Annotated in this window: 102 protein-coding genes (2 of these 102 only partly in view); 58 read left to right on the forward strand and 44 right to left on the reverse strand. The window is 29.7% G+C overall.

All coding sequences use genetic code 11. From position 1 onward, the window contains the following. The 3 genes from ACYPV9_RS01300 to ACYPV9_RS01310 form a co-directional block, all read right to left on the reverse strand. A protein-coding gene (locus ACYPV9_RS01300; RefSeq protein WP_459741342.1) for a cytochrome-c peroxidase crosses the window boundary here: on the reverse strand, positions 1 to 795 show its 5' portion. The gene continues 258 nt to the left of window position 1, outside the view; only the first 795 of its 1,053 coding nucleotides appear in the window; its start codon is at positions 793 to 795; its stop codon lies off the left edge, out of view. Between the two features lie 52 nt (positions 796 to 847). Next, entirely contained in the window at positions 848 to 1,624 is a 777-nt protein-coding gene (locus ACYPV9_RS01305) for an MbnP family protein (protein ID WP_299064535.1), read from the reverse strand. A 150-nt stretch (positions 1,625 to 1,774) separates the two neighbouring features. Continuing rightward, complete coding sequence (locus ACYPV9_RS01310; RefSeq protein ID WP_459741343.1) at positions 1,775 to 1,966, reverse strand: hypothetical protein; 192 nt, start codon at positions 1,964 to 1,966, stop codon at positions 1,775 to 1,777. Positions 1,967 to 2,286: 320 nt separating this feature from the next. Between ACYPV9_RS01310 and ACYPV9_RS01315 the strand changes: the two genes are divergently transcribed. Both ACYPV9_RS01315 and ACYPV9_RS01320 read left to right on the forward strand, forming a co-directional pair. Further along, positions 2,287 to 3,066 (forward strand): alpha/beta fold hydrolase, encoded by a 780-nt coding sequence (locus ACYPV9_RS01315; protein ID WP_299064537.1) that lies wholly within the window; start codon positions 2,287 to 2,289, stop codon positions 3,064 to 3,066. A 79-nt stretch (positions 3,067 to 3,145) separates the two neighbouring features. Further along, positions 3,146 to 4,150, forward strand: a complete 1,005-nt coding sequence (locus ACYPV9_RS01320) for a sugar kinase (RefSeq protein WP_299064539.1) — start codon at positions 3,146 to 3,148, stop codon at positions 4,148 to 4,150. Positions 4,151 to 4,208: 58 nt separating this feature from the next. On the opposite strand, the gene ACYPV9_RS01325 is transcribed toward ACYPV9_RS01320, so the two are convergent. Next, positions 4,209 to 5,498: an aminopeptidase P family protein gene (locus ACYPV9_RS01325; RefSeq protein ID WP_459741344.1), complete on the reverse strand. Its 1,290-nt coding sequence runs from the start codon at positions 5,496 to 5,498 to the stop codon at positions 4,209 to 4,211. Between the two features lie 131 nt (positions 5,499 to 5,629). Next, a complete protein-coding gene (locus tag ACYPV9_RS01330) occupies positions 5,630 to 6,964 on the reverse strand; it encodes a DEAD/DEAH box helicase (protein ID WP_299064543.1) in 1,335 nt (444 codons plus the stop codon). Positions 6,965 to 7,137: 173 nt separating this feature from the next. Between ACYPV9_RS01330 and ACYPV9_RS01335 the strand changes: the two genes are divergently transcribed. From ACYPV9_RS01335 to ACYPV9_RS01355, 5 genes are all read left to right on the forward strand, one after another. After that, entirely contained in the window at positions 7,138 to 9,966 is a 2,829-nt protein-coding gene (locus tag ACYPV9_RS01335; RefSeq protein ID WP_459741345.1) for a VPS10 domain-containing protein, read from the forward strand. A gap of 82 nt (positions 9,967 to 10,048) precedes the next feature. Next, a complete protein-coding gene (locus tag ACYPV9_RS01340) occupies positions 10,049 to 10,678 on the forward strand; it encodes a DUF6973 domain-containing protein (RefSeq protein ID WP_299064548.1) in 630 nt (209 codons plus the stop codon). A gap of 138 nt (positions 10,679 to 10,816) precedes the next feature. Beyond that, positions 10,817 to 11,491 carry a succinate dehydrogenase cytochrome b subunit gene (locus tag ACYPV9_RS01345; protein ID WP_459741346.1) on the forward strand — a complete coding sequence of 225 codons (675 nt, stop codon included), beginning with the start codon at positions 10,817 to 10,819 and terminating at the stop codon, positions 11,489 to 11,491. 13 nt (positions 11,492 to 11,504) lie between these two features. Then, positions 11,505 to 13,502, forward strand: a complete 1,998-nt coding sequence (locus ACYPV9_RS01350; protein ID WP_459741347.1) for a fumarate reductase/succinate dehydrogenase flavoprotein subunit — start codon at positions 11,505 to 11,507, stop codon at positions 13,500 to 13,502. Positions 13,503 to 13,512: 10 nt separating this feature from the next. After that, positions 13,513 to 14,253 carry a succinate dehydrogenase/fumarate reductase iron-sulfur subunit gene (locus ACYPV9_RS01355; protein ID WP_299064553.1) on the forward strand — a complete coding sequence of 247 codons (741 nt, stop codon included), beginning with the start codon at positions 13,513 to 13,515 and terminating at the stop codon, positions 14,251 to 14,253. A 60-nt stretch (positions 14,254 to 14,313) separates the two neighbouring features. On the opposite strand, the gene ACYPV9_RS01360 is transcribed toward ACYPV9_RS01355, so the two are convergent. Together ACYPV9_RS01360 and ACYPV9_RS01365 are read right to left on the reverse strand one after the other, a co-directional pair. Then, positions 14,314 to 14,556, reverse strand: coding sequence for a helix-turn-helix domain-containing protein (locus ACYPV9_RS01360; protein WP_459741348.1), 243 nt, complete (start codon positions 14,554 to 14,556; stop codon positions 14,314 to 14,316). Positions 14,557 to 14,607: 51 nt separating this feature from the next. Continuing rightward, complete coding sequence (locus ACYPV9_RS01365; RefSeq protein WP_299064557.1) at positions 14,608 to 14,841, reverse strand: helix-turn-helix domain-containing protein; 234 nt, start codon at positions 14,839 to 14,841, stop codon at positions 14,608 to 14,610. Between the two features lie 636 nt (positions 14,842 to 15,477). On the opposite strand from ACYPV9_RS01365, the gene ACYPV9_RS01370 reads away from it, so the two are divergent. The 7 genes from ACYPV9_RS01370 to ACYPV9_RS01400 all read left to right on the forward strand — a co-directional run bounded on the left by ACYPV9_RS01370 (position 15,478) and on the right by ACYPV9_RS01400 (position 22,243). Beyond that, positions 15,478 to 15,735 (forward strand): hypothetical protein, encoded by a 258-nt coding sequence (locus tag ACYPV9_RS01370; RefSeq protein ID WP_299064559.1) that lies wholly within the window; start codon positions 15,478 to 15,480, stop codon positions 15,733 to 15,735. Between the two features lie 59 nt (positions 15,736 to 15,794). Beyond that, positions 15,795 to 16,538, forward strand: coding sequence for a GLPGLI family protein (locus ACYPV9_RS01375; protein WP_299064562.1), 744 nt, complete (start codon positions 15,795 to 15,797; stop codon positions 16,536 to 16,538). Positions 16,539 to 16,579: 41 nt separating this feature from the next. Next, positions 16,580 to 16,720: a succinate dehydrogenase gene (locus ACYPV9_RS01380; RefSeq protein WP_077811409.1), complete on the forward strand. Its 141-nt coding sequence runs from the start codon at positions 16,580 to 16,582 to the stop codon at positions 16,718 to 16,720. A 50-nt stretch (positions 16,721 to 16,770) separates the two neighbouring features. Then, positions 16,771 to 17,511, forward strand: coding sequence for a GLPGLI family protein (locus ACYPV9_RS01385; protein ID WP_299064565.1), 741 nt, complete (start codon positions 16,771 to 16,773; stop codon positions 17,509 to 17,511). 42 nt (positions 17,512 to 17,553) lie between these two features. Beyond that, on the forward strand, positions 17,554 to 18,276 hold the full coding sequence (locus tag ACYPV9_RS01390) for a GLPGLI family protein (protein WP_299064567.1): 723 nt from the start codon (positions 17,554 to 17,556) through the stop codon (positions 18,274 to 18,276). Between the two features lie 120 nt (positions 18,277 to 18,396). Further along, complete coding sequence (locus tag ACYPV9_RS01395) at positions 18,397 to 21,069, forward strand: carboxypeptidase-like regulatory domain-containing protein (RefSeq protein WP_459741349.1); 2,673 nt, start codon at positions 18,397 to 18,399, stop codon at positions 21,067 to 21,069. A 67-nt stretch (positions 21,070 to 21,136) separates the two neighbouring features. Then, positions 21,137 to 22,243, forward strand: coding sequence for a redoxin domain-containing protein (locus ACYPV9_RS01400; protein WP_459741350.1), 1,107 nt, complete (start codon positions 21,137 to 21,139; stop codon positions 22,241 to 22,243). Positions 22,244 to 22,326: 83 nt separating this feature from the next. On the opposite strand, the gene ACYPV9_RS01405 is transcribed toward ACYPV9_RS01400, so the two are convergent. Continuing rightward, positions 22,327 to 22,962, reverse strand: a complete 636-nt coding sequence (locus ACYPV9_RS01405; RefSeq protein ID WP_459741351.1) for a ribonuclease H1 domain-containing protein — start codon at positions 22,960 to 22,962, stop codon at positions 22,327 to 22,329. After that, positions 22,955 to 23,527, reverse strand: a complete 573-nt coding sequence (gene purN, locus ACYPV9_RS01410; RefSeq protein WP_459741352.1) for a phosphoribosylglycinamide formyltransferase — start codon at positions 23,525 to 23,527, stop codon at positions 22,955 to 22,957. The genes ACYPV9_RS01405 and purN overlap by 8 nt, the downstream gene beginning before the upstream one ends. A gap of 170 nt (positions 23,528 to 23,697) precedes the next feature. On the opposite strand from purN, the gene ACYPV9_RS01415 reads away from it, so the two are divergent. From ACYPV9_RS01415 to pyk, 5 genes are all read left to right on the forward strand, one after another. Beyond that, positions 23,698 to 23,934 carry an acyl carrier protein gene (locus ACYPV9_RS01415; RefSeq protein ID WP_004569249.1) on the forward strand — a complete coding sequence of 79 codons (237 nt, stop codon included), beginning with the start codon at positions 23,698 to 23,700 and terminating at the stop codon, positions 23,932 to 23,934. A 7-nt stretch (positions 23,935 to 23,941) separates the two neighbouring features. Continuing rightward, positions 23,942 to 25,195, forward strand: coding sequence for a beta-ketoacyl-ACP synthase II (fabF, locus tag ACYPV9_RS01420; protein ID WP_299064579.1), 1,254 nt, complete (start codon positions 23,942 to 23,944; stop codon positions 25,193 to 25,195). Positions 25,196 to 25,198: 3 nt separating this feature from the next. Further along, positions 25,199 to 25,939 (forward strand): ribonuclease III, encoded by a 741-nt coding sequence (gene rnc, locus ACYPV9_RS01425; RefSeq protein WP_459741353.1) that lies wholly within the window; start codon positions 25,199 to 25,201, stop codon positions 25,937 to 25,939. A 90-nt stretch (positions 25,940 to 26,029) separates the two neighbouring features. Beyond that, on the forward strand, positions 26,030 to 26,500 hold the full coding sequence (locus ACYPV9_RS01430; protein ID WP_459741354.1) for an IPExxxVDY family protein: 471 nt from the start codon (positions 26,030 to 26,032) through the stop codon (positions 26,498 to 26,500). 1 nt (position 26,501) lies between these two features. Continuing rightward, positions 26,502 to 27,929, forward strand: a complete 1,428-nt coding sequence (pyk, locus tag ACYPV9_RS01435; RefSeq protein ID WP_459741355.1) for a pyruvate kinase — start codon at positions 26,502 to 26,504, stop codon at positions 27,927 to 27,929. Between the two features lie 110 nt (positions 27,930 to 28,039). Here pyk and ACYPV9_RS01440 read toward each other — a convergent pair whose 3' ends face one another. Together ACYPV9_RS01440 and ACYPV9_RS01445 are read right to left on the reverse strand one after the other, a co-directional pair. After that, positions 28,040 to 29,308: a hypothetical protein gene (locus tag ACYPV9_RS01440; protein WP_459741356.1), complete on the reverse strand. Its 1,269-nt coding sequence runs from the start codon at positions 29,306 to 29,308 to the stop codon at positions 28,040 to 28,042. 42 nt (positions 29,309 to 29,350) lie between these two features. Next, entirely contained in the window at positions 29,351 to 30,337 is a 987-nt protein-coding gene (locus ACYPV9_RS01445) for a M28 family peptidase (RefSeq protein ID WP_459741357.1), read from the reverse strand. Positions 30,338 to 30,443: 106 nt separating this feature from the next. Here ACYPV9_RS01445 and ACYPV9_RS01450 point away from each other — a divergent pair, with 106 nt between their 5' ends. Further along, entirely contained in the window at positions 30,444 to 30,908 is a 465-nt protein-coding gene (locus tag ACYPV9_RS01450; protein ID WP_459741358.1) for a CBS domain-containing protein, read from the forward strand. Between the two features lie 3 nt (positions 30,909 to 30,911). Here the strand turns inward: ACYPV9_RS01450 and ACYPV9_RS01455 are convergent, their stop codons facing one another. From ACYPV9_RS01455 to ACYPV9_RS01465, 3 genes are read right to left on the reverse strand one after another with little or no spacing between them, the layout of a single operon-like run. Beyond that, entirely contained in the window at positions 30,912 to 31,583 is a 672-nt protein-coding gene (locus ACYPV9_RS01455) for a hypothetical protein (protein ID WP_459741359.1), read from the reverse strand. 49 nt (positions 31,584 to 31,632) lie between these two features. Further along, entirely contained in the window at positions 31,633 to 31,986 is a 354-nt protein-coding gene (locus tag ACYPV9_RS01460; protein WP_299064599.1) for a hypothetical protein, read from the reverse strand. A gap of 10 nt (positions 31,987 to 31,996) precedes the next feature. Continuing rightward, a complete protein-coding gene (locus ACYPV9_RS01465) occupies positions 31,997 to 32,545 on the reverse strand; it encodes an HNH endonuclease (RefSeq protein WP_299064601.1) in 549 nt (182 codons plus the stop codon). 194 nt (positions 32,546 to 32,739) lie between these two features. Between ACYPV9_RS01465 and ACYPV9_RS01470 the strand changes: the two genes are divergently transcribed. The 22 genes from ACYPV9_RS01470 to ACYPV9_RS01575 all read left to right on the forward strand — a co-directional run bounded on the left by ACYPV9_RS01470 (position 32,740) and on the right by ACYPV9_RS01575 (position 60,341). Then, positions 32,740 to 33,078, forward strand: a complete 339-nt coding sequence (locus ACYPV9_RS01470; RefSeq protein ID WP_299064603.1) for a single-stranded DNA-binding protein — start codon at positions 32,740 to 32,742, stop codon at positions 33,076 to 33,078. A gap of 108 nt (positions 33,079 to 33,186) precedes the next feature. Beyond that, positions 33,187 to 33,666, forward strand: a complete 480-nt coding sequence (locus ACYPV9_RS01475; protein ID WP_459741360.1) for a hypothetical protein — start codon at positions 33,187 to 33,189, stop codon at positions 33,664 to 33,666. 91 nt (positions 33,667 to 33,757) lie between these two features. Further along, positions 33,758 to 34,690: a hypothetical protein gene (locus ACYPV9_RS01480; protein ID WP_459741361.1), complete on the forward strand. Its 933-nt coding sequence runs from the start codon at positions 33,758 to 33,760 to the stop codon at positions 34,688 to 34,690. 176 nt (positions 34,691 to 34,866) lie between these two features. After that, positions 34,867 to 35,619, forward strand: coding sequence for an SDR family NAD(P)-dependent oxidoreductase (locus ACYPV9_RS01485; RefSeq protein WP_459741362.1), 753 nt, complete (start codon positions 34,867 to 34,869; stop codon positions 35,617 to 35,619). A 3-nt stretch (positions 35,620 to 35,622) separates the two neighbouring features. After that, positions 35,623 to 36,486, forward strand: coding sequence for an aldo/keto reductase (locus tag ACYPV9_RS01490; protein ID WP_459741363.1), 864 nt, complete (start codon positions 35,623 to 35,625; stop codon positions 36,484 to 36,486). Position 36,487: 1 nt separating this feature from the next. After that, entirely contained in the window at positions 36,488 to 37,630 is a 1,143-nt protein-coding gene (locus ACYPV9_RS01495; protein WP_459741364.1) for a DUF5929 domain-containing protein, read from the forward strand. A gap of 197 nt (positions 37,631 to 37,827) precedes the next feature. Beyond that, positions 37,828 to 40,341: a nitrite reductase large subunit NirB gene (gene nirB, locus ACYPV9_RS01500; protein ID WP_459741365.1), complete on the forward strand. Its 2,514-nt coding sequence runs from the start codon at positions 37,828 to 37,830 to the stop codon at positions 40,339 to 40,341. 219 nt (positions 40,342 to 40,560) lie between these two features. Then, complete coding sequence (nirD, locus tag ACYPV9_RS01505; protein ID WP_299064616.1) at positions 40,561 to 40,938, forward strand: nitrite reductase small subunit NirD; 378 nt, start codon at positions 40,561 to 40,563, stop codon at positions 40,936 to 40,938. Positions 40,939 to 40,947: 9 nt separating this feature from the next. Further along, complete coding sequence (locus ACYPV9_RS01510) at positions 40,948 to 41,532, forward strand: DUF4202 domain-containing protein (protein WP_459741366.1); 585 nt, start codon at positions 40,948 to 40,950, stop codon at positions 41,530 to 41,532. 11 nt (positions 41,533 to 41,543) lie between these two features. Next, entirely contained in the window at positions 41,544 to 43,355 is a 1,812-nt protein-coding gene (locus tag ACYPV9_RS01515; protein ID WP_459741367.1) for a sensor histidine kinase, read from the forward strand. Between the two features lie 53 nt (positions 43,356 to 43,408). Next, a complete protein-coding gene (locus ACYPV9_RS01520) occupies positions 43,409 to 44,065 on the forward strand; it encodes a response regulator transcription factor (protein ID WP_299064622.1) in 657 nt (218 codons plus the stop codon). A gap of 166 nt (positions 44,066 to 44,231) precedes the next feature. Next, positions 44,232 to 45,662, forward strand: coding sequence for an MFS transporter (locus tag ACYPV9_RS01525; RefSeq protein ID WP_299064624.1), 1,431 nt, complete (start codon positions 44,232 to 44,234; stop codon positions 45,660 to 45,662). 126 nt (positions 45,663 to 45,788) lie between these two features. Beyond that, positions 45,789 to 49,310 (forward strand): molybdopterin-dependent oxidoreductase, encoded by a 3,522-nt coding sequence (locus ACYPV9_RS01530; RefSeq protein WP_459741368.1) that lies wholly within the window; start codon positions 45,789 to 45,791, stop codon positions 49,308 to 49,310. Next, entirely contained in the window at positions 49,307 to 50,740 is a 1,434-nt protein-coding gene (locus ACYPV9_RS01535; RefSeq protein WP_299064628.1) for a rubredoxin, read from the forward strand. Before ACYPV9_RS01530 ends, ACYPV9_RS01535 begins: the two co-directional genes overlap by 4 nt. Next, a complete protein-coding gene (locus tag ACYPV9_RS01540; RefSeq protein ID WP_299064630.1) occupies positions 50,741 to 51,487 on the forward strand; it encodes a Crp/Fnr family transcriptional regulator in 747 nt (248 codons plus the stop codon). It begins immediately after the preceding gene. A 276-nt stretch (positions 51,488 to 51,763) separates the two neighbouring features. After that, entirely contained in the window at positions 51,764 to 53,146 is a 1,383-nt protein-coding gene (locus tag ACYPV9_RS01545) for a CmpA/NrtA family ABC transporter substrate-binding protein (RefSeq protein ID WP_299064632.1), read from the forward strand. A 27-nt stretch (positions 53,147 to 53,173) separates the two neighbouring features. Beyond that, entirely contained in the window at positions 53,174 to 54,283 is a 1,110-nt protein-coding gene (locus ACYPV9_RS01550) for an ABC transporter permease (protein ID WP_299064634.1), read from the forward strand. Positions 54,284 to 54,392: 109 nt separating this feature from the next. Beyond that, entirely contained in the window at positions 54,393 to 55,238 is an 846-nt protein-coding gene (locus ACYPV9_RS01555) for an ABC transporter ATP-binding protein (protein ID WP_299064636.1), read from the forward strand. An 11-nt stretch (positions 55,239 to 55,249) separates the two neighbouring features. Then, positions 55,250 to 56,068 (forward strand): ABC transporter ATP-binding protein, encoded by an 819-nt coding sequence (locus tag ACYPV9_RS01560; RefSeq protein WP_459741369.1) that lies wholly within the window; start codon positions 55,250 to 55,252, stop codon positions 56,066 to 56,068. Between the two features lie 136 nt (positions 56,069 to 56,204). After that, entirely contained in the window at positions 56,205 to 57,497 is a 1,293-nt protein-coding gene (locus ACYPV9_RS01565) for an alginate export family protein (protein WP_459741370.1), read from the forward strand. 210 nt (positions 57,498 to 57,707) lie between these two features. Then, positions 57,708 to 58,169, forward strand: coding sequence for a (2Fe-2S)-binding protein (locus ACYPV9_RS01570; RefSeq protein ID WP_079737686.1), 462 nt, complete (start codon positions 57,708 to 57,710; stop codon positions 58,167 to 58,169). 18 nt (positions 58,170 to 58,187) lie between these two features. Next, positions 58,188 to 60,341 carry a xanthine dehydrogenase family protein molybdopterin-binding subunit gene (locus ACYPV9_RS01575; protein ID WP_459741371.1) on the forward strand — a complete coding sequence of 718 codons (2,154 nt, stop codon included), beginning with the start codon at positions 58,188 to 58,190 and terminating at the stop codon, positions 60,339 to 60,341. A 69-nt stretch (positions 60,342 to 60,410) separates the two neighbouring features. Here the strand turns inward: ACYPV9_RS01575 and ACYPV9_RS01580 are convergent, their stop codons facing one another. From ACYPV9_RS01580 to ACYPV9_RS01605, 6 genes are all read right to left on the reverse strand, one after another. Further along, complete coding sequence (locus ACYPV9_RS01580; protein ID WP_459741372.1) at positions 60,411 to 61,427, reverse strand: helix-turn-helix domain-containing protein; 1,017 nt, start codon at positions 61,425 to 61,427, stop codon at positions 60,411 to 60,413. Positions 61,428 to 61,918: 491 nt separating this feature from the next. After that, complete coding sequence (locus ACYPV9_RS01585) at positions 61,919 to 62,071, reverse strand: hypothetical protein (protein ID WP_299064648.1); 153 nt, start codon at positions 62,069 to 62,071, stop codon at positions 61,919 to 61,921. Continuing rightward, positions 62,072 to 62,614, reverse strand: a complete 543-nt coding sequence (locus tag ACYPV9_RS01590; RefSeq protein ID WP_459741373.1) for a hypothetical protein — start codon at positions 62,612 to 62,614, stop codon at positions 62,072 to 62,074. A 128-nt stretch (positions 62,615 to 62,742) separates the two neighbouring features. Further along, positions 62,743 to 64,530, reverse strand: coding sequence for a CHASE3 domain-containing protein (locus ACYPV9_RS01595; protein ID WP_459741374.1), 1,788 nt, complete (start codon positions 64,528 to 64,530; stop codon positions 62,743 to 62,745). Position 64,531: 1 nt separating this feature from the next. Further along, positions 64,532 to 64,978, reverse strand: coding sequence for a response regulator (locus ACYPV9_RS01600; protein ID WP_299064653.1), 447 nt, complete (start codon positions 64,976 to 64,978; stop codon positions 64,532 to 64,534). Then, the gene (locus tag ACYPV9_RS01605) at positions 64,979 to 65,548 is read right to left on the reverse strand and encodes a helix-turn-helix domain-containing protein (protein ID WP_299064655.1); all 570 of its coding nucleotides are present in this window, start codon (positions 65,546 to 65,548) and stop codon (positions 64,979 to 64,981) included. A gap of 94 nt (positions 65,549 to 65,642) precedes the next feature. Here ACYPV9_RS01605 and ACYPV9_RS01610 point away from each other — a divergent pair, with 94 nt between their 5' ends. Continuing rightward, positions 65,643 to 66,815, forward strand: a complete 1,173-nt coding sequence (locus ACYPV9_RS01610) for a DUF3095 domain-containing protein (RefSeq protein ID WP_299064657.1) — start codon at positions 65,643 to 65,645, stop codon at positions 66,813 to 66,815. A gap of 52 nt (positions 66,816 to 66,867) precedes the next feature. Here ACYPV9_RS01610 and ACYPV9_RS01615 read toward each other — a convergent pair whose 3' ends face one another. From ACYPV9_RS01615 to metG, 5 genes are all read right to left on the reverse strand, one after another. Continuing rightward, positions 66,868 to 67,572: an OmpA family protein gene (locus ACYPV9_RS01615; protein WP_459741375.1), complete on the reverse strand. Its 705-nt coding sequence runs from the start codon at positions 67,570 to 67,572 to the stop codon at positions 66,868 to 66,870. 5 nt (positions 67,573 to 67,577) lie between these two features. Then, a complete protein-coding gene (locus ACYPV9_RS01620; RefSeq protein WP_459741376.1) occupies positions 67,578 to 68,036 on the reverse strand; it encodes a lipocalin family protein in 459 nt (152 codons plus the stop codon). Between the two features lie 82 nt (positions 68,037 to 68,118). Continuing rightward, a complete protein-coding gene (locus tag ACYPV9_RS01625; RefSeq protein ID WP_459741377.1) occupies positions 68,119 to 69,021 on the reverse strand; it encodes a histone deacetylase family protein in 903 nt (300 codons plus the stop codon). A gap of 4 nt (positions 69,022 to 69,025) precedes the next feature. Further along, complete coding sequence (locus tag ACYPV9_RS01630; RefSeq protein ID WP_459741378.1) at positions 69,026 to 71,407, reverse strand: hypothetical protein; 2,382 nt, start codon at positions 71,405 to 71,407, stop codon at positions 69,026 to 69,028. A gap of 1,109 nt (positions 71,408 to 72,516) precedes the next feature. Then, a complete protein-coding gene (gene metG / locus ACYPV9_RS01635) occupies positions 72,517 to 74,571 on the reverse strand; it encodes a methionine--tRNA ligase (protein ID WP_459741379.1) in 2,055 nt (684 codons plus the stop codon). A 122-nt stretch (positions 74,572 to 74,693) separates the two neighbouring features. Here metG and ACYPV9_RS01640 point away from each other — a divergent pair, with 122 nt between their 5' ends. Then, positions 74,694 to 75,704: a S66 peptidase family protein gene (locus ACYPV9_RS01640; RefSeq protein WP_459741655.1), complete on the forward strand. Its 1,011-nt coding sequence runs from the start codon at positions 74,694 to 74,696 to the stop codon at positions 75,702 to 75,704. Between the two features lie 2 nt (positions 75,705 to 75,706). Beyond that, positions 75,707 to 76,066, forward strand: coding sequence for a YraN family protein (locus ACYPV9_RS01645; protein ID WP_459741380.1), 360 nt, complete (start codon positions 75,707 to 75,709; stop codon positions 76,064 to 76,066). Here the strand turns inward: ACYPV9_RS01645 and ACYPV9_RS01650 are convergent. Beyond that, positions 76,055 to 77,425, reverse strand: coding sequence for a TlpA family protein disulfide reductase (locus ACYPV9_RS01650; protein WP_459741381.1), 1,371 nt, complete (start codon positions 77,423 to 77,425; stop codon positions 76,055 to 76,057). The genes ACYPV9_RS01645 and ACYPV9_RS01650 overlap by 12 nt on opposite strands. A gap of 104 nt (positions 77,426 to 77,529) precedes the next feature. Here ACYPV9_RS01650 and ACYPV9_RS01655 point away from each other — a divergent pair, with 104 nt between their 5' ends. Further along, positions 77,530 to 78,324, forward strand: a complete 795-nt coding sequence (locus tag ACYPV9_RS01655) for an SDR family oxidoreductase (protein ID WP_459741382.1) — start codon at positions 77,530 to 77,532, stop codon at positions 78,322 to 78,324. Here ACYPV9_RS01655 and ACYPV9_RS01660 read toward each other — a convergent pair. Continuing rightward, positions 78,321 to 78,680, reverse strand: coding sequence for a hypothetical protein (locus ACYPV9_RS01660; protein WP_299062958.1), 360 nt, complete (start codon positions 78,678 to 78,680; stop codon positions 78,321 to 78,323). The two genes, ACYPV9_RS01655 and ACYPV9_RS01660, sit on opposite strands and share 4 nt — an antisense overlap. A gap of 81 nt (positions 78,681 to 78,761) precedes the next feature. On the opposite strand from ACYPV9_RS01660, the gene ACYPV9_RS01665 reads away from it, so the two are divergent. Both ACYPV9_RS01665 and ACYPV9_RS01670 read left to right on the forward strand, forming a co-directional pair. Continuing rightward, complete coding sequence (locus ACYPV9_RS01665; RefSeq protein ID WP_459741383.1) at positions 78,762 to 79,286, forward strand: CvpA family protein; 525 nt, start codon at positions 78,762 to 78,764, stop codon at positions 79,284 to 79,286. A gap of 42 nt (positions 79,287 to 79,328) precedes the next feature. Beyond that, complete coding sequence (locus ACYPV9_RS01670) at positions 79,329 to 79,706, forward strand: hypothetical protein (protein WP_299062953.1); 378 nt, start codon at positions 79,329 to 79,331, stop codon at positions 79,704 to 79,706. A gap of 52 nt (positions 79,707 to 79,758) precedes the next feature. Here the strand turns inward: ACYPV9_RS01670 and ACYPV9_RS01675 are convergent, their stop codons facing one another. The 13 genes from ACYPV9_RS01675 to ACYPV9_RS01735 all read right to left on the reverse strand — a co-directional run bounded on the left by ACYPV9_RS01675 (position 79,759) and on the right by ACYPV9_RS01735 (position 93,515). After that, positions 79,759 to 80,388: a carbonic anhydrase family protein gene (locus tag ACYPV9_RS01675; RefSeq protein ID WP_299062950.1), complete on the reverse strand. Its 630-nt coding sequence runs from the start codon at positions 80,386 to 80,388 to the stop codon at positions 79,759 to 79,761. A 12-nt stretch (positions 80,389 to 80,400) separates the two neighbouring features. Beyond that, a complete protein-coding gene (locus ACYPV9_RS01680) occupies positions 80,401 to 82,263 on the reverse strand; it encodes a SulP family inorganic anion transporter (RefSeq protein WP_459741384.1) in 1,863 nt (620 codons plus the stop codon). A 58-nt stretch (positions 82,264 to 82,321) separates the two neighbouring features. Then, positions 82,322 to 83,107 (reverse strand): hypothetical protein, encoded by a 786-nt coding sequence (locus tag ACYPV9_RS01685; RefSeq protein ID WP_459741385.1) that lies wholly within the window; start codon positions 83,105 to 83,107, stop codon positions 82,322 to 82,324. A 13-nt stretch (positions 83,108 to 83,120) separates the two neighbouring features. Further along, a complete protein-coding gene (locus tag ACYPV9_RS01690; protein ID WP_459741386.1) occupies positions 83,121 to 84,704 on the reverse strand; it encodes a SulP family inorganic anion transporter in 1,584 nt (527 codons plus the stop codon). An 84-nt stretch (positions 84,705 to 84,788) separates the two neighbouring features. After that, positions 84,789 to 85,085, reverse strand: coding sequence for a hypothetical protein (locus tag ACYPV9_RS01695; protein ID WP_299062938.1), 297 nt, complete (start codon positions 85,083 to 85,085; stop codon positions 84,789 to 84,791). Between the two features lie 34 nt (positions 85,086 to 85,119). After that, positions 85,120 to 85,878, reverse strand: coding sequence for a tetratricopeptide repeat protein (locus ACYPV9_RS01700; RefSeq protein WP_459741387.1), 759 nt, complete (start codon positions 85,876 to 85,878; stop codon positions 85,120 to 85,122). A gap of 1 nt (position 85,879) precedes the next feature. Next, positions 85,880 to 87,655 carry a BatD family protein gene (locus ACYPV9_RS01705; protein ID WP_459741388.1) on the reverse strand — a complete coding sequence of 592 codons (1,776 nt, stop codon included), beginning with the start codon at positions 87,653 to 87,655 and terminating at the stop codon, positions 85,880 to 85,882. Between the two features lie 21 nt (positions 87,656 to 87,676). Then, on the reverse strand, positions 87,677 to 88,495 hold the full coding sequence (locus tag ACYPV9_RS01710) for a tetratricopeptide repeat protein (protein WP_459741389.1): 819 nt from the start codon (positions 88,493 to 88,495) through the stop codon (positions 87,677 to 87,679). A gap of 65 nt (positions 88,496 to 88,560) precedes the next feature. After that, positions 88,561 to 89,610 carry a vWA domain-containing protein gene (locus ACYPV9_RS01715; RefSeq protein WP_459741390.1) on the reverse strand — a complete coding sequence of 350 codons (1,050 nt, stop codon included), beginning with the start codon at positions 89,608 to 89,610 and terminating at the stop codon, positions 88,561 to 88,563. After that, on the reverse strand, positions 89,611 to 90,618 hold the full coding sequence (locus tag ACYPV9_RS01720; protein ID WP_299062925.1) for a vWA domain-containing protein: 1,008 nt from the start codon (positions 90,616 to 90,618) through the stop codon (positions 89,611 to 89,613). Then, complete coding sequence (locus ACYPV9_RS01725) at positions 90,605 to 91,522, reverse strand: BatD family protein (RefSeq protein WP_459741657.1); 918 nt, start codon at positions 91,520 to 91,522, stop codon at positions 90,605 to 90,607. Before ACYPV9_RS01725 ends, ACYPV9_RS01720 begins: the two co-directional genes overlap by 14 nt. Before the next feature lie 67 nt (positions 91,523 to 91,589). Then, entirely contained in the window at positions 91,590 to 92,459 is an 870-nt protein-coding gene (locus ACYPV9_RS01730) for a DUF58 domain-containing protein (protein WP_299062921.1), read from the reverse strand. 66 nt (positions 92,460 to 92,525) lie between these two features. Continuing rightward, complete coding sequence (locus ACYPV9_RS01735; RefSeq protein ID WP_077810532.1) at positions 92,526 to 93,515, reverse strand: AAA family ATPase; 990 nt, start codon at positions 93,513 to 93,515, stop codon at positions 92,526 to 92,528. A 148-nt stretch (positions 93,516 to 93,663) separates the two neighbouring features. On the opposite strand from ACYPV9_RS01735, the gene ACYPV9_RS01740 reads away from it, so the two are divergent. The 4 genes from ACYPV9_RS01740 (at position 93,664) to ACYPV9_RS01755 (ending at position 101,184) form a co-directional block, all read left to right on the forward strand. Beyond that, a complete protein-coding gene (locus tag ACYPV9_RS01740) occupies positions 93,664 to 94,230 on the forward strand; it encodes an RNA polymerase sigma factor (RefSeq protein ID WP_299062919.1) in 567 nt (188 codons plus the stop codon). Positions 94,231 to 94,298: 68 nt separating this feature from the next. Next, a complete protein-coding gene (locus ACYPV9_RS01745) occupies positions 94,299 to 95,288 on the forward strand; it encodes a FecR family protein (protein WP_299062916.1) in 990 nt (329 codons plus the stop codon). A gap of 20 nt (positions 95,289 to 95,308) precedes the next feature. Continuing rightward, the gene (locus ACYPV9_RS01750; protein ID WP_459741391.1) at positions 95,309 to 98,245 is read left to right on the forward strand and encodes a TonB-dependent receptor; all 2,937 of its coding nucleotides are present in this window, start codon (positions 95,309 to 95,311) and stop codon (positions 98,243 to 98,245) included. Positions 98,246 to 98,406: 161 nt separating this feature from the next. Continuing rightward, complete coding sequence (locus ACYPV9_RS01755) at positions 98,407 to 101,184, forward strand: TonB-dependent receptor (RefSeq protein ID WP_299062910.1); 2,778 nt, start codon at positions 98,407 to 98,409, stop codon at positions 101,182 to 101,184. Between the two features lie 74 nt (positions 101,185 to 101,258). Here ACYPV9_RS01755 and ACYPV9_RS01760 read toward each other — a convergent pair whose 3' ends face one another. The 4 genes from ACYPV9_RS01760 to ACYPV9_RS01775 all read right to left on the reverse strand — a co-directional run bounded on the left by ACYPV9_RS01760 (position 101,259) and on the right by ACYPV9_RS01775 (position 104,692). Further along, on the reverse strand, positions 101,259 to 102,020 hold the full coding sequence (locus tag ACYPV9_RS01760) for a UDP-2,3-diacylglucosamine diphosphatase (protein WP_459741392.1): 762 nt from the start codon (positions 102,018 to 102,020) through the stop codon (positions 101,259 to 101,261). Between the two features lie 15 nt (positions 102,021 to 102,035). After that, positions 102,036 to 103,631, reverse strand: coding sequence for a S41 family peptidase (locus ACYPV9_RS01765; protein ID WP_459741393.1), 1,596 nt, complete (start codon positions 103,629 to 103,631; stop codon positions 102,036 to 102,038). Continuing rightward, positions 103,624 to 104,049: a deoxycytidylate deaminase gene (locus tag ACYPV9_RS01770; RefSeq protein WP_077810525.1), complete on the reverse strand. Its 426-nt coding sequence runs from the start codon at positions 104,047 to 104,049 to the stop codon at positions 103,624 to 103,626. Before ACYPV9_RS01770 ends, ACYPV9_RS01765 begins: the two co-directional genes overlap by 8 nt. Before the next feature lie 61 nt (positions 104,050 to 104,110). After that, positions 104,111 to 104,692: a HupE/UreJ family protein gene (locus ACYPV9_RS01775; RefSeq protein WP_459741394.1), complete on the reverse strand. Its 582-nt coding sequence runs from the start codon at positions 104,690 to 104,692 to the stop codon at positions 104,111 to 104,113. Between the two features lie 243 nt (positions 104,693 to 104,935). Between ACYPV9_RS01775 and ACYPV9_RS01780 the strand changes: the two genes are divergently transcribed. The 6 genes from ACYPV9_RS01780 to ACYPV9_RS01805 all read left to right on the forward strand — a co-directional run. Next, complete coding sequence (locus ACYPV9_RS01780; RefSeq protein ID WP_459741395.1) at positions 104,936 to 107,323, forward strand: polysaccharide lyase 6 family protein; 2,388 nt, start codon at positions 104,936 to 104,938, stop codon at positions 107,321 to 107,323. Between the two features lie 246 nt (positions 107,324 to 107,569). Beyond that, the gene (locus ACYPV9_RS01785; protein ID WP_459741396.1) at positions 107,570 to 109,873 is read left to right on the forward strand and encodes a chondroitinase-B domain-containing protein; all 2,304 of its coding nucleotides are present in this window, start codon (positions 107,570 to 107,572) and stop codon (positions 109,871 to 109,873) included. Between the two features lie 52 nt (positions 109,874 to 109,925). Next, the gene (locus tag ACYPV9_RS01790; protein ID WP_459741397.1) at positions 109,926 to 110,948 is read left to right on the forward strand and encodes a polysaccharide lyase family 7 protein; all 1,023 of its coding nucleotides are present in this window, start codon (positions 109,926 to 109,928) and stop codon (positions 110,946 to 110,948) included. A gap of 2 nt (positions 110,949 to 110,950) precedes the next feature. After that, entirely contained in the window at positions 110,951 to 113,230 is a 2,280-nt protein-coding gene (locus ACYPV9_RS01795) for an alginate lyase family protein (RefSeq protein WP_459741398.1), read from the forward strand. A 26-nt stretch (positions 113,231 to 113,256) separates the two neighbouring features. Then, positions 113,257 to 113,634 (forward strand): cupin domain-containing protein, encoded by a 378-nt coding sequence (locus ACYPV9_RS01800; RefSeq protein ID WP_077810519.1) that lies wholly within the window; start codon positions 113,257 to 113,259, stop codon positions 113,632 to 113,634. Between the two features lie 257 nt (positions 113,635 to 113,891). After that, positions 113,892 to 115,343, forward strand: the 5' end (the start) of a protein-coding gene (locus ACYPV9_RS01805; RefSeq protein WP_459741399.1) for a SusC/RagA family TonB-linked outer membrane protein. The gene runs 1,626 nt beyond the window's last position; only the first 1,452 of its 3,078 coding nucleotides appear in the window; it begins with the start codon at positions 113,892 to 113,894; the stop codon falls past the right edge of the window.

Genomic DNA, 115,343 nt, shown 5'->3' on the forward strand with positions numbered 1-115,343 from the left:
AAATTTGTAAAAATCTTCTTCGAGACCAGAAACTCTTTTTCTTCCTTCTTCCTCTGGGAATTTGTAGTTTGTTGGCAATCCGTTATTTCTATAGCTTTGGTCTGTAAATAGCGCTCCAGAATGGCAAGCAGCACATTTATTATTAAAAACTTCGAAACCTTTACTTTCTAGTTCTGTAAAAGTGGCATCTACTTCGTTTCTAATTACTTTATCGTATTTAGAATCTCCAGAAATCATAGTTACCATAAATTGAGATAAAGCTTTTAGCATTCGTTCTGATGTAACTTCTTTATCACCAAAAGCATTTGTAAAAAGAACTTCGTACTCTTGATAAGAATTCAATTTAGAAAGCACAGAAGGTATGGTTTCATTCATTTCTACATCACTAGTAATTGGAATTATTGGTTGTAGATCTAAATGAATTGCGGCGCCATCCCAAGTAAATTCGCTAAAAAAAGCTAAATTCTGAATAGGTTGTGCATTTCTAAAACCAACTTTACCATCAACCCCATGACTAACTGTATGGCCATGATGTGTAAAAGCAGAAGCTTGTTCATGACAGAACCCGCAAGAAATTATTCCGTCGGAAGCCAATCTTCCTTCGTAAAACAGTTTTTTACCAAGTGCAACGCCTTCTTCGGTTAGTGGATTTTGGCTCAAATCGTACAATAATCCCGGAAAATTACTTGGAATTTTTAATTCTATGTTTTTAGGAATTAACACATATTCTTCTTCATCTTTTGCACAAGAAAAAAATGTAATAAAACCTAGATATAATAGGATAAATTTTTTCATAACTGGTAGAAAACCGTTGTTAAGATTTCTTCTTAACAACGGTTTTATAGGTTTAATTATGAACATGATCTATAACAAACATACCGCTTACATTTGTTGCTATTTGTGGCGATTTAACACCATCTACGTGTATTTGTGCTGCATCGTCTAGCAAAAACTTTGTAGTGCCGTCTAAAATGTTAGAAACATCAGAAACAATATGTATTACTGGTGTTAAATCTGTTCTTATTCTTGCAGAGTTTGTTAAATCTAAAGAAACTTCTTTGTAATTATCTACTGCAGTACCATGGCTTCCCATATGAAAAGCAAAAGCAGTTTCTGTGGTTGTACTTTCTGATGTGTAAGTTCCTTCAAAAACCATAAACTTATAACCAGCTTGCCAACTCCACATCATGCCAGCTTCTTGTGCTTTTGCTAAGAAATCTCCTTGCCCTGTTGCACCTTCTAAATATTTTTCTTGATCTACACCAATACCAAAAGTAACTTTTGTATAATCGTCTTCTGGTACATTTTTTAATGTAATAAATTGAGAAGCTTCTACACTTTCATCAATAATAAAATAAGATTCGTTTTTAGGATAAGTAAAAACCGATCCTGTAGCAGTTTCTAAGCGAATATTACTAACAATATATTTAACTTTATTAATCTTAATTTTTTCGGTGTTATTTGCAGAGTAAGGCGCCGTTTCTAATAATAAATCAGAGTTGTTGTAAGCATTATCAAATTCTAATGTTACATTTCCTTCGCCAGTTAAAACTTCTTCTGAAGACGAGCATGCTGCTAAAGTTGCTACAAATAAGAATGCAGCAATATATTTTGAAATTTTCATTTATATATATGTTTTCCTTCCTTAGATTTTTAAGGATGTTCTTTTAAAATAATTTGTGTGAATAGTTTTATTTAGAAAGCACATATTTGTACTTTTTAAATAAAATTTAAAAATGATGTATCAGAAATAACTGATACAAAAAACAAGTATTTATAAATGTAAATCTGGCGGTTGCTCTAAGTTTTTAATAAGTAAAAACGTATGTAAAGAATTTTTTTTAGATGGTTGTTTATTCTTATATAAGTCTAAATATTTAGCTATAAAGTTTTCTGATTCTTGATGATAAACCGGAAAAAATGCTTCTGATACAATTTGTAAGCTAGCAATATTGTCTTTTTCCAAATTAATTTTTGGACCAATTTTTTTTGCTAAGTGACATTTACCGTTACATTGTAATTCTGGTGCGTCTTTATTAACACAATATTTTTCTATTATATAATCTATATTTAGCTCAAAATAACCAATATATGCTAGGTGATATGCTGGTCTAAAAGCAAAAGCTACAAATAATAGTATGCAAAATGTCTTTTTCAGAAGAAAATTATTTATAGCAAAGATAATTTGGACTTTTTTATTTTACCAATTTTAAGAGTTAAAAAGTAATAAACTTGCTATTTAATTTTATAAAATGCTTTAATTTAGCATTTCAAATCGATTTAAGATTGTTAAACTACTATTTATATCCTCATACAACTTCTAAAGAATGGGTAACTTTTGTGCATGGCGCAGGAGGTAGTAGTTCTATTTGGTACAAACAAATTAGAGATTTTAAAAAGCATTTTAATGTTTTAATTCTAGATTTACGTGGCCATGGCAATAGCAAACCAAAATTAAAAGATACGTTTAAAGCAAAATATACTTTCGATTCTATTACTGCAGACATCGAAGAGGTAATCGATTTTCTTAAGATTAAAAAATCGCATTTTGTAGGAATTTCTTTAGGTACAATTTTAATAAGAAATCTTGCAGAAAAAAGACCAACTTTGGTAAAAAGTATGATTATGGGTGGCGCTATTATCAAAATGAATTTTCGCTCGCAAGTCTTAATGAAGGTTGGTAATATTTTTAAATCTGTAGTGCCTTACATGCTTCTTTATAAGTTGTTTGCCTTTATTATAATGCCAAAAAAGAATCATAAAAAATCGAGATTACTTTTTGTTAATGAAGCTAAAAAATTGTATCAGAAAGAGTTTTTACGTTGGTTTAAATTAACATCAGAAATTAACCCCTTATTGCGTTTTTTTAGAGCTAAAGAAATTAAAATTCCTACACTTTACGTAATGGGTTCTGAAGATCATTTGTTTTTACCTTCCATAAAAAACATTGTTGCTAAACATGTAAGTTCTTCACTTTATGTGATAGAAAACTGCGGGCATGTAGTAAATGTTGATCAACCAGAAACCTTTAATTCTAAAACTATTAGTTTTATTACATCTTTATAAAAATTAGATAAATTTTAAAGATAAAACACAATTGTAGTTGTTTTTTATAAAGTATATTTGCTTTGTAAAAGAATTTATTATGAATAAGATAATTACATTTGGTGAGGTTTTAATGCGAATTTCTCCTTTAGGAAATAAAAAATTTATTCAGGCTAATAATGTAGAATTTTATTTTGGCGGTACAGAAGTAAATGTTGGTATTTCTATTGCAAATTTTGGTGGAGATGTAAAACACATAAGTTGTATTTCTAATGATTTTATTGGCGATACAGCGATTTCTTATTTAAATAAATTCGATTTAGATACTTCTGCAATTGTTAGATCTGGCAGACCTTTAGGTGTTTATTTTTTGGAAGTTGGTGCTGTTATGAGGCCAAGTAAAATCTCTTACAATAGATCGCATTCTTCTTTTTCTGAAATTGTACCAGAAATGGTTAATTGGGAAAAATCTTTAGCACATGGCAAATGGTTTCATTGGACTGGTATTACACCAGCTTTGTGCAAAGGAGCAAAAGAAACTTTAAAAGAAGGATTAATTTTAGCCAAAGAAAAAGGAATGATTATTTCTGCTGACCCAACTTATAGAAGTGCTTTGTGGAAATACGGAGAAGAGGCTAAAGATGTCTTAACAGATTTATTACAATATTCTACCATATTTATTGGTGGTGTAAACGAAATAAATGAAGTTTTAGGCACTAATTTTGGGTATTCTAATGAAGAGTTTATAAAAGCTAGTAAGTTGTTAATTGAGAAGTTTCCGAATATAGAAAAGGTGTTTGATAAAATTAGAACCTCTATAAATTCTTCTTGGCACAAAATTAGAGCAAGAATGTGGAACGGTGTTGAGTTTAAAGAAACACAAGATTTAGACATTACACACGTTGTAGATAGAATAGGAACAGGTGATGCTTTTGCAGCAGGTTTAATACATGGTTTGCAAAAGTTTGACGATTATAAAGCAATGGAGTTTGGTGCTGCAGCTTGTGCAATAAAACATACGTATTTAGGTGATGTAAATTATGCAAATGAAAGCGACGTAATTTCTATTTTAGAAGGAAATACTTCGGGTAGATTAAATAGATAACATAATTGATACTAAAATGTAAAAGGCGAGTTTTAATAACTCGCCTTTTTGTATTTCTTTAATTCATTAAATCTTCTATTTCATCTGCCTCAATAGGTATATTACCCATTAAATTAAAAGGTTCTCCTTTTTCTTGAATTACAACATCATCTTCTAATCGAATTCCGAAACCTTCTTCTGGAATATAAATTCCCGGTTCTACGGTAAACACATTGTTCGCTTGCATTGGCTCGTGTACCAATCCGTAATCATGCGTGTCTAAACCAATATGATGACTTGTACCATGCATAAAATATTTCTTGTAAGCAGGCCAGTTTTTGTCTTCATTTTGTACATCTGCTTTGTCTAATAAACCAAGTTTTAATAACTCAGAAGTCATAATTTCACCTACTTCAACATGATAATCTTTCCAGATAGTTCCTGGAACTAAAAGTTTTGTAGCTTCTTTTTTAACATAATTTACAGCATTATAAACAGCTTTTTGTCTATCAGAAAAACGACCAGAAACAGGTACAGTTCTAGATAAATCACTTTTATAATTTGCATATTCTGCAGCGATATCAAATAAAACTAAATCGCCACTTTTACATTGCTGATTGTTTTCTATATAATGTAAAACATTTGCGTTGTTACCAGAGGCAATAATTGGTGTATATGCAAATCCTTTAGACCTGTTTCTTACAAATTCATGTAACAATTCTGCTTCAATTTCATATTCCCAAACTCCAGGTTTTATAAAACCTAAAATTCTACGGAATCCTTTTTCTGTAATATTACAAGCTTTCTGCATTAAATCTAGTTCGATGGCGTCTTTTACAGAACGTAATCTTTGTAAAATAGGATTACTTTTTGCTACAGAATGCGCGGGATATTTTGCCAACAACCATTTTGTAAAACGGTCTTCTCTTGTTTCTGTAGCTACATTTGCTCGGTAATGCTCGTTTGTATTAATATAAAAAGTATCTGCATAAGAAGCCATTTCAAACAAAACTTTTTCTAGATCTTGTAACCAGTAAACAGTTTTAATACCAGAAGTAGCTAAAGCAGCTTGTTTTGTTAATTTTTCACCTTCCCAAACAGCAATATGATCGTTGGTTTCTGTTAAAAATAAAACTTCTCTTAAATTTTCATTTGGGCAGTCAGGAAACAACATTAAAACACTTTCTTCTTGGTCTACACCACTTAGGTAGAAAATATCTCTGTGTTGTTCGAAAGGCATTGTACTATCTGCACTAATTGGGTAAATATCGTTAGAGTTAAAAACAGCTATACTATTTGGTTTCATGTTTTCCGCAAAATTTTTACGGTTTTTAATAAATAAATTAGCGTTTATTTTATCGTACTTCATACTAGAAATTTTTAATGATACACAAAGGTAGCAATAATAAAGAGGAACTTAAAAATTGAGCAATTAGAATAAAAAAAATCCCAAATTCTTAATTAAGAACTTGGGATTGTAAGTTTTAAATTAAGTTTAATCTAAAATCGTTTCTTTTTAGGTGCTCCAGTTCTTCCTCTACCAGAAGTTGCGCCTGCAGGTTTATTTCCTTTAAAATGTGGTTTTCTTTTTGGCTTTTTTTTATCAGAAGATCCTCCGGGATTTCCATTAGAAGGTCTTTGATTTTTCTTTTTACCAAAAGAACTTTTACTTTGTGTAGCAGCTCTTTTAGGAGGTGCAGTATCTGTTGGTTCAAAACCTTCTACAACCGTAGATTTTAATTTTTCGTTTAAAAGTTTTTCAATTTCATTTTGATATTCTGTTTCTTCGCTACAAACTAAAGAAATTGCTTCTCCTGCAGCACCAGCTCTACCAGTTCTACCAATTCTGTGTACATAATCTTCGGGTACATTTGGTAGTTCGAAATTTATAACGTGTGGTAGTAACGGAATATCTAATCCTCTTGCAGCAATATCTGTTGCTACTAAAACCTTTATGGTGTTTTCTTTAAAGTTTTTTAAAGCTTTTGTTCTTGCTCCTTGGCTTTTATTACCATGTATTGCTGCTGCAGAAATTTTAGATTGAATTAACTTTTGCGTTAATTTATTAGCACCATGCTTTGTTCTTGTAAAAATTAAAACTTGGTTCCAATTATTGTCTTTTATCAATTTAATTGTAAACTCTGTCTTTCTTTTTTTATCAACTTTAAAAACCTTGTGCGTTACTTTTTTAGCTGTAGAGTTTTGTGGTGCTGTTTCTACAGAAACAGGGTTTTCTAAAATACCCGACGCTAATTTCTTAATTTCTTTAGAAAACGTTGCAGAAAACAATAGGTTTTGTCTTTTTGCAGGCATAAAACTAATAAGCTTGTTAATATCTCTAACAAAACCCATGTCTAACATTCTATCTGCTTCGTCTAAAATTAAAACATCTATTCTTTTAAACGAAACTGCTTTTTGATCATGTAAATCTAACAATCTACCAGGTGTTGCTACTAAAATATCTACACCTCTTTTTAAGGTTGCTATTTGTGGTTTTGCATTTACACCACCAAAAACCACTGCAGATTTTATATTAACATACTTACTGTATTCTCTAACGTTATCATAAACTTGCGCAGCCAATTCTCTTGTAGGTGTTAGAACTAAAGCTCTTAACGGTCTGTATTTTGGGTGCTTTGTGTCTGATAGATATTGCAAAACTGGTAATGTAAAACCAGCTGTTTTTCCGGTTCCTGTTTGTGCAGAAGCTAAAATATCTTTTCCTTCTAAAATATGCGGAATCGCTTTTTCTTGTATTGGAGATGGTTTGGTATATCCTTTTTCTTCAACTGCCTTTACCAACGCTGGAGATAAACCTAAATCTGAAAATGTCATAAAAATAATTTATAGCAACAATTTTATTTAATTGTTGCCGGGGCAAAGATACGTTGTTTTAACTTGAAGGTATTTGTTTGATACAAATCGTTTTTATGTTAATTTTTTTGATATTGATTTTACAAATAGTAATTTCAACGTTTCAAACTCAATTCAAATCAAACTTATTACTTATGAAATCTATTTTTAAGCTTTTATTACTGTGCTTTTCGGCAAGTATTGTTGCTCAGAATACTACAGAAGCAAATGTTGTACAGAAATCTTTAGATAAAAAATTAGAGATGATGAAAACATCACTAGTTAAAAATGTAAAATTTACCAATATCGGACCAACTGTAATGAGTGGTCGTGTCTCAGATGTTTCTGTTAACCCTAAAAATCCTACAGAATTTTATGTTGGTTATGCTTCTGGCGGACTTTGGTACACAAATAATAATGGTACAACTTTTACACCGGTTTTAGACAATTCTCCAACGCAAAATATTGGAGATATTGCTGTAGATTGGAACAACGGAACTATTTGGGTAGGAACCGGAGAGAAAAATTCATCTCGTTCTTCTTACGCAGGTATTGGAATGTTAAAATCTACCGATAAAGGTAAAACTTGGCAGAATGTTGGTTTATTAGATTCACATCATATTAGTAGAATTCTTATCAATCCGAATAATCCAGACGAAGTAATTGTAGGTGTTATCGGGCATTTATATTCGCCTAATGAAGAAAGAGGAATTTTTAAAACTCTTGATGGCGGTAAAACTTGGACAAAATCTTTATTTATAAATAACGATACAGGTGTTATTGATGTAGCTGTAGCACCAGAAAACTTTAATGTAATGTATGCTGCTTCTTGGGAAAGAGAACGTAAAGCATGGAATTTTGACGGAGACGGAAGCAATTCGGCAATCTATAAAAGTACAGATGCGGGTAGTTCTTGGACCAAAATTTCAGATAAATCTGGTTTTCCTACAGGAAACGGAGTTGGTAGAATTGGTTTAGCTGTTTTTAATGAAAATACTGTATATGCTTTACATGATAGTCAGTTCCGAAGAAAAAAAGATACTTCTAAAAAACCATCAGACGAGCTAACTAAAGAAGATTTTAAAACGATGTCTTCTGCAGCATTTTTAGAATTGTCTGATAAAAAATTAAATACTTATTTAAAAAACAATGGTTTTCAAGAAAAATACAGAGCACAAAATGTAAAACAAATGGTGCGTGTTGGTTCTGTAAAACCAATAGATTTAGCTAAATATTTAGAAGATGCAAATTCTATGTTGTTTGATACTCAGGTTATTGGTGCAGAGGTTTTTAAAACTACAAATGGTGGTAAGTCTTGGAAAAAAACGCATGATAATTTCTTAGATGGAGTTTATAGTTCTTACGGATATTATTTCGGAGAAATTAGAGTAGACTTGCAAGATGAAAACGGAATTTATGTTTTAGGTGTTCCAATTATTAAATCTAAAGATGGTGGTAAAACTTTTATGTCTATCAGTAAAGAAAATGTGCATTCAGATCATCAAGCATTATGGGTAAATCCAGATAAGTCTGGTCATATCTTAAACGGGAATGATGGTGGTTTAAACTTGTCTTATGATGACGGTGAAAACTGGATTAAATTAAACGATCCTGCAGTAGGTCAATTCTATTCTGTGTATGCAGATAATCAGAAAAACTACAAAGTGTATGGTGGTTTACAAGATAACGGTGTTTGGGTTGCTAGCAATAATGCGAGAATTAATAAGGGTTGGCAACAATCTGGTCAAAACCCTTATAAGTCTATAATGGGTGGCGATGGTATGCAAGTGCAAGTAGACGATAGAAATCCTAATATTGTATATACAGGTTATCAGTTTGGTAATTATTCTAGAATAGATACAGAAACTGGTAGAAGTAAATACATTCAGCCAAAACATACTTTAGGTGAAAATCCGTATAGATTTAATTGGCAAACACCAATTCACTTATCTAAACACAACCAAGATATTTTATATTTAGGAGGTAATAAATTACACAGATCTTTAGATCAAGGGAACAATTGGGAAACAATTTCTGGTGATTTAACAACAGGCGGTAAAAAAGGAAATGTTGCTTACGGTACGTTAACGTCAATTTCAGAAAGCCCTTTTCAATTCGGACTTTTATATGTTGGTTCTGATGATGGTTATATAAACGTAACTAAAAATGGTGGAGGTTCTTGGGAAAGAATTTCTAATAATTTACCGCAAAATTTATGGGTTACAAGAGTAATTGCATCAAAATTTAAAAAAGAACGCGTTTATGCAACGCTAAACGGTTATAGATCTGATGATTTTACTCCTTATATTTATGTTTCAGAAAATTACGGACAAACCTGGGCAAATATTGGTAACGCTATACCAACATCTTCTGTAAATGTTATTAAAGAAGATCCGGCCAACGAAAATATTTTATATGTTGGTACAGATAACGGTTTGTATATTTCTTTTGATAGAGGAAATTCTTGGGAAGCATTTGCAAATAATTTACCAAATGTAGCGGTGCACGATTTGGTAATTCAGCCAAAAGCTAAACACTTAATTGTAGGTACGCATGGTAGAAGTTTGTATAAAGCAGATGTTAGTGCATTACAAAATATAGATAAGACTGTAATGTCTGCAGCAACACATATTTTCGATGTACAGAGTATAAGAAAAAGTGGTTCTTGGGGTCGTTCTTGGAGCATGTGGAGAGATGCTTTTACGCCAGAAATTACAATTCCTTTTTATTCGAATTCTGATAAAAAAGTAACTTTAGACATTTATACAAATGATATTAAAGTAAACACGATAGTTGTTGATGCCACAAAAGGTTATAACGAAGCAATTTTTGATGTTTCTTTCTCTAAAAAAGGAAAGAGGGCTTATGAAAAGGCTAACAAAAAAACTACTTTAAAAGCAGCTAAAAACGGAGTTGTATATTTGCCTAAAGGAAAATACATTGTAAAAAGTGCTACTTCTAAAAGTGAATTTGAAATAAAATAAACAAGAACTTTTTCTTAATTTCAAAAAACGGTTTAGAAATCTTTAAGAGATTTTTAAATCGTTTTTTTAGTATATTTCAGACATGAAAAAAATAGTCTTTTTAATTTTCTTTTCGGTAACATTATCAACATCTGCACAATCAGATTTTAAAAGTTTTTTAAAATTATCTGGTCCAATAAAAAGATGGGTTTTATTTCATCCTTTTAAGGCAAAAATTTCTTTGGAAATTTCAAAAGAAACTAATAAAGTAGCAGACTCAATTAGAAAAACCAATTTGCTAGATAAAGATGCTGCTGGTGGGCAAGTAGATGCTTTTAGACATGCGTACTGGATGGCGAGATTGCGTCAAGAAATAGGCGAAAGGGCTGCGAGATCTTTAGGTAAAGCACATGAGAAAGAAAATTATATCACTTATAAAAAACTTAAATTAGAAGATGGTGTTGTGCCCGATGAAATTTCTACAGAAATGGATTTGCATAATAATGAAGAAGGTTTAAAGTTGATAACAAAAGGAAGTACTGTTTCTAAAAGAGGTTTAATTTATAGAATTGTAAATGCAATTTACAATGGTAAAATGAAAATTATTAAGAAAGATGTAAATGGTAACTTTTTAACGTGCAATCAAAAAATAATTTCAAAAGAATCTTTAAAGGGTAAATGGAAAAATAACAAATGCTTGGTACCTTCTAATTCTAAAAAGAATAGAAAATAACAAAACCAGTGTTTTCTGTTAAATGCATAACAGTTTTATTTATAATTATTCTAAATACAAACGAAAACGTTGTAATTTTCTTGTACTGCGTTTTGTTAAGCCGTATTTTTGTATTATAAATTATAACTAACATATACAATGAGCGGATTTTTTAAATCTTCAATTGGAAGAAAAGTATCAATGGCGCTATCAGCGTTCTTCTTAATGTTCTTCTTACTTCAACATTTAGCAATTAATGTTTTATCAGTTTTTAGTCCAGACACTTTTAACGAAGTTTCTCACTTTATGGGTACAAATCCAGTTGTTCAATTTGCATTACAACCTGTCTTAATTTTTGCAGTTGTTTTTCATTTTGTAATGGGGTTTATTTTAGAGCTAAAAAACAAAAAAGCACAAGGGGTTTCTTATGCTAAAAATAATGGTGCTGCAAATTCTACTTGGATGAGCAGAAACATGATTTATAGTGGAATTACAATTTTAGCTTTTATCGTTTTACACTTTATCGATTTTTGGTTTCCAGAAATTAACACAAAATTTATTCAAGGAGATTGGTCTGGTGTAATGGATGGTGTAGATGGTTATAGATATTATGAAGAATTGGTGCATAAATTTGTGAACCCAATTAGAGTAGCTGCTTATGTTGTTGCTTTTGTGTTTTTAGGATTGCATTTAGCACACGGTTTTACATCAGCATTTCAATCTGTTGGTGCAAATTCATTAAGAAAGAAATTAGAAAAATTAGGTTTAGCGTATTCAATTATAATTCCTGCAGGATTTATTTTTATTGCACTTTATCATCACTTAAACCATTAATCGTATAAAAATTATGGCTTTAGATTCAAAAGTACCTCAAGGTCCATTAAAAGATAAATGGACAGATTATAAAAACAAAATTAATTTAGTAAACCCAGCAAACAAAAGACACATCGATGTTATTGTTGTTGGTACAGGTTTAGCGGGTGGTTCTGCTTCTGCAACTTTAGCAGAATTAGGCTATAATGTAAAATCTTTTGCCTACCAAGATTCTCCTAGAAGAGCGCATTCTATTGCAGCACAAGGAGGTATTAATGCAGCAAAAAATTACCAAGGAGATGGAGATTCTACTTACAGATTATTTTACGATACTGTAAAAGGTGGAGATTACCGTTCTAGAGAAGCAAATGTATACAGATTAGCAGAGGTTTCTGCAAATATTATAGATCAATGTGTGGCACAAGGAGTTCCTTTTGCACGTGATTATGGAGGTCTTTTAGACAACCGTTCTTTTGGTGGGGTTTTAGTTTCTAGAACTTTTTATGCAAAAGGACAAACAGGGCAACAATTGTTATTAGGTGCTTATTCTGCAATGAACCGTCAGATTGCTCGTGGTAAGATTGAAATGTTCAATCGTCATGAAATGTTAGATGTTGTTATTGTTGATGGTAAAGCAAGAGGTATTATTGCACGCAACTTAGTTACAGGAGAAATAGAACGTCATTCTGCACACGCAGTTGTTATTGCTTCTGGTGGTTATGGTAACGTATATTTCTTATCTACTAATGCAATGGGGTCTAATGTAACAGCAGGTTGGAAAGTGCATAAAAAAGGAGCATATTTTGCAAACCCTTGTTATACACAAATTCACCCAACATGTATTCCGCGTTCAGGAGATTATCAATCTAAATTAACATTGATGTCTGAATCATTGAGAAATGATGGTAGAATTTGGGTTCCAAAAAATATGGATGATGTAATGGCAATTAGAGAAGGTCGTAAAAAACCAACCGATTTGTCTGAAGAACAAAGAGATTATTATTTAGAAAGACGTTACCCTGCATTTGGTAACTTAGTACCACGTGATGTTGCTTCTAGAGCAGCAAAAGAGCGTTGTGATGCTGGTTATGGTGTAAATGCAACAGGTGAAGCTGTATATTTAGACTTTGCATCTGCTATAACTCGTTATGGTAAAGAGCAAGCAAAAATTCAAAATATAAACAATCCTTCTGACGCGAAAATATACGAATTAGGACAAAAGATTGTAGAGGCAAAATATGGAAACTTATTTCAGATGTACGAAAAAATCGTAGATGAAAATCCATATGAAACGCCAATGATGATTTATCCGGCAGTACACTATACAATGGGTGGTATTTGGGTAGATTATAACTTAATGACAACAATACCTGGTTGTTATGCTATCGGAGAAGCAAACTTCTCTGATCATGGTGCAAATAGATTAGGAGCATCTGCATTAATGCAAGGTTTAGCAGATGGTTACTTTGTGTTGCCTTATACTATTGGAGATTATTTGGCAGATGATATTAGAACAGGAAAAATATCTACAGATAGCCCAGAGTTTGAAGCGGCAGAAAAAGAAGTTACAGATAGAATTAAATTTTTTATCAATAATAAAGGAACACATTCTGTAGATTATTACCACAAAAAATTAGGAAAAATTATGTGGGATAAATGTGGTATGTCTAGAAACAAAGCTGGTTTAGAAGAAGCTATCGAAGAAATTTCTGCATTAAGAAAAGATTTTTGGCAAAATGTACTTGTGCCAGGAACAGATACAGAATACAACGAGCAATTAGCTAAAGCAGGTAGAGTTGCAGATTTCTTAGAATTAGGAGAATTGTTTGCAAAAGATGCTTTAGTTAGAGAAGAATCTGCAGGAGGACACTTTAGAGAAGAATATCAAACAGAAGAAGGAGAGGCAAAGAGATTAAAAGAATTTCAATTTGTTTCTGCTTGGGAGTATAAAGGAGAACCAAAAGACGCAGTATTGCACAAAGAAGAATTGGTTTACGAGAACATAGAAGTTAAAGAAAGAAGTTATAAATAAGATAGACATTATGAATTTAACACTTAAGATTTGGAGACAGAAAGACTCATCTACAAAGGGTCAAATGGTAGATTATAAGGTTACTGAAATATCAGAACATATGTCTTTCTTAGAAATGATGGATGTTTTAAATGAACAATTGGTAAATGCTGGTGAAGAGCCAGTTGCTTTTGACCATGATTGTAGAGAAGGTATTTGTGGTATGTGTTCTATGTATATTAACGGAGAAGCTCATGGGCCAGATAGAGGCGTTACAACTTGTCAGTTACACATGCGTATGTTTAAAGATGGCGACACTATAACAATAGAGCCATTTAGAGCAGCTGCTTTTCCTGTAATTAAAGATTTAGTTGTAGATAGATCTTCTTTTGATAGAATACAGCATGCAGGTGGTTACATTTCTGTAAATACATCTGGTAATACACAAGATGCAAACTCAATTCCTATTTCTAAACATGCAGCAGATGAGGCTATGGATGCAGCAACTTGTATAGGTTGTGGTGCTTGTGTTGCTACATGTAAAAACAGTTCTGCAATGTTATTTGTAGGTGCAAAAGTATCACAATATGCTTTATTACCACAAGGGCAAGTAGAAGCTGCAGATCGTGTGCAAAACATGGTTGCCCAAATGGATTTAGAAGGTTTTGGAAACTGTACAAATACAGGTGCTTGTGAGGTTGAGTGCCCTAAAGGAATTTCTTTAGACAACATTGCCAGAATGAATAGAGAATTAATGAAAGCAAATATTTAAATATTAGCTTTTAAAGTATAAAAAAGCCCAAAACTATTTTAATTGTTTTGGGCTTTTTGTTTAAAAATTTAATTCTATATCTTTAAAAAATTCCTTTGGAGAAATTTTAAGTTTTAGCAAGATAATTAGCAATCTTTCTAAATCTAGCTTTGTTTTTCCTTTTTCTACTTTAAAATAGCCGCTTTCAGAAATTCCGATAGCATCTGCTAACTCTACTTGAGAAAGACCAGCATTTCTTCTTAAAATCACTATTTTCTGCAGAATTTTACTGTGCGAAGCATTAATTATATCTTTTTCAACCATTCCTTTTTTAATATAAGATAGAGATGAACTAATGATGTATCTAAACTACAATTACTTAAAAAAGTAGTTAAGGTCTACATCTAAAATTTCTGCTATTTCTAGCATTCGTCTAAAATTTAGATCTGTTTTTCCTTTTTCTATTTTGTAATAACCACTTAAAGTTATTTCAAGTTTATTTGCTAAATCGGTTTGGGTAAGACCTAATTTTTTTCTTCTGTAGATTATCATATTTAAAATATTATTAATCTGATGATCTACACTTTGTAGTGAGGTGTTTTCATTCATTTTTATAGCATTTTTTAGTTTTTCTAATTTAGTTTTTGGCTAAACAGTTGTTTTTTAGTCTTTTTCTTTTTTCAAAAGTAAGGAAAAAAAATCTATTTTACTTTCCAAATTGGACTAGCTGAAAACAGTATGTTTTGGGTATCCCTGAATTCAGCTAGTCCAAATCGGGTGGGTAGTTTTTTAGGATTATTAAAAAATAAGTTTCATCTTTGGATGAGAGAAAAATGCTGTGAAAAAGAAAAGTTTCTCTACAATATAGTTTTAGGTAGCCTTTTTAGGCAATTTATAAACCCTAAATAAATAAACTTTTATCGTTTAAATTCATAAAATAAAAAGATCATTTCATTACAAAAGAGATGATAACAGACTTTAGTATGCTGTTTATTTTATTGAAGAAAATAGAATTAAAAAGAAAACCTCTGCTTGCAGATTTAAGAAATATAAAAATTACTAAATAAATGTATCACTTAAAACAAATGCTTATGTAAATAAACAATAACAATCAGAGGAAGTCTTACAAAAGTAATGCTTTTTCTACAAGTTTTTGAAGAATTTTTAACTTGTTTATTCATTTGAAATTCTAAAAATTAATAATTAAATAAACCTAAATAAAAAATAGGTTATAAATTTTATATTATGAAAAAAGTAATATTAAGTCTAGTATTTGTGCTAGCAACAGGAGTAAGTTTTATGAATGCAACAGTATCTAATGATGAAGTTTTACCAATAACAAAAGAAGCTATTGAGGTCGCGGAAGAGTTTGGGTGTGCATCAAATTGTGTTAGAACATCAAAAAGACAAGCATTAGAATTTACACCCGATTGGAGTGATGATGAAAAATTAGTAGATAACTATATGATACTTTATACTATTTGTATTGAAGAAAATTGTTAAATTTTAATTTTAGCGTTTAAAGTTTATAAACTTTAAACGCTAATTAAATAAAAAAAATTATGCAAAAAAAAACACCTTTTATTCTACTTCTTTTATTTTCAAAAATAATATTTTCACAAACTAATTTAATAGGTATTATAGAATATCAATCCTCTATTAGTGAAAATACAATAAGAGATTATGTAGCAAATAAAAGAGAAAAATTAGATATAACTTCACGAAAAACATATGATGAAATATATTTAAGTTCTTTAAAAATAAAATCAACTCTTCATTTTTCAAATGATGAATCGATTTTTAAAGTAGAAGAAAATTTAACTAGTAAAAACAGAAAACTTAATAACAGATTAATAGAGAGTTGGTCTGGTGGTAATAAAGTGTTTTATACAAATTCTAGCCTTAAGTATAATGATGTAAAAAACTGTAAAACCTTAGGTGAATGTTTTATAATTAGATCTAAATTAAAAAAATGGAATTTAACCCAAGAAACAAAACAAATATCAGGTTATACTTGTTATAAAGCTGTTCGAATGATAGCAGGAAGAAAAGCAAAAAAAGAAATTGTTGCATGGTATAGCCCCTCGATTCCCGTTAATTTTGGACCAAAAGGAGAAAATGGATTACCTGGATTAATTTTAGAATTAGAATTAGGCGATATCCATTTTATGGTTAAAAAAATAATTTTAAACCCTAAAGAGGGTGTAATAATAAATAAATTAAATAACGGTAAAATAATAAAAGAAAAAGATTTTAAGATTTTAGTTGGAAAAGCAGCAGATAATTTATTCGGAAAAAGAAATTAGTATGAAGTCTAATATTTTTACTAGCAACAGGAGTAAGTTTTATGAATGCTAATAATTCTACAGTATCTAAGCCAGACGACTGTTTTCAGGATGCTTGGGAATTCGGAACAGAAGAAGGTGGTGGTGATGAGACTAAAGAATGGGAAATGATGAATAAATATTATACTATGTGGTGTCTATAATTAGTTTAAGAGGTGATTCGTCGCCTCTTTTAATTTTAAAATATAATAAAATGAAAATATATTTAACAAGTGCTTTTTTATTTCTTTTTATAACCTCTGTAACTTCCCAAGACTTTAAAGGAACTGTAATTTATGGGAAAAAACCCAAAACACAAATTTTATCAAAAACAGATTCGATTCGATTAAAAGAAAATCCAGAAAAACACAGAAGATTTCAAAAAATGAGAGAAATTATCTCTACTGAAGAAAAGAAATTAAATTTTGAATTAAACTTTAAGAATACTGAAAGTTATTTTTATTTAAAACCAATATTAGAATCAGAAAGTAATGAATCATTAATTAATATTATAAGTGTTTATGATAAAGGAGTTTATTATAATAAAGATAAACGTATTTTACAACTAAATGCTTTTGGGGAATTATTTTTAATTACAAAACCTAAGTTAAATTGGAAAATACAAAAAGATACTAAAAAAATAGGAGAATACAATTGTTTTAAAGCAACAACAGAAGTTATTGTTAATAGCAAAGGACGAAAGCAATTAATAACCGCTTGGTTTACTCCAAAAATACCAGTCTCTTTTGGTCCTTTAGGTTATGATGGTCTACCTGGTTTAATTTTGGAGCTGGAGGTTTATAAGAAAATTTATTATGCAAAAAAAATTACATTAAATTTTAAAGAAGTAATTAAAATAGAAAAACCAATTAAGGGAATTAAGGTAACTGAAAAGGAATATCAAGAAATGGCATCATCAACAATGCAAAATTTTAAAAAAAGTAAAGGTCTATAAATTAGTTTATAATTTTTTATGAATAAATGTTAATCAATCACTATGAAACCTATTTTCACCATTTTATTGTTTTGTTTTTCAGTATCAATTACTTCTCAAAACATAAGTGGTAAAGTTATTTATGAGTCAACTATTAATAGTAAAGAACTAGTTAAATATTTAACTAAAAGTAGAAATAATCTAAAAAACATAAAAGTTAAAGAATCCTTAGATAAAGTTTACCAAAATACAAGTAGTATAAAATCTATTTTAACTTTTTCTAACAATCAAGGTATTTTTAAAGTTGAAGAATCCTTAAACTCAGATAAAGATAATATTCTAGCACAAAAAAATCTAAAAACAGTAAGTGGCGGTTCTAAGGAATATTATTACAATAACATAGATAAAAGATATTTGATAAAAGACTGCGAAACACTTGGAGAATGTTTCATTTTTGAAAACACTTTTTTAGAATGGGAACTTACTCAAGAAAAAAGAAATATAAACGGTTTTTTGTGCTATAAAGCTACTAGAAACAAAGGTAAGGTTATAGCTTGGTACACAACATCTATACCTATTGGTTTTGGTCCAAAAGGTGAATATGGTTTACCAGGTTTAATATTAGAACTTGAAATAGGTAGAATTATATTTAAAGCAACAAAAATCAAATTAAACCCTAAAGAAGAAATTATAGTAACTGAACCTAAAGAGGGAAAAAGAGTTAGTAAAGAAGAATATAAAAAAATTATCGATAAATCGAAAAAAAGGGTTTTTGGTAACAAGTAAAAAAAATTAAAGCAACAAAAATAATTTTAAAACCTATAACAGGAAGCAAATGAAAGCTGAAGAATCTAGAAAAAGAGGAGAAGCGTTCTAGAAAGATTTAAAAAAACAATAAAAGTTTTTATGAAAAAGAAAAGTCTATTAGTATTGTTTTTTGGTGTATCTATTTCATTTTTCGCCCAAAAAATAACACTTTCTGGAGCTGTAAAAGATAGTTTACAAAACCCAATGCCGTATGCAAATGTTATAGCAAAACCCAAAGATGTCTCTAAAAATCTAAAATTTGCAATAACAGATAATGACGGTTATTATAAACTGCTTTTAGAAAAAGGAGATACTATTAACATTAGTATTTCTTATTTAGGTTACAAACCTATAGAATATCAGTTTATTGCTTTTAAAAACACTAAAAAAGATTTTGTATTACAACAATCTTCAGAAAGTTTAGATGAAATTGTTATTGAAATGCCAGTAACAGTTAGAGGTGATACCACAACCTATAAAACAGATAAATTTACAGATGGTTCTGAACGCAAACTTAAAAATGTTTTAAAAAAATTACCAGGTGTAGAAGTCGATAAAAACGGTAGTGTTACTGTACAAGGCAAAAAGGTAACCAAAATGTTGGTAGATGGCAAAAAGTTTTTTGGTGGTAATTCTAAATTGGCCGTAGAAAATATTCCTGCAAATGCTGTGGGTAATGTAGAGGTAATAGATAATTATAATGAAGTAGCTTTTTTAAAAGGATTAACAGATTCTGATGAAATGGCAATGAACATCAAACTAAAAGAAGATAAAAAACGGTTTCTTTTTGGTGATGTAGAAGTTGGTAAAGGCAATGAAGATTTTTATAAAACCAGTGCTAATTTATTTTATTACTCGCCCAAGACCAACGTAAATTTTATAGGAAACTTAAATAATGTTGGCGAAAAAACATTTACGTTTAGAGATTATATGAGTTTTTCTGGTGGTGTAAATGCCATTTTTAGCGGTAATTTTAATTGGAAAGGAGGCGCTTTTTCACAGTTTATGCAAAGCAATGATGTATTAAAAAGTAAACAAAAGTTTGGTGCACTTAACATTACAAAAACGGCAACTTCTAAATTAGATGTTTCTGGTTTTGCCATTTTTTCTGGTACAGAAACTACCAATTTTAAAGAAGATTTTAATCAGTATACGACTTTTACAGAAGCAAGAACTAACAAAACAATTGCAGATAATTTATTAGGAATTGGAAATTTAAACTTAGAGTATACACCTAATTCTAAAGAAAAATGGTACGTAAGAACGCAGGTAAAAAGAACTAATAATACTATTGATAATAGTTTAAATTCTATAGTAAACGCTACTTCAAATTTAATTACAACAGATAGAAATTTAAAAGCTACGTACATTAATCAGAATATAGAATGGCACAAAAGACAAAATGATGCACATACGTTTTCTTCTGTGTTTAGTTATGTTTTAGATAAAAACAATCAAAATGCTTTTTGGGAAACCGAAAACCCAATTTTACAAGGTTTAATTCCTACGGATAATAACCAAGATTTATTAAGAATTTTGCAAGATAAAAATACCCAAGAGCAAAATATAGATTTTGTTTTTAAGCATTTTTGGGAAATCAATAACAGCAATCATATTTATACCACAGTTGGTAATAAGTTTTTAAATGAAGATTTTTCTACGGATGACAGTCAAAAACTAGATAACGGAACAATCAATAATTTTTCTCCTGGTGGTTTTGGTAACAATCTTAATTTTAAATTAAATGATTTGTTTGCAGGAATGCATTACAAGTTTAGAACAGGCATTTTTACATTAAAACAAGGTGCTTTTTTACATAATTATAATTGGCAGGTAAATCAACAAACACAAACAACAAAAAACAAATGGGTGGTTTTACCAGATTTTTTAGCAAAAATTGAGTTTAATAAATCGAAAAAAATTACTATTAATTACAATTTAAAAACTTCTTTTTCTGATGCGAGTAGGTTTGCCAATCGCTTCTATTTACAATCGTATAATTCTGTTTTTAAAGGAAACGAAAATTTAGAAAACAACTTGTTTCATGCTGCAAGAATTTATTATAGCCGCTTTAGTTTGTACAGAGGTTTAATGCTGTTTGCCAATTTAAATTACAACAAACAAATAAAAGGTGTTAGAAACACCGTCGCTTTTGATGTAAATAATACAGATGAAACGCAAAGAATCAATCAGTTTTTAACAGCGAAATTATTTAACAATCCGTCAGAAGATTTAAGAGGAACTGTGCATTTAGAAAAAAGTATAAAAAACATAAAGTATAAATTTGATGTTGGTTTTAATAACGCTAGTTATGTGCAAGAAATAGACAATGTAATTCAAACCAATAAAAATAATAGTTATAATTATGAAGTTGGTTTCGAAACGATGTTCGATAATTTACCTACACTAGAACTTGGTATAAGTAGAGATATTGGACGTTTTATTTCTAGCAACAATACCTCTAAGTTTATTACCACAGAACCTTTTGTAACCGTAGATTACGATTTTTTAGACGGCTTTATTTTCAATTTTGATTACAGAAAAAGCATCTACGAAAATAAAGATTTGGGTCAAAAAAACACCTACGAAATAGCAAATGCAACCTTGTCTTATAAAAAAGAAGACAGTGCTTGGTCTTATAAAATTACTGCACAAAATATGTTTAATGCCCAGTTTAAACAAAGCAATCGTTTTTCAGATTATGTAGTTTCAGATTCTAAAACTTTTATTTTACCAAGAATTATCATGTTTAGTATTGGGTATAATTTGTAATGGTATAATATTTGATGCAAACAATTAATTATTAATAAGCTATGAAAATTAACTAAACTTTAAAACTATGAAAAAGAAACTACTACTAACATTTTTAACAATCTGTATTTTATCATGTTCTAAACCTAAAGAAGGTTTTACAATTAAGGCCAATATTAATGGTTTAAAAGATAGCACTATGGTTTATTTATTTAATGGTGATACATGGAACATGATTGATTCTACTATTGTATTAAATAATAAATTTGCGTTTGCAGGTAAGTTAAATGATCCCGTGCCAATTAGTTTTATAACAAAAGAGCATGAAATTTATCCTGATTTTTGGTTAGAAAACAAGGAAATAGAAATAAATGCTTCAATAGAACCATTATCTGAAAAAGATATTAATTTTAATAAATTTAGTATTGGTAGTAAAACAAATGAAGTTGCACTACGCTACAAAGAATTAACCGATCCAATTCATGATAATAGAGGTCGAGAATATCAAAAAATCAGTAAAAAAATAATTACTAAAGAGGAGTTTGATACATATGCAGATAAAAATTTCGATACCATTAAAAAAGTTTCATTACAATTTTTTTTAGAATATCCGAATAATTATTTTTCGATATCTGAAATTTTAAATTTTAGAAAAGTATTTCCTAAAGAGAGTTCACAAGAATATTTTAATTTGTTATCAGATAAAATGAAAAATTCTAGTTACGGTAAGAAATTAGATACTTTTTTAAGTACAAAACCCCTGGAGGAAGGTGATGATTTTGTTGATATTGTTGCTGAAAACTTAAAAGGAGAAACAATTAAATTATCAGATTATAAAGGCAAAGTAATTCTTTTAGATTTTTGGGCAGGTTGGTGTGTCCCTTGTGTAAAACAAATAAAAGAAGAGTTTCCTACCATAATAGAAAAGTATAAAAATGAAAACTTTCAAATAGTTAGTTTTTCTTTTGATGTGGAAAGAAGTAGGTGGGAGAATGCGAGTAAGAAGTTACAATTAAGTTGGCCAGATTTTTCAAATCTTTTACGTATGGGTAGTAACCCTGTTGCTTTAAACTATAGCCTTGAACAAATACCCACTTCTTTTATTATTAGTGAAGAAGGAAAAATATTAAAAAGAGTAGAGTATGAAGATAATTTAGAAGAAGAGTTAGATAAGGTATTTAATATTAAAGAATAAATACGTTTTGTACTAAATAGAAATAGTTTTGGTAGTAGTTAATTCTAAAAAAATAGAATAAAAACTACTACCGAAATTATCAATTACTTCCTGCCAAAATCTGCAGGAATTTCTCCCCAAGCTTTGGTTTCCCATTTTAAAATTGGGTTTTTAAAAGTATTTTCTTTCAACCATTTTTCTGCTCTTTTAATCAGTTCTAAAATATCTTTATTAGAAGCATCAAAATGCATGTTGGTTTTACATCTTTTTTGCTTAATCCAACTCATGGCAATTTTAGAATCAGAATAAATAGGAATATCTTCTTTGTTTTTGCTTTTTAAAAGTGCAATACCATGTACCAAAGCTAAAAACTCACCAATATTATTAGTTCCTTTAGCGTAAGGTCCTTTTCTGAAAATTTCTTGTTTATTGTGCGTTAAAACACCTCTGTATTCCATTTTACCAGGATTTCCTGCACAAGCAGCGTCTACAGAAATACTTTCTAAATTTGGCTTGCCGTATTTTGTTTTTTCAGCAGTAGAAAGTGTAGGTTTCTTGGTGTTTTTACCAATATAATCAGCAAAACTTTTTGAAAACGCAACTTCAGCATCGTCTAAGCTTGCAAAAGATTTGTATTGCGCACCTTCAAAACCATCAATTTGTTTTTTACAAACATTCCAAGACGTATAAATACCCTTTTTACGTCCGTTCCAAACAACATAAAACTTTTTCTTACTCATTTGTAGCTAAAATAACTTCTTCTATAACCTTCGGGAAGTAGCGTTGCTCTAATACGTGAATCTTTTCTGCAATCGTTTCTGGAGTATCTTGCTCGTTTAAAGCTGTTTTTGATTGAAAAATGATAGCACCTTCGTCGTAATTTTCATTAACATAATGAATTGTGATACCTGTTTCGGTTTCGTTATTATCTTTTACAGCTTTATGAACATGCTTTCCGTACATTCCTTTTCCGCCATATTTTGGCAATAATGCCGGATGAATATTAATGATTTTATTAGGAAAAGCAGTTACAATTTTTTGCGGAATTCGCCATAAAAAACCAGCAAGAATAATAAAATCTGCTTCGTTTTTTAAGATATTTAATATATAATCTGTTTTAGAAAAATCATTTCTATTGAAATGTAAACAGTTAGTATTTAGGTTTTTACATCTCTCAAAAACTTTGGCATGTTCATTGTTACACAACACTTTAGTAACCTTAGCGGTTTTAGTATGATTAAAAAACTTAATAATGTTTTCTGCGTTCGAACCCGAACCAGAAGCAAAAACAACAATACGCTTCATATCTATTTATCTAAGCTACAAAAAAAAGAATAATTATTAACAAACTGATTGTTTTAAGTAAAGATTAAAATATTTTATTTACTTTTAATAATCATTTTTGGGACAAAAATTAGTTATAATTAATAAGATTTGTATTTTTGCCCCGATTTAAAATTTAAAATTAAAAAATTATGTCAGACATTGCATCAAGAGTAAAAGCGATTATCGTAGACAAATTAGGAGTTGACGATAACGAAGTAACAACAGAAGCTAGCTTCACAAACGATTTAGGAGCAGATTCTTTAGATACTGTTGAGTTAATTATGGAATTCGAAAAAGAATTTGATATCCAAATTCCAGATGATCAAGCAGAAAACATTGGTACTGTAGGTCAAGCGGTTAGTTATATAGAAGAAGCAAAAAAGTAAGAATTATATGCAATTAAAACGAGTTGTAGTCACTGGACTTGGCGCATTAACGCCAATTGGTAATAATATTGAAGAATATTGGAACGCCTTAGTTAACGGAGTTAGCGGAGCAGCACCTATCACTTACTTTGATGCTGCCAAGTTCAAAACTCGTTTCGCATGTGAACTTAAGGGCTTTAAGGTTAATGATTTTATTGACAGAAAAGAAGCCCGCAGAATGGATCGATTTACGCAATATGCAATGGTAGCTTCTGATGAGGCAATTGCAGATGCAGATTTAGATCTAGAAAAAATTAACAAATTAAGAGTTGGTGTAATTTGGGGAGCTGGTATTGGAGGTTTAGAAACTTTTCAAAATGAAGCTATAAATTTTGGAGCCGGAGATGGTACACCAAGATTTAATCCTTTCTTTATACCAAAAATGATTGCAGACATTGCACCAGGACATATTTCTATTAAAAATGGATTTATGGGGCCAAATTATACTACAGTATCTGCCTGTGCATCTTCTGCTAACGCAATGATAGATGCATTAAATTACATTAGACTAGGACACTGCGACGTAATTGTTACAGGTGGTTCTGAAGCTGCTGTAACGTATGCGGGTGTTGGTGGTTTTAACGCAATGCACGCTTTATCAACTAGAAACGATTCTCCAGAATCTGCATCGAGACCTTTTGACGCAGAAAGAGATGGATTTGTTTTAGGAGAAGGAGCTGGAGCAATTATTTTAGAAGAATATGAGCATGCAAAAGCAAGAGGTGCAAAAATATATGCAGAGGTAATTGGAGGCGGTATGTCTTCGGATGCTTACCATATGACAGCGCCACATCCAGAAGGATTGGGTGTGATTGCAGTAATGAAAAATTGTTTAGAAAATTCGGGTATCAAACCAGAGGATGTAGATCATATTAACACACATGGTACATCTACACCACTTGGTGATGTTGCAGAATTAAAGGCAATATCAGAAGTTTTTGGCGATCACGCTAAGAACATCAATATTAATTCTACAAAATCTATGACAGGGCACTTACTTGGTGCTGCAGGAGCTATAGAATCTATTGCTTCTATTTTAGCAATGAAACACAGTATTGTTCCGCCAACAATAAATCATTCTAATGCAGATGAAAATATAAATCAAGAACTTAATTTAACTTTAAACAAACCTCAAGAAAGAGAAATTAAAGTTGCAATGAGTAATACTTTTGGTTTTGGTGGTCATAATGCATGTGTAGCATTTAAGAAATTAGATGAGTAGTTTATGAATAATTTTATTCGTAAAATAGTTCAATCGCATTCTAAAGAAGATGCAGAATTTCATAACGAATTACGAAAACTACTAAATTTTTCTCCAAGAAAAATAAATCAATACAAAAAGGCATTTACACATAGATCTGTTCAAATGCTAGATAAAAAAGGGAATCCTATAAACTACGAAAGATTAGAGTTTTTAGGCGACTCTATTTTAGGTTCTGTTATTGCTGCCTATCTATATAAAAAAGTGCCTACAGGTACAGAAGGGTATTTAACCCAAATGCGCTCTAAAATTGTTAGTAGAGAGCATTTAAATGAGTTAGGTAAAGACTTAAACTTAATTAAGTTTGTAAAAAGTAATATTGACCAATCTAATGTAGGCGATAATATTCATGGTAATATTTTTGAAGCATTAATTGGCGCAATTTATTTAGACAAAGGATATAATTTTTGTCAGAAATTTATATATCATAATGTAATTGTACCATACGTAGATATTGAAAAGCTAGAAGGTAAAATTACTAGTTATAAAGGTTTAATTATAGAATGGTGTCAAAAGCAAAAGAAAATTTATAGCTTTGATACTTATGAAGACTCTGGTAACGACCCCGTAAAGCATTTTAGTGTTAAAGTAAGTATAGATGGTGAGCAAATTGCTAAAGGAAGAGCTACGTCAAAGAAAAAAGCAGAAGAGCAAGCATCTAAAAGGGTGTACTTTGCATTTCAAAAGCAAATTTCTCTAGATTAAAGCGATAACGTTTTCGTTAAAATAACATAGAATACTCGTAAACTATTAGTAATTTAGCAAGATTAAATACTAAAAGTAAATTTACGATATATGCAAATTCATGCTTTAGGTTTAGAAGATTTTTGTGAAGAAGAATACTCTTTAATAGGTATTCATACAGCATTAGAAGACTACAGGCTTGCATATTTACTAAATAAAAATTTAAACATAAAGTTTTCTAAATCGACCAAAAATTTAGAGTTCGAAAAAGATAAAAATTTAGCATCGTTTTCAATCTATAATTTTTCTAGCAAAAAGTACGATTATGATTGGTTTTTAATTGCAAATAGCTTTAAAAACGAAAACCAAACACAATCGAGTGAGTTACTTTTAACTACAGAAACCAGAACTTACTTAATTCCGGAAAAGAAGAAGGTAGATTTTTTTATTAAAATTTCTGGCGAAGTAGGAGATGCTTATGTTATAAATACAGTAAAAAAAATAAAAGAAATTGAGCAAGTTATTACTTCTTATTCAATTGATAAAAACACACTAAAGTCTAAAGACTTTTTAATATTTTAATATGACAGATTATAAAAAAACTAAAATCGTTGCAACATTAGGACCTGCTACAGGATCTAAAGAAATTTTAACAAATTTAGCTAAAGAGGGTGTAAACGTCTTCAGAATTAATTTTTCTCATGCAGAATATGAAAATGTAAAGAAGACTGTTAAGACTATTAGAGAAATTAACGAAGAAAACGATTTCAACGTAGCTATTCTTGCAGATTTACAAGGACCAAAACTTCGAGTTGGTGTTATGGAAGATGATGTAGTTTTAGAAGATGGTGATTTATTTACCTTTACTACAGAAAAATGTATTGGTACAAAAGAAAAAGCGTTTATGACCTATCAACGTTTTCCAAAAGATGTAAAAGTAGGAGAACAAATTTTGGTAGACGATGGTAAACTATTATTCGAGGTTGTATCTACAGATAAAGACAAAGAGGTAGTTGTAAAAACTGTTGTGGGTGGTCCTTTAAAATCTAAAAAAGGTGTAAACTTACCTAACACTGCTATTTCTTTACCAGCATTAACAGAAAAAGATAAAGAAGATGCAATTTTTGCATTGAGTTTAAATATTGATTGGATGGCTTTGTCTTTTGTTAGAACGCCAGAAGACTTAAGAATGTTAAGAGATTTAATCGATCAACATTCAGAATATAGAGTACCTGTAATTGCAAAAATAGAAAAGCCAGAAGCCGTTGCAAATATAGATGCATTAATACCTTATTGTGATGGTTTAATGGTAGCACGTGGAGATTTAGGTGTAGAAATTCCTATGCAAGACGTACCATTAATTCAAAAGAAATTAGTTAGAAGAGCAAAAAGAGCAAGAATACCTGTAATTATTGCAACTCAAATGATGGAAACAATGATTGATAACTCTGTACCAACAAGAGCAGAGGTAAATGATGTTGCAAATTCTATTATGGATGGTGCAGATGCAGTAATGCTTTCTGGAGAAACTTCTGTTGGTAAACATCCAATTAGAGTGATTCAAAAAATGGCAGAGATTATTAAATCTGTAGAAAATTCTAGAATGATTAAAGTGCCACATGAAGCACCACATATTAGAACAAATAGATTTATTACAAAAGCAGTTTGTCATCATGCAGCATTAATGGCAAATGATATCGATGCAGCCGCAATTTCTACCTTAACAAATAGTGGTTACACAGCGTTTCAAATATCTGCTTGGAGACCACAATCATCAATTTTAGCATTTTCATCAGAAAGAAGAATTTTAGGTAAATTAAATTTACTTTGGGGTGTAAAAGCATTTTATTACGATAAAAACTTAAGTACAGATGATACTGTTGTAGATATTAACAAATTATCTAAGGATAAAGGATACGTAAAAGAAGGCGATTTAATGATTAACCTTACTTCTATGCCAGTTGAAGCAAAAGGTATGGTAAATACATTAAGAGTTTCAGAAATAGACTAAAAACCTATTCTTTAAAGAAAACGAAAAAGCATTTTGAGAAATCGAAATGCTTTTTTGTTTATTAAAAACTATTTCGAGAATAATTTATAATTTCTAAAATTTAAATCTCTTTAAAAAACAAGTTTCTTAGAGATAATAATGGCATCATTAGTAACAAAAGGGATGGGCATCATTTCTTGGGTTCTTGGTATTATGTTAAAGTTTTTGTTGGTTAGCAAATCGTAAGAAATTTCATTTAAAGTAATGTCTAACTTCTCGTTGGCATCAATAGTAAAAGAAATAGTTAAATCTTTATCGCTGTTACCAAAATGATAAATTAAAAATGTGCCAGGTTTTGCCTTATATTTTTTACCATCGTTAACCAAGACATCATTCACTTTAAATTGATTTAGGCTAATGTTGTTTTTGGTTATAAATTCGAACTTATTAACTTTTCTTGTAGGTGTAAAGGTTAATTCTATAAATCGTTTAGAGTTAATAATAGTATCTAAATCTGTAACTAAATTGGCACTTTCTATACCTTTAAAAGTGGTTTTTTTGGCAAATTTAAATCGTGTATTGTACTTACTTTTAGTGTTTGCATTTTCAATACCACCTTCAGAATAATCAGTATTAAAAATTTGCTTAGTATAAGTATCTAAAACAGTGTTGTAGGTTCCGAAATAAGCTGTTTTATCATCAGAATTCTGAATGTAAACGATGCTATTTGGTTTTTTATTATCTATAGAAAATCCGCTGTTGTAGGTTGCTAAACCTAAAAATACAATCGCTAATAGTCCGGTTAATTTCTGAGTCCAAAAAGATTTCTTTTGATGAAAACTAAGAATCATTAAACCAAAAACCAACACAATAAAAATTGCACTTACAAACAGTATTTTTAAACCCAAACCAACAGGAAACATTTTTACCAATGGCGCAAAAATATAAATGGTTGGTAGCGATAAAATGGTAAACAATATCCTTTTAGAATTTTCTTTTAAATCTAAGAAAATTGCAATTGCTAAAATTAGTAATGCGCTAATAACCGGAATGATAAAAAAACCAGCACCTTTTAATGTGTAAGCAATAATTAAATTAATAATTAACCAAAATAACAAAGGTGCTACTAATAGGTTTGTAGGTTTTAATTCTTTGGCGCTACGCTTATAAATTGTAAATAATAACCAAAGATTTAAAAATACAAATGCTGTAATATATTGATAACCATTATAAGTAAAACCGTGTAAAATATCTTTGTACTGCGGATGTATAATTTGTAATAGTTCCCATAACCCGAAAGATATTAATCCGCATAAAATTAATGACACTAAAAATAATGCAAAACCTTTAAAAATTCCTTTAACGTCTATTTTATTAAGTGAAATTCCGAAGAAAAGCAAAATAATAAAAACAATTAAACAACCAATTGTTAATGGTTTTACCTAAGAAAACGGAAACGTTAGCATTTTAATAATAGGGAAATTTACATACACAAAATCTTCTTCGGAATTTAAATCTGATAGCTTTGCATTTGCAAAATAATTTAAAGAATTTGTAAAATAATCTGCTTGATGTAGTAAGGTTTCTCGGTCTAATCTTTCATAAGAATCTTGTGCTGTGTGATAGTCAAAATGGTCGCCAATAAAGGCAAAGTTAAATCCGTTAATGTTTGCATTTTCTCTAAAAATAGTTAGATCTGTATCGTTTGGTAGTTTCTTATAGATTGAATACATTAGGGAGTTAGCTGCCGGAAAATTTGGTTTCGTTGCTAAAAATTCTGATAGTAATTTACTGTTCTTCCCATTTGTTTCCATTAACATATAACTTGGTCCGCCACTTCCTCTAGCTTCAAAATTTAAAACTAAACCAACGTTTTTAGCCCAAGAATGTTCGTCTACAAACGCTTGTGCGCCCAATAAACCTAATTCTTCTGCATCAGAAATTAAAATAATTATGTCATTTTTTGGGATAGTTCCTTTTGCTAAAAAAGCTCTAATTCCTTCTAAAATAGTTACTACGCCAGAACCCGCATCACTTGCAGCTAAAGAAGAATGCGGATTTGCATCGTAATGAGTTAATAGAAGTAATGCTTTATCTGAGTTTGTACCTTTAATTTTAGCGATAATATTTTCTGCAGTAGTGGCGGCAAACCATTTTTTATTGATAGCAGTTTGTGTCTGAATTTGCGGTTCTAACCCCATTTTTTGCAATTCTCTTACAATATAGTTCTGCACGTTTTTATGTTCATTAGAACCAACATAATGGGTTTTTGTGCTAATGTTTTTTAAATGATGTAAGGCATTGTTTAAAGAAAAAGATGTTTCGTTAGTGTTTTTAGAAGCATTTATAGATGGTTTTAAGCTGTTAAAACTCCAAAAAATTACACCTAAAATTAGTAGGGTAGAAACAATCGTAGAAAAATTATTCATGCTAAAATTATATTTCTATAAAAGTAGTGAATTAAAAAAAATTAACATCAAAAGTAAAAACGATTAAAAATTTTGCTAACTTTAGTACAACTAAAAATCTAATATTATGGGAATTAAGAGCTTTCAAGGTAAAAGAGAAACCAATCAAATTAAAGATGAAACACAAATTTTAGTGTCGGATTATATGACTACAAACTTGATAACTTTTAAACCAGAAGATTCTTTAGATTTTGTAATAGAGCAGTTAATTGCTAATAAAATTTCTGGTGGACCTGTAGTAAATGAAAAAAATGAACTTATTGGTATTATTTCTGAAACAGATTGTATTAAACATATTTCTGAAAGTAAATATTATAATATGCCTGTAGATACTAATAATACTGTTGGTAAATATATGGTTACAGATGTAGATACTATTGATAAAAACATGAATATTTTTGATGCAGCATTTAAGTTTATTTCTTCGCGTAGAAGAAGATTTCCTGTGATAGAAAACGGTAAGTTAATTGGGCAATTAAGCCAGAAAGATGTTTTAAAAGCTGCCATTAGTGTAGAGGGTAATACTTGGTAAAAATTACCTTCTTTTATTAAAATTATGATCTGGTAAATCTGTTATTATTAATTTTTGATTTTCGGTACTTACAAGTTCTGCAATTTTAGAATATGCATAACCTTCTACAGGTTCTTTAAGATGTTTCCATTTAGCTATTCCGGCAACTGTTACTATTTCTTCTAACTCTATAATAGCTTCTGTATATCTTAAAGATTTGTTGAAACCTAAAAAGCCATCACTTCTTATATTGTATTTTTTTAAAACTTCTAAAAATTCTTTTGTGGGTTTGTTAAATGTGCCAGAAGAGGTTTTTTTATCGATAACTAAATAGCTTTTAAAGTTTTTAGGATTTAATTTGGGTCTTACAATTACATGTTCTCCTTTAGTTTCAATAAAAAATTCTTGAATTTTAGAATCACTAATTAAAGTTCTCCAATGAGAATTCTTGCCGTTGTTTCTTTTTTGTTGAATTGTAATTTTATAATAGACACACTTTCTTTTACTAAAAGGCGCAATAAGTGGTTGTTTTACGTGTAAAGCTTTACCAGTAACTTTTGTAAAACTATTAGTTTTTAAACCGCCAACAGGCTTATTTGGTGTTTTAGCAAGAGTTCTTATAATTACTTGTTTACTGCTAAAGTAATAGGCAACAATTATAATAAAGATTACAACAATAAGTATAATAAAAACCATAGTGTCTTTTTGTAAGTTAGTAGCTCTAGCTTACAAAAAGTTACACTATTTACTTATCTTTTCTAATTAATAAAAAAGTTTCATTTTCTAAAGCCAAATAGCCTTCATTGTAAATATAATGGTATAAGTTACCCGTTTTTGTTTTATAAATGGATGTAAAAAACTGAAAGTCGAAACCTTTGTCATACAGTTTTGTTCTGCTAACTTTTGTTTTTCCAGTTGTATTTAAATCAGATAGTATTTTATAGTTTTTTCGTAGTCTATTGTTAATATTTCTAATTAAATTTTTACTGTCTTTGTTGATGCGATTATTGTAAGAATTTCTACAATAATCAGAACAAAATTTCTTATCGATTCTTCCTTTTAAAGTTTCTTTACACTCTAAGCATTCCTTTTTTTCCATTTATAGCAACCTATACTTTAATTTCACCCCAATTTTCGCCAGATTTAATTCTTCTTAATTGCATTGTTGTAATACCAAATTGGCTAGCAATAATTCTTAATCTGGTTCTTCGGTTTGGGTCTAACAACTTTTTCTTAATTACCCTAACCTTTCCTTCTGTAAGCTTTGCGCCAGGTTTAATTCCAAATTTTGCAATTCTTTTGGGATTAGTAATTTGGTGTTTTGTTAATTCTTTTTGATTTACCCACTTTAAATTTTGATAGTAATTATCTTTTAAATCGTGGTTTAAATGAATTACAAATTTTTGATCTTCTTCTTTTTTTAGAAATAACAAACCAACAACTCTGTGCACATAAGCATTTGCTTTTTTCTTACTACCTATTTTTGGGTATGTAAAGGTTTCAAAATTGTTAATTTGACCAATTCTACGAAGTTCGAATACACCCTCTTCAATTTCTCTTTTTACCCTTCCGTAATTAGAAACGTAGAGTTTTTCTCTAGCAACATCATAATTTTCTTTTTCAAATAGCTTCCATTGTTCATTTCTGTACGATTTCATGTCTATAAGATTTTCATTTAGTAAATATACTAAAAATTATCCGTTTACAAACGACTACAAATAATTACAACCGAAAGTAATTGTTTTAAAACCGAATAGTAAAGCAGTTCTGTCGCAACTTTGCAATGTCTAAACGAGTAGACAAAATAAATTATAAACTTGCATTACATAAAAAAATGCACAAAACTTATCTTATGAATACGTTAAGAAACAAAGTACAATTAATTGGTAGATTAGGTCAAGAGCCAGAAATAGTAACCTTTAGTGATGGTAATAAAATTGCAAAATTTTCTATGGCAACAGATGATAGTTACAAAGATAAAAACGGCACAAAAGTAGAGCGAACTTATTGGCACAACGTTGTTATTAAAGGCGGATTAGTACAAGTAGTAGAAAACTACGTTAATAAAGGGCAAGAAATTGCAGTTGAAGGTAAATTAACCAACAAATCTTATACAACTAAAGATGGTGAAAAAAGATATGTAACAGAGGTTTTAGTGAACGAATTATTGATGTTAGGAAGCAATTCTTAAGTCAAAATTAATATTTGAATAAAATAAAATCTACTTGATTGAGTGGATTTTATTTTATCTTGGCATATCATTTGACATATGAACAGCAAACTTGAAAAAATGAAAGTCATGAAAATCTTAACAATCTTAGCCATACTATTTGGTTTTACTCAATGCGGAAGTAACTCTTTAATTAAAAACCCTGCTTTTAAAGTAGAAAAAGCATTTTATAATAACTGGGTTGGCGGTCAAAAAGGTGTTGCTGGCACAAAACTAGAAATTCAATTAGAAAACGCTTTAGAAATAGAGTTTGATTCAATATATTTTCAAAATAAAATAGCCAAAGCAGAAGTTGTTGTAAGTGGTAATAAAGTACAATTGATTGGTCATTTTTCTTCAGATTTAAATATAAAAAGAGATATTATATTAGATTCAAATCCTACTAAAGAATTAGAAAATAAATTACCTTCTGTTAAAAAGTTTCCTTTTCAATTAGAAAAAAATGAGGCTATAATCAGTTTTAATAAAGATGGTAAATCTGTTTTTTACAAAGTAAAGAATATAAAAGAAATTCAATCTCGAGCGTTTCCTTCAGCAAAAAAACAATAGTTAAAATATTTATAATCAATATTTTAATTGGTTTTATAATTTTTGGCACGTAATTTGAATATTTGTAAGTGTAACTTTAAAACTACAGCTTATGAAATCTTTAAAACTACTTTTTACATTTATTTTATCAGGAGCATTATTAGGCTCATGTACCACAGTTTTCGAAGACAATTTTATCGAGAATGAAATCTCTTTAGAAGAAGTTGTATCAAATTACGATTTGTGGTATATAGATTATCACAGAACTATAGGTAACGGAGATATTCCCTTTGTTTCTAAAGCATTTACATTATCGTTTTTAAATGGTGTTTTATATGCAAACAATAATATTGCAGATATTGGTTTTACAGGAAATGGTTTGGGTATAGATGTTGGTACATATGATACGTATACAGGTCTTTTAGAAACAAGACACGATTTAGACGGAAGAAATGATTTTGAAGTAACTGTAACATCTAATAATGAAATAAGATTATACAATTATAGACAAAACGTAACATACTTTTTAATTGGTTATCAGGTAAATAATTTCGATTATGACAAGTTGTTCTACGAAAACATAGAGTATTTTTTACAAGAATATCAAGCTTGGGAGAAAACAAGTACAACAGGTGGAGTGCCAAATGCATTTGATCTAGAAAATTACTTGCAGTTTACACCAGAAAATACAACTACTTTTTATAGTTCTCAAGACAATTTTGGCACACAAATTGCAAATATAAATTGGAGTTACGTTGGAGGTTATGAAGTGTTTGATGTGACAGGTTTCGAAGACCTTAAAATATTAACACTTAATTATGATGGCGGAGATATAGAAGAGTTTGAGTTAAGCGTTATAAATGATGGTAAGATTAGTCTTTATAATTTAGACTCTAAAACAACATATGTTTTTAATGGTAGAGGTTTTGTACAATACTTAAAAACAGACGCATCAGAAAAAAGTGCAAAATCTATTGTAAGGAATTCGAATAGAAAACGTACTAAAATAGTAAGAAAAACAAAAATTAGAAGAAATTTAAAATAAAGTTTGGTTAGTTGATTTTTGGTTGGTTATTGCTTAATAACCAATTGAAAGAGAAACCGTCCTGAGGAGGACGGTTTTTTCTTTGTTAATAATTGCTAAAAAGTATCTAAGTCGTTTAAATTTATGCCAAAAAGATTTCATAATTTTATACAAAGTTTTAGCTTAAATTAAATAACATGAAATTAACTGCATTTATTACCGGCGCAACCTCTGGTATTGGAGAAGCAACTGCAAAAATATTTGCAAAAAATAATATTAGATTAATTCTTTGTGGTAGAAGGTTAGATAGGTTAGAATATCTGCAAAAAGAATTAAGCACTTTTACAGATGTAACTATTTTACAATTTGATGTTTCTAATAGAACAGCTGTAGAAAAAGCAGTTTCATCTCTTCCAGAAAATTTTAAGCAAATAGATATTTTAATTAATAATGCAGGCAATGCACATGGTTTGTCTACAATACAAGAGGGTAGTTTAGACGATTGGGATGCAATGTTAGACATTAATGTAAAAGGATTATTGTATGTTTCTAAAGCCATATTTCCGCAAATGATAGAGCGAAACAATGGTTTTATAGTAAATATTGGCTCGATTGCTGGCAAAGAAGTGTATCCTAACGGAAACGTTTACTGTGCCTCTAAACACGCTGTAAATGCTTTAAATAAATCTATGAGAATAGATTTAAATAAGCATAACATTCGTGTTTCTGCAATTCATCCGGGTGCAGTAGAAACAGAATTTTCAGAAGTTCGTTTTAAAGGAGATTCTAAAAAAGCAGCAGCTGTTTATAGCGGTTATAAAGCTTTACAAGCAGAAGATATTGCAGATATTATTCATTTTGTAGTTACAAGACCATATCATGTAAATATAGAAGATTTAGTTGTTTACCCTACAGCACAAGCAAGTGCTACAATTTTAAATAAAGAATAAAAGATGTCAAAATCAGAAATTATAATAGGATGTATGTCTTGGGGAGCTTGGGGCAAAAATTTTTCTACTAAAGAACAATCAGAAATGATTCAATTTTGTGTAGAAAATGGAAATTCTACATTTGATCATGCAGATATTTATGGCCATTTTACTACAGAAGCTGCGTTTGGTAAAGGTTTTAAAGAAAGCGGAATTCAAAGAAATGATATAAAGTTAATTTCTAAATGTGGTATTCAGTTAGTAGCAGAATCTAGAGATAATAAATTAAAACATTATAATTATAGTAAAGAATATATTGTTTGGAGTGTAGAACAATCTTTAAAAAATTTACAAACAGATTATTTAGATACTTTTTTATTGCATAGACCAAGTCCGTTAATGCATCCCAATGAAATTGCAGAAGCAATTAATATATTAAAAGAAAGTGGAAAAATTATCAATTTTGGCGTCTCTAATTTTACGACTTCTCAGGTTAATTTAATTTCTGATAAAATTCCTGTTTCTGTAAATCAAGTGGAGTTTTCTTTAATGCAACACGCAGCAATGCATAATGGTAGTTTAGATCAAATGCTAGAAAAAGACATTCAACCAATGTGTTGGAGTCCTTTAGGAGGTGTTTTTAAAGAAGAAACAGAACAGACAACTCGCATTAAAAAAGTTTTAAGTCCGTTAGCAGAAAAATACAATGTAACAGAAGATGTTCTATTATTAGCTTGGATTTTAAAGCATCCTGCAAATATTTCGCCAGTAATTGGTACAACAAATAAAGATCGAATATCAAAAGCAAATAAAGCGTTAAGTATCGAATTAGAATTGCAAGATTGGTTTTTATTATTAGAAGCTAGTAGAGGAGAAGAAATGCCGTAAAATGATAAACAAACGCCTTTTAATTAAAAACTTACTTTCTCATAATGATGAGAATAGTTTTTATGATAAAAAGCAAAGTTTATCTTTAAATAGAAAAGACGGAAAAGCAAAGTTTTTAAAACATATTTGCGCTCTTTCAAATTCGAATCCTTTAAACAATTCTTATATTGTTATTGGTGTAGAAGATGAAGAGAATAAGATTTTAGGTGTAGATTTTTTTGATGATAGTAAAATACAAAATCTTGTTAATGCTTATGTAACTAATCCGCCAAAGATAGCTTATGAAAATGTAAGTTTTCCGAGTCTACCTAGATATAAAGTAATTGGTTTAGTAACAATTTACCCAAACAATTTAATAGCTTCTTTTTCAAAAAAAATATGGAAATACCAAAAAGGAACTATTTTTTACCGAAGTGGCAGTATTTCGATGCCTTATTTGGGTGAAAATTTCGAATTAAGAAATAGAAATAAAGATATTGTTACAGCCATAGAAAAAAATGCCAGTAATAATATTGAGTTAACTTTAAATGGAGTTTTCGATTTTATAAACAATCATAAACCTAAATATAACCCACAGTACAAGGTTTTTAATGAACAGTTTGTGCTTTGTTGGGCAGGAGAAAAAAAAGTAATTAATAACGAAACTTATTATTCTAGAGTAGATATAGAGTTAATTAATGAGCAAGTTCAGTTGTTCTTTTCTGCTCTAGATGATGTTAAAATTACATATAATAGCAATTCATTTATCATAACAGAATTTATTTTTTTAGGATTAGAAAAGCAAGAAAAATACTATCCGTTAGAAAAAACAATAATTCATTTTAAAGAAAATGGCAAGCACGATATTGTAAATGATTTTTTGTTTAAGCCTCCTGTTTTTAATGAAGAAGTTATGATTCATATTTACAATAATTGTAATTTAATAATCAGAAAGGTATCAGAAAACAAACCTTTATCTTTTACAGAACATGAAGACGTTTTAAGATTACCCACCAATTATCTTATTTGCTATTTACACGGTTTTCTAGATGCTGAAGAAAATTTGAAAAAAGCCAAAAATTATATTAAAAATCTAGAAAACAAATCTACTTATATAAAATACAAAGAAACCTTGCGTGTTATTAGAAAGTTAAAATATGCATAGTAACTTTATTAAAAGTATCATTTTTTATTATGGTAATATGGCTTTCATATTTATTGTAATGCAATTTTGTTAAATATTCATTTATACTTCTTTTTTTCTCTATAATCATAAAAGTTAATCACTTATGTGAAATAATTAATATTCCACATTCATAAATTAAGTATAAATACTTAGTTTTGTTTTTAAAATACGTAATTATGAAAACAATAATTGTTGTAGGAAATGGTATGGTTGGTTATAAGTTTTGTGAAAAATTTGTAAACCAATCTCAAAACAAAGAATTTAAAATTATTGTTTTTGGTGAAGAGCCAAGACCCGCATACGATAGGGTTCATTTAAGTGAATATTTCGAAAATAAAGATGCCAAAGCTTTAGAAATGGCTCCTCGTTCTTGGTATGAAGAAAATAATATAGAATTAATAACAAATGTAAGAGTAACAGATGTTAGTAGAAATTCTAAAACTGTCACTACGGCTAAAGATGCCAAATATTCTTACGATTATTTAGTGTTGGCAACAGGATCTTCTGCATTTGTGCCACCAATAAAAGGTATAGAAAAAGAAGGTGTTTTTGTATACAGAACTATAGAAGATTTAGATGCAACTATGAACTATGTTGCAAAAATAAAGTCTGAAGGTATCCAAAAAAAAGCAGCCATTTTAGGCGGAGGTTTACTTGGTTTAGAAGCAGCAAAAGCACTAATAGATATGGGTTTAGAAACTGCTGTAGTAGAATTTGCACCAAGATTAATGCCTAGACAGTTAAATAATGATGCTAGTAAATCTTTACAAACAAAATTAGAGGCTTTAGGTATAGAAATCTTACTAAACAAAGCTACACAACAATTAACAGGAGACAATTTTATAACAGGAATGCAATTTTCTGAAGAGGAAACTGTGCCTTTTGATATGTTATTGGTTTCAGCAGGAATTAGACCAAGAGACGAGTTGGCTAAAACCTGTAATTTAGAAGTAGGTAAAAGAGGAGGTATTCTAGTGTCTAATGATATGAGAACTTCAGATGATGCCATTTTTGCAATTGGAGAGTGTGCCTTATTAAACAGCATGATTTATGGTTTGGTAGCTCCTGGTTACGATATGGCAGAAATTGCTGTGTCGCAAATTTTAGGAGATAAAGAAGCAAAAATGCCAACTGCAATAGACATGTCTACAAAATTAAAACTAAGTGGCATAGACGTAGCTAGTTTTGGAGATGCTTTAAATGAAAATGATGGATTGGAAATTGTATACGAAAATGCACTTGAAGGTGTTTATAAAAGTATTATTGTAAATAAAGAAGGTACTTCTTTATTAGGAGGAATAATGGTTGGTGATGCTTCAGATTATAGCATGTTGCATCAAATTTTCTTAAACGGAATGAAAATTCCAGAAAATCCAGCACAATTAATTTTACCAGCTATAGATGGTGCTGCTACGTTAGGAGATGTTATGGATTTACCAAGCGATGCTCAAGTTTGTTCTTGCGAAAGTGTAACTAAAGGTCAAATTTGTGGGGTTATAGAAAATGGTGAAGCTATGGATTTAGCAGACGTAGTTTCTTGTACAAAAGCAGGTACAGGTTGTGGAGGTTGTAAACCTATGGTGGCAGATTTAACCACAGCCACTCTTAAATCTTTAGGAATTACAGTAAAAGATACAGTTTGTGACCATTTTGATTTTAACAGACAAGATTTATATAAAATTATAGAAGTAAAAGGCTATACTACTTTTAATGAAGTTTTAGACAATCATGGTAATGGAGGTCATGGTTGTGAATTGTGTAAACCCTTAATAGCCTCTTTAATGGCAACAATTCACGCAGATACTGCCAATAAAGAATATGCCATACAAGATTCTAACGATCGTTTTTTGGCAAATATTCAAAGAAACGGAACCTATTCTGTTGTGCCTAGGGTTCCTGGAGGAGAAATTACACCAGATAAATTAATTGCTTTAGGGCAAATTGCCAAAAAGTATGATTTATATACCAAAGTAACTGGTGGTGTAAGAATAGATTTATTTGGAGCAACCTTAAATCAGTTACCATTAATTTGGAAAGAATTAATAGCACATGGTTTTGAGAGTGGACATGCTTATGGGAAATCTTTAAGAACTGTAAAAACCTGTGTAGGTTCTACTTGGTGTAGATATGGTATGGCAGAAAGTGTAAGTTTTGGTATAGAATTAGAAAACAGATATAGAGGAATTAGAGCGCCTCATAAAATTAAAGGAGGTGTTTCTGGTTGTATTAGAGAGTGTGCAGAGGCAAGAGGTAAAGATTTTGGGTTAATTGCTGTAGAAGGTGGTTGGAATTTGTATTTAGGAGGAAATGGTGGTGCAAACCCACGTCATGCAGAATTATTTGCAGAACAAATAGACAATGAAACCGTGGTAAAATATTTAGATAGATATTTAATGTTTTACATGCGTACTGCAAAACCTTTGCAAAGAACTGCTGCGTGGCAAGAACGTTTAGAAGGCGGTTTAGACTATTTAAAAGAAGTAATTATAGACGATAAATTGGGTATTGCACAAGATTTAGAAACAGAAATGCAAACCTTAGTAAATAAGTTTGAGTGCGAATGGACACAAGCTGTAAACGACCCAGAAGTAATGAAACGTTTTAACCACTTTGTAAATAGTGATGAAGAGGATGATAACATAGCATTTGTATCTTTAAGAGATCAAAAAATGCCACAACCTTGGGTTTAAAATTTGCAAAATGTTACAAAAACATTGTAAGTATATTAAAAGAAACAAAGCATTAGTTGGCTAAAGGTTTGTAAATAGTTGTGTTAGGAATTGAAACGACATCCTTTTTTGTGTCAGTTCGATTTTTTTGTGAAGAAATGAACAAAAAGTATCGATAACAAACAAAAAAGATATGTTGTAAAGCCCGACCTTTAGGTAACGCCAAAATAAATAACAATTATGCAAGAAATATTAGACAATTATAAATCAGTATTAGATAAAGATGTTAAAATTTGGTTTAAAGCAGCCTCTGTAAAAGATTTTCCAACAGATGGTGGGGCATGCGTTAAGTATAAAGATAAACAAATTGCAGTTTTTAATTTTGCTCGAATAAATAAATGGTATGCTTGCCAAAATGTTTGTCCACATAAAATGGAAATGGTATTAAGTAGAGGTATGATTGGTGACGATAAAGGCTTGCCAAAAGTAGCTTGCCCACTGCATAAAAAAACGTTTTCTTTGGAAAATGGAGAAAATTTGAACGGAGACTTAGAGGCTATTGCCACGTATCCTGTAAAAATTGAGGCAGAAAATGTGTATATTGGCTTTCAAGAATAAAAGAAAAAAATGAAACCAACAAAATTTGAGACTGCGATTGCTTTAATAGATAAAAAAAATGCAGAAGATCCTAATATCTATAGTTCTTCTGGTTTAGATTACCCAAAAGAATTATTGTATTCTCAAAGAATGTCTAGAAAGCTTCTTCAGTTTAATTCTAATGCCTCAAAAGCTTTGCAAATAGCCGCTAGAGCTCAACATATATGTAGATGGGTAATTCCAAGAAATGAATTTCCAATGGATAGAGTTGGTTATTTAAAATGGCGCGAAACATTAAAAAAAATGCATGCAAAAACTACAGTAGATATTTTGCAAACAGTAGGTTTTAATGAGCAATTTATAAATCGTGTAGAAAAGATTATTCTTAAAAAATTGATTAAAAAGAACGATGAATCTCAAACTATTGAAGACGTAATATGTTTGGTTTTTTTAGATTATTATTTTGATGAATTTTCCGCAAAACATTCCGATGAAAAAGTAATAGATATTTTACAAAAAACTTGGGTAAAAATGTCTGATAAAGGTAGAGAAGCAGCTTTGCAATTATCTTTTTCTGATAAAGGGCTTAATTTAGTTAAAAAAGCTATTTCATAGATATTCTTGTAATGAAAAATAGCGGAAACTCTATAGATCAGCGTACGTTTTCTAAACTAAGCCGTTTATATATCATCGCATTAAGTACTATTGCTCTTTCTGTAATTATAAGTCAGTTTTTTGTAAGAGATCATTTAAATAATCAAGAAAGTGATTCTACAGTCATAAACATTGCCGGTAGACAAAGAATGTTAAGTCAAAAGCTAACAAAAGAAATTGTTTCTTTGTCTGTTTCTTTAGATAATAAAAAACGTCAACAACTTAAAAGCAATATTAAAAAAACACTCGATTTATGGGCTTTATCTCATAATGCATTACAAAAAGGAAATGATTCTTTAGGGCTGCCTGCCAAAAATAGCAACATAATTAAAAAAAAGTTTTTAGTGCTTAATCCTATTTTTGATACTATTCAAAAAGTAACTAAATCGATTATAACCAAATTAGAAAAATCACCATTAATTTCTATGGAAGAATTAACCACAGATATTAATAAAGTTACAAATAATGAAAGTGTTTTTTTATTGGTAATGGATGATATTGTAAATCAGTACGACAAAGAAGCAGATACAAAAGTTACTTGGTTAAGAAAGTTCGAGTTTTTTTTAATGATATTAACTTTGTTAATTCTTTTAGCAGAGTTTTTATTTATTTTTTGGCCAACTGCAAAATCTGTTAAATCTATTTTATCAGAACTATTATCTGCAGAAAAAAAGGCGAAAAGGATGGCTTTTGAAGCAGATCAATTAAGTATTGCTAAAGAAAAATCAATAAAAGAATTAAGAGCTTTAAGTCATGCGATGGATGAAACTCTTTTGTTTGCTCGAATATCTCAATTTGGCAATATTATTCATGTTGGAAACAAGTTTTCTAGATTGTTTAAACTATCAAGATTTAAGAAAGATTTATTGTTCTGGAAATTTCTAAGTACTGATGAAAATGAACAACAAAATATAGAAGAGTTAATTAGTAAACATAGAAAAATTGGTTGGCAAGGAGAGGTAAAAGCAACAACAAAAGACAGTGAAGATGTTTGGTTAGAAATGTCGATTATACCATATAGAGTTAGTGATGATAAATCAGAATTATTGATAATAGCTTCAGAAATTACAAAACGAAAAGCAGCGCAATTAGAAATTGATAGACTTTGGCAAGATAGTTTTGATGAGAAAATGAATCAACAAAAAATAATCTCAAGTAAGATTATAGAGAATCAAGAAAAAGAACAAAATAGAATTGCTAAAGATGTGCATGATGGTATTGGGCAAATGTTAACTGGCCTTAAATATAATTTAGAGAGTATCAATTTAGATAATATTGAAAAATCTAAAGAGAAAATTGAAAACCTTAAGTTGTTAACTACAAGTATTATAAAAGGAGTAAGAACAGCCACTTTTAATTTAACGCCTCCAGAACTTTCAGACCACGGTATTGTGCCTGCAATAAACAAATTAACAAGAGAGTTAAGTAAGTTAACCGGAAAAGAAATTTTATTTTTTAACAAGACAGATTTTAATTTGAGATTAGATTCGTTAACAGAAATAAATCTTTATAGAATTGTGCAAGAAGCTGTAAATAATGCTATTAAATATGCAGCGTCTTCTTATATTTTAGTAACAATTTCACATAGCAATAGAATACTTAGTATTGTTATTGATGATGATGGCAAAGGTTTTGAGGCTAATAAGATTAAGAAAGTGAAAGATGGAGATGGAGGAATGGGAATGACCTTTATGAAAGAACGTATAAAATATATCGACGGCAGACTTTTTATTTCTTCTCAGCCAAATGAAGGCACAAGAATTACGTTAAATATACCTATTTAGATGTACGTATTTTTACGTAAAAATAGTATTTTTGTTGTTGTAAAAAGTTAGATATGATAAACGTAGTTTTGGCAGATGACCATGTTTTGGTACGAAATGGTATTAAAGCTTTATTAGAAGATGAATCGGGTATTACTGTTATTAACGAGGCCTCTGATGGTAAAGAAGCAATACATATAATTTCTACGAATAAACCAGATATTTTAATCGTAGATATTCGAATGCCAGAAATGAATGGTATAGAGGTGGTTGCAGAAATAAGCAAAAACCATAAAGATATTAAAACGTTAGTTTTATCTATGCATGATTCTGAAGAGTATGTGGTAAAATCCATACAAGCTGGTGCCGATGGTTATTTGTTAAAAGGAGCAAGTAAAGAAGAGTTTTTAAAAGCGTTAACAAAAATTGCGTCTGGTGGTAAATATTTTACAGGAGATGTATCTTCTATTATTATGAATAATTTTGTTAATGGTAATGCGAGTATTGCAGTAGAAACTAAAAACCAAAAAGAACTTCCTTTTAAATTAACCAAAAGAGAAAAGCAAATACTTAGTTTAGTTTTAGAGCTAAAAAATAATAAAGATATTGCAGAAGAACTTAAAATTAGCAAAAGAACTGCAGAAGTGCATCGTTTTAATCTAATGAAAAAATTAGAGGTAAAAAATTTAATGGAGCTTACAGCTAAGGCAAAAGAGTATCAATTAATATAAAATCTTCAAACTTATTTTTATATTACAATAGTTTTTAGTACAAATTTTACATTTTTCTTAAAATCATTATTGTGTAATTATTAAATTACTAATAATTAAAATATACGTATAATTAATATTTAAATTAAGTATTTATACTTAGTTTTGTAAAATAAATATATGTATTATGTCAATTTTAGCACAAGAAAAATCAACAAAATTAAGTTTATTAGATTTTAAAAATATTTCTACTCGAACATTTTGGATTACTTCCATATCATTTTTTATGTGCTTTTTTGCTTGGTTTGGCATTGTGCCTTTTATGCCAGATGTTGTTAAAGACTTAGGATTAACTCCAGATCAAAAATGGAATTCAATTATTTTGGCAGTTTCAGGAACTGTTTTTGCACGTTTACTAATTGGGAAATTATGTGATAAATACGGTCCTAGATATTGCTATACATACTTATTAATGTTGGGTGCTATTCCTGTAGTACTTTGTGGATTAGTGCAAACACCAACACAGTTTTTAATTTGTAGGTTATTTATAGGTTTTATTGGTGCATCTTTTGTAATTACACAAGTACACACCTCTTTAATGTTTGCGCCAAATATTGTTGGTACAGCAAATGCTACTTCTGCAGGTTGGGGTAATTTAGGTGGAGGAGCAAACAGATTAGGAATGCCTTTAATAGCGGCAGCAGTTGTAGGTCTTGGTGTTGCAGAAGTAGAAGCTTGGAGGTATTCTATGATAATTGCTGGTGTTATTTGTTTTTGTATGGGTATTATTTATTTCTTTTTCACAAAAGATACTCCTAAAGGAAACTATAGCGATTTAAAAGCGGCTGGAGAAATGATAGTAACTAAAAAAGATCAAATAGGTTTTTTAGAAGTTTTAAAAGATTACAGAGTTTGGATTTTATTTATAGTTTATGCTGCTAGTTTTGGTATAGAATTAACGGTTTATGGTACTATGGATGATTATTTGCAAAATACTTTTCAATTAGAAAGAGTAACTGCTGGTAATTTAGTGCTTTCATTTGCTTTAATGAATATTTTTGCCAGAACATTAGGAGGTTTTTTTGGAGATAAATTCGGGAAATTAAAAGGATTAAGAGGTCGTGTTTTGTTTTTGTCGTTTATTTTAACACTTCAAGGAATTGTACTAATTTCTTTTTCTGGAGCAACAAGCTTAATAGTAGGTGTTGTTTTTTTAATAATGTTTAGTTTAAGTGTTCAAATGGCAGAAGGAGCAACCTTTTCTGTAGTGCCGTTTATAAACAAAAAAGCTATTGGTGCTGTGTCTGGTATAGTGGGTGCTGGTGGAAATGTAGGTGCGTTTTTAGCTGCAATATTATTAAAAACCAAATCTTCATTTGCAGAAAAAGCTGCAATTACTGCTAACGAAGGTTTGGGTGTAGAAGTTATAAAGAACGCACAATCAATCGCTTCATCTAGTGCAGTTTCAAGTGGTTATTTAATAATTGGTGTTATTGTTGTTGTAACAGGTTTGGTTGCATTATCTATTAAATTTTCTAAAGAAGAAGAACAGCTAGAAAGTAAAAAATATACAGAAGAAATAATACCTCAGTTAATTCCTATAAAGGTAAAAAGTTAAAATTTGTACTCTTTTTTATTGATTTATAAATTCAGGATATTCTTTTTTAAGAAAATCAGAATAATAAAATCAATCTTAGGTTTCTAGAGTTTTAATGTCGTATTTAGTATAAAATCTTGGTCTAAAATGATGAAAAAAGAAATAAAAACAACTTGTTCATACTGCGGAGTAGGATGTGGAATTGTTGTAAAAAAGGATATTAATAACAAGATTTTTGTTGAAGGAGATAAAGAGCATCCAGTTAATAAAGGAATGTTATGTTCTAAAGGAATGAACTTGCATTATGTAGCTAATGATACTTCAGATAGAATTTTATATCCAGAAATGCGTTGGTCTCGATCACATCCAAAAGAACGTGTTTCGTGGGATGTTGCGTTAGATAGGGCTGCAAGTGTTTTTAAATCTATCATAAAAAAGCACGGTCCAGACTCTGTTGCATTCTATGTTTCTGGCCAGAGTTTAACAGAAGAATATTACATAGCAAATAAGCTTACAAAAGGTTTTTTAGGTACAAATAATATAGATACAAACTCACGTTTGTGTATGAGTTCTGCTGTTGTTGGTTATAAGAAAACATTTGGCGAAGATAGTGTGCCTATTTCTTATGCAGATATCGAGTTGGCAGACTGTTTTTTAATTACAGGAGCAAATCCTGCTTGGTGTCACCCAATTTTATTTAGAAGGATAGAGCAGCATAAAGAGAAAAACCCGAATGTAAAAATTATTGTAATAGATCCAAGAAAAACAGATACAGCAAACTTTGCAGATTTACATTTACAATTAAAACCAGGCACCGATATCGTTTTATATAATGCCATTGGTAGGCGTCTATATAAAAGAGGTTTAATTGATGAGGATTTTATTAAAAACTACACTCAAGGTTTTCAAGATTATAAGAAAGTTATTTTAGATACGAGTCTTAAAAAAGCTTCAAAAATATGTGGAGTTCTAGAAGACGATATCGAAAAAGCAGCAGAAATTATAGGGCTTTCAAAGGGTTTTATAAGTATGTGGGCAATGGGTTTAAACCAAAGCGTAATAGGTACAGATAAAAATACTTCTCTGCTAAATTTATCTTTAATTACAGGGCATGTTGGTAAACCAGGTTCAGGACCTTTTTCTTTAACAGGGCAACCTAACGCAATGGGTGGCCGTGAAGTTGGTGGAATGGCAAATTTATTGGCTGTTCACAAAGATTTAGATAATGAAGAACATAGAGCAGAAGTTGCTCAGTTTTGGGGTGTTGATAAAATATCTGCTAAACCAGGGCTAACAGCTACAGAAATGTTTGATGCTTTAGAAAGTGGAAAATTAAAAGCAATTTGGATAGCTTGTACAAATCCGTTAGTAAGTCTACCAAATTCTCATAGAATTGAGAAAGCGATGGCAAAATCTAAGTTTGTAGTTGTGCAAGAAATATCACATAAATCTGATACTGTAGCTTATGCAGATTTGATTTTACCTGCAGCTGGTTGGTTAGAAAAAGAAGGAACTATGACCAATTCTGAACGTAGAATATCTTATTTGCCAAAAGAAATAGATGCGCCAGGAGAAGCTAGACCAGATGTAGAGATTTTTTGTGATTTTGCAAAAAGAATGGGTTTTAGGGGTTTTAATTTTAATAGCACAGAAGAAATTTATGATGAATATACGGCTATGACTAAAGGCACTAAAATTGATGTTTCATTTTTAAACTATGAAAGATTAAAGTTAGAAGGAACATTTCAATGGCCAGTAAATAAATACAGAAGTAAAGGAACTCCTCGCCTTTTTGAAGATAAGAAATTTTATACACCTTCTCAAAAAGCTATTTTTAATGTGCCTTCATCAATACATAATACAACGGTACAAACTTCAGATGAATTTCCGTTAATATTAACTACTGGTCGTATTAGAGATCAGTGGCATACCATGACAAAAACCGGTAAAGTATCTCGTTTAAAAACACATTATCCAAAACCAGTTTTAGAAATAAACCCTGTAGATGCTTATTTAAATAATCTAAAAGATGGTGATATTACCGAAATTAAAAGTGCAAACGGAGTTGTAAGAGTTCGTGCCAAAGTTACAGATGCAATTAAAGAAGGTGTTGTTTTTTTACCAATGCATTGGGGTAAAGTTTTGCAAAGTAATTTAAATAGAGCTAACAATTTAACCAATACTCATTTAGATCCAATTTCTAAAGAACCCGATTTTAAATTCACAACAGTTGCTGTATCTAAATATAAAAAATCTAAAGAAAAAATTATAATTGCGGGTGCAGGTGCCGCTGCATTTCGTTTTTTACAAAATTATCGAGATTATAATGACGTAGACGAAATTCATGTTTTTTCTATGGAATCTAATTTGTTTTACAACCGTGTTTTATTGCCAGAATATGTAACAGAAGAATTATCTTGGGAACAATTATTAAAAATAAAAAATGCAGAATTATCTGAGTTAAACGTTCATTTACATCCAAAAACACTAATAAATAATATCGATAAGAATAACAAAATTGTTACAGATTCAGAAGGTAAAAAACATGCGTTCGATAAATTAATTTTAGCTACAGGAAGTAGAGCTTTCATACCAAAAGATGTTCAAATAGAATTACCAGGACGTTTTACAATGCGTAACAAGATAGATGCAGATAATTTTAAGAAATATTTAGACGACACAGGTCTACCGCCAGAAGAACAACATGTAGTTATTGTTGGTGGTGGTTTGTTAGGTTTAGAATTAGCTGCAGCTATGAAACACAAAAATGTAAAAATTACCATTGTGCAAAGAGCTTCTAGGTTAATGGAGCGCCAATTAGATAAAATTTCTAGCAAACTATTATCACTAGATGTGCAAGAAAGAGGTATCCAAATTTATTTTGATAACGAGGTAAGTACTGTTTTTGATGATGAAGAAACAGGTGAATTAAATATCAATCTTAAAAGTGGAAAATACATTACAGCAAACGCAATTGTGTATGCTATTGGTACAAGACCAAATATAGAAATAGCAAAAAGCGGTGGCATACTTTGTGGTAGAGGTGTAAAGGTAAATCAACATTTACAATCTTCTCATCCAGATATTTTTGCTATAGGAGAAATTGCAGAGTTTAATAACCAGTTGTTTGGCATCACATCGGCAGCAGAAGAACAAGCCGGAATTTTAGCAAATTTTATTGCTGGGGATATTAGCGAATCTTATAAAGGATCTGTGTTAATGAATATTTTAAAATTTAACGACTTAAACCTATGTAGCATTGGTAATATTACCGTTCCTGAAAATGATAACAGTTATGAAGAAATTATCTTTACTGATATTTCTAAACGTTATTATAAAAAATGTATTGTTAAAGATGACTTGTTAGTTGGTGCCGTTTTAATGGGTGATAAAAATGAGTTTGCAGAGTTTAAAACAATGATTGAAAGTAAAATTGAACTGTCAGACAAACGAGATGCATTATTAAGAGGTTCTTCTAATGCAGAACCAGTTATAGGTAAACTTGTGTGTTCTTGTAGCCAAGTGGGTTCTGGAAACATAGAAGTTGCTATAAAAAAAGGTTGTGTAAACTTTACAGAATTGTGTAATAAAACAGGTGCAGGCTTAGGTTGTGGAAGCTGTAAGACAGAGATAAGAGAAATCTTAAATAACTCAAAAGTAAGCATATGAAACAGTTAAATAGAGTTATTGTTAAAGGAGGTGTATTAACTCCGGGAGAACTAAAGTATATATGTGAATCTGTAGAGAGTTTAGGGTGTAAAACGATTTCATTTGGTTCTAGACAAGATATTTTATTACCTAAAAAAGTGCAACCAGAAGATTTACTTAAGTTTGGTAAGTTGCAAATTGTAGAGTTCGATGAGATAGGAGTTGAAAATATGGTCTCTTCTTATGTTTGTGCAGATATTTTTCCTTCTACATCTTGGTTAACAGGTGATCGTTATCTTTATATATTAGAACAATTTAAAGAGAAATCGACATTAAAAATTAATATTACAGATCCAAAACAAAGATTGGTTCCATTATTTACTGGTCATATTAACTTTATAGCTTCAGAGCATGAAGATTATTGGTATTTGTACATAAGATTGCCAGAATGGAGTGTCACTAAAATGTACCCTGCTTTAGTTTATAGTTGGGATTTGTTTAAAATTGAAGCCGCAATAGAAAGTTTGCTAAAAGAAGAACCAGAAGATATTGATACGATTTTTGAATTAGTTACAGATGCTGTAGATACGAATAATAGAACTGTAGATAAATCTTTAGAAGTACCATTTTATCCTTTTCCTTATTTCGAAGGAATGAATAAAATAGGATTGGATAAATATTGGTTGGGTTTATATTGGAGAAATAATAAATACGATGTTTCTTTTTTAAAGGAAATGTGCGAATTGTGTCTTGATAATAAAATTGGTAAAATATCCATAACGCCCTGGAAATCTTTTATTGTTAAAGGTATACCAAGAGAATCGAAATTAGTTTGGGAAAAATTTCTTGGTAAAAGAGGTATTAATGTACGTCACTCTATGTTAGAGTTAAACTGGCATTTACCAGTAGCTAATAAAGAAGCATTAAACCTTAAAAAATACTTAGTTGCAAATTTTGATCAAAATGATATAAGTACCTACGGATTAACATTTGGTATTACAGATTACAATAAATCATCTTACTATTTTACGTCTATCGTAATCGAAAAAAATAAACAACCAGAATTAATTGGTAATTTTCAAACAAGAGATACTTATAATTTATTATATGCAAAAAATTTCGACCCAAATACCAGAGCATATATTACCCACGTACAAGATGTAGATAAGGTAGAGTTGCCTGGGTTATTGATGGAGTTGAGTCAATTATATTTTGATCAATTAGGATCAGAAAAAGAAGAAGAAAAAAGAGCTATTGTAAAGAAAGAAGTTTTAATTGAAGAAGTACATCAATGTCGAGATTGTTTTACAATCTACAATAAAGTTTATGGAGATGTTACTCAAAATATTCCTAAAAATACTCCATTTCAAAATTTACCAGAAAGTTACCTGTGTTCACTTTGTGAAGCTCCAAAAACTAGTTTCGAAAAAAGAGTATTAGAAAAAAACTAAATGATTGCCTTTAATTCACATATCAATGCATCACAAAATAATACCAATGCAACGGTTTGCAATATATGTAATAGCACAAATTGCTTAATTCATAAAATAAACGAAAATTTTTTAGACAACACTACTTCTCAAAATACTATTATAAAATGCAAAAGAACTCAGCAATTTATTATTGAAGGAGCACCTGTAAATGGATTGTTTTTTATAAAAAAAGGTACCGTAAAAGTATTTAGAACAGGTATAAATGGTCGAGAACAAATTGTCCGATTTGCTAAAGCTTGCGAAATTATTGGTCATCGTGGTTTTGGTACACAAGAATATTATTCTATTGGTGCTATTGCTATTCAAGATACAGAACTCTATTATTTTTCTAAAGAATATTTACAGAAAATATTATTAGAAAACCCGAAATTTTCTTATGAGATGATGTTGTTTTATGCCAATGAACTAAATAGAAGCGAAAACAAAGTGAAATCGATATCTCAAATGACAGTTAGAGAACGAGTTATAGATTCTCTTTTATACATTCATAGAAAATTTGGAGATTTAAGAGGTTTTCTAAATCTACCCCTTAGTAGAAAAGAATATGCAGATTATGCAGGTACAACAGAAGAGCAAGTAATACGAGTTTTTTCAGCTCTAAAAAAAGAGAGATTAATTATAACAAAAGGTAAAAAAATAGCCATAAATAATCTTCAATCTCTTAAGAATGAAATAAGTGAACATAACTACTATTTGGATTTGTAAATAAGAATTAATTATTTTAATAAAAGCCTTTTAAGTTTAAAACCTTAAAAGGCTTTTTCTATTAAAAAGAAAAATTAAGTATAGGTAAGTACTTGTGGTTTATCTATAAGTTACTGTATGTTAGTTAATTGTTTTTTTAATCTGCGAAATAACAGGTTTAAGTATGTGGTAAAAAAATGTTTTTACATGTCTTATTTCATAAATACATAAGAATGTTACTTATATATTTGTTAAAAAAATAAGTATTAATACTTAATTTATTAAAAATTTAACAAAATGAAATCGCTAATTAAAAAATCAACTTTAGTTTTATCGACAGCACTTTTATTAGTTGCTTGTGGTGGTAAAGAAACTAAAAAAGCAACAACAGCTGTTCAAACAACATCAAAAACAAAACAATTAGATATTGAAAAACCACAATTAACATTTGGGTTTATCAAGTTAACAGATATGGCACCTTTGGCGATTGCAAAAGAAAAAGGATTTTTCGAAGATGAAGGTTTGTTTGTTTCTGTAGAAGCGCAATCTAACTGGAAAAACGTTTTAGATAGAGTTATTGATGGTCAATTAGATGGTTCTCATATGTTAGCAGGTCAACCAATTGCTGCAGGTGCAGGTTTTGGACGTCAAGCAAAATTAGTAACTCCTTTTTCTATGGATTTAAACGGAAATGGAATTACAGTTTCTAATGATGTTTGGTCTAAAATGAGGCCAAATGTACCAAAAGATGCTCAAGGTAAACCAATTCATCCTATTAAAGCAGATGCTTTAAAACCAGTTATTACAGACTACAAAAACTCTGGTAAAGCATTTAAAATGGGAATGGTCTTTCCCGTATCTACACACAATTATGAAATTAGATATTGGTTAGCTGCTGCCGGAATTCATCCTGGTATGTACACAAAAGAAAATGTACAAGGACAAATTGATGCCGAGGTTTTACTATCTGTAACACCACCACCACAAATGCCAGCAACATTAGAAGCAGGTACAATTTATGGATATTGTGTAGGTGAGCCTTGGAATCAGCAAGCTGTATTTAAAGGAATTGGAGTTCCTGTGGTAACAAACTATGATATCTGGAAAAATAACCCAGAAAAAGTATTTGTAATGACAGAGAAGTTTGTGAAGGAAAACCCAAATACAGCAATTGCAGTTACTAAAGCATTAATTAGAGCAGGTAAATGGTTAGATAAGCCAGAAAACAGAAAAGAAGCTGTAAAAATCTTATCAATGTCTCAATATGTTGGTGCGCCAGAAGCTGTTTTGGCAAACTCTATGACTGGTACTTTTGAGTTTGAAAAAGGAGATAAAAGAGAAATGGAAGATTTTAATGTATTCTATAAATACAATGCAACCTATCCTTTTTATTCTGATGGAATTTGGTTTTTAACGCAAATGAGAAGATGGGGGCAAATACCAGATGCGAAATCTGCAAATTGGTACGCATCAACTATAAAAGATATTTACAGACCAGATATTTGGAAAAAAGCAGCAACACTTTTAGTAGAAGAAGGTAATATTCCTGCAACAGATATTCCTGTAACAGATGGTTATAAGCCAGCAACAGCAGATTTTATAGATGGTACAACATATGATGCTAAGGATCCTATTGGATACATCAATAGTTTTAAAATAGGAAATAAAGACAAAAAGTAATTCTCATAAATTATTAAATAAGAAATTATGAAAGCAAGTAGTTTAACATTAGGAAGAGTGTCTAACTTTTTAGGTTTTGGTTTTTTTACGACTTTAAGAAATGTATTTACAGGAAATTTAGAAAAAGAAGACCTAAAGAAATTTCTGCGTAAAGTAATAGTGCCACTTGCTTCTATATTTTTATTTATTTTGATTTGGCATATAGGTGCCAAAACATTATTTGGTATCGAGGCCAAATTTAAAATTGAAAAAGCATTAGAAGATCAAGGTCAAGCTGCTGCAGACGCTTTAACAGCTTGTATTGCTTCTGGTGAATCTAGTTGCCAGCCCAATACATTGCCGTCTCCTGCACAGGTTTGGGAATCTTTTCAATCTTTATTAAGAGATCATCATATTATTAGTGCAGATAAAGAGGCTTTTATAGAAAAAACTGCGGCTTTAAATAAAACAAGAATTGCAGCAGGTAAAGATGCAATTGTTTACACTGGTAGACCGTCTTTTGTAGATCAAATTTTTAGAAGTCTACAAACAGTTTTTGCAGGTTTCTTTTTAGCATTATTAATTGCTGTTCCTTTGGGTATACTAATAGGTTTAAGTTCAACATTAAAAAGTGCATTTAATTGGTTTATTCAAATTTTTAAGCCTGTATCTCCGGTAGTTTGGTACTTATTAGTTTTTATGATTGTAAAAACTGTATTAATAGGTTCTACAGAAGATAGTTCGTTTACTATTTCATTTATTAGTGTTGGCTTGTGTTCTATGTGGGCAACTTTAGTAAATACAGCAATGGGTGTTTCTACAGTAGATAAAGATTATATAAATGTAGCCAAAGTTTTAAAGTTAGGTACTTTTCAAAAAATTTTCAAAGTAGTATTACCATCATCTCTACCGCTAATCTTTACAGGGCTAAAAATTACGTTGTCTGTTGCTTGGATGGTTTTAATCGCGATTGAATTATTGGCTCAAAGTCCTGGTTTGGGTTTGTTTGTTTGGGAAGAATTTCAAAACGGAGCAAACGACTCTAATGCCAAAATTATTGTTGCCATGTTTGCAATTGGTATTATTGGTTTTCTGTTAGATAGATTAATGTTAACCATACAAAATTGGGTGTCTTTTGATAAACAAGATGCTATATAAATCGATTTAACTATGCGTTAGGGATTGAAACGACATCCTCTGAGCTTGTCGAAGAGATATAGTGAAAAGCCCGACCTTTTAGGGAACGCCCAAATAAAAATTTAAAGAAATGGCATATTTAGAGCTTAAAAATATTTACAAATCTTACGGTAAAGGAGACAGTGAAACACAAGTACTGTCTAACATCAATCTAAAAATAGAAGAAGGAGAATTTGTAGCAATTGTTGGTTTTACAGGAAGCGGAAAAACAACATTGGTAAATTTAATAAATGGTTTGCTAGAGCCAACAAGTGGATCTGTTTTATTTAAAGGAGAACCGGTAAAAGGTACAAGTCATGAAAGAGGTGTAATCTTTCAAAATTATTCCTTGTTACCTTGGTTAACAGTAGAGCAAAACGTAATAATGGCTGTAAAAGCTGCATTTCCAAAACGAGATAAATCAGTTTGGAAACGTAAAGCTGCATATTATATAGAGATGGTAAGTTTAACACCAGCTATTAACAAATTACCAAAAGAATTATCCGGAGGAATGCGTCAAAGAGTAGCTGTTGCCAGAGCTTTAGCTATGAAACCAGATATGATAATTATGGATGAACCTCTTGGAGCTTTAGACGCTTTAACTAGGGGTAATTTACAGGATCAAATCTTAAACATTTGGGAAAAAGACAAACGTACAGCTTTACTAATTACTAATGATGTTGATGAAGGAATTTATATGGCAGACAGAATTATTCCTCTACATCCTGGGCCTAATGCAACTTTAGGACCAGAGTTTAAGGTTGATTTAGAACGTCCAAGAGATAAAACTGAAATGAATGATAGTGAAAGTTTTAAAACAACAAGAAATGCAATTATTGAATATTTAATGGATATTGGGGATGCTCGAAAAGCAGAAGCAAAGCAACAAATTATATTACCAGAATTAGAGCCAAAAAGTTTTGTTTCTTATTCTTAAAATAATAGAAGATGAGCGCACAAATAATTTTAAAAGAGGAGAAAAAAATCATAACAGATGTATCTAATGTAATGTTAGATTTAAAAGACTTAAAAAAAGTATATCCTACACCAAAAGGAGATTATGTGGTTTTAGAACACTTAAATCTCCAAATAATGAAAGAAGAATTTGTTACTATTATTGGGCATTCTGGTTGTGGAAAAACAACAATGTTATCTATGATTGCAGGTTTAAATCCGATTTCTGGAGGAGATATTGCAGTATTAGGAAAACCAATTAAAGGTCCAGGTCCAGATAGAGGTGTTATTTTTCAAGCGCCAAGTTTAATGCCTTGGATGACTTCTTTACAAAATGTATTATTAGGAGTAAAACAGGTTTTTCCGCACGGAACTAAAGCACAAAGAACAGATATTGCTAAATATTATTTACAAAAAGTAGGTCTAGAAGATGCGTTTCATAAAAAAGCATCAGAATTATCACAAGGGATGCAACAACGTGTAGGTATTGCAAGAGCTTTTGCAATAAAACCGAAAGTATTGTTATTAGATGAGCCTTTTGGAATGTTAGATTCTTTAACAAGAGGAGAATTGCAAGATATTTTGATTGAAATCTGGAACAAAGAAAAAATTACAGCGGTAATGATTACTCATGATGTTGATGAAGCAATATTTTTAGCTGATAGAGTAGTAATGATGACTAGCGGGCCAAGAGCAAAGATTGGCGATGTTTTAGATATCGATTTTAAAAGACCAAGAACAAGAAAATCGGTACTAGAACATGATAATTACTATACATATCGTAAACATTTAATCGACTTTTTAGAACATTAAATAAATAAAATAAAAAAATCTTTAAAACTCAAAACTTAGGATTATGAAACGTTGCAATTTCATATTCCTTAGACCTAAACAGTCAAAAATTAAACATAATAATTCAACAAATCACACAAAATAAAAACTAAACAACATGAAAAAACATTACTTAATTTTAGTACTGATGTTAGCGTGTTTTCAATTCGCAACAGCACAATTTACTTTAGATGGGCAATTTAGACCAAGAACAGAATATAGAAACGGTTACCAGGTTTTAATACCAGATGCTGCAAATGCAGGTTTTGCAACCAATACAAGAGTAAGATTAAATGCAGGTTATCAAACAGAAGCTTTTAAAGTTTATTTGAGTATACAAGATCTTTTGGTTTGGGGAGAGAATCCGCAAATAATACCCGTAGATTCTAACAATTCTTTTGCTGTTTTTGAAGCTTGGGCAAGTTTAAAACTTACAGATAATTCTGGCATTAAATTAGGACGCCAGGTATTGTCTTATGATGACCAACGTTTTTTTGGTGGTCTAGATTGGGCACAACAAGGTAGAAATCACGATTTGGCGATGTTTCAATACAGAACAGAAAACTTCATGTTAGATTTAGGTTTGGCTTTCAATCAAGATTTAGATGGCGCCGGAGGTCCATTATTTGGTTTTCAAAACGTAGGTACAGCTTACCCTGCAAACAACCCATTTCAATATAAATCTATGCAACATTTGTATGCAAAGAAAACTTGGGAAGGATTTAATGCAAGTCTTTTACTCGTAAATTATGGGCATCAAAATTATGATTTAAATGGAAATGCAGATGGTGTAAATAGCTTAATTACAGCGGGTACTCATTTAAATTATAAGAAAGGTAAATTTGGTTTAGCAGGTAATGCTTTTCTACAAACGGGTACATTTTTTAATGGAAGTACAGATGTTGGAGGTGCTTATCTTTTAGGGGTAGATGCAAGTTACAAAGCCACAGATAAAGTTAGTTTTGGCGCAGGTATAGAATTAATTAGTGGTGATGATGCTACTACATCAGATAAAACGGAAGCCTTTTTACCAACTTTTGGTACAAATCATAAGTTTAATGGTTTTATGGATTATTTTTATGTTGCTAACCATATTAATACTATTGGTTTAATAGATATACATGCAAGCGCAAACATTAAATTAAACAAATCTTCAAATATAATGGCCAAAGTTTTAAATTTTAGTGGAGAACAGGCTTTAGCTAGTGGAGAGAAGTCTTTAGGAACTGAAATAGATTTAGTCTACAAGAAAAAATTTAAAGGATTTTCATTAGTTGCAGGGTACTCTCAAATGTTTGCATCTGATGGTATGTATGAGTTAAAAGGTGTTACAGAAAGTAATGCTTCAAACACTCAAAATTGGGCTTGGTTAATGTTAGTAATAAAACCAAAATTCATAACAGGTAAATAATACGTTACTAGTAAAATTCTTTTTATAAACTTAAGAAATCCCTTTTAAAAGGGGTTTTTTTTGTGATATTAATTCTTTAGAGTATTCAAAAAAAATACGGTATATGTTTAGTTTGAAAAACGTAATTAGGGTAAAATACGCTTAATATTAGTATAAAATCATATGATCAATTTTTTGTAACTTCACTTCATAATTTTAAATCTACTTTTTATGCCAAATTACAATTTAAATGTTAACGGAAAAAATGTTACTGTTACTGCAGATGAAGATACGCCATTACTTTGGGTTTTACGAGATGAATTAAATTTGGTGGGTACAAAATTTGGCTGTGGTATTGCACAATGTGGTGCTTGTACAGTGCATATAGATGGTGTTGCAACAAGAAGTTGCCAAATGCAAGTTTCTATTTTAGATGATACAAAGATTACTACAATAGAAGGTTTATCTAAAGACGGTAAACATCCGGTACAAGAAGCATGGAAAGAGATTGATGTGCCACAATGTGGTTACTGTCAGGCAGGACAAATAATGACAGCTTCTGCCTTTTTATCAGAAAATAAAAACCCATCAGAAAAAGAAATAAGAGAAGCAATGCATGGTAATATATGTAGATGTGCTTCTTATAATAGAATAGAAAAAGCAGTAAAAGTTGCTTCAGAAAAAATGCAATAATCACTAAAATTAATAAAAATGAAACTACACAAAAAAGATAATTTTAGTAGAAGAAACTTTTTAAAAACTTCTGCTTTGGCAAGTGGTGGTATGTTAATTGGTTTTAATTTACTTACAGCATGTAAGCCAGAAGCTAAAATGCCAGTAGATATAGCAAGTTTAAATTTTAATGATTTTAATGCATTTATTAAAATTTCTGATGAAGGTTATGTTACTATATTTTCTCCAAATCCAGAAATTGGTCAAGGTGTTAAAACCTCTATGCCAATGATTATAGCAGAAGAATTAGATGTAGATTGGAATAAAGTAAATGTTGCACAAGGTGTTTTAGATACTAAAAATTACACAAGGCAAGTAGCTGGCGGAAGCCAATCTATTAGACAGGGTTGGGATGCGTTAAGGCAAACTGGTGCAACAGCAAAACAAATGTTGGTAAATGCTGCTGCTGCAAAATGGCAGGTAGACGCAAGTTCTTTAAAAGCTTCTAACGGAATTATTACAAACAAAACAGGAGAAGAACTAACCTATGGTGATGTTGTAAAAGATGCAGCGCTATTAGAAGTGCCAGAAAATGTTGTATTAAAAGATCCTAAAGATTTTACAATTATTGGGCAAGAAATTGTAAATGTAGATATTGATAAAATTATAACAGGTAAACCTTTATTTGGATTAGATTATAAAGCAGAAAACATGATGATTGCATCTGTTCTAAGGCCACCTGCGTTTGGGCAAAAATTAGTTTCTTTTGATGATACTAAGGCCAAAGAAGTTTCTGGAGTTAAAGAAATTATAAAATTTGGAGATAAAATAGCGGTTTTAGCAAGCTCTACTTGGGCTGCTATGAAAGGTAAAAAAGCATTAATTGCTAATTGGAAAACAGATTCTAAAGCAGAGTCTACAGAAGAACATGATAAAATGTTAACCAAAATTTTAGATGGTAAAGATTTAGATGTTAGAAGAGAAGATGGTAATGTAAAAAAAGCTTTTAGTAGTGCAGATAAGGTAATTGAAAAAACGTACCATTCTCCTTTTTTACCACATAATTGTTTAGAACCTATGAACTTTTATGCAAATGTTACTTCAGAAAAGGTGCATTTGGTAGGTCCTATACAAACACCACAATGGACGGTTAATAGAGTTTCTAAACTTTTAAATAGAAAAGAAGAAGATATTTTATGTGAAATGACACGTATGGGTGGTGGTTTTGGTAGACGTTTGTATGGTGATTTTGCTTTAGAAGCAGCAGAAATTTCTAGTTTAGCAAAAAAACCGGTAAAAGTAGTTTTTTCTAGAGAAGATGATATGACTGCGGGTACTTATAGACCAGCAATTAAATATAGAATTAAAGCGGCTTTAAAAGATGGTAAAATAACGGGTTATCATTTAAAAGAAGCGGCAGTTAATGGAAACATGTATGGTTTAATTCCAAACTTTTTTCCTGCAGGTTGTATACCAAATTATAAAGTAGAAAGTGGTAATCATAAAAGTAATATTACAACTGGTGCTTGGAGAGCACCTTACACTAATTTCTTAGCTTTTGCAGAACAAAGTTTTTTTGATGAATTGGCATCAGAATTAAATATAGATCCAATTCAGTTACGATTAGATTTATTACAAAATGTAAAAAATACTACAGATAAACGTATCGAATATTCTGGTGAAAGAATGGAAGAAACCATTAAGCTTGTAAGAAGTAAATCGAATTGGGGAAACGTTAAAAATGGAGTTTATCAAGGTTTTTCTGCGTATTACAGCCACAATACTCATGTTGCAGAAGTTGCAGATATAGAACTGGTAGATGGTTATCCGGTAGTAAAAAAGGTTACCGTTGCTGTAGATTGTGGTATCGTTGTGAATCCTACTGGTGCTAGAAACCAAGTTGAAGGCGGTGTATTAGATGGAATAGGACATGCAATGTATGCTGGTTTTTCATTTAAAGAAGGCGTTCCTCAATCTAAAAACTTCGATTCTTACAGATTGATAAGAATGAATGAAACCCCAAAAGTAGATGTTTACTTTGTTAATAGTAATAAGTCTCCTACAGGTTTAGGAGAACCAGGTTTACCGCCAGCAGGTGGCGCTGTTGCTAATGCCATTAATGCAGCTTTAAGTAAAAGGTTATATTCACAACCGTTTATTAATGAATTTGAAAAGAGTAAAATTCTTAGTTAACTAATCATTAAAAAACCTCAAGATTTAATTCTTGAGGTTTTTTTAATAATTAATTCAAATTCAAATATATTATGCTGTCATAGCTAACTTGTTTTTCTTTTTATAATCTCTAGGAGAACAGTTATATTTTTCTCTAAATCTTTTAGAGAAGTAACTTCTACTAGAAAATCCTAAACTGTACACAATTTCAGAAATACTCAAATCAGTATTTATAATTAATTCTTCAGACTTTTTTAAACGTACTGATCTAATGTACTCACATACAGTTAAACCGTGCATTAATTTAAAACCCTCTTGTATTTTAGCAGCAGTTAAACCAATTTTTCTAGTTAAAACATTTATTTTATGGTCTAAATCGGGGTAGTTATTTACATAATCTGTTAATTCTTTAATTAGTTCCATTTCGTTTTGAGTTAAAGAACCGTTAGAATTAGCAATACTATTAATATCTTTTTTGTGTTGTTCGATTTCTAAACCTAAGATTAGGTTTACAATACCTTTTGTTAATAAAGCTCTTACAACACCCTTGTTTTCGATAGATTTTAATTGCTTTATGTGTTCTGCTATTTTTAAATTATAAGAACCTAGGTAAATATAATCTTTTGTTTTACCAGAAATAAAAGCATCCTTTAAAAGACTGTTAATATCTGTTTGTTGACTTTGATTGTCTTCTGTATTAACAGAAATTATAGTAGAACTTGTTTCTACACCCTTATATAGTAAAATAGTATTGTTTTCTGATACAATATTAGAAACGATACTTGTTTGAAAAGTTTCTACAGTATTATTTGTTGTGTTGTTTTCAAAAGAATGAGAAATTTTACCTTTAGAGCAGTATACAAAGTTAATGTGTTTACCTGCTTTAGCATTTACAGCTATTTTTAGGTCTTCTTTAGGTGTAATATTAAATTCTAATAAACTAATACCACCATCTAAGTTAATAGACCTAATAGTTCCTTTACCTATATTATTATTAATTTTAAGAAATTGCTCATTAGAAGTCACTTTTAAAGTTCCCCCAATTTTCTTTTGCAATTTGTTAAAGAATAAATTTAAGCCTCTTAATTTTGAATTTACAGTTATCATAATTGGTTGAGTTTTTTTGATTGTTACTAATTGTTTTTGATCTTAAAATTAAATAAGGAAATTTCATTTCTTTACTTAATAATTACACTGCAAAGTAACAACCGAACTCAAGTTTTTCCGTTACACGATTTTTTTTTTTTGTTATATGATTTCTATTTTTTACATTCAATTAATTGAAAATCAGTTTATTGAATTGTATTTTACTGAAATTATGTAACAAGAAACCGTAATTATATAATTATTTCTGACATGTTTTTATATATGATGTTTTATAACAGAATTTAATCTTGAAGAGTTAGTATCAATTAAAAATAACAGATCAAATTCTATTATGGTAATTTAGATTTACCAAATAATTTATAGAGTAGAAGGAGTAAATAATAAGAAAGAAAATTATTTCTAAAAAAATAGTTTAAATTTTGAAGGGACAAGTTTTAGATTGCAAAAAAAAACTTTAAAGTAATTTTACTTTAAAGTTCCTAATATAAATTTTATGTGTTTTTGATTTTGTACCAAATTACACCTAAAATAAAAGATGCTAACAGTAATAAATGAATTAACGGACTTTCTATTGCAAATACAAAATAGCTTACAGCCCATGCTATAATTATTAAAATAAATGTGATGTATAGAAAGTTTTTCATTTACTCTTCATTTAAAAGATTTTCTATGTTTTCTTTTTTCTCCTCTAAGAAATATTCAGATTCATTTGCGAGTACATTCATAGCCTCGTTATTGGTTATCTTAGCAAAGTCATTCATTACAGAGACTTGTTCATCTAAAATTTTATTTAAGGTTTTTAAATATTCTTTTTCACTAAATTCCTCTTCATTAATTTTAAAAGGTTTTTTTTCTAAAAATAAAATATCATTTGTATTAGGTATTAATATCATTTCTTTTTTAGAAATTTCTTTAATAGAGATCAAACGCTCTTTAACGCCTGTATTTATAGATTCTAAAATTTTTTTAGTCTCTTGATTTACAGAGTCTTTACCTTTTATGTAATCATTGTAATTAATTATATAAATATAATTTTTAGTGGCTTCTACCAATAATTTCGCATCAATTTGACTGCTTAATATTTTTTCTTCTTTGTCTTTACTAGATGTTTTTTTATCACATGAATACATTAAAAATAGAAATGCAGTAAAAAGAAGACTGGCAAATATTTTTTCTGTACGTTTCATTTTCTCTCACTTAGTTATTGGAATACAAAGGTCTAAAAAAGAGTATGATTTATTGTTACAGAATTAATAAGAGATTTTATACAATTTCCATAAATTGTAGATATAGCTTGAAGAAATTGAGGGTAATTCTAATTAAAAGGTAAATAAACTTCGAAAATTGAACCAATATTTGGTTTACCAATAGCAAAAATAAATCCTTGGTGATTATCTACAATTTTTTTACAAATAGATAAGCCAATTCCTGTACCAGAATATTCGTTTTTGTTGTGAAGTCTGCTAAAAAGAACAAATATTTTTTCGGCATACTCTTCATCAAAACCGATACCATTGTCTTCAAAAGTGATTTTATGATAAAAATTAAACTTCTTTTTCTTTATTTTTTTAACATTTTTTGCATCAACTTTTTCGTAAGATATTCTAATATTCGGTGCAATTTCTTTTTTGCTATATTTTAAAGAGTTACCAATTAAGTTTATAAATAATTGCTGCAATTGAAATGGTATTACTGTTAATGTTGGTATGGTGTCTGATGTAATAATAGCATTCTTTTCTAAAATAGTTTCTGCCAATTCTTGTTTTGCATTTTCTAAAATGATATTCATATTAGTTTCTTCAAGAATTTCTTCGGATTTATTGGTTCTAGAAAATTGTAATAAATCGTCTATTAATAAACGCATTCTTGTAGAGGAAGTCTTAATTCTTTCTAAATATAAATTCCCTCTTTCAGATAAATTTTCTGATTCTTTATCTTCTAATCTAGAAATAAATGTTTGTATTTTACGCAAAGGTTCTTGTAAATCATGGCTTGCAACATGGTTAAAAGAAGATAATTCTTTATTGTTTCTTTCTAACTCTAAATTTCTTTCTTCCAGCAATCTATAATTCTCTATTTCATCTGTAATATCTGCAGTTGTACCTATAAGTCTTCTATTTTCTTCGTTATCTGTAAGTACTTTACCGTAAGCTTTAAAGTGTCTAATACTTCCATTTTTCTGTACAATTCGATAATAAATGAATGGTAAATCTTGTTTCTCCATCATTTTCTCGACTTGTTTTTTCAATTTATCTACATCCTCTGGATGTACAAATTGCATAAAATTTTCTATGGTAGGCTCAAAAGATTGCGGTTGCTCGCCTAACAATCTGTACAAATTATCAGAATAACTAAACTTGTTTTCTTCTATAAACCAGTTCCAGGTACCATGTTTGCTTACAATTTCTGATTGGTTTGTAGATTCTTTAAAAATTTCTAATTGAAGGTTTTTGGTTTGTAAATTTTTAATATCATTATTAATCTTCGAATACGTAAAAAGTAATAATAGAAGGGCAATTATTAATACCGAATAAATTATAATCGGCGTGTTTGTTATACTTCTTTCATTATCTAATTTTCTAATTCGTAAAAGATTGTTGTTATGGTTTATCATTTGATTAATTTCTAATCGAATGTTATCCATTGTTTTTTTACCAGCAAGTAGCAGTGCATCAAATTCTTTAGAGTCTAAATTATCATTTTTAGAATATTTAAAGGTTTCATCAAAATAATTTAAATTTTTATCTATTAATACAGTAAGGTCTCTAAGTTTTTGTTGCTGTCTTTCGTCTTTTTTTGTAAGTTCTTTAAGTCTTGCAAAACTATTATTTGTTTTTTCTCTACCAGAAAAAAAAGATTCCAAAAATCTGGTATCTTTTGAAATTAAATAACCTCTTTGACCAGTTTCGCTGTCTTTTAAGTAAGATAGTATTTGTTCTAATTCGATATTTACTTCATAAGTATGCTCTACTAAATCAAAAGATTTAATTAGTGTTTGTAGATGTTTGTATGCTAAACCACCCATGCAAAGTATTACAAAAAGACTTATACCAAAGGTTATCTTTAAAAAACGTGCAGAATTAAATATCGATTTTATATTCACTTTATAATCTTAATAAAAAGTTGTCTTTATTTAGGCCACTTGTATGATATTGCCAATTAATTGTTACTACATTAGAAAGAACCTTTTTTAATTTCTTAAAGTCATTAGGTTTTTTGATGTATACGTTAGCACCCAAAACAAAAGTGTTTTCTATATCTTCTTCTGATGCGGATGTAGAGTAAATCGCAATAGCAATATCTTTAAGTCTATTAATTTTTTTAATTTCGGTTAGACATTCTATTCCAGATTTTTTTGGCATGTTTAAATCTAAAAAAAGTATGTTAGGTAAAATACTATCTTCTTGGGTTAAGTAATTCATTAATTCTAAACCATCTTTAAAAGTACTTACTTTAGTATCAATTTTTAACTCTTCAAAAGCATCTTCAAAGAAAAGTCTGTCGTCTTCATCATCATCTGCTAAAATTATAAAAACATCTTTATGTTGCATTTATTCTTGTTTTTTAGGGTTGTTTAGCTCTCTTCTCTTGGTTATTATTCTTTGAAAAGCAGAAGGTGTAATACCAGTTGTGTTTTTAAATTGCGTACTTAAATGTGCTACACTAGAGTAATTTAATTTATAGGCAATATCGGTAATTTTTAAATCGGTATTTATAATTAATTGCTTTGTATATTCTATTTTTTGAAGAATTATAAAATTTTCTATAGATGTATAAGTTACTTCAGAAAATAAATTAGATAAATAACCATAACTATGATCTAATTTTTCTGATAAATATACAGAACTCTTAACATTTATATTCTCATCATCATTAAAAACCATATCTGTAATGGTGTCTTTAATTTTTTGAACTAGAATGCTCTTTTGGTTTTCTATAACTTCGCTACCATATTCTTTTAAACTATTGTTTAATTGAGATAGTTGGTCTTCGGTAATTTTTTCTAAAAATTCTATTTCACCAAAACCTAAAACTTTATGCTTAACACCTAATTCACTTAACTTTTCTTCAATAAGTTTATTACAAACTGCAGTAAAATCAAATTTTATAAATATTTTCATGTATGGAGTGTTATTTTGCTAATATAATAGATATATTACAATTAATTTATTTAGACATCTAAAAAAGAAATTGTATTGAATTAATTTATAGATAATGATTAATAACACAGAGTTTTACAAAAAATTAAGTTACAATAATATTTCTATTAGAGAGCTGCTAAAAAACGAAAACTTATTTAATGCTGTACCCGGAAATTGGGTAGTGATTGTTACCGACATCGAAAACTCTACAAAAGCCATAAAAAACGGAGGTCATAATGATGTTAATTTAGTAGCTACTGGTAGTATTATAACTGTTTTAAATAAAATTAAAAAGATTAATAGAAAAATTACAATACCTTATTTTTTTGGTGGTGATGGCGCCACCTTTATTGTACCAAAAGAATTTTTAGAACAAGTATATGTTGCATTAGAAAATTACAGTGAACACGTTGAAATTAATTTTAATTTAAAGTTAAGAGTAGGGCAAATGCAAGTAGAAGATATTTATGCTAATGGTGTTACTTTAAGAATTGCCAAATTAAAATTAAACTCTTTTTTAATGACACCTGTTGTTATTGGTAATGGGTTAAAATTTGCAGAAAATTTAATCAAAGAAAAATTTACTAAAAATAGAGATGATAAAAAAGACGATTTTTCTATAGATTTAGAAGGTATGGAATGTCGTTGGAATGAAATTAAGCCCAATAGCGAAGAAAAAAAGGTAATCTGCTTACTTGTGATGTGTAACAATGAAGAAAAACAAGCAGAAGTTTACACAACGATTATGGATGAGATAGATTATATTTTTGGAAGTCTATCTGAAAGAACACCAATAACAACTTTAAAATTAGCTTTAAATACTTCTTTTGATAAAATTAAAAACGAAATGTATGCTCGTTTGGGTAGGTTTGATTTAATTTATCTTTTAAAAAATTGGCTAATTACAAACTTTGGTAAATATTATTTTAGGTTTTTTAAGGATGGTAAAGCCTATTTATATAAGGTTTCTCAATTATCCGATACGATTATGTTAGATGGCTCTGTAAATACAGTGTTTTCTGGTACAGAAAAACAAATAAGTAAGTTAAAACTTTTGTTAGATTCGTTAGAATCTCAGCAAAAAATAATTTACGGAATTCATGCTACTTATGCTTCTATAATGTCTTGTTATATAGAAGATAGAGACGAAAAACATATACATTTTGTTGATGGAACTGAAGGTGGTTATACAACCGCTTCTAGAGAATTAAAGAAAAAAATTAAGAGTTATAAAGCTTACTACTAAACAATAAAAAAGCCGCTTTTTAGCGGCTTTTTTTGAATATTTATTTTAGAATTTATTGTTTAATTTCTTCTTTAGCTTGTTCTACCATTTTTTCGTTTGGTAAAATAGCAACATTTACTCTTCTGTTTTTTGCTCTTCCTTCTGCTGTAGAATTATCATATTTTGGTTGCGTTTCACCGAACCATTCTGTTGTAAATCTGCTACTTTGTAATCCTTTAGCAACTAAATAATTTGTTACAGATTTTGCTCTTTTTTCAGATAAAGTCATGTTATAAGCATCTTTTCCAGAACTATCAGTATGTCCTACAACCAATATGTTTGTATCTGGAAATTCTGCAAAAACACTAGATAATTTATTTAAAGTTTCTTGTGATTTAGCATTGATATTGTCTTTATTAGTATCAAAATAAACACCACTATTTTCATCGAAAGTTACTACAATACCGTTGTCTACTCGTTCTACTTTAGCTCCAGGAATCTCAGTTTCAATTTTCTTTGCTTGGTCATCCATTTTTTTTCCAATAAGCACACCTGCGCCACCACCAACTACACCACCAATAACAGCGCCTAATTTGCTATTTTTACCGCTACCAACATTATTGCCAATAATAGCACCAATTAAAGCACCTGCGGTAGTACCAATAACCGCACCTTTTTGTTTATTATTTGCATTTTTAGTTGCTTCACAACTTGTAAAACCAACTGTTAAAGTTATTGCTATTGCAAAAACTGATATTTTTTTAAATACTCTTTTCATAATAATTATTGTTTTATAAAGTCTATATTAATAATAAATGGTGTACCATCTACCATTAAATTTTGTTGCCATTTCATATTAGATTCAGTTAGATTAGTTAATTCTACTCTAAAACCAATGTTATTTTCATTATTCTTAGGTTTTAATAAAAAATCATAATATCCAGAATTTTCATCTATTTCTTGTATCACAAAAATAAAGTCCCTATCTCCAGTATTACAATTACTACCATTTACTACATAGGTGCCAGAATTATTATTAGGTACAAATTTCCATAAACTTCCTTCTAAACATTCTTTATTAGTATCATTAAACATGGTCACATTATAATCTCCCGTTTTACTATATGTTATCTTGTTTAAAACCCAATTACCTTTAATCGTTTTCTCTTTATTTCTTATGTTTTTAGATGCCCCACATGAGAATAGTGTTGCAACAAACAAGAATATCATTATTTTTTTCATAAAAATTATTGTTTTATTTTAATACAAATGAACAATTTAAGTTACATGTAAGTTAGCTCAAAAGAAAATAATTTGAATTCATTTAGAAATAAATTTCTTGGGCAAGTCTAAATGTGTTCGCGTGAGCGTTTATAATAATATTGATGTCTTTAGAGTAACCACCTCCCATAGAGCACATTACAGGAATTTTAAGATTATGACAGGTTTGTAAGACAAATTTGTCTCTTTCTTTACAACCATTAATTGTTAAACTTAATTTGCCAAGTTTATCGGTTTTAAGAACATCTACTCCACATAAATAATAAATAAAATCTGGTTTTTCTTGCTTAATAATTTTTGGGAGTACTTCTTTTAAAACAGTTAAATATTCAAAATCTTCTGTATCATTTTCTAAGGCAATATCCCAATCTGAGATTTCTTTTTGAAAAGGATAGTTTGTTTTTCCGTGCATAGAAAAGGTAAAAACCGAATTGTCATTTCTAAAAATTTCTGCAGTTCCATTTCCTTGATGTACATCTAAATCTATAATTAAAACTTTATTTACTAATCTTTTGTTTTGAAGATATTTGGCACCAATGGCTTGGTCATTTAACATGCAAAATGCTTCGCCTCTATTTGAAAAAGCATGATGAGTACCTCCGGCAATATTCATTGCAACTCCATGTTTTAATGCAAATTCTGAAGCTTTCATTGTGCCATCTGCAATTATCATTTCTCTTTCAATAAGAATTTCAGAAAGAGGAAAACCAATTTTTCTAGCTGCTTTTTGAGGTAAAGTTATATTTAAAAGATTATAGAAATATTCTGAATCGTGAACCGTAAAGAAGTGTTTATCGTTTGGAATAACTGGCTCAAAGAAGTTTTCTAGTGTGCAAGTTGCTTCATGCAATAATTGTTGTGGTAAAAGGTCATATTTTTCCATAGGAAAACGATGACCTTTTTGTAATTCTAGCTTGTAAATTGGGTGGTATGCTATTTTTAGCATTTGTTTATTCTACAGAGTGTATTGAATTAATTGTCATGATCTCTGAAATAAAATTATTATTTAAAACACCTTCTATAAATAACTTTGATGAGTTAGTATTTGTATTTAAAACTTTAAATGTAATATACCCATTTTCATTTACTTTTAAATTAGGAAGCCAAGAAATTACACCATATTTTTTAAAAACATTAGAATCAAAATTTTTATAAATAGGGGTATAATATTTTTTTGGAGAATTGAAAGTTAAAGGAAATTTATACGAAGTAATTTCATTTTTATTATATGTATGTTTCATTCTTTTTACGGGATCTGTTACTATTTTAATAACTCCTGCACCACCTCTTAACCCATATCCACTTCCAACTTTATCTATTTCAATATAATCTACTGTATTCATTTTAAAATTTTGTAAAAAACTAAAGTCTGATAACGGTACATCATCTAAAATCACAAGAGGAATCGTATTGTTTGGCGTATTCGGGTTTGGATTTATAATTATTAATTTACCTGAATAATCATATGCTGTAAACCCTCTTCCACTTAAATAACTAGCAAGAGTACTGCCACCTTTAGTATCTTCATCAGTAAAAAAATCTACAGTCCCTCTACTCTTATTCCTTATTTTTTTCTTTCTATCTTCATTTTTATTAGATTTAATTGTAACTTCATTTAACATTATAGCATTGTTAAAATTCACAAAAGACAATTCAGAGTTGTTTACAACTAAAGAATTTTTTTTATATGGCATTTCATAAGTGTCTATTGATATTTCTGGAACGATAGCAGGATAAAATTGTAAGTATAAATTGGGTTTTTCTGTGTAATTATTTTTTTTAAGTAAACTAACTTTGTATACTTCATTATCTTCTGGATAAAGATCTGTTTGAATAAATGCTTTATCGTTTTCATTAGGTTTAAAAATTTGAGTTTTATTGTTTTTTAATGGATATGCTAAAAAACCTTCGCTTGATTTTCCGTTTATATTTGCAACCAAATTAATACCTTGTTCAAATTTATTAGGGAAAGTCTGGTTTTTAAAAATATCTCCCCAATAATAACAGCTCCAACCTTGCGTAATTAATAAATTATCTAAATCATATTTTGTTTTATAACTATCGTTAGAAAAGTAATACGAGGCGTCTTGAACAAAACCTTTTATATACGGTTCTAAATATAATTTTGATAAAATATTTGAATTAAAACTATAAGAATCTGTGGTAGATGGTAAAACAGAAATACTAATATTTTGTAACTGATTTTGAGTTATATTTTTGTTTAATCGCATTTTTACTGAAATAGAATCACCCTCTACAGTAGTTTCTATAGCTTCTGTTTTTACCTTAGATATTGCTGAAGAATTAAAAAACAAACGTTCTAAAATAGGAATGTTTTTTTCAGGATCAAAAAGCGTAAAGATATTTATACCAGAGAACAATTCATTATAATTAATTGTTTTAGTTATTTCTGTTTTATTCTTAAATTCTATAACAGATGTTTTTAATTGATGACCGTTATGAATAGCCAGAATATATTTTTTATTATTAATAATGCTTTTTGTTTCACTATTTGTTTTTAGAGAAATACCTATTTTGTCTCTAATATCAGAAAGAGATAAAACAATTCCTGTATTTTTTATATCTTCTATATTTTTAGCAATTTCTCCTTCATCAGTTTTTAAAATAACATTGTAATTTTCATTAAATAGTGGAGTAAATGAAGTTCTAGCAATTCCAAATTTATTTAAAGTAAATTCTGCAATAATTTTATTTTTACTATTTACAATTTTACCTTTTTTATTAGCCAACCCAAAACCTTCTTTATCTTTTACAATGATACCAACAACATTGTTAATTTCAGATACCAAGTGTCCTCCTTCAGGAGTTATTTGTATGTTATAAGAATTTGTTGTAATTTCTTTTTGAACCTCTTTCTTTACATCAGAATCTATTACAACAAACGAATGTTCATAGAAATTACGTTCCTTAAAATTTAACATCCAATTTGTATAAGCTTTAAACTTATACTTTCCAGAGGCAAAAGTACTGTCTATTTTAAATATATTATTTGTAAAACCATTTTCTACTTTTACTAATTTACTTTTTAAAATTTCGTTTTTCTCGTTAGTTATAGTACAGTAAAGGTTTTTTGTAATAGATATTGGTTTTTTTTTAGATTTATCAAAAACATAAGCACTAAAGCCAAGTACTTCATTTTTTAAAAAAACAGATTTATTCATATGTATGTATGCCACCTCTCTAGTGGTAATACCAAATTCTTCGTATTTTTTTAGAATTTTTTTCTCAGTAATTTGACTTTCTAAATTTAATAGGGGAATAGTAATAAATAAAAATAAAATAATTTGTTTGATCGAGGTAGTTCTTTTCATAGTTCTTTTTTTTAAATTTATATAAAAAATATCAAAAACTATGCCAATACATTTAAAAAAGAAGAGTCGTTAAAATCTAAAGATTATGATTTTTTACGACTCTTAAAGATAACCTTCTAAGAGGTTAAATTAAATTGGGGGATTTTTCTTTAGTTAGCCATATAAGGGGTGCTAACTGATTTCAAATTTACTACTTAAATACACATCTTTGTTTACTTATTCTATTAGCTGAAGATTCTATATAGGTTAAAAGCAACAAAATGTCGTTTAATAGAAGTTAAGTTATTAAGCAAAAAAAAATCGTTAAAACCAGTAAATGAATTAACGATTAATTTTGATTGTTAAGTTATAAGGATACTAACAATATATTTTTTTAACGCTAGCAAATTTAGGGGACGCTAACTTAAGACAAAGATACTATTGATTAGTGCCTTGTTTTGAGACTATTCTTTCAATCTCATTATTTTATAGTTAAATTGTACAAAATACTCGGTAAGATGTATTTATTTGCTTATCAATGCTCTAATTAGAATAAGGTTTGTTCCTTATTACTTAGTTTACCAGAAGTTAAGTTGTTAAGCAAAAAAAATCGTTAAAACCAGTAAAGGAATCAACGATTAATTTTGATTGTTAAGTTATAGGGATATTAACAATATGATAGCTCTTTATGCGCTTAAAAAATTAGGGGACTTTTACGCACTGCAAATTTACTATTGTTTTTGAATCATTTTATATATTTTCTATTAGTTGACGATAAAGGTTAGACTAATTACTGTTTAATATCGATTAACGGTAAAATAATTAGTATTTAAACAAAAAAATCGTTAAAACCAAAAAGGAATTAACGATTCGAAATGATTATAATTTAGTTTAGCTATAAGGCTAGGGAATCTTCTAACGGGTTAAAATGTATAATCTCAATGCTATATTGGGGGGCAACTAGCTATAGCAAAATTACTAAGATATTTAAATCAGTTTAAAATAAATCTTCTAATCGAATTAATTATGTGATAGAATACGATTAACTGTCGACGAACTGAAATTATAGATTATTTTATAAACAAAAAAAGCCGCTTTTAGCGGCTTTTTAGCTAATTTATTGCATTTATCTAACTTACTTGTTGTCCATTTTTCACAGCCTTTTCAGGTTCAACAAAAGCTAGTTTTCCTTTTGGTGTGTCTGTCATTAAAATCATTCCTTGGCTTTCTACACCTCTAATTTTTCTTGGTGCTAAATTTACCAAAACAGAAACTTGCTGACCAATAATATCTTCTGGCGAAAAACTTTCTGCAATACCAGAAACGATAGTTCTTGTGTCTATACCAACATCAACCTTAAGTTTTAAAAGTTTTTTAGTTTTTGCAACTTTTTCTGCTTCTAAAATGGTACCAATTCGAATATCTAATTTTGTAAAATCATCAAACTCTATGGTTTCCTTTTGAGGTTCTACAGCTTTGTTTTCTTGCTCGTTGGCAATTTTTGTAGCTTCTAATTTAGCTACCTGTGCATCAATTGTTTGATCTTCAATTTTAGAAAACAATAACTCTGCTTTATTTATTTGGTGTTCAGCAGGTAATAATATATCTTTTACTGTAATATCTTCCCAAGAAAGATTTAAATCAAGATTTAAAATACCTTTTAATTTTGTTGATGTAAAAGGTAAAAATGGTTCTGAAACAACAGCCAGAGCAGTAGAAATTTGCAATGCCACATACATAATTGTTTGCACGCGTTCTGCATCAACTTTTATAACTTTCCATGGCTCTTCATCGGCTAAATATTTATTACCAAGTCTTGCTAAGTTCATTAATTCTTGACTAGCTTCTCTAAACCTATATCTTTCTATAGATTTACCAATAATATTAGGAAACTCTTTTACAGCAGCTAAAACATCTTCGTCAACTTCTGTATAATTCCCTGCAAGTGGCACTTGCCCTTGGTAATATTTATTTGTTAAAACAACAACTCTGTTTATAAAGTTACCAAATATGGCAACTAATTCGCTATTATTTTTAGCCTGAAAATCTTTCCATGTAAAATCGTTGTCTTTACTTTCTGGCGCGTTTGCCGTTAATGTATAACGTAAAACATCTTGTTGACCTGGAAATTCTTCTAGATATTCGTGCAACCAAACTGCCCAATTTTTAGAAGTTGATAATTTATTTCCTTCTAAATTTAAAAATTCATTTGCAGGTACGTTATCTGGTAAAATATAATCTCCGTGCGCTTTTAACATACTCGGAAAAATAATACAGTGAAAAACAATATTGTCTTTACCAATAAAGTGTACCAGCTTGGTATCGTCTTTTTTCCAGTAATCTTCCCAGTTTTTACCTTCTCTTTCTGCCCATTCTTTGGTAGAAGAAATGTAACCAATTGGTGCGTCGAACCAAACGTATAAAACTTTACCATCTGCACCTTCTACAGGTACCGGAATTCCCCAATCTAAATCTCTAGTTACTGCTCTTGGTCTTAAACCATCGTCAACCCAACTTTTTACTTGACCGTAAACATTAGGTTTCCAATCTTTTTTATGACCTTTTAAGATCCATTCACGTAAAAATTCTTCGTGCTTATCTAAAGGTAAAAACCAGTGTTTTGTTTCTTTTAAAGAAGGTACATTACCAGTTATTGCAGATTTAGGGTTGATTAAATCTGTTGCGTTATGCGATGTACCACAATTTTCACATTGATCACCATAACTTTCTTCGAAACCACATTTTGGGCAAGTTCCAATTACAAATCTATCTGCTAAAAATTGGTTTGCTTCTGCGTCATATAATTGTTCAGAAACTTCTTCTACAAAATCTCCGTTTTCATACAATTTTGTAAAAAATTCTGATGCAGTTTTATGATGTATTTCTGATGAAGTTCTAGAATAGTTGTCAAAAGAAATTCCGAAGTCTGCAAAAGATTTTTTAATAATACCATGGTATTTATCGATAATATCTTGCGGAGAAACACCTTCTTTTTTTGCTCTCATTGGTATTGCAACACCATGTTCATCAGAGCCACAGATGTAAGCAACATCTTTACCAGTTAAACGTAAATAACGTGCATAAATATCTGCTGGCACGTAAACACCCGCTAAATGACCAATGTGAATAGGTCCATTTGTATAAGGTAAAGCGGCTGTAATTGTATATCTTTTTGGAGCACTCATGTGTTCTTTGTGTTATTTTTAGAAGTGCAAAAGTACAAAAAACACGGTTTTAAAAGTCAACGAAAATAGATACATTTACATTCGATAGTTATTTACACTGTTAAAAGCTAAAAAAAAGATTCATTTTGAAGAAAATACAAGTACTTACAACCATTTTATTAGTTGTTTTTTCAACTATATACGCGCAAGAAAAAAGCAATAATTTAGTTACACCACCATATTTAAAACAAGGAGATACGATTGCAATTGTTGCACCTGCAGGAATTTTAAGAGGAAGAAAAGCGACAGTAGATAAGGCTAAAAAATTAGCAGAAAGTTGGGGTTTAAAAGTGGTTTTGGGCAAAAATATGTTCAACCAAAATAACCATTTTGCCGGAACTGATAATGAGCGTTGTCAAGATTTTCAAGATGCATTAGACAACCCAAATATTAAAGCAATTTGGGCTGCTAGAGGTGGTTATGGTTCAGTTAGAATTTTAGATAAATTAAATTTTAATAAATTTAAGAAAAGCCCAAAGTGGATAATTGGTTATTCTGATATCACTGCGTTTCATAATCACATTCATAATTTAGGTGTAGAAACTATACACGGAATGATGGCAACAAGTTTAGAAGAAAAACCAGAAGAAATAATAGAAACAATTGCTAGTTTTAAAAAAGCACTTTTTGGAGAAGATTTGAAATATGTTTTTGCTGATAATGAATTAAACAGAAAAAAAAGATTAAATATTTCTGAATTAAAAGGACAATTAATTGGTGGAAACTTAGCAATATTAACCTCTATGTTAGGTTCTAAAAGTCAATTAAATACAGAAGGAAAAATTCTATTTATTGAAGAAATTGGTGAGTACAAATATTCTATTGATAGAATGTTGCAAAGCTTAAAAAGAGCTGGTTATTTTACAAAAGTAAAAGCTATAATAGTAGGAGATATGTCTTTAATAAAAAAGAATTCTACAAAATGGGGAAGTTCTATAGAGCAACTAATTTTAGATGTTATACCACAAGATGTTCCTGTTTTATTTGATTTTCCTGCAGGACATGAAGCAGATAATAGAGCGCTAATTTTTGGTAGAAATGTAACTTTAGAAGTAGATATGAAAAATTGTTTGCTAGATTTTTCTAAAAATTAGAAATGGCTGCACATAATGAACTTGGCGAAAAAGGAGAAAAAATAGCAATAGACTTTTTATTGAAGAAAGGTTATGTAATTTTAGAAAAAAATTATCGCTATTTAAAAGCAGAAGTAGACATCATAGCCAAAATAGAAAATACTTTGGCAGTTATAGAAGTTAAAACGCGTTCTACAGATTATTTTGGTAATCCAGAAGAGTTTGTAAACCCTAAAAAGATTAAATTACTACTCTCTGCTATTGATTATTACGTTACAGAAAATGACTTAGATGTAGATGTAAGATTTGATATTATTGCAATTATAGAGCAAAATACAGCAATAAAAATTAAGCATTTAGAAGATGCTTTTTTACATTTCTAAATTGTTTAAGTAAGCCTTCAATTTTTCTAAATCTAAAGGTTTAGCTATAATTTTCTTGTTGCTATCTAACACAAAATATGTTGGTGTAGAGTTAATATTATAAGTTCTAGCAATCTTGTTTTCCCATTTATTAAGACCTAAAACATGATGCCAATTTGGTAGCGTTGTTTTCATGTTGTTCCAACCAAATTCATCATTTTCTAAAGAGAAAGCTATAGCTTTTAATTCTTTTTTGTTTGCTAAAAATTTATGCAATTGTGGTATTTCTCTTAAACAATGAGAACAACTAGTACTCCAAAATATTAAAACATAATTTTTAGCATCATTTAAAGTAGATAATTTATAGTTTTTACCATTTTCTCTCCATGAAAAATCGGGTGCTATTCTACCAACTTCAGACGCTAATAAAGATAGTTTTTCGTTTTTATATTTTTCGTTTTGTAAAGATTTAGGCAATTTGTTGTAGTAATTGTCAAAAAGATAATCTACCATTTCTAGATTCTTACTTTGCTCAAACTGATTAATTAAAAGTTCTATAACGTTTTTTCTAAACACTACTTCTTTTACTTTAGTAAAAACCTTATTTACAGCTTTTTTGTAAAGTGTTTGTTGTTGTTCTAAATCTTCTGAGTAATTAATGTAAAAGATGTAGTCGGATATTCTATCAATTAAAAACGAAGAGTTTATTAATGTTTTGCTAGAAAAATCCATATTGTCAAAAAAAGTAGCATTTATATTTTGCATATATTCTTTTGCATTGGTTTTTATTTCTGATGGATTTGATCTAGAAGTTGCTTTTATAAAAGGCTGAACGTACATTCCGTTTGTACTCTCTAAATATTTCTGTTGTATCGCATTAATAGTTGCTAAAGTAGTTTTATAGTTCGTTTTTAAATCTACTTCGGGGTTTCTTAAAGCGGTAATTTGTAAAGAATCTAGTTTTTGTTGTGCAGCAGAAACTTCACTTAAATAGTTTTTGTAAATAATATTTTCATCAGAATTAGAAAATAAGGCCGTTTGTTCTGGATAATCTGGGTGAAAAGTAAAACTTACATTTTCTTTATTAAATATAAAGTCTACAAAACCTGGTGCTTCCGTTCTGTAGGTAATTCTATAAGAACCTACTTTTGCATCTGCAGGTAAATCAAACTGAAAAGTACCGATAGTTTGCTTTTTACCTTCAATAGCAATAGTATCTTTTTGTATTGTTGTATTAGTAACAAACTTTTGTTTTGCGCCTTCTATTCTATATAAAATTGCCCAATCTGTTTTTATATCATTAGTTAAAGTACCATTAATACTAAATTGTGCTTGTGCAAATGATGATATTAAAAATATTAAAACAAGTACTTTTTTCATTTTTTTCTTCGGATTTTATTTCTCGAAATACTATTTTCAAGAAGTGTACCAAAAATACTATTTCTCTAACAAATTAGGTATATTGTAAACCAAAATTTAACAATATGTCTTTTTCTAATAAAGTAGTTTGGGTAACTGGTGCATCTTCTGGTATTGGTAAAGCTTTAGCGATAGAACTTTCTAAACAAAACGCAAAACTTATTATATCTTCTAGAAATTTAGAGGCATTAACGTTGGTGAAAACAGAGTGTTTAAATTCTGATAATGTTAAAATCTTGGTATTAGATTTAGAGGATTATACGGGCGTAGATCAAAAAGCCACTGAAGCTATAGCTGCTTTTGGTCAAGTTGATGTTTTAATAAATAATGGCGGCATTAGTCAACGCTCTTTAGTACAAGAAACCGAAATTACTGTTGATAAAAGAATTATGGATATCAACTATTTGGGTACTGTTGCTTTAACAAAAGCTATTTTACCGCATTTTTTAGAAAATAAAAAGGGGCATTTTGCGGTAACTACAAGTATTGTTGGTAAAATAGGTACACCTTTAAGGTCTAGTTACGCTGCAAGTAAACATGCTTTACACGGTTTTTTTGATAGTTTGAGAGCAGAAGTTCATCAGAATAATATAAAAGTAACTTTAATTTGTCCAGGTTTTATAAACACCAATGTTTCTAAAAATGCCTTAACAGGTAGCGGAGAACCACAAGGAATTATGGATGATGCTACCGGTAACGGTATGTCTGCAGAGCTTTGCGCAAAACGGATGCTACAGGCAATTGATAGAAATAAAGAAGAGGTTTATATTGCTGGGTTTAAAGAAAAATTAGGTGTTTATGTAAAAAGATTTGTACCTAAATTATTTTCTGTTTTAGTTCGAAAAATGAGTGTTACTTAATCTTCTAAATACTTTAAGTTGTCAAAATAATTTACAATTGCTTCTTTCATTAAAACAGTTTGTTCGCCTGGTTTTAAATTTGGCAATTCTGTAATTATTTTATAATGAGGCCAGCTATCATCATCAAAATAATCAAACTCATAATAACCATAAGGTTCTAAAAGTTTACAAATAGCAATATGCATTAAGTTTACTTTTTCATCTTTTTTAAAGCTAGTTTGCCCTGTACCTAATTCTTGCACACCAATTAAGTAGATAATACCATCCATATTTAACTCATCACCATCAGCAAATTGTTCAGTAAGTTTAGTTACTAACAAATTCCATTTTTCTTTAAGGTTTACTACTTTCTCCATGCTTAAAATTTAAGAAGACAAAGATACAATGCCCATTTTTAATTTTTAAAAAAAAGGTGTAGGTTTGAAGAAATTATTTTAATGAATATTTTTGATATAGTTATTGCTGCATTGCTACTGTTTGGTTTTGTAAGAGGTGTAATGAAAGGGCTTTTTGTAGAAATAGCATCCTTAGTTGCTTTAATTGGTGGTGTTTATGGTGCAATACATTTTTCGTTTTTTGTAGGTGATTTCTTAAAAAAATCCGTATCTTGGAGCAAAGAATACATTTCTTTAGCAGCTTTTGCTGCAACTTTTATTATAATCATAGTAACTATAGCCTTAATTGGTAAATTGCTAACTAAATTGGCAGATTTTGCTTCTTTAGGTATTATAAATAAGATTTTAGGAGGCGTTTTTGGCGCATTAAAAATAGGTTTAATCTTAAGTATAGTTTTTATTTTCTTCGGAAAAATGAACGATACCATTCCTTTTGTTGAAAATGAAACTTTAGAAAACTCGATTTTATATTCTCCTGTAAAGAAAATTGCCCCTACAATATTTCCTTCTATCATTAAAGATGAAAAAGATGAAAAAGAGGAAAAAACCCCCCTTTTAAATATATAATACTACTATTTTTTTTGTAGATTTAAGTTTTAATAATTAACCATGAAAAAATTATACTTTTTAATAGCATTTGCGGGAGCTGTTATTCTAAGTTCTTCAAAATTAGATGATTGCAATATTTTGAAAAATAATGCATTTAAGTATAAAGTAGGCAGTAAAGATGTTTTAGTTCAGTTTGGTGAAGATGAATATATCGAATATCATGAAAACAAAAAATATTATATAAAGTCTGATATTGAATGGTTAACAGAATGTGAGTATAAATTAATTATTCAAGAATCTACATTGCCTAATTTCCCTTTTAAAACTGGTACCACTATGCGTATCAAAATAGACAGAGTAAAAGGTAAGAAAGTGTACTATACCGCAAAATTAGGTGGTAGAAGTTGGGAGTGGCGAATGACGAAAGTAAATAAATAAAAAAATCCAGCTTTTTATAAGCTGGATTTTTTTTGTAATCGAGTACAACAACCTATAGCATAGTAACTTTACCTGTTTCTAAAGAGTAAACACCCCCAACAATAGAGATACTTCCCTTATCTTCTAAGTCTTTTAAAATAGGGCTTTTCTCTCTAATTCTTTCTACAGTTAAAAGAACATTATTTTCTACCGTTTTGGCTACAAATTCTGGGTTACTAGAGTTTGCTTCACCTTCTACTTCTTCTGAAGATTTTTTTACAGCTGGCATAATGTTATCTAACATTGCTGTAATATTACCAAGTTCTACACCATCACAAGCTGCTTTTACAGCACCACAACTTTGGTGTCCTAAAACTAATACAACTTTACTTCCTGCTACTGCACAAGAATATTCTAAACTTCCTAAAATGTCTGTGTTTTCAAAGTTTCCTGCAACTCTAGAAACAAAAATATCTCCAATAGTTTGATCAAAAACTTGTTCTACGGGCACTCTAGAATCTATACAAGACAATATCACCGCCTTAGGGTACTGTCCGCCTACTGTTTCTTTAACTAAAGAATTGTAATCTACAGCTTCTAAAGAGTTGTTTGTAAATCTTTTATTCCCCTCTAAAAGGTTGTTTAAAACTTCACTTGGTGTTAAAGCATCTTGTGCTACTTTGTTTATTGCTAATGTTCTCATTTTTTAATTTTTTTAAAATTCGTCTTTAATATTTTCTTTCACCCATAAAACACATGAATCAAATTTTTTAAAAATGTGTTCTATTGGAATAAAATCTGGTATGATGCCTATTCTTTCCATCATATATCTTGGTTGTTCAAGTAAATCAACAAACAAGACTTCTATATTTCTTTTCTTTAAATCTAATAACATATCTTCCATTGCATACAAACCTGATTGATCTATATACTGCATTTTTCCTAAACGCATAATAACGGTTTTGGCAGTTTCTGGTATTTGTTGTGACAATGCTTGAAATTCGCTTGTTGAACCAAAAAACAGAGGTCCTTTAAGATGTTTAATAAATACTTCTTCTTTTAAGTTTTCTGGAAAATTAATTTCATCAGACCATACTTCTTCTTTTAATGATTTTACGTCGGATCTCTTTGCAGTTAAATCTCCAATTTTTTTCATAAACATTAAAGAAGCTATTACCAAACCAATTCCAACGGCATAAACTAAGTTCCAAAAAGTAGATAATAGTAAAACAACCATCATAATTAATACTTCAGAACTCAATTTTATTGGACCTATTTTTATGTCTTTTGGTAAGTGCGGTATTGCTTTTAAACCTTTATAATCCATAACGCCAATACCAACTGTAATTAGAATCCCTGCTAAAACTCCGGCAGGAATTTTAGAAGCAACAGGTCCTAAACCTAACATAATTACAAGCAACATTATACCTGCTATCATACCAGAAATTTTGGTTTTTCCACCGGCATTAATATTTACTACAGTTCTAATTGTTGCACCAGCACCAGGGATTCCGCCAAAAATAGCAGCAATAGTATTACCAATACCTTGCCCAACAAGTTCTTTATTAGGTTTGTGTTTGGTTTTTGTCATGTTATCTGCTACAACACTTGTTAACAAAGAGTCTATTGCACCTAATAATGATAAAGTAAGTGCTGTAAATATGTACGGAGTTACATTGGTTAAACTAAAATCTGTAAAGATTTCCCATTTCGGAATTGGAATTCCGCTTGGTATTTCTTGAATAGTTCTATAGTCTAAATTAAAACCAACCGCAATACCAGACATTACAATTAAGGCAACAAGCGTACTTGGTATTTTTAATGTAATTCTCTTAAAACCATATATAATTACAATGGTTCCTAAAGCTAATAATAGCTCTAACAAATTGATGTTTTTTACTGCTCTTGGCAAAACTTTTAAAGCACCTAATGCACCAGAAGCTTCTTTTGCTGCTAATGTTTTAGATTCTCTAGTAACATCTTCTTTACTTATGGTTTGAGCATTATTAATAGTTTCTTTAAAATTATCTAAAACTAATGTGCCTTCACCAACTTGTTCTTTTAAAATGTTTTCTAAAATTATTTCTTGTGCTTGTGGTTTAAATGTATTTACAAAATCTACATCTTCTTTTGGATAATAACCAACTGAAGGAAGTATTTGTGTAAGTAAAATAATTACACCTATTGCTGTCATAAAACCAGATACAACAGGATAAGGTATATACCTAATGTACTTACCCAAACCTACAACACCTAAAATAATTTGAAACAAACCAGCTAAAATAAACACCGTTAAAATAGCGGGCATTGCTTTTGTAATATCACCATCATTTGCAGCAATTATACCAGCAATAACTACCATACTTACGGCTGTCATTGGAGCTGTTGGTCCGGATATTTGAGTATTAGTACCACCAAATAAGGCAGCAAAGAAACTAATAAAAATTGCACCATATAATCCTGCACTTGGTCCAAGACCAGAAGAAACCCCAAAAGCTAGAGCTAAAGGTAGTGCAACAATACCAGCTGTAATTCCGCCAAAAAGATCTCCTTTTATATTAGAAAATATGTTTTTCATTGGTTTATTCTTTTAAATCCTATGTTTATCAATTAGTTTAAACTTTACTTTCTCGAAGTTATACTTTGTTAGTAATTAGTAGAGAACAGTTTAAGTTTTTAGCAATCGAACTTACTTTAGAATTAATTTCTAGCGTTTTATTTTTGTTTCTATTCAAAAACAACAATTGTAAAGGCGAATTACTTACGTAACTATTTACACTTGCAATTGTATTTTCTTTTTGGCTTAACACAACTTTTTCGATATTGCTAATTTGATTGTTTAAAGAATCTGAAGCACTACTCGTTTGCAAAAGCTTTATCGGTTTTTTAGAAAACGCAAACAATTGTTCTTTAATACGGTTGTTTTTTAAATCAATTGTATCAATATAACCAATATCTAGATTGTCGTTTGCTTCTAAAGTTTTATCATCCGAAGAAATCATAATAGTGCCATTAAATTCTTTCAAGATAAAGTCTGTTAGTTTATCTCCAAGAAATGATAATGTTTTAGATTTGCTTTTACCTAATACAATTACACTTGGTTTAACTACAGCTATTTGTTTGCTAATATTTTCTTTTAAATTACCAAAAGCAACTTTGTGTTTGATATGAACATCATCATCATCTATAGCTACATTGTTAATAATAGTTTTAAGGCTATTATCTGTAGCTATAAATGCTTGATTTATAGATCTCATTGCAGATAGCTGACTCTCTTTTGAAACAACTTCTGTTGCTTTTTTTACACAAAAAAGAGATACATCAGCATTTATAATTCTTGCCAAATTAGTTGCATTGGTAACAATTGCTTCTGTAGCAGAATTTAAATCTGATAGTACAAGAATTTTATGTTTTTCTGACATGGATCTTTTTGTTTTAAGCTGTTTTTTTAGGTCTTAAATTAAAAAACTCAATATAACTTGGCGGGTTTTCTACAATTCCCCTTTCAGAAATCAACTGAATATCGATATTTCTTTCTTTAGCTTTAAAAGCAAAATCTTCTAGAATTTCTATTATATCATGGTCTAAATATCTTGTCTTACGAACATCAATTTCTAAATATGTATTTTCTGGTAAGCTATCTAACTCTTTTAAAATTGCACCTTTGTTAAAAAATGTTACCTCTTCTGCTAAAGTCATTTTAATTTTATTTTTACCATTGCTTTTATCTTCAATATGTAAAAAGTGAGAGTTTTGGAAACTTTTAATTAAAATTACAACGATACCAACAGCTAAACCTAAAGCAATACCTACTAGTAAATCTGTAAATACAATACCAACTACAGTTACTGTAAATGGTAACCACTGTTTCCATCCTAATTTAACCATTTCTTTAAAAACAGATGGTTTTGCTAATTTGTAACCAACTATTAATAATACCGCAGCTAATACAGATAACGGAATTTTATTTAATAGAGTAGGAATTAAAAGTACCGAGATTAATAGTAAAAAACCATGTATAATTGCAGATAACTTTGTTCTACCACCAGATTGTATGTTTGCAGAACTTCTAACAATTACTTGTGTAATTGGCAAACCACCAATTAAACCAGATACAATATTACCTGTACCTTGTGCTAATAATTCTCTGTTTGTTGGTGTTACATTTTTATGCGGATCTAATTTATCTGTAGCTTCTACACACAATAAAGTTTCTAAACTTGCTACTAAAGCAATAGTAAAACCAGTAACCCAAACTTGCGGATTAGTAATTGCACTAAAATTTGGAAAACTAAATTGCCCTAAGAAAGAATCGATACTATCTGGTACAGGTACACTTACTAAATGTTCTGAATTGATACCATATTTAGAGTTTTCATTGGTAACAAAGTAATAAACAATACCTGCAACTACTGCTACTAATGGCCCTTGAATAATTTGAAAGAACTTCCCTTTTTTAGATAAAACATTGCTCCAAAGAATTAAAATAGCTAAACCAATAATACCAATTATTGTAGAACCTAAACTAATATTATTTATAGAGTTTATAATTTCTGAAAATGTATTTTCACCATCTACTTGAAAGAATGCAAAATCACCTTCTGGGTCTGCATCATAACCAAAAAAGTGAGGTATTTGTTTTAATATAATAATAATACCAATACCTGTTAACATTCCTTTAATTACAGATGACGGAAAATAATAACCAATAATTCCTGCCTTTAAAAAACCAAAAACTAACTGTATAATACCACCTAAAACTACAGCGACTAAAAAGTTTTCATAACCTCCTAAAGTTCCAATTGCAGTTAAAACTATTGCAGCTAAACCTGCTGCCGGACCACTAACTCCAATTTTAGAGCCACTTAAACTACCTACAATAACACCACCAATAATACCAGCAATTAAACCAGAAAATAAAGGAGCACCACTTGCCAATGCAATACCTAAACATAGAGGTAATGCTACGAAAAACACAACTATACTAGCAGGAATATCGTTTTTAATATATTTAAACATATATAAATATTTTTTTCTTTACTCTTTTCAGAATAAAGCTTTTAATTAAATTTAATAATAGATTTTTACTTGTTCTTCTAGAAATTAAAGTACAAATTCTGGTGGTTGGGTAATAATTTTTGGGTAAGGAGAAACGTAAATTTTAGATGTAAACTGTACGATTCGCTTTTTCTGAATTTTAGAAAAAGACATACTCAAGCTCGAATTTAAATTTACTTTTAGTTCTTTTACAGGGTTTTTCCAGCTATTTTCTTCTTCTTCTTCACTTAAATTTAAGAAAATTGAAATATCTTGATTTTTGTCTACCAGTGTAATTATTGTTGGCGCAGAGATTAGGCCTACAAATAAAAAGGTAAAAAAAATGGCAATCTTAATTTTCAAATTAGCTTAATTTTATTGTTAAAAGTAAGGTGGTTTAATTGTTGCGCAGCAATTTAATTTCATCAGAAATAATCCAACCTATCTTCCCGTCTGCTAATTTAATCTTTTTCCAATTATCTACCGCATCTAAAACAATTACTTTTGTACCCTCGTGTAAAGTAAAAACCTCTTCTGAGTTTAAAGTAGGTGCATTTCTAACCTCTGTTTTACTAGAGAATACAATAGCTTGTTTAGTGTTTTTAGAAAAGTTATACTGATTATATGTTACGCTAATTGTAGCTAAAAATAAGATAAAACTGATAATAGCTACTGTAAAAAAGAATCTTTTTTTAATTGGCTTGTATGCAAAGTAGAATAATAAAAACAAGATAGCACTTAACAATACAAATACAATTGTTACAGCTGCCCATTCATCGTAGGATAACTTTTGAAGATAATTCGCATTAAATTTTTGGAAAAAAGTTTTTGGTACTTCTTCAATATTATCTAGAGCTAATCGCTTTGCAAAAACCAAATTGTTTTTTACATCTTGATTTAAAGGGTTTAATTGTAAAGCCTTTTCATAGTAAAAAATTGAAGGCCCAACTTTATTAAGTTTGTAATAAGAATTTCCTAAATTATAGAATAACTCATCAGAAACAACATCTTGTTTTAATATTTGTTTATAACTCTCTATTGCTTTATCATAGTTGCCATTTCTATATAATTCGTTTGCAGAATTAAATAAGCTATCAATATTTTGTGCTGCTAAACTGTTTGCAATTAGCAACAATAAAAATAAAATTTTCTTCATCTTATAACTGTTTATCTAATTGAACAATAACTTCTTTTGCTCTTTCAAACTCTTGTTTCATTTGAGTTGCTGTAAACGGAGTGTATCTTGCAAAATCAGAGCTTTTTAAAACATCAATAAATTTTGAAATCACATCTTTGTCAACATCTTTATTTTCTAATATTTCTGTTATTTTTTCTTTACTAATATCAGAAGTTTCTATTCCTAATTTAGCTTTTAAGTAATTATGTAAAGCTCTTTCTAAGGCTTCGTAAAAAGCTTCTTTTTTACCTAACTGTTTTTTAGCTTCAGATAAGTATTTTTTAACAAGCTTGTTCGCTTTTCTAGTTTTATTACCAATAACATCATTATTTCTTTCTTCTGCTTTTCTAGCTAAAAATAAAATAATAGGTATTGCTATAAAAGGTAAAATTAAAAGAATATAAAACAATGTAGATTTAAAAAAATCTTTTTGTGCTGTTGTTATAAAATCTGTTTTTGTTGCAATATATCTAAAGTTGTTTCCTGTAATTACAACATCTTGTTTTCTTGCTAAAGTAGTATCTACAGTTACCAATTCTTTGCCTTCTAGAACATCAACATATAAATCTTCTGTAGCAATTGTTTTGTATTTTTTCTCATTTGGATTAAAGTAAGAAAATGATATACTCGGTATTTTATATTTACCTTTATATTGAGGTACTACTGTGTAATTATCTATAATGTAACCAGAAATTCCGTTAGCGCCAACACGTGTACTTTCTTTACGTTCTGGTTGATACATTTCTAATTCTGCCGGTGTTTCTACTTCTGGCAACTCAAATAAATTTAAATTACCATTACCAGATACTTTTACTTTTACTTGGCTACTTTCGTTTGCTTTTAAAACCTCTTTGCTAAGTGCAACATCAAATTTAAACTGACCAACGGCACCATTAAAATTAGCAGGTTTTCCTTCTAAAGGTAGTGCTCTTGGATTGATAATTTTTTTAGCAGAAGCAAATTCTCTTCTAACGTTTTTAGTAATCGAATTTCCAAAGAAATCTGTTCTACCAGATGGTACACCAATTACGATATCCATTTTCATGGGGTCTATCGAAAGTTTCCCTGTTTTAGTAGGAATTAATAATGCTTTCTGAAGTACAATATATCTATAATTTTCGCCATTGTATTTTCCCATTTTTACGGGAAAACCGTTAATTTTTATATTCTGATTCCAGAAACCATTATATTTTGGTGCTTCGGTAACGTTTGTATCGTAAACGCTAACATTTTCACTTACATATAACCTGTATTCTACATAAATACCTTCGCCAACATAAGGCCTAGATTTAGAAATTTCTGCAACTAAATGTATATTTTGTTGGGCAATATAGTTAGGGTCGTTTGGGTCTTTTGGAATTTCTACAGCATCTAAAACAATAATTTTTACAGGATCTGATTTTATTGTTTTACCATTAAAAGTAACAGATGCACTTCCAATAGAAAGTTCTCCTTTTCTTTTTGGCTGAATAATGTATGTATATGATTGCGAAAATGTAACTTTTCTACCACTTGGTGTAGAGCTTATACTTTGGCTAACAGACTGACTTGGCCCGCCAACAACTTTAAAATTAGTGAAATTTGGTGGTGTAAAATTATCTCCACCTTGTTTGTTTATAGAGAATACAACTCTTAAACGTTGATTAACACCTAGTTTATTTTTACTAACTTTAGTTTTTAATGTTGCTTCTTGTGCAACAAAAGACAAACTTAATAAGCAAATGATTATGGATATGTAAATTTTCGACTTCATCATCTTTTTCTGTAAAAGGCTAATTTACCAATCTTTTTCTTGTTTTACTTTTTTACCCTTAGCTTTTTTAGCGTTCATTTTCTTTTGGGTTTTTTTCTCTTCGTTATTTAAACTTTCTAGCAATTGTTTTATTTGTTGCGGAGTCATTTTACCTTGTTGAGGTTTTGGCTTTTGCTGGTCTTTTTTATTATCTTTTTTTGGATCTTGCTTTTTATCTTTATCCTTGTCACCATCGCCATCTTTATTCTCGTCTTTTTTGTCTTTATCCTTCTGGTCTTTATTGTCTTCGTTTTTATCTTTATTCTTGTCGTCCTTATCTTTGTCTTTTTGGTCTTTTTTATCCTTGTTCTTGTCTTTGTTTTTATCGTCTTTATTGTCTTGCCTATCTTTTTCTAAAAGTTTTTGAGCTACGGCTAAATTGTAACGAGTTTCATCGTCGTTAGGATTATTTCTTAAAGAATTTTTAAACGCATCTACGGCACCTTGATAGTTTTTAGATTCCATCATGGCATTACCAATATTATGATAAGCTTCTGCTCTTGTAAACTTGTCTGTTGCAGTTTTTGCAGTTAATTCGTATTGAGGAATTGCTTCTTTAAAATTTTTATTCTGATAAAAAGCGTTACCTAAGTTATAAGTAGCTTTATCGTAATTAGAATTACTACCTAAAGCTTTTTGATAAGCCACAGAAGCATCTGTAAATTGTTGTTTATTGTAAAGTTCGTTACCTTGACGTAACATTTTACGTGCAACTCTTTGTTGTGCTATGGTATCTTTTTGTGCTGCTATTTCTTTTGTTGAAAATAGCATTAAAAAGACAATTATTATGTTTGTAAATTTCATTGTTTGTCTTGTTTTTCACTTCAAAATATCTCGATATAATAAGTATTAACAGAAGTTGTATTCTACTATTTTTTTAAATTCTTTTCTTCATTAAAAAGATCTACTTTTCTTAGCCATTTTGTTTTCTTGTCGAATAAAAATACATCTATAACTAGAAATAGCAAACCTAATGCCAAAAACCATTGAAACTGATCTTTATAATCAGAGAATTGTTTGGTTTCAAATTCGTTTTTTTCTGCATTTGCAATTATTTCTGCTATAATATTTACAGGTTTTTCTGTGATATTACCATCAATATAATTACCATCAGCTGCATCTGCAATTCCTTTTAAAACTTCTGGTTTACGTTTTGTAATTACAGTTTCACCTTTATTGTCTTTTTTATAACCAATCATAGAGCCATTTAAACGCATAGGTATTGGCCCTCCTTTTTCTGTACCAACACCAACGGTATAAATTTTTACACCTTCGTTGACCAAGTTTTGAGCTACTTGTTTTGTTTCTTCTTGATGGTCTTCACCATCAGAAAGAATAATTAAAAAACGATTGGTTTGCTCGTTGTTATTATAATAGGTTTTTGCTAATTCTAAAGCGCCATTAATATCTGTACCTTGGCTAGAAACCATATCTGGATTGGCGTTTTGTAAAAACATGTTTGCGGCACCATGATCTGTAGTTATGGGTAATAAAGGATAAGAATTACCTGCATACACTATAATACCAACTCTATCAGAGCCTAGTTTATCTATAACTTTAGAAATAATTTGTTTTGCTTTTTCTAATCGGTTAGGAGCAATATCCTCTGCAAGCATACTTTTAGACACATCTAAAGCAAAAACAACATCTACACCTTCTCTTTTTACGGTTTTTAGCTTTGTACCCATTTTAGGGTTTGTTAGTGCGATAATTAAAAAACTTATACCTAAAATCAGAAAAATTAACTTTAAAGTGGTTTTAAAAGATGATGAATTTGGTGCTAACTTTTTTAACAAATCTGTATTTGAAAATTTACGTTGTGTTCTTTTTTTCCACCAAAAAACCAACAAGAAAATAACAATCATTACCGGAATGATTGCAAGTAAATAAAAATAAATTGGTTCTTCTATTCTGTACATTTATATAAAACTCTTAAATAATGTGTTTCTTAAAATAAATTCTAATACTAAAAGGGTTAAACCTAAAAAGACAAAAATTCTAAATTTTTCTTGATAATTGTAATACTTAAACTCCTCTATTTTAGTTTTTTCTAGTTTGTCAATCTCATCATAAATCTCTTTTAAAGATTCATTATCTGTAGCTCTAAAATATTTACCTTCTGTTTCTGCGGCAATTTCTTCTAAAAGCTTTTCGTCTATTGTTACTTGTTGTTTTCTAAAGTTTAATTTGCCTGTTCTTGGGTCTCTACTCCAAGGAAAGTCTGCCATACCATTTGTACCAATACCAATAGTATATACCTTAATTTTTAATTCTTTTGCTAATTCTGTTGCTGTTCTTGGGTCTATATTACCAGCGTTATTTACACCATCTGTAAGTAAAATAATAACTTTACTCTTTGCTTTACTTTCTTTAAGTCTGTTAACACCAGAACCTAAACCCATTCCTATTGCAGTTCCGTTTTCTAATTGGCCCCATTTTAATTCAGAAATAGATCTTTTTACAATGCCTTTATCACTAGTTATAGGTGTTTTTGTAAAACTTTCACCTGCGTAAACAACAATACCAATTCTATCGTTTGGTCTTCTATCAATAAAGTTAACAGCTACTTTTTTAAGTGCTTCTAGTCTGTTTGGTTTTAAATCTCTAGCAAGCATACTTGCAGAAACATCGATTGCCATTACAATATCGATTCCTTTATTTGTTTTTGTTTTTTTGCTTACAGAAACATTTCTGGGTCTTGCCAATGCTACAATTATTGCTGCTAAAGCTAGTAATCTTAAAACGTAAAGTATCGGTTTTAACTTTGCTAGAATAGATGTTTCTGCCTTAAAACCTTTTATACTTGGCATTGTTAAAACTGCTGCATCTTTTTTTCGCGTAAAAAAATGCCAAACAGCTAATAACGGAATTAATATTAATAGCCAGAGAAACTCAATATTTAAAAATTCGAAATTACTCCAGTTCATCTTCTTGTGCTGTTATTTGTTTAGGCTTTAAATTTCCTATAATAAATTCTGCGTCTTTTCTATCTTCTTCTATTTCTATTGCTAAGGGTTTCGATTTAGCAAATTTTACTAAATCTGCCTCACGTAATAAATCTTTTAACTTACCAATTGTTTCTTTAGAAGTTTCTATTGTGTCAGACTTTTTAAAATCGTTAATCATTTCTAAAACTTCGTCTGTAGTGTTTTCTAAAGCAGGTACATTTAATTCTCTTTCGATATAACCTCTAACAATTTCTGTTAGTTCAGAATAATATTCTTTTACTTTATTATTTTGCCACAATAGTTTTTCGTCTAATTCATTTAATTTAAATATAGCTTCTTCGTAAGGTGGCAAAGTTCTGTATGTTGGCGCTTCCTCTTCCTCTTTTCTTTTTCTGATTACAAACCAATAGATCCAAAAACCGATAATTGCCAAAATAGCTAAAGCAATATAAATGTAGGTTTTAAAATCGTCGAAAGTATACGGTTCTGCTTTTATAGATTTAATTGGAAATTTCTTAACTTTAGTTGTATCTACAGCAATTGTAGCAACATTTACCAATAAAGAATCTGTTAAATAAGCTTGGTTTTTTACAAAAATTTGTTGTTGCGGAATGTAAAATGCACCGCTATCAAAACCTGTTAAAATGTATTTTTTAATTAAGCTATTTTTAATAGTATCTACTTTAGTAGAATCTACAACTTCTAAACCTTTTAGTTTTATCTTCGGAATAATTACATTTTTGGTTTCATCTACAGAAATTTTTAATTGAAACTGTTCTCCAATTCTAATGTTGGTTGTATCAATTTCTGCTTTTACCATTGGGTTTTGTGCAAAACTTATGGTCGAAATAAGAAATAATATATAGAATATCTGTTTTTTCATCATTTTAGCTATCGATACTAATTTGTTCATTCTTCTCAAAATTCACCCGAACTGATATTTTGTTAATTTACTTTCCTTTATGCTTAAAATATCCTAATAATTTCTTCACATAATTTTCGTCTACTCTAGTATTTACAGCGCCAGCACCACTTCTTTTAAACATGTTTAAGTAATAATCTGTTAGTTTTAAGGCGTTTGCTTTATAATTTGTTCTTACAGATTTTGATGCTGTGTTTATAGTTAAAACGTTACCTGTTTCTGCATCTAACATTGGTACCATTCCTAAATTAGGAATCTCTTCATCATGTTTGTCAAAAACTCGAATACCTGTTAAATCGTGTTTTTTAGCAGCTATTTTTAGTGTTTTTTCATAATCATCATCCATAAAATCAGACAACATAAAAACTATAGCTCTTTTTTTTAGCACACTAGATAAAAACTTTAATGCGGCTGCAATATTAGTTTTTTTACTTTTAGGTTTAAATTCTATTAATTCTCTAATGATTCGTAAAACATGACTTTTTCCTTTTTTTGGCGGAATAAAAAGTTCAATATCATCAGAAAATAAAATTAAACCAACTTTGTCGTTGTTTTGAGTCGCAGAAAAAGCAAGTGTAGCTGCAATTTCTGTTACTGTGTCTTTTTTAAATTGTGTTGAAGTACCAAAAAGTTCAGAGCCAGACACGTCTACTAAAAGCATCATGGTTAATTCTCTTTCTTCTTCAAAAACTTTAATATATGGTTCGTTGTATCTTGCAGTTACATTCCAATCGATTGCTCTAACATCATCACCAAATTGATATTGGCGGACTTCAGAAAAAGTCATACCACGCCCTTTGAAAGAAGAATGGTATTCTCCGCCAAAAATATCATTAGACAAACGCTTTGTCTTAATTTCTATTTTACGAACTTTTTTAAGTATTTCTTTTGTATCCATTTTTTGCTTTTGGCTTTTAGTGAGTTAGCTTTTAGCGAAAGGCTAAAGGCAAATAGCTAATAGCTTCTATGGCACTTCTACTTCGTTAATAATAGAATTTATAATATCTACAGAAGTTACGTTTTCTGCTTCTGCCTCGTAAGTAATACCAATTCTGTGACGTAAAACATCTTTAACAACAGCTCTTACGTCTTCTGGTATTACATAGCCTCTTCGTTTAATAAAAGCATAACATTTAGCTGCTTTTGCTAAGTTGATACTTCCACGAGGTGATGCACCAAAATTTATTAAATCTTTTAATTGTGGTAAGTTGTATTTTTCTGGATAACGAGTCGCAAAAATGATGTCTAGAATGTATTTTTCTATTTTCTCATCCATATAAACCTCATTAGCAACTTCTCTTGCCTTGATAATTTGGTCTACAGAAATTACTGGATTTACTTTCGCGAATCCGCCAGTTAAATTTTGACGCATAATTACTTGCTCGTCTTGTAATTTAGGATAATCAATTACAACTTTTAGCATAAATCTATCTACCTGTGCTTCTGGTAATGGGTAAGTACCTTCTTGTTCTACAGGGTTTTGTGTTGCCATTACTAAAAAAGGTTCGTCTAATTTAAAAGTTGTATCGCCAATTGTAATTTGACGCTCTTGCATTGCTTCTAATAAAGCAGATTGTACTTTTGCTGGTGCTCTGTTAATCTCATCTGCTAAAACAAAATTAGCAAAAATTGGCCCTTTTTTAATTGCAAAGTCGTTTTCTTTCATGTTATAAATCATGGTTCCAACAACATCTGCAGGCAGTAAATCTGGTGTAAATTGTACTCTACTAAAACTACCTTGTACAGCTTTAGATAGCGTGTTAATTGCTAGGGTTTTTGCTAAACCAGGTACACCTTCTAGTAAAATATGACCATTACCTAGTAAACCAATTAGCAAACTCTCTATCATTTGCTTTTGACCTACTATAACTTTGTTCATTTCTAAAGTAAGAATGTCTATAAAAGCACTTTCTCTCTCAATTTTTTCATTAATAGCTCTTACATCTATATCCATTGTATTTTATATTAGGCGTTATATTTTTCGTAATAATCTTATAGTAACAAAACTACAATTTTAACATATTTGTTTTTGTTAAAAGTAGGTTAAAGATGATTGATATATTTTTATTATTTTTAAAAATTATTAGCCCTTAAAAATATAAATGGAAAAATTAACAGACAAATATTTATGGAAATCTTTAAAGCAAGGTGATTTAAAAGCATTTTCTGTTCTTTTTGAAACTTATTACCCTAATCTACATAGTTATGGTTTAAAAATTTGTAAAGATGAGGCTTTAACAGAAGATACTTTGCAAGACTTTTTTATGTATGTATACGAGCATAGAGAAAATTTAAGCGATTTAGACACAATTGCACCTTACCTTTTTACAGCTTACAAACGATTTTTATTAAAAGTAATTAAGAAAAATGAAAAAGTAAAACCAACAGATTTTTCAAATGAAAACTTTGTAGACATTCAATTTACGGCAGAAGAGCTGATAACTAATCAAGAAGTAGAAAGCTTTAAAAATAAAAACTTAACACAATCTTTAAATAAATTACCAAAAAGGCAAAAAGAGGCAATTTATTTAAAATATTATAGCGGCTTAAAAGCGAAGGAGATTTCAGAAATTATGGGTATTAATTACCAAAGCGTAGTAAATACTTTACACAAAGCAATTAAAAATTTAAAGGAAGAAATTTCGATTATAAAATTATTTAAGTTTTAATAAATAATTAAGGGTATAAAAACGTAAAAAATACCTTATACAATTAGATTCTATACATTTAATAGATAATGAGTAAGAAAAAGTACGATAGCATAAACGATTTTTTAGATGATAATTCATTTAAAAATTGGGTTTTTCAAAATAACGGAACAGATGTAGGTTTCTGGGATTTTTGGATAGCCAATAATCCAGATAAACAAGATTTAGTTAACGAAGCTAAAGATCTTGTAATTGGTATTTCTTTTAATAGAAAACAAGTTGGTAAAGAAAAAGTTGCTTTCGAATGGCAAAAACTAGAAGCAAAAATTCAAGCTAAACAAAAACAACCACAAAGAAAATTAAGACATTTACATAAATATGGTGCAGTTGCATCAATCCTTTTATTGGTGGTTTTAGGTATTTATTTTATCAATAGAAATACTAGAATTACGCATAAAACAAATTACGGAGAAATTTTAACGATTAAACTTAAAGATGGTAGTGATGTTACGCTAAATTCAAATTCTAGTTTATCGTATTATAAAAATGAAAGTAGAAAAGTCTGGTTACAAGGTGAAGCTTTTTTTCAGGTTGATAAAAAAGTTGCAACCAATGCCAAATTTTGGGTTTTAACAGATGATTTGTCTGTAGAAGTTTACGGAACCTCTTTTAACGTAAGTACTAAAAGAAAGAAAACAGATGTGTTTTTAGAAGAAGGAAATATTTGGTTAAAACTTAAAAATGGCCAAGACAAAAAGATGATTCCGGGGAACTATATTTCTTATTCATCAGAAAAAAACAAAGTGTTAGAAGACAAAAATATTTTTAATGCTAGAATAAAAACTTCATGGAAAAATGGTTCTTTATTGTTTGATAACTTATCTTTAGAGGATGCCATGGAGAAAATAAAAGAATCGTACGGTTTTTCTATTATTTTTAAAGATGAAGAAAGTAAAAAATTATCAATTACTGGTGCTGTACCAATTACGAACATAGATATTTGTATACAAGCTATAGAGAAATCTGTTAATGTAGCAATTGTTAAAGAAGATAACTCTTTAGTAATTAGCAAAAAATAAGTATAATTTTAAATTTATAGATGTTTTCGAAAATAGTATTCTTAAAATTCTTATTACTTGTTTTTGTTGCATTTATTTCTTTACCTACACTTTCTCAAAATCATAAAAAGGAAAAAGTTCCTTTAGCTGTTTTATTAGATAAAATTAGTAACGAACACAAGATTTTCTTTACATATAACGCCAATTTATTAGCAAATAAATTTGTACAAGAAGAAAGTTTTGTAAACTTATCTTTAGAAGAGTCTATTTCTTTATTAGAAAAAATTACACCGTTTTTATTTGACGATTTAGGCAATAGTTATTACGTTATTTATAAAAAGAAAGAGTCTAATAAACGAAAAATTCACGCTAGAGGAAATACTGTTTTTAAAAAAGATATTGTTGTTGATAGTGCATTTTTGAACAAAAAAATTACGGTTAAAGGTATTGTACTAAGTTCAGAAAATATTCCTTTAAGTGGTGCAACATTGCAAGAAGAAAAAACTTTAGTAGGTACAACTACAAATACAGATGGCACCTTTGAATTAGATGTTTTATCTGATAATAATGTTACGATTAGTTTTATTGGTCATAATTCGATAACGATACAGTTAAAACCGAACAAGTTTCAAACAATAGTTTTAATTTCTGGGCAAGATTTAGATGAAGTTCAAGTTGTGGGTTCTAGAAATAAAAACAGAGTTGCAAACGATACACCTGTTGCAATAGATTTTATAGATATCGAAAAAACAGCTACAAAAAGTAGCCAAGTAGAAGTCAATCAATTTTTACAATATGCAATTCCTTCTTTTAATGCGACCAAACAATCTGGTGCAGATGGCGCAGATCATATAGATCCGGCAACTATTAGAGGTTTAGGGCCAGATCAAACACTAGTTTTAATAAATGGTAAAAGAAGGCACCAAGCATCTTTAATTAACCTTTATGGTACACGCGGTAGAGGTAATTCTGGTACAGATTTAAATGCAATTCCTATTTCCGCAATTAAAAGAATAGAACTTTTAAGAGACGGTGCTTCTGCTCAATATGGTTCAGATGCAATTGCGGGTGTTTTAAATATTGTTTTAAAAGATAATGATAATGCAGTAAATGTTACTTCTACTTTAGGATTTTATAATGCAGATCCTGATAGTTTTTTTCCCAAAAGAACAGATGGTTTTACCACTAAGTTAGGCTTAAATTACGGAACAAAAATTAGTAAAAATGGATTTTTTAATTTTTCTGCAGAAGCAATTTCTTTAGAAAACACAGTAAGACCAGCAACAGAAGCTAGAGAAAAATATGGGCAAGCAGAAGTAAAAGGTGTGAGTTTTTTTATAAATTCAGAAATTCCTATTTATAAATCTACAAAACTGTACTTTAACGGAGGTGTAAATTATAAAAACACGGAAGCTTTTGCGTTTACAAGAAAACCGCAAAGCGAACGAAATGTTCTAGAAATTTATCCAACCGGATTTAATCCATTAATCACCTCAAATATTATTGACAATTCTTTTTCGGTTGGCTTACTTACTACGTATAAAGACTGGAGTATCGATTTAAATAATACCTTCGGAAGAAATAACTTTCATTATTTTATAAAAAACACGCTAAATGCTACTTTATTAGAAAATTCGCCAACAGAGTTTGATGCAGGTGGGCATCAATTAATTCAGAATACTACAAGTGTAGATTTTTCTAAATACTTTAACCAAAAACCTTACGGATTTAATGTGGCTCTTGGTTTAGAGCATCGTTTAGATAAATATAAAATTTTTTCTGGAGAAGAAGCCTCATATGCTGCTTACGATGTAAATGATAATTTAGTAAATTCTGATACTTCTTTAGAAGATTATAAAACGTTTAATGGAAAAATAAGACCTGGCGGTTCACAAGGTTTTCCTGGGTATTCTCCAGAAAATGAATTAGATAAAAGTCGCTCTAATTTTAGTTTCTATTTAGATACAGAAATAGATTTTTCTAAAAAATTTATGATTGGTTCTGCTGTTAGATACGAGTATTACAGTGATTTTGGTAGTACATTAAATTTTAAGTTTGCTTCTCGGTATAAAATTTCAGATAAATTTAATTTAAGAGGTTCTTACAGTACCGGTTTTAGAGCACCTTCTTTAGCACAAATATATTATAACTTAACTTTTACTAATTTTATAGGTAGTAAACCGTCAGAATCTTTTTTGGTACCTAATAATAGTGCTATTGCTAGAAGGTTTAATATCGAAAAATTAAAAGAAGAAAAGGCTAAAAACTTTAGTTTAGGTTTTGCTACAAAATTTAATAATTCTTTTAATGCAACCATAGATGCTTATTACGTTGCGGTTAAAGACAGAATAATTTTAAGTGGTAATTTTGATGCTTCAGATTTGGGTTTAGGCATCGAAAATGTACAATTTTTTGCAAACGGAGTTAGCACAAAAACAACAGGTATAGATGTTGTTTTAAATTGGTATAAAAATTTTGAAAACACTAAGCTTTCACTAGACTTTTCTGGGAATATCAACCATATGATAATTACAGATATTAATAACAAAGAGCTAGACGAAGAAACCTTTTTTGGTAAAAGAGAACAACAATATTTGTTGGCTTCTGCACCAAATAATAAATTTAGTTTGGGCGTAAATTATCAATATAAAAAATTGAAAACGGCCCTAAATTTCACAAGATTTAGTAGTGTTAAACTAATTGATTGGCAGATTAGTCAAGATTTAGCAAATTTTAATAACTCAGAAGCAGAAAGGTTAGATGCTTCTATCGATATTTATCAACCAAAATTAACTACAGACTTACATTTTAGTTATCAATTTAATACTTCGATAAATTTACAAATTGGAGCTAATAATCTTTTTAATATTTACCCAACAAAACAAGAAAGCTTTACTGATAGCGGTGGTTTGTGGGATGCTACGCAAATGGGAACAAACGGTTCTTTTTACTACACAAAATTGAATATAAAGCTGTAAAAACTAATAATTCATTTAAGATTTTTAGTTTTTATTGAAAAAAAGTCAATTTAAAAAGAGTATACTTTTATTTTTTTTGTCTTATGTAATAAATCGAGCAATTCATTTTGTGAAAAATGAATAGTTCAATTTAAACACATTTACTAACTAATAATTTATTTATGAGACAAAAGTATTTATTAAAACTATTTACAGTTGCTTTTATGTTTATGCTACCACTTGGGTTTATGGCGCAAACTATAAAAGGGAAAATTACAGACAAATCTGGTAGCGCATTACCATTTATGAATGTTTTAGTTAAAGGAACTTCTATAGGAACAACTACTAGCGATTCTGGAGAGTTTAGCCTTAACGTTAAAAGCTTGCCAGCGACATTGGTAGTATCTTCTATAGGTTACAAGACAAAACAAATTAATGTTACAGATACATCTTTTCTAAACATTACAATAGAAGAAGGAGATGAGTCTTTAAACGAAATTGTAATTACGGGCTCTAGAGCACCAGCTCGAAGTAATACAAAAAGTCCGTTACCAATAGATATCGTTTCATCTAAAGATTTAGTTTCTACAGGGCAAACAACTTTTGATAAAGCATTACAGTACAAAATACCTTCTTTTAATACGGTACAAACTCCTGTTAACGATGCAACATCATTATTAGATCCTTATGAAATTAGAAACATGGGGCCAAGTAGAACGTTAATTCTTATTAATGGTAAGCGTAAAAACTTAAGTGCGTTATTGTATACACAAACATCTCCGGGTAGAGGAGAAACAGGTTCGGATATTTCTGGTATACCAACAGATGCAATTAAATCTGTAGAGGTTTTAAGAGACGGTGCTTCTGCACAATATGGTTCTGATGCTATTGCAGGTGTAATTAATATTATTTTAAAAGACAGCCCAAATGCAGGTTCTGCAACTTTAAGAACAGGAATTACTTCTGAAGGTGACGGAGAAATGTTTGGCGTAAGTGTAAATAACGGATCTACAATTGGTGATGACAAAGGATTTATTAACTATACAGTAGATTTTTCTAAAACAAGTTTATCAAATAGACCAGGAACAGTTGATGCGGCTGGTGAAGCTGCCGATTTTGGAGCAAATATTGCAGATGTGCAAGAATTTTTATCTAGAAGACCAGATGCAGGAAATATTAACGGAGCACCAGAAACTGCTGCTGCAAAATTTTTAGTTAATGGTTCTTATAAATTAAGTGAGCAATCTAATTTATATTTTAATGCTGCATTTGTAAATAAGAAAGTTAACTCTTTTGCAAATTATAGAACTCCGTATTGGAGAACCGTAACAGATTTTCCTTATTTAGCAGATTTCTTTCCAGGAGATAATCCTAATACAGCAGGAGGTTACGACGGTTATGTACCTACTTTTGAAGGAGATTTAAATGACTACAATGCTACAGTTGGTTTTAAATCTGTAATTAACGATTGGAATGTTGATGCAAGTTTTACAACTGGTGGAAACTCGCAAACTTATAAAGTAAATAATTCTCATAACAGAAACTTTGTATATTCTCCTTCTACTTGGGTAGATTCTAATAATAACGGAACAATTGATGATGGTGAAGTTACAGAAGGTGCTCAATTATACAGAGAAAATAGTAAAAAATCTTTTGATCCAGGAGGAACTTCTTTTTCTCATAATGTAGGTAATATTGATATTTCTAAAATTCTTTCTGATAATTTAAGTGTTGCTTTTGGTACAGAGTTTAGGTATGAAACTTTTGAAATTATTGAAGGTGAATTAGGTTCTTATGATGGCGGAGGAGCAGATTCTTTCGCAGGTAATAGTCCAGAAAATTCAGGACAATTTACACGTTACAATTTTGGTGGTTATGCTTCTTTAAATTGGAATCCTACTGAGAATTTAACTTTAGATGGTACCATTAGAAGTGAAAATTATTCAGATTTTGGTAATGCTTTTGTATGGAAAGCAAGTGGAGCTTACACAATTAACGATAAATATACGTTAAGAGGTTCTTTATCTACAGGATTTAGAGCGCCAACATTACACCAAATTTACACACAAAAAGCACAATATAGTTTTGTGCCAGGACAAGGTATACAAGTAGGTGGTTTGGTTAATAATGTATCTTCTCAAGCAGGATTGTTAGGAATACCTAAGTTAAAAGAAGAAACTTCTACAAACTTTACTTTAGGTTTAGGTGGAAAAGTAAATAGAAACTTAAGTTTTACAGTAGATTATTATAGCATTAATGTAGAAGACAGAATTGTTTTAAGTACAGAAATTACACCACCAGCTTTACCAGCATTTGATGGATTATCAGATTTAAGCTTTTTTGTAAATGCTTTAGATACAAAAACTTCTGGTTTAGATGTTGTAATAGGTTATAATAAAATTGAATTAGGAGATGGTAAATTAGGATTTAATTTATCGGGTAACTATACAATCAAAAATGAGAGAGATGGAGAGGTAAAAAATCCTGCTTCTGTAGCTGCTACAGGTCAGTCTGTTGTTAATGCAACTCAAGAAGCATTATTTTTTACTTCAAGGCCACAAACAAAATGGATTTTAGGTTCTACTTATGATATTAATAAATGGGGATTATCTTTAAACAACACGTATTTTGGTAAAACAACATTTAAGCAGCAAGGTTTAGATGCTAATTTAAGAACAGAGTTTACACCAAAAGTTGTTACAGATTTAGGAATCAACTTTAACGCTACAGAAAAGTTAACTTTAGCTTTAAACGTTAATAATTTATTTAATGTTTTACCAGAATGGAGCTTTAAAGCAGAAAATGCAGCAGGAACAGCTATAATTAATGATCCGGCAGCAATTAAAAACCAATCTAACTTGATAACTTTTAACCAACGTTATTCTCAAATGACGTATGACGGTTACCACTTTAGCCAGTTAGGTACAATGTTTAATTTATCTTTAAACTATCAGTTTTAAAGAATAATTATATTTGATTAATTGAAAAACGCTACTTGAAGAAGTAGCGTTTTTTTATGTTTATTTTAAAAATTTTAGTCTTTTTTAAGAGAAAGTGTTTCGTTTTCGAATTGACCAAATGTAAAATACTGAATCCAATCTCCTAAGTTTATATAGGTAGAATTTTCTTTTAGTTTGATTTCTAAAGGTAAATGTCTGTGGCCAAAAACAAAGTAATCGTAATGTTTTTGTGTTAATTTCTTTTTGCAATATTGCACCAGCCATTCGTTTTCTTCACCTAAAAACTTAGCATCTTCATCACCAGATATCATTTTGTTTTTTACAGACATATATTGTCCTAATTTAACACCTAAATCTGGGTGAAGCCATCTAAACATCCATTTAAATAAAGGAAAGGTAAACACTTTTTTCATGCGTTTATAACCTTTGTCTCCTGGGCCTAAACCATCGCCATGGCCAATTAAAAAAACTTTGTTATTTATTTTAAACTCTTGCGGAGAATGATAAACAGGAATATTTAACTCCTTTTCAAAATAATCGTTCATCCATAAATCATGGTTTCCTACAAAAAAATAAATAGGAATTCCACTGTCTTTAATTTCTGCTAGTTTGCCTAAAACTCTAACAAATCCTTTAGGTACAACTGTTTTGTATTCGAACCAAAAATCAAATAAATCGCCTAATAAAAAAATGGCTTCTGCATCTTTTTTAATAGTATTTAACCAATTTACAAATTTTTGTTCTCTTGGAAAACTCGCTTCTGGAGTTGGTGCTCCTAGATGTTGATCTGAAGCAAAATATACTTTTTTATTATTGGCTGTAGTAATAGAAATCATTGCTACAAAGTAAAGCTATTCGTTGTTAGTTTCCAACTCTAAAACTTTTTGAAGCATTTTGTCGTCTTTATGTATAATTCTATAAAAACCAACATCACCAAAAAGTACGTTTGCAATAGATGCTTTTAAGTATTTCTTAATGCTTTGTTTTGTTTTAAAAGAAGTTTTTATTTTATCTTTAATTTCAGATAAATAAGATTTGTATACTTTTTCGTCTGTATCAAAATCTTCTATAAAAGATTCAATATTCCAAGTAGATAATTCTTTTCTGTTATTGTCTACGTAATCAAAAGCAAAATCGTTAATGGTATTAAAATAGTATCTCTTCATGTAAGAAGTAGTATCTACAGCCACAAAAACATCAGGAATAATACCGCCACCACCATACACTATTTTTCCTTTAGGTGTTTTAAAACTTAAAGAATCTACTACTTTTATACTGTCTTTATTAAGTAATTCTCCTCTATTAATTCTTTCTTGATAGTCTTTGTAATAGTTGCTGTTTCCGTTACCAGAATAAGGTTTTTGAATAGATCTACCAGTTGGCGTATAGTAACGAGCGGTTGTTAGTCTAACTGCCGAACCATCACCTAAATCCATTTCTATTTGCACTAAACCTTTACCAAAAGAACGTCTACCAATTATGGTTCCTTTGTCGTTGTCTTGCAAAGCACCGGCAACAATTTCTGATGCTGATGCTGAGTTTTCGTCAATTAAAACATATAAGCCACCTTTTTCGAAATCTCCCTTAGAAGTTGCAAAAGATTCGTCTATATCGCCTTTATTATCTTTTGTGAAAACAATTAATTTATCGTCTTCTAAAAACTCATCTACAATACTATTTGCAATGTCTATAAAACCACCACCATTGCCACGAAGATCTAAAACTAAATCTGTCATACCATTGTCTATTAAACTATTTAATGCTGATTTAAATTCTAAATAGGTGTTTCTAGCAAAACGGTCTAACTTTATATAACCAATAGAATCGTTAATCATGTAAGATAAATCTACACTTTTAATGTTTACTTTACCGCGAGTAACATCTACTGTAAAAATAGAATCTGTACTTTTTCTATAAATTTGAAGTTCTACTTTAGTTCCTGGCTCTCCTTTTAAATATTCTGGCACTTTATTAGCAAACATGTTTACGCCAAAATTGTTAAACATATTTTGCCCAAACAAAGTGTCTTTATTTGCCATTAAAATTCTGTCTCCGGCTTTTATTCCGGCTTTAATACTTGGGCCTCCTTTTATAGGCTGAATTACTGTTATTGAGTCTGAAATCATTCTAAATTGAACACCAATACCAACAAAGTTACCTTGCATGTTTTCTTTAACAGCTTGCAGGTTTTCTTTAGGAATATAAACAGAGTGTGGGTCTAATTTACCCAACATTTGCGTAATTGCACCGTCTAATAAACTATCTGTAGAAACTTTGTCTACATAATCGTTTTCTATAAAATTGATAAGTTTTTTTATTTTTTGTTCTTGAGAAGAGCTTTTGGAAAAAGAAAGTAAACTGCTAGAGTTTCCGCCAAAAGATAATCCTATTAAAATTCCAAAAACAACTGCAACTGCAAGAAATAATGGAAGGTTTTTTTTATTCATAAGGTAAATTCATTAATTCGACACCAGCCTTTTCTAAAAATTTTAAACCAGATAGATCTTTGTATGCATTTGCATAAACAACTCTTTTAATACCTGCTTGATGTATTAGTTTACTGCATTGTGTACAAGGAGATAAAGTAATGTAAAGTGTTGCACCTTTTGCAGATTGAGTAGAACCTGCAACTTTTAAAATTGCGTTAGCCTCTGCGTGTAAAACTTCCCACTTTGTATCTCCGTTATCATCTTCACAACAGTTGTCAAAACCCGTTGGGGTTCCGTTAAATCCGTCTGAAATAATCATTCTATCTTTTACAATTAAAGCACCTACTTGTTTGCGTTTACAGTGAGAAAGTTTTCCCCATTCTAAAGCCATTCTTAAGTAAGCTTTATCGTATTTTAATTGCTTTTTTTCTGTCATAGTCTACGAAAGTAAAAAGATTAATAGAATAAAGACGTTAATTATTAGTCAAAATTTATAATTACCAAAAAACTCTGTCTAGCATCATTTGTATAGAAAAACCGATTACGATAGAAGAACAAACTAAAATCCAATCTCTTCTTGTAACCTTAAAAAAGTTTTGTAAAAGAGTACCAATAATTAAGATTCCTAAAACAATTATAATTTGTGCAGCTTCTATACCAACAGCAAATTCTAACAAAGGCATTAATTTATCTTCTTCTTTACCTATCATCATTTTAAAATAACTAGAAAAACCTAAACCATGAATTAAACCAAAGAATAAAGCAAAAACTAAGTTGGTATTTTCTTTACCATAAGATGATTTTTTCGCAGTAAAAACGTTTATAACACCTGTAATAAAAATAGTAACAGGTATTAAAAACTCTATTAGTTTCATGTCTATGTTTAAAATACCATAAGCAGATAAAGCTAAGGTTATAGAATGGCCAATTGTAAAAAGTGTAACCAACCATAAAACTTTTTTTAATTGATTAAAGTTGAAAACAACTGCCAAAACAATTAAAAATAAAATATGATCGTAAGCATTAAAGTCTAACACGTGGTTTAAACCCATTTTAAAGTATAAAATAAAATCGTCCATTTTTTTCTTGAATTTAGAGGAAAATCAAAGATATTAAAAACTTAAAACAACGCTAAATTATTTTGCTTTCTAATTTAATTGGTAAACCAAATTGGTTTACCAATTAAATTATAGTTATATTTGTTTGAAGCATATCTCTTTAAAGTGTTTGTAATAAAGCAGAAAAAGCAAATATAAATGGCTTTAAACAAGTGTTTCTTTAGATATATTTACTGTAAAATTGATCAAAAAAACTATTACTTAATGAAAAATAATCTTCTAATTTTTATAACAATTCTTTTTTTTAACACTTATAATATTCTAGCTCAAGAAAAATTGGTTGCTAATATTTCTGAATATAACGAAGCAATAAAAGTTGTAAAAGCCGGTGATGTTCTTATTCTTAAAAATGGTGTTTGGAAAGATGTTGAAATTAATGCTTTTGGCACCGGAACCAAAGAATTACCAATTATAATAAAAGCAGAAACCGCAGGAAAGGTTATTATCACAGGAAATTCTACATTAAATATATACGGAGATTTTATTATTGTAAGCGGTTTGTGGTTTAAAGACGGATATTCTACTTACAAGTCTGTTGTTCAGTTTAAGAAGAATGCTAAGTTATTTGCTAATAATTGTCGCTTAACTAATTCTACAATTTCTTATTATAAAGTTACGCCAGGTGTAAAAGATCATTGGGTAGATATTTGGGGAAAAAACAACAGAGTAGATCATAATAATTTTACAGGAAAAACTAGTGCCGGAACCACATTAGTTGTTTGGTTAAAAGGAGATGAGCATATAGAAAATAACCACAGAATTGATAATAATTTATTTGGTTTTAGAGAAGAACTTGGTGAAAACGGCGGAGAAACTATTAGAATTGGGACTAGCACAAACTCTATGAAATCTTCTAAAACTTTAGTAGAAAGAAATGTGTTTGCAAGCTGTAACGGAGAAATAGAAATCATCTCTAATAAATCTGGTGATAATATTTTTAGGGATAATTTGTTTGTTGGTAGTAAAGGAACCTTAACATTGAGACATGGTAATAATGCTTTGGTAGAACGAAATGTTTTTTTAGGTAACAGTGTTAGTAAAACTGGAGGTATTAGAGTAATAAACTCTGGACATATAATCAAAAATAATTTACTAATTGGTTTGCAAGGAGAAGGTTATAGAGGTTCTATTGTATTAATGAATGGAGTTTTAAATTCACCTTTAAATAGATACCATCAAGTTAAAAATGTAGACATTCAAAATAATACAATTATAAATTCGGGTCCGATAGTTTTTGGTGCAGGTAAAGACGATGAGAAAACCTTAGCTCCAGAAAATGTTAATTTTTCTAACAATCTAATTTTTAACAATAAAGCTGCAAATAATGTACAGTTTTTAGATGCTGTTTCTGGTATTAATTTTAATACAAATTATATTGATGCAACTGATGCAGACATTGTAGGATTTATAAAGACTAAAATCAATTGGAAAGAATTAAAAAATTATCCAATTCCGACAAAAGAAAATCAAGATTTACTTAAAGCAACTAAGAATAATTTAAGTCCTGTAAAAGACATTACTAGAAAATTAAGATCAGTATTAAATGTAGGCGCTTTTAATTTAGGTTCAAACAGATTGCCGATTGCTTTGAGTTTAAGAGCAGGACCAGGCTGGAAACCAAAAATAGTTGCACCAAAGGTAAAAAAGCAAGAAATATTAGTAAAACCCGGAGTTTCAACTCTAGAAGAAGCTATAAAAATTGCCACTAAAGGAGCGGTTTTAAAATTAGAAGCAGGAGAGTTTTTATTAAAGAAAAAAATTAAAATAACTAACAATATTACAATTACGGGCGCACAAAAAGGAGTTTCTGTAATCTCTGTAAGTGATGATGTAGAAAAGCAATTAGATTATATTTTTAGAGTAAATGAAGGTGCAACATTAAAGTTGTCTAATGTTACTTTAAACGGAGAAGTAAAATCACCTAAATACGCAATAGTATCTCCTAACAAACAAGAAGGCGGTTTGTATAATGTATATGTAAATAATGTAACTTTTAAAAATTTTAATAACAAAAATGGTGGTAGTGTTTTTAAAGCATACAACGGTACATTAGCAGATACTTTAAGTTTTAAGAATTCGAAATTCGAAGATAATTACAGAGGTTTAAATTTATCTTACGATAAAGATATCATTGGTAAAATTAATGCGAATAACATTATTTTACAAAATACTATTTTTAAGAATATTGAAGGAGAAGCGGTAAATTATATTAGAAAAATACCAACACCAGAAATTCCTGGAGGAAATTTGGTTGTTAATAACTGTGTGTTTAGTAAGGTGAATAATAAAGAAAAAGGACAATTTTTAAAGACAAACGGAATACACAAAGTAGAAATATCTAATTCGGTATTCGAAAAAAGTTATAAAATTAAAGTTCCGTTAGATTTAAAAGGAAGTAAAAACCTTGTTTCTAATTGTTTAATTTATACTAGCGGATTTGTAAAAGTTAGTAAAAATGCTAAGAAGGTAAATCTAATTTATAAGAATCCTAAATGGGAAAATCAAGTATTGTTTATTCCAAGTGAGAAATCAGAATTACTAAAGAAAAATAATAAGAGAGCCCATATTGGTTTAAAAAGTGAAAATTTTTAAAATGAAAAGCATTCATTTTTTTAAACTGTTTTAAGTGAAATTCGTTTTAAAATTGACTTAAATTTATGATAAATTCACAAATGATATTTTTTTACTGATTTCTTAATATTATAAAATATTTCAAAAATTGAAATATAAAACCTATATTTGGTTTACCAATTTGGTAAACCAATTGTGATTTTAGCAGAAATTACAGGCTAAATTGTCAATTTGACAACGAAACATTAACTACATTTTAAAAATTTTATGAAGAATTTAATTTTAGTAATCACTACTTTATTTTTATTCATTTCTTGCAATGAAACATCAGTCAATAGTATTTTAGTTAACGATTCATCAGAACTTTTAGATGCTATAAAAGAATTAAAAGCGGGAGATGAAATTGTAATGGCTAACGGAACTTACAAAGATGTAGAAATCAAACTTATTGGAGAAGGAACCGAAAGTGATCCAATTAAATTAAAAGCAGAAACGCCTGGAGAAGTTTTTATTGAAGGTGCTTCTAGTTTAGAAATTAGTGGAAATTACATAGAAGTAAGCGGATTGTTTTTTAGAAATGGACATTCACCAAAAACAAATGTTATTGCGTTTAGAACAAGCGAAAAGGAAGTTGCAAATCACTCTAAAGTAACCAATTGTGTTATTTTAGATTATAACAATTTAGAGCGCGACCAAGATAATCTTTGGGTGCAACTTTACGGTAAACACAACGAATTCAGCAACTCTTATCTTGCTGGTAAAACAAACGGGGGGCCAACGTTAAGAGTAGATTTAAAAGGAAACCAAAGTATTAGAAACTTCCATAAAATTATCAATAATCACTTTGGTCCAAGACCAAGAAAAGGTGGTGCAAGAGGAGAAACCATTCAGTTAGGAAGTAGTTTTACATCAATGAGTCCAAGTAACACGTTAATTGCAAATAATTTATTTGAAGAATGTAATGGTGAGGTTGAAATCATTTCAAGTAAAACCAATTTCAACATTATCAAAAACAATGTGTTTTATAAAAGTGAAGGTTCTGTTGTTACAAGACACGGAAATTACGTTACTGTTGACGGAAATTATTTTATTGGCGATGGCGTAAACGACCAATATGGCGGAATTAGAATTATAAACACCGGTCATTGGGTAATTAACAACCTGTTTTACAAAATAAAAGGTAAGAATTTTAGAAGTCCAATTGCTATTATGAACGGAATTCCAAAATCGCCATTAAACCGTTACAATCAAGTTACAGATGTTGTAGTAGCTTACAATACGTTTGTAGATTCTAGCTCGCCTTGGCAGTTTGGAGTTGGTACCAATATCGAGCAAGCAGATGTTTTACCAAAGTCGGAAATTAGATCTGCAAGACCATTAAGAACCGAAGTCGTAAATAACATTATTTATAATTCTGAAGGTGATGCAAACCCAATTATCGAACATGATAAAGCCGATGGCGTAACCTTTGCTAGTAACGTTATCGATAATAACGGAGTAGAAGTTAAAAACGATCATGGATTAATTACGAAAGATTTAACCTTAACAGATATTGGTTCAAATTTGTCTGTTCCAACTTCAGGATTCGATGATTTAGAAGTATACAAAGGCTACGATTTTGAAACCATTACAAATGATTTATTAGGAAATTCTAGAGAAAAATCGAATACAATCGGAGCAATTTCAAAAGCTGGAGACATAAATTTAGACTTGTTAGATAAATCTAAATATGGTGCAGATTGGTTTTCAAATGAAGTAGAAGCAAAAGAAGCTACAACACATATGGTTGCAAATGCTCCAGAATTGGTTAGCAAACTTCAAGCAGCAGAAAGTGGCGATATTTTAAGTTTAAATGATGGTGTTTATAATATTTCAGAATCACTAATCGTAAACAAAACAATAACCATCCAATCTAATGAAAATGCTGAGATTGTTTATTCAGGTCCAGCAAATACGTCAGCTATCGAATTACATCCTTACGGAAAACTAACTGTTAAGAATATTAAATTAAAAGGAACAGGTTCTCAACAAGCATTCGCGAGTTTAAAAAAGAACATGTCTAACCATTTTGGATTAGAAGTTTTAGATTCAGAAATCAGCAATTTCAATTATGCTTTAAAAGTGTATAAGCAATCTTTTTCTGAAGAAATTATATTTAAAAACACAGCAATTTCAGACTGTGAAAACGGTTTAGAATTATCTGAAGAAACTAACGATAGAGGAGATTATAATACCGAGTATTTAACTGTTGATAATTGCACATTCACAAACGTAAAGCAAAACGTGATCGATTATTATCGTGGTGGTTATGATGAGTCTACAATTGGAGGAAACCTTCTAGTGACTAATAGTACGTTTACAAATTCTGGAGCAAAAGAAAAAAACGGAATGTTGCTAAATCACAGAGGAATTGTAAATGTAAACATCAATAACAATACATTTAAAAACAATAAAGTGAAGTTTGTTTCAATTCTTTGGGGAGCAAAAAACAATGTAGAATCGAACAATACTTTACTTAATTCTGGTCAAATTAAAACAGAAGAAAACTTAAAGCAAACTTTAATGTATTAACAAATTCTTGCAAAACGGAAGAAGAAATCAGCTATAATCTTATATATTTCCCATGAAAAAACTACCTCTTATAATAGTAGCAATTTTAGCAATTGTTGCTTGTAAAAATGAATCAAAAAAGAAAGAAGAATCTAGTGCTGTTTCAATCACTAATACCATTAAAAAAGCACCAAGTGATGTTATTCCGTTTATGGATAAATGGAAAATCCTTTTAGGTGACGGAACAAAATCTGAAGATTTAGTTGGTTTTCAAAAAGATGATTTTTTCTATGTTGAAACTGAAAACGAAACCGATTGGGTTGTTTATAAAACACCAAATTCTGGTATTACTTCAAAAACGTCTAGCAATACAAGAACAGAATTAGGTGAAAAAAGACATTGGATTCCAGAAGAAGGCGGAAAACTAACAGGAACTTTAAAAGTAAAACATGTGTCTACAACTGGTGACGCAACAAAATCGTCTGCTTTTTCTGTGGTTGTTGGTCAAATACATAGTGGAGCAGGTCATGAAAACGAACCTTTAAAAATCTATTACAAAAAATTTCCAAGTCATACAAAAGGTTCAGTATTTTGGAATTACGAAATTAATACCAAAGGAGACAATGCTGGTCGTTGGGATTATTCGACAGCGGTTTGGGGAAATGATTTTTCTAAAGTTGGTAAAGATGCAACAACTGCACCAAATGAACCTTTAGATGGTATTGCTTTAGATGAAGAATTTAGCTACGAAGTTAATGTGTATAAGGGTATTATGTATTTAACTTTTACAAGTGAAGGACATAAAACGGTAACATTTACTAAAAACTTAATCAAAACAGATTTTCCTACAAAAGCATCTATTCCGCAACAAATTATAGACAATTATGCGTCGCGAAGAAAAGTAAGTGAAGAACGTGAAATTGCATACGCTGGCGAGATTAATTACTTTAAACAAGGCGCATACAATCAAGCAAATGTTAAAACAGGTTCTAAAATCTACGAAGGTGATATCGCTAAACAATATGAAAACGGAAGTTATGCTGAGGTTTGGTTTAAATCTGCAACCGTAGGAGCATCAACAGCACCAAAAAACTAAAGATGAAAAAAGTAAAAACTACAACATTTAAAATTGTACTATTTGTATTAGTAGCCGTAATGTTTTCATGTAAAAATGAAAATAATACGATTGCTGAAAATACTTCAGACGCTAAAACAACTCAACAACATCCTAAACTTATTTTAACCGCTCAAGGAGTAAAAGATATTAGGGCACAGTTAGGTATAATTCCTATTTTCGATAAATCTTTAGAAGCAGTAAAAAAAGAAGTTGATGCCGAAATTAAAGCAGGAATTGATGTGCCAATTCCTAAAGATTATTCTGGTGGTTACACACATGTTAGGCATAAAAAAAACTGGTTTATTCTTCAAAAAGCGGGTTTATTATATCAAATTTTAGATGACGAAAAATATGCCAAGTATGTAAAAGACATGCTAATGGAGTATGAAGCATTGTATAAAACCTTACCATTACATCCAAAAACAAGATCTTATGCTAGAGGAAAATTATTTTGGCAATGCCTTAACGATTCTAACTGGTTGGTATATGTAAGTCAGGCTTACGATTGTATCTATAATTATTTAACCGAAGAAGAACGTAACAAATTAGAAACTAATTTATTCAGGCCGTTTGCAGATCATATTTCTATAGATAGTCCACAATTTTACCAACGTGTACATAACCATAGTACTTGGGGAAATGCAGCAGTTGGAATGATTGGTTTGGTTATGAATGATGATGAATTAATCAATCGTGCCTTATACGGAATTAAAGATTTAAAATTAGATGCTAACAAAAAAGACGATGATGGTGGTTTTTTAAACAAGGACGGAAAAGCAGGTTTTTTAGCGAATATTGAAGAGCCTTTTTCACCAGATGGTTATTATAATGAAGGACCATATTACCAACGTTATGCGATGTATCCGTTTTTAGTTTTTGCTGAAGCATTACACAATGTAAAACCAGAACTTAAAATTTTTGAATACAAAGAAGGCGTACTTTTAAAATCTATAAATGCATTATTAAACTTATCTGATGCAGATGGTGATTTTTTTCCATTAAACGATGGACAAAAAGGAATGTCGTATTACACAAACGCTTTGGTAACTGCTGTAGATGTATCTTATCATTTTGGAGAGCAAGATCCTGGTTTATTATCAATATCAAAAGAACAAGACAAAGTCTTATTAGACGATTCTGGTTTGGCAGTTGCTCTTGGTATTAAAAATGGAAAAGAAAAACCATTCACTAAAAAATCTATCAACTTGTCTGATGGTCCAGAAGGAAAACAAGGTGGTGTTGGTATTTTAAGAAATGAAAATTTAGAACTCGTTTTTAAATACGCAGCACAAGGTTCTAGTCATGGACACTATGATAAATTGTCATATTCTTTATATGAAAACGGAGAAGAAGTCATTCAAGATTATGGATTATCTCGTTTTGTAAATATCGAACAAAAAGGTGGTGGAAATTATCTAAAAGAAAATAAAACTTGGGCAAAACAAACCATTGCACATAATACAGTTACTCAAAATGAAACCTCTCATTTTACTGGAAAATATGATATAGGAAGTTTACATCATTCTGATCTAAATTATTTTTCTTCGGAAAATGAAAACGTGCAAGTAGTAAGTGCTATCGAAAAAAATGCATATCCAGGAACCACAATGCTTCGTACGATGGCTATAATTAAAGACGAAGATTTCGAAAAGCCATATATGCTTGATATTATGAAGGTGACTTCCGCAACAGCGAACCAATACGATTTCCCTTTTTACTATTTCGGACAAGTATTACAAACAAATTTTGAGTACAATTCACCTAAAACATTAAAACCTTTAGGTTCTAAAAATGGCTTTCAGCATTTATATGTAGAAGGTTCAGGAAAAGCATCAGAAGGCAATACTAAGTTTTCATGGTTTAACAATAACAAGTTTTACTCGTTAACTACAGAAACTTCAGTTAAAGATGAAGTATTATTTGCTAGAATTGGAGCCAACGATCCAGATTTTAACTTACGTCGTGATCCTGCTTTAATTTTAAGAACTATAAATTCAAAAAACAGAACGTTTGTGTCTGTAATAGAATCTCACGGAAGTTACAGTCCAGTTTCAGAATCTGCAGTAAACTCAAATAGCAGCATCAAATCAATTAAAACAATTTTAGATTCAGAAGATTATACAGCAATTGAGATTACCAATTTAAACGGGAATGTTAAATTGTTTATTACTGCAAATGCTAACAATTCAAAAGAAACAAACCATAATTTAAAAATTAGCAATAAGAATTATGAATGGTTAGGTTCTTATTATTTCAAATAAAATAAAACAAAAAAACATAATTAAAAATGAAAAGATTTAGCGAAAAGTACATTGTAGCAAAAGACATGGAATGGGAAAAACTTGGAGGAGGAGTTTCTAGAAAGTTTTTAGGTTACGACAACCAAATCATGATGGTAAGTGTAAAATTTGAAAAAGGAGCTTTAGGAGCACCGCATCAACATTTTCATACGCAAGCTACCTATTGCGTGTCAGGTAAGTTCGAATTTGAAATTGATGGAGTAAAGCAAATTGTAGAAGCTGGAGATGGTGTTTACATTGAACCAAATTTATTGCACAGTGCAGTTTGTTTAGAAGAAGGGCAGTTAATTGATACGTTTAGTCCGGTAAGAGAAGATTTCTTAACAGGTGATGGTCCTTCATATTTTAGTGACAAAGAATCCTAAATAGATAAAAAACAGCCCTAAATATTGAGGTTTTTGTGAAATTTTTAACAAAATTTTGTTTAATTCAAAAAATAGGGTATATTTGGTAAACCAATTTGGTAAACCAGTTTGGTAAACCATGAATATTTCTTTTGGAAATTCAGTAATAGTTTTCAAGTTTTAATGATTAAATATAGCAGTGTTTGTCTTTAAAATTTATTATCAAAATTTCTAAAAGAAATATTTAATTAAACAAATTAATTCAAATACAATTAACTATGAACTTAAAAATTAAGTTAGTATTTATTGCAATGCTTTTACTAAGTGCGGTTAACTATGCACAACAGAGTGTTACAGTAAAAGGAAATGTTACGTCCAAAACAGATGGCGAGCCGATTCTAGGTGCCAACATTATTGTTCTTGGGACGTCAACAGGAACAAGTACCGATTTTGATGGAAACTATCAAGTTAAAGTGAAAAGCGGAGATGTAATTCAATTCTCTTATTTAGGGTTTGTTACAAAGAAAGTAACTTTTACAGATCAAAAAACAATTAATGTACAATTAGTAGAAGATGCAAGTACATTAGATGAAATTGTAGTTGTAGGTTATGGTACTCAAAGAAAAAGTCATTTAACAGGTGCTATTTCTAAAGTAAAAAACGAAAAATTAGATCAGATTGCGGTTTCTAGGGTAGATGATGCTTTAGTTGGGCAAGTTTCTGGTGTAAATATTCAGGCAACAGAAGGAGAAGCGGGTTCTGCACCAACAATTAGAATTAGAGGTACTGGTTCTATTACGGGTAACTCAGGTCCTTTGGTTGTAGTAGATGGTATTGTTGTAGATTCAGATTTCTTAGGATCTATGGATATGAATGATGTAGAATCTTTTGAAGTATTAAAAGATGCAGCTTCTGGTGCAATTTATGGTTCTAGAGGTGGTAACGGTGTTATAATGATTACTACAAAAAGTGGTAAATCTGGTAAAACAAAATACTCTTACAGTACTTTTACTGGTTACAAAACAGCTAGACAAAGTGATGCTTACTATAGCTCTGTAACAGGAAATGCTCAAGAAGAATTAAACTATACTTATGGTTTAACAGATAAAACTAAATACAAGTTATTGTTAGGTAACCAAACAAATTGGCAAGATGTTATTTTTGATGGTGGTTCTATAACAAACCATGCATTTAGTGTTCGTGGTGGAAACGACAAATTAAAATTTAGTGTTGCTTTAAATTACTTACATGATGAAGGGGTTCTTTTAACAGATGATTTTAAGAAATATAACTTTAATGGTAAAATTGAATACGATGTAACTAAAAAATTAACTGTTGGTGCTCGTTTTAATCCTTCTTATAATGAAAGAAGAAGATTCGATGGTTCTACTCACGATATTTTAAGACAACCATCTTGGTTGCCAGTTTATTTAGACGAAAACAATATACAATTTGTTAACAGATTTAGAGATAATGGTAAGTATGCAGACGCTAAAGTAGGTGATTATGCAATACAACGTATGTTTGATGATTATGATTTAGTTGCAGGGGCACCAAGTACTGGTAGTGGTACAGATATTAGTAATACCTCTAATACGAATCCGGCAGCTAAAATCTTAGAAAGAGATAGAAGAGATTTTAAATTAAAATTATTTGGTAGTTTATATGCTAAATATAAAATTAATAGTGATTTAAGCTTTAGAACAGCTATTTCTGGAGATTATTCAAGA

Source organism: Polaribacter sp. OB-PA-B3, assembly GCF_054589375.1.

Excerpts from the sequence above, each read along its gene's own strand:
- nirB (WP_459741365.1), top strand. The coding sequence starts at position 37,828 with ATGAAAACAATAATTGTTGTAGGAAATGGTATGGTTGGTTATAAGTTT.
- ACYPV9_RS01325 (WP_459741344.1), bottom strand. The coding sequence starts at position 5,498 with ATGAAGTACGATAAAATAAACGCTAATTTATTTATTAAAAACCGTAAA.
- ACYPV9_RS01785 (WP_459741396.1), top strand. The coding sequence starts at position 107,570 with ATGAAGAATTTAATTTTAGTAATCACTACTTTATTTTTATTCATTTCT.
- ACYPV9_RS01445 (WP_459741357.1), bottom strand. The coding sequence starts at position 30,337 with ATGAATAATTTTTCTACGATTGTTTCTACCCTACTAATTTTAGGTGTA.
- purN (WP_459741352.1), bottom strand. The coding sequence starts at position 23,527 with ATGAAGCGTATTGTTGTTTTTGCTTCTGGTTCGGGTTCGAACGCAGAA.
- ACYPV9_RS01705 (WP_459741388.1), bottom strand. The coding sequence starts at position 87,655 with ATGATGAAGTCGAAAATTTACATATCCATAATCATTTGCTTATTAAGT.
- ACYPV9_RS01470 (WP_299064603.1), top strand. The coding sequence starts at position 32,740 with ATGAATACGTTAAGAAACAAAGTACAATTAATTGGTAGATTAGGTCAA.
- ACYPV9_RS01585 (WP_299064648.1), bottom strand. The coding sequence starts at position 62,071 with ATGAAAAACTTTCTATACATCACATTTATTTTAATAATTATAGCATGG.
- ACYPV9_RS01495 (WP_459741364.1), top strand. The coding sequence starts at position 36,488 with ATGATAAACAAACGCCTTTTAATTAAAAACTTACTTTCTCATAATGAT.
- ACYPV9_RS01540 (WP_299064630.1), top strand. The coding sequence starts at position 50,741 with ATGATTGCCTTTAATTCACATATCAATGCATCACAAAATAATACCAAT.
- ACYPV9_RS01770 (WP_077810525.1), bottom strand. The coding sequence starts at position 104,049 with ATGACAGAAAAAAAGCAATTAAAATACGATAAAGCTTACTTAAGAATG.
- ACYPV9_RS01590 (WP_459741373.1), bottom strand. The coding sequence starts at position 62,614 with ATGAAACGTACAGAAAAAATATTTGCCAGTCTTCTTTTTACTGCATTT.
- ACYPV9_RS01340 (WP_299064548.1), top strand. The coding sequence starts at position 10,049 with ATGAAAAAAATAGTCTTTTTAATTTTCTTTTCGGTAACATTATCAACA.
- ACYPV9_RS01355 (WP_299064553.1), top strand. The coding sequence starts at position 13,513 with ATGAATTTAACACTTAAGATTTGGAGACAGAAAGACTCATCTACAAAG.
- ACYPV9_RS01345 (WP_459741346.1), top strand. The coding sequence starts at position 10,817 with ATGAGCGGATTTTTTAAATCTTCAATTGGAAGAAAAGTATCAATGGCG.
- ACYPV9_RS01715 (WP_459741390.1), bottom strand. The coding sequence starts at position 89,610 with ATGTACAGAATAGAAGAACCAATTTATTTTTATTTACTTGCAATCATT.
- ACYPV9_RS01615 (WP_459741375.1), bottom strand. The coding sequence starts at position 67,572 with ATGAAAAGAGTATTTAAAAAAATATCAGTTTTTGCAATAGCAATAACT.
- ACYPV9_RS01365 (WP_299064557.1), bottom strand. The coding sequence starts at position 14,841 with ATGAATGAAAACACCTCACTACAAAGTGTAGATCATCAGATTAATAAT.
- ACYPV9_RS01730 (WP_299062921.1), bottom strand. The coding sequence starts at position 92,459 with ATGGATACAAAAGAAATACTTAAAAAAGTTCGTAAAATAGAAATTAAG.
- ACYPV9_RS01610 (WP_299064657.1), top strand. The coding sequence starts at position 65,643 with ATGATTAATAACACAGAGTTTTACAAAAAATTAAGTTACAATAATATT.
- ACYPV9_RS01480 (WP_459741361.1), top strand. The coding sequence starts at position 33,758 with ATGAAATCTTTAAAACTACTTTTTACATTTATTTTATCAGGAGCATTA.
- ACYPV9_RS01535 (WP_299064628.1), top strand. The coding sequence starts at position 49,307 with ATGAAACAGTTAAATAGAGTTATTGTTAAAGGAGGTGTATTAACTCCG.
- ACYPV9_RS01760 (WP_459741392.1), bottom strand. The coding sequence starts at position 102,020 with ATGATTTCTATTACTACAGCCAATAATAAAAAAGTATATTTTGCTTCA.
- ACYPV9_RS01380 (WP_077811409.1), top strand. The coding sequence starts at position 16,580 with ATGAATGCTAATAATTCTACAGTATCTAAGCCAGACGACTGTTTTCAG.
- ACYPV9_RS01775 (WP_459741394.1), bottom strand. The coding sequence starts at position 104,692 with ATGGACGATTTTATTTTATACTTTAAAATGGGTTTAAACCACGTGTTA.
- ACYPV9_RS01485 (WP_459741362.1), top strand. The coding sequence starts at position 34,867 with ATGAAATTAACTGCATTTATTACCGGCGCAACCTCTGGTATTGGAGAA.
- ACYPV9_RS01465 (WP_299064601.1), bottom strand. The coding sequence starts at position 32,545 with ATGAAATCGTACAGAAATGAACAATGGAAGCTATTTGAAAAAGAAAAT.
- ACYPV9_RS01655 (WP_459741382.1), top strand. The coding sequence starts at position 77,530 with ATGTCTTTTTCTAATAAAGTAGTTTGGGTAACTGGTGCATCTTCTGGT.
- ACYPV9_RS01545 (WP_299064632.1), top strand. The coding sequence starts at position 51,764 with ATGAAATCGCTAATTAAAAAATCAACTTTAGTTTTATCGACAGCACTT.
- ACYPV9_RS01750 (WP_459741391.1), top strand. The coding sequence starts at position 95,309 with ATGTTTTCGAAAATAGTATTCTTAAAATTCTTATTACTTGTTTTTGTT.
- ACYPV9_RS01795 (WP_459741398.1), top strand. The coding sequence starts at position 110,951 with ATGAAAAAAGTAAAAACTACAACATTTAAAATTGTACTATTTGTATTA.
- ACYPV9_RS01800 (WP_077810519.1), top strand. The coding sequence starts at position 113,257 with ATGAAAAGATTTAGCGAAAAGTACATTGTAGCAAAAGACATGGAATGG.
- ACYPV9_RS01740 (WP_299062919.1), top strand. The coding sequence starts at position 93,664 with ATGGAAAAATTAACAGACAAATATTTATGGAAATCTTTAAAGCAAGGT.
- ACYPV9_RS01665 (WP_459741383.1), top strand. The coding sequence starts at position 78,762 with ATGAATATTTTTGATATAGTTATTGCTGCATTGCTACTGTTTGGTTTT.
- ACYPV9_RS01580 (WP_459741372.1), bottom strand. The coding sequence starts at position 61,427 with ATGATAACTGTAAATTCAAAATTAAGAGGCTTAAATTTATTCTTTAAC.
- ACYPV9_RS01520 (WP_299064622.1), top strand. The coding sequence starts at position 43,409 with ATGATAAACGTAGTTTTGGCAGATGACCATGTTTTGGTACGAAATGGT.
- ACYPV9_RS01360 (WP_459741348.1), bottom strand. The coding sequence starts at position 14,556 with ATGGTTGAAAAAGATATAATTAATGCTTCGCACAGTAAAATTCTGCAG.
- ACYPV9_RS01790 (WP_459741397.1), top strand. The coding sequence starts at position 109,926 with ATGAAAAAACTACCTCTTATAATAGTAGCAATTTTAGCAATTGTTGCT.
- ACYPV9_RS01530 (WP_459741368.1), top strand. The coding sequence starts at position 45,789 with ATGATGAAAAAAGAAATAAAAACAACTTGTTCATACTGCGGAGTAGGA.
- ACYPV9_RS01660 (WP_299062958.1), bottom strand. The coding sequence starts at position 78,680 with ATGGAGAAAGTAGTAAACCTTAAAGAAAAATGGAATTTGTTAGTAACT.
- ACYPV9_RS01605 (WP_299064655.1), bottom strand. The coding sequence starts at position 65,548 with ATGAAAATATTTATAAAATTTGATTTTACTGCAGTTTGTAATAAACTT.
- ACYPV9_RS01550 (WP_299064634.1), top strand. The coding sequence starts at position 53,174 with ATGAAAGCAAGTAGTTTAACATTAGGAAGAGTGTCTAACTTTTTAGGT.
- ACYPV9_RS01335 (WP_459741345.1), top strand. The coding sequence starts at position 7,138 with ATGAAATCTATTTTTAAGCTTTTATTACTGTGCTTTTCGGCAAGTATT.
- ACYPV9_RS01600 (WP_299064653.1), bottom strand. The coding sequence starts at position 64,978 with ATGCAACATAAAGATGTTTTTATAATTTTAGCAGATGATGATGAAGAC.
- ACYPV9_RS01625 (WP_459741377.1), bottom strand. The coding sequence starts at position 69,021 with ATGCTAAAAATAGCATACCACCCAATTTACAAGCTAGAATTACAAAAA.
- ACYPV9_RS01430 (WP_459741354.1), top strand. The coding sequence starts at position 26,030 with ATGCAAATTCATGCTTTAGGTTTAGAAGATTTTTGTGAAGAAGAATAC.
- ACYPV9_RS01725 (WP_459741657.1), bottom strand. The coding sequence starts at position 91,522 with ATGAAAAAACAGATATTCTATATATTATTTCTTATTTCGACCATAAGT.
- ACYPV9_RS01570 (WP_079737686.1), top strand. The coding sequence starts at position 57,708 with ATGCCAAATTACAATTTAAATGTTAACGGAAAAAATGTTACTGTTACT.
- ACYPV9_RS01460 (WP_299064599.1), bottom strand. The coding sequence starts at position 31,986 with ATGGAAAAAAAGGAATGCTTAGAGTGTAAAGAAACTTTAAAAGGAAGA.
- ACYPV9_RS01400 (WP_459741350.1), top strand. The coding sequence starts at position 21,137 with ATGAAAAAGAAACTACTACTAACATTTTTAACAATCTGTATTTTATCA.
- ACYPV9_RS01645 (WP_459741380.1), top strand. The coding sequence starts at position 75,707 with ATGGCTGCACATAATGAACTTGGCGAAAAAGGAGAAAAAATAGCAATA.
- ACYPV9_RS01685 (WP_459741385.1), bottom strand. The coding sequence starts at position 83,107 with ATGTCAGAAAAACATAAAATTCTTGTACTATCAGATTTAAATTCTGCT.
- ACYPV9_RS01370 (WP_299064559.1), top strand. The coding sequence starts at position 15,478 with ATGAAAAAAGTAATATTAAGTCTAGTATTTGTGCTAGCAACAGGAGTA.
- ACYPV9_RS01735 (WP_077810532.1), bottom strand. The coding sequence starts at position 93,515 with ATGGATATAGATGTAAGAGCTATTAATGAAAAAATTGAGAGAGAAAGT.
- ACYPV9_RS01780 (WP_459741395.1), top strand. The coding sequence starts at position 104,936 with ATGAAAAATAATCTTCTAATTTTTATAACAATTCTTTTTTTTAACACT.
- ACYPV9_RS01395 (WP_459741349.1), top strand. The coding sequence starts at position 18,397 with ATGAAAAAGAAAAGTCTATTAGTATTGTTTTTTGGTGTATCTATTTCA.
- ACYPV9_RS01320 (WP_299064539.1), top strand. The coding sequence starts at position 3,146 with ATGAATAAGATAATTACATTTGGTGAGGTTTTAATGCGAATTTCTCCT.
- fabF (WP_299064579.1), top strand. The coding sequence starts at position 23,942 with ATGCAATTAAAACGAGTTGTAGTCACTGGACTTGGCGCATTAACGCCA.
- ACYPV9_RS01710 (WP_459741389.1), bottom strand. The coding sequence starts at position 88,495 with ATGAAATTTACAAACATAATAATTGTCTTTTTAATGCTATTTTCAACA.
- metG (WP_459741379.1), bottom strand. The coding sequence starts at position 74,571 with ATGAGTGCTCCAAAAAGATATACAATTACAGCCGCTTTACCTTATACA.
- ACYPV9_RS01390 (WP_299064567.1), top strand. The coding sequence starts at position 17,554 with ATGAAACCTATTTTCACCATTTTATTGTTTTGTTTTTCAGTATCAATT.
- ACYPV9_RS01305 (WP_299064535.1), bottom strand. The coding sequence starts at position 1,624 with ATGAAAATTTCAAAATATATTGCTGCATTCTTATTTGTAGCAACTTTA.
- ACYPV9_RS01415 (WP_004569249.1), top strand. The coding sequence starts at position 23,698 with ATGTCAGACATTGCATCAAGAGTAAAAGCGATTATCGTAGACAAATTA.
- nirD (WP_299064616.1), top strand. The coding sequence starts at position 40,561 with ATGCAAGAAATATTAGACAATTATAAATCAGTATTAGATAAAGATGTT.
- ACYPV9_RS01700 (WP_459741387.1), bottom strand. The coding sequence starts at position 85,878 with ATGAAGAAAATTTTATTTTTATTGTTGCTAATTGCAAACAGTTTAGCA.
- ACYPV9_RS01450 (WP_459741358.1), top strand. The coding sequence starts at position 30,444 with ATGGGAATTAAGAGCTTTCAAGGTAAAAGAGAAACCAATCAAATTAAA.
- ACYPV9_RS01560 (WP_459741369.1), top strand. The coding sequence starts at position 55,250 with ATGAGCGCACAAATAATTTTAAAAGAGGAGAAAAAAATCATAACAGAT.
- ACYPV9_RS01680 (WP_459741384.1), bottom strand. The coding sequence starts at position 82,263 with ATGAAAAACATATTTTCTAATATAAAAGGAGATCTTTTTGGCGGAATT.
- ACYPV9_RS01475 (WP_459741360.1), top strand. The coding sequence starts at position 33,187 with ATGAAAATCTTAACAATCTTAGCCATACTATTTGGTTTTACTCAATGC.
- ACYPV9_RS01675 (WP_299062950.1), bottom strand. The coding sequence starts at position 80,388 with ATGAGAACATTAGCAATAAACAAAGTAGCACAAGATGCTTTAACACCA.
- ACYPV9_RS01510 (WP_459741366.1), top strand. The coding sequence starts at position 40,948 with ATGAAACCAACAAAATTTGAGACTGCGATTGCTTTAATAGATAAAAAA.
- ACYPV9_RS01755 (WP_299062910.1), top strand. The coding sequence starts at position 98,407 with ATGAGACAAAAGTATTTATTAAAACTATTTACAGTTGCTTTTATGTTT.
- ACYPV9_RS01670 (WP_299062953.1), top strand. The coding sequence starts at position 79,329 with ATGAAAAAATTATACTTTTTAATAGCATTTGCGGGAGCTGTTATTCTA.
- ACYPV9_RS01375 (WP_299064562.1), top strand. The coding sequence starts at position 15,795 with ATGCAAAAAAAAACACCTTTTATTCTACTTCTTTTATTTTCAAAAATA.
- ACYPV9_RS01385 (WP_299064565.1), top strand. The coding sequence starts at position 16,771 with ATGAAAATATATTTAACAAGTGCTTTTTTATTTCTTTTTATAACCTCT.
- ACYPV9_RS01745 (WP_299062916.1), top strand. The coding sequence starts at position 94,299 with ATGAGTAAGAAAAAGTACGATAGCATAAACGATTTTTTAGATGATAAT.
- ACYPV9_RS01490 (WP_459741363.1), top strand. The coding sequence starts at position 35,623 with ATGTCAAAATCAGAAATTATAATAGGATGTATGTCTTGGGGAGCTTGG.
- ACYPV9_RS01525 (WP_299064624.1), top strand. The coding sequence starts at position 44,232 with ATGTCAATTTTAGCACAAGAAAAATCAACAAAATTAAGTTTATTAGAT.
- ACYPV9_RS01515 (WP_459741367.1), top strand. The coding sequence starts at position 41,544 with ATGAAAAATAGCGGAAACTCTATAGATCAGCGTACGTTTTCTAAACTA.
- ACYPV9_RS01555 (WP_299064636.1), top strand. The coding sequence starts at position 54,393 with ATGGCATATTTAGAGCTTAAAAATATTTACAAATCTTACGGTAAAGGA.
- rnc (WP_459741353.1), top strand. The coding sequence starts at position 25,199 with ATGAATAATTTTATTCGTAAAATAGTTCAATCGCATTCTAAAGAAGAT.
- ACYPV9_RS01765 (WP_459741393.1), bottom strand. The coding sequence starts at position 103,631 with ATGAATAAAAAAAACCTTCCATTATTTCTTGCAGTTGCAGTTGTTTTT.
- ACYPV9_RS01630 (WP_459741378.1), bottom strand. The coding sequence starts at position 71,407 with ATGAAAAGAACTACCTCGATCAAACAAATTATTTTATTTTTATTTATT.
- ACYPV9_RS01720 (WP_299062925.1), bottom strand. The coding sequence starts at position 90,618 with ATGAACTGGAGTAATTTCGAATTTTTAAATATTGAGTTTCTCTGGCTA.
- ACYPV9_RS01330 (WP_299064543.1), bottom strand. The coding sequence starts at position 6,964 with ATGACATTTTCAGATTTAGGTTTATCTCCAGCGTTGGTAAAGGCAGTT.
- ACYPV9_RS01575 (WP_459741371.1), top strand. The coding sequence starts at position 58,188 with ATGAAACTACACAAAAAAGATAATTTTAGTAGAAGAAACTTTTTAAAA.
- ACYPV9_RS01405 (WP_459741351.1), bottom strand. The coding sequence starts at position 22,962 with ATGAGTAAGAAAAAGTTTTATGTTGTTTGGAACGGACGTAAAAAGGGT.
- ACYPV9_RS01650 (WP_459741381.1), bottom strand. The coding sequence starts at position 77,425 with ATGAAAAAAGTACTTGTTTTAATATTTTTAATATCATCATTTGCACAA.
- ACYPV9_RS01350 (WP_459741347.1), top strand. The coding sequence starts at position 11,505 with ATGGCTTTAGATTCAAAAGTACCTCAAGGTCCATTAAAAGATAAATGG.
- pyk (WP_459741355.1), top strand. The coding sequence starts at position 26,502 with ATGACAGATTATAAAAAAACTAAAATCGTTGCAACATTAGGACCTGCT.
- ACYPV9_RS01455 (WP_459741359.1), bottom strand. The coding sequence starts at position 31,583 with ATGGTTTTTATTATACTTATTGTTGTAATCTTTATTATAATTGTTGCC.
- ACYPV9_RS01690 (WP_459741386.1), bottom strand. The coding sequence starts at position 84,704 with ATGTTTAAATATATTAAAAACGATATTCCTGCTAGTATAGTTGTGTTT.
- ACYPV9_RS01620 (WP_459741376.1), bottom strand. The coding sequence starts at position 68,036 with ATGAAAAAAATAATGATATTCTTGTTTGTTGCAACACTATTCTCATGT.
- ACYPV9_RS01565 (WP_459741370.1), top strand. The coding sequence starts at position 56,205 with ATGAAAAAACATTACTTAATTTTAGTACTGATGTTAGCGTGTTTTCAA.